At 68.9% G+C, this 89,047-nt stretch carries 86 protein-coding genes and 4 tRNA genes; 56 read left to right on the top strand and 34 right to left on the bottom strand.

Features of this window, described 5'->3' with window-relative positions:
- Positions 1–57: 57 nt before the first annotated feature.
- The 7 genes from A9977_RS31840 to A9977_RS31810 all read right to left on the bottom strand — a co-directional run bounded on the left by A9977_RS31840 (position 58) and on the right by A9977_RS31810 (position 8,458).
- Entirely contained in the window at positions 58–1,119 is a 1,062-nt protein-coding gene (locus A9977_RS31840) for an ABC transporter permease (RefSeq protein WP_183028818.1), read from the bottom strand.
- A complete protein-coding gene (locus A9977_RS31835) occupies positions 1,116–2,666 on the bottom strand; it encodes an ABC transporter ATP-binding protein (RefSeq protein ID WP_183028817.1) in 1,551 nt (516 codons plus the stop codon). The genes A9977_RS31840 and A9977_RS31835 overlap by 4 nt, the downstream gene beginning before the upstream one ends.
- A 127-nt stretch (positions 2,667–2,793) precedes the next feature.
- Positions 2,794–3,696 carry a 5'-methylthioadenosine/S-adenosylhomocysteine nucleosidase gene (locus A9977_RS31830; protein WP_183028827.1) on the bottom strand — a complete coding sequence of 301 codons (903 nt, stop codon included), beginning with the start codon at positions 3,694–3,696 and terminating at the stop codon, positions 2,794–2,796.
- A 59-nt stretch (positions 3,697–3,755) separates the two neighbouring features.
- Entirely contained in the window at positions 3,756–4,706 is a 951-nt protein-coding gene (locus tag A9977_RS31825; RefSeq protein ID WP_183028826.1) for a BMP family protein, read from the bottom strand.
- Positions 4,707–4,926: 220 nt separating this feature from the next.
- A complete protein-coding gene (gene upp, locus A9977_RS31820; RefSeq protein ID WP_183028816.1) occupies positions 4,927–5,556 on the bottom strand; it encodes a uracil phosphoribosyltransferase in 630 nt (209 codons plus the stop codon).
- A gap of 68 nt (positions 5,557–5,624) precedes the next feature.
- A complete protein-coding gene (locus A9977_RS31815; RefSeq protein WP_183028815.1) occupies positions 5,625–7,043 on the bottom strand; it encodes a URC4/urg3 family protein in 1,419 nt (472 codons plus the stop codon).
- The gene (locus tag A9977_RS31810; protein ID WP_259652243.1) at positions 7,040–8,458 is read right to left on the bottom strand and encodes a GTP cyclohydrolase II; all 1,419 of its coding nucleotides are present in this window, start codon (positions 8,456–8,458) and stop codon (positions 7,040–7,042) included. Before A9977_RS31810 ends, A9977_RS31815 begins: the two co-directional genes overlap by 4 nt.
- A gap of 154 nt (positions 8,459–8,612) precedes the next feature.
- Between A9977_RS31810 and A9977_RS31805 the strand changes: the two genes are divergently transcribed.
- The 3 genes from A9977_RS31805 (at position 8,613) to A9977_RS31795 (ending at position 10,402) form a co-directional block, all read left to right on the top strand.
- Positions 8,613–9,191: a sigma-70 family RNA polymerase sigma factor gene (locus A9977_RS31805; protein WP_183028814.1), complete on the top strand. Its 579-nt coding sequence runs from the start codon at positions 8,613–8,615 to the stop codon at positions 9,189–9,191.
- Positions 9,188–9,832, top strand: coding sequence for an NrsF family protein (locus A9977_RS31800; protein ID WP_183028813.1), 645 nt, complete (start codon positions 9,188–9,190; stop codon positions 9,830–9,832). The genes A9977_RS31805 and A9977_RS31800 overlap by 4 nt, the downstream gene beginning before the upstream one ends.
- A gap of 63 nt (positions 9,833–9,895) precedes the next feature.
- On the top strand, positions 9,896–10,402 hold the full coding sequence (locus tag A9977_RS31795) for a DUF1993 family protein (RefSeq protein ID WP_183028812.1): 507 nt from the start codon (positions 9,896–9,898) through the stop codon (positions 10,400–10,402).
- Between the two features lie 3 nt (positions 10,403–10,405).
- On the opposite strand, the gene hemH is transcribed toward A9977_RS31795, so the two are convergent.
- Entirely contained in the window at positions 10,406–11,443 is a 1,038-nt protein-coding gene (gene hemH / locus A9977_RS31790; protein WP_183028811.1) for a ferrochelatase, read from the bottom strand.
- Positions 11,444–11,458: 15 nt separating this feature from the next.
- Between hemH and A9977_RS31785 the strand changes: the two genes are divergently transcribed.
- A complete protein-coding gene (locus A9977_RS31785; RefSeq protein WP_183028810.1) occupies positions 11,459–12,205 on the top strand; it encodes an HAD family hydrolase in 747 nt (248 codons plus the stop codon).
- Positions 12,206–12,321: 116 nt separating this feature from the next.
- Positions 12,322–12,780 carry an SH3 domain-containing protein gene (locus A9977_RS31780; RefSeq protein ID WP_183028809.1) on the top strand — a complete coding sequence of 153 codons (459 nt, stop codon included), beginning with the start codon at positions 12,322–12,324 and terminating at the stop codon, positions 12,778–12,780.
- A 10-nt stretch (positions 12,781–12,790) separates the two neighbouring features.
- On the opposite strand, the gene A9977_RS31775 is transcribed toward A9977_RS31780, so the two are convergent.
- Genes A9977_RS31775 through hpnC form a run of 4 tightly spaced genes read right to left on the bottom strand, consistent with a single transcriptional unit; the run spans position 12,791 to position 16,180 of the window.
- Positions 12,791–13,159: a hypothetical protein gene (locus A9977_RS31775; protein ID WP_183028808.1), complete on the bottom strand. Its 369-nt coding sequence runs from the start codon at positions 13,157–13,159 to the stop codon at positions 12,791–12,793.
- Complete coding sequence (gene hpnE / locus A9977_RS31770) at positions 13,156–14,418, bottom strand: hydroxysqualene dehydroxylase HpnE (protein ID WP_183028807.1); 1,263 nt, start codon at positions 14,416–14,418, stop codon at positions 13,156–13,158. Before hpnE ends, A9977_RS31775 begins: the two co-directional genes overlap by 4 nt.
- A 16-nt stretch (positions 14,419–14,434) precedes the next feature.
- Positions 14,435–15,274 (bottom strand): presqualene diphosphate synthase HpnD, encoded by an 840-nt coding sequence (gene hpnD / locus A9977_RS31765; protein WP_183028806.1) that lies wholly within the window; start codon positions 15,272–15,274, stop codon positions 14,435–14,437.
- A gap of 27 nt (positions 15,275–15,301) precedes the next feature.
- Positions 15,302–16,180, bottom strand: coding sequence for a squalene synthase HpnC (gene hpnC / locus A9977_RS31760; protein WP_310936233.1), 879 nt, complete (start codon positions 16,178–16,180; stop codon positions 15,302–15,304).
- Between the two features lie 130 nt (positions 16,181–16,310).
- Between hpnC and A9977_RS31755 the strand changes: the two genes are divergently transcribed.
- The 11 genes from A9977_RS31755 (at position 16,311) to A9977_RS31705 (ending at position 27,931) form a co-directional block, all read left to right on the top strand.
- Positions 16,311–17,459, top strand: coding sequence for an efflux RND transporter periplasmic adaptor subunit (locus A9977_RS31755; protein WP_183028804.1), 1,149 nt, complete (start codon positions 16,311–16,313; stop codon positions 17,457–17,459).
- A 10-nt stretch (positions 17,460–17,469) separates the two neighbouring features.
- Complete coding sequence (locus A9977_RS31750; protein WP_183028803.1) at positions 17,470–20,622, top strand: efflux RND transporter permease subunit; 3,153 nt, start codon at positions 17,470–17,472, stop codon at positions 20,620–20,622.
- A 74-nt stretch (positions 20,623–20,696) separates the two neighbouring features.
- Positions 20,697–20,783 (top strand) — tRNA-Leu (locus A9977_RS31745).
- 26 nt (positions 20,784–20,809) lie between these two features.
- Complete coding sequence (gene tig / locus A9977_RS31740; protein ID WP_183028802.1) at positions 20,810–22,129, top strand: trigger factor; 1,320 nt, start codon at positions 20,810–20,812, stop codon at positions 22,127–22,129.
- Positions 22,130–22,247: 118 nt separating this feature from the next.
- A complete protein-coding gene (gene clpP / locus A9977_RS31735) occupies positions 22,248–22,856 on the top strand; it encodes an ATP-dependent Clp endopeptidase proteolytic subunit ClpP (protein ID WP_183028801.1) in 609 nt (202 codons plus the stop codon).
- Between the two features lie 120 nt (positions 22,857–22,976).
- Positions 22,977–24,245: an ATP-dependent Clp protease ATP-binding subunit ClpX gene (gene clpX, locus A9977_RS31730; protein WP_183028800.1), complete on the top strand. Its 1,269-nt coding sequence runs from the start codon at positions 22,977–22,979 to the stop codon at positions 24,243–24,245.
- A gap of 125 nt (positions 24,246–24,370) precedes the next feature.
- Positions 24,371–26,812 carry an endopeptidase La gene (lon, locus tag A9977_RS31725; protein ID WP_183028799.1) on the top strand — a complete coding sequence of 814 codons (2,442 nt, stop codon included), beginning with the start codon at positions 24,371–24,373 and terminating at the stop codon, positions 26,810–26,812.
- Positions 26,813–26,870: 58 nt separating this feature from the next.
- Positions 26,871–26,946, top strand: a tRNA-Gly gene (locus A9977_RS31720).
- Positions 26,947–27,034: 88 nt separating this feature from the next.
- Positions 27,035–27,108 (top strand) — tRNA-Cys (locus A9977_RS31715).
- A 74-nt stretch (positions 27,109–27,182) separates the two neighbouring features.
- Positions 27,183–27,271 (top strand) — tRNA-Leu (locus tag A9977_RS31710).
- A gap of 21 nt (positions 27,272–27,292) precedes the next feature.
- Positions 27,293–27,931 carry a DUF6806 family protein gene (locus A9977_RS31705; RefSeq protein WP_183028798.1) on the top strand — a complete coding sequence of 213 codons (639 nt, stop codon included), beginning with the start codon at positions 27,293–27,295 and terminating at the stop codon, positions 27,929–27,931.
- 24 nt (positions 27,932–27,955) lie between these two features.
- Here A9977_RS31705 and A9977_RS31700 read toward each other — a convergent pair whose 3' ends face one another.
- From A9977_RS31700 to A9977_RS31680, 5 genes are all read right to left on the bottom strand, one after another.
- Complete coding sequence (locus tag A9977_RS31700) at positions 27,956–28,732, bottom strand: hypothetical protein (protein WP_183028797.1); 777 nt, start codon at positions 28,730–28,732, stop codon at positions 27,956–27,958.
- Positions 28,733–28,739: 7 nt separating this feature from the next.
- Positions 28,740–29,531: a glutamate racemase gene (gene murI, locus A9977_RS31695; protein ID WP_183028824.1), complete on the bottom strand. Its 792-nt coding sequence runs from the start codon at positions 29,529–29,531 to the stop codon at positions 28,740–28,742.
- A 2-nt stretch (positions 29,532–29,533) separates the two neighbouring features.
- Positions 29,534–31,087 (bottom strand): fumarate hydratase, encoded by a 1,554-nt coding sequence (locus tag A9977_RS31690; protein WP_183028796.1) that lies wholly within the window; start codon positions 31,085–31,087, stop codon positions 29,534–29,536.
- A gap of 106 nt (positions 31,088–31,193) precedes the next feature.
- Entirely contained in the window at positions 31,194–31,904 is a 711-nt protein-coding gene (locus A9977_RS31685; protein ID WP_183028795.1) for an NYN domain-containing protein, read from the bottom strand.
- 111 nt (positions 31,905–32,015) lie between these two features.
- Complete coding sequence (locus A9977_RS31680) at positions 32,016–32,795, bottom strand: hypothetical protein (RefSeq protein ID WP_183028794.1); 780 nt, start codon at positions 32,793–32,795, stop codon at positions 32,016–32,018.
- A gap of 167 nt (positions 32,796–32,962) precedes the next feature.
- Here A9977_RS31680 and A9977_RS31675 point away from each other — a divergent pair, with 167 nt between their 5' ends.
- On the top strand, positions 32,963–33,322 hold the full coding sequence (locus tag A9977_RS31675; RefSeq protein WP_183028793.1) for a hypothetical protein: 360 nt from the start codon (positions 32,963–32,965) through the stop codon (positions 33,320–33,322).
- A 3-nt stretch (positions 33,323–33,325) separates the two neighbouring features.
- Here the strand turns inward: A9977_RS31675 and proX are convergent, their stop codons facing one another.
- From proX to proV, 3 genes are read right to left on the bottom strand one after another with little or no spacing between them, the layout of a single operon-like run.
- Positions 33,326–34,339, bottom strand: a complete 1,014-nt coding sequence (proX, locus tag A9977_RS31670; RefSeq protein ID WP_183028792.1) for a glycine betaine/L-proline ABC transporter substrate-binding protein ProX — start codon at positions 34,337–34,339, stop codon at positions 33,326–33,328.
- Between the two features lie 23 nt (positions 34,340–34,362).
- On the bottom strand, positions 34,363–35,541 hold the full coding sequence (gene proW / locus A9977_RS31665; RefSeq protein ID WP_183028791.1) for a glycine betaine/L-proline ABC transporter permease ProW: 1,179 nt from the start codon (positions 35,539–35,541) through the stop codon (positions 34,363–34,365).
- A 24-nt stretch (positions 35,542–35,565) separates the two neighbouring features.
- Positions 35,566–36,819 carry a glycine betaine/L-proline ABC transporter ATP-binding protein ProV gene (proV, locus tag A9977_RS31660; protein WP_183028790.1) on the bottom strand — a complete coding sequence of 418 codons (1,254 nt, stop codon included), beginning with the start codon at positions 36,817–36,819 and terminating at the stop codon, positions 35,566–35,568.
- A gap of 545 nt (positions 36,820–37,364) precedes the next feature.
- Between proV and fumC the strand changes: the two genes are divergently transcribed.
- Positions 37,365–38,762, top strand: a complete 1,398-nt coding sequence (fumC, locus tag A9977_RS31655; RefSeq protein WP_183028789.1) for a class II fumarate hydratase — start codon at positions 37,365–37,367, stop codon at positions 38,760–38,762.
- A 51-nt stretch (positions 38,763–38,813) separates the two neighbouring features.
- Here the strand turns inward: fumC and A9977_RS31650 are convergent, their stop codons facing one another.
- Positions 38,814–39,431 (bottom strand): NAD(P)-dependent oxidoreductase, encoded by a 618-nt coding sequence (locus A9977_RS31650; RefSeq protein ID WP_183028788.1) that lies wholly within the window; start codon positions 39,429–39,431, stop codon positions 38,814–38,816.
- Positions 39,432–39,538: 107 nt separating this feature from the next.
- Between A9977_RS31650 and A9977_RS31645 the strand changes: the two genes are divergently transcribed.
- Positions 39,539–40,456, top strand: coding sequence for a LysR family transcriptional regulator (locus A9977_RS31645; RefSeq protein WP_183028787.1), 918 nt, complete (start codon positions 39,539–39,541; stop codon positions 40,454–40,456).
- Between the two features lie 15 nt (positions 40,457–40,471).
- Here the strand turns inward: A9977_RS31645 and A9977_RS31640 are convergent, their stop codons facing one another.
- Positions 40,472–41,107 carry a YqhA family protein gene (locus A9977_RS31640; protein ID WP_183028786.1) on the bottom strand — a complete coding sequence of 212 codons (636 nt, stop codon included), beginning with the start codon at positions 41,105–41,107 and terminating at the stop codon, positions 40,472–40,474.
- A gap of 155 nt (positions 41,108–41,262) precedes the next feature.
- Here A9977_RS31640 and acs point away from each other — a divergent pair, with 155 nt between their 5' ends.
- Both acs and A9977_RS31630 read left to right on the top strand, forming a co-directional pair.
- Entirely contained in the window at positions 41,263–43,269 is a 2,007-nt protein-coding gene (acs, locus tag A9977_RS31635; RefSeq protein WP_183028785.1) for an acetate--CoA ligase, read from the top strand.
- 97 nt (positions 43,270–43,366) lie between these two features.
- Positions 43,367–43,861 (top strand): LapA family protein, encoded by a 495-nt coding sequence (locus A9977_RS31630; protein WP_183028784.1) that lies wholly within the window; start codon positions 43,367–43,369, stop codon positions 43,859–43,861.
- A gap of 6 nt (positions 43,862–43,867) precedes the next feature.
- Here the strand turns inward: A9977_RS31630 and A9977_RS31625 are convergent, their stop codons facing one another.
- On the bottom strand, positions 43,868–44,173 hold the full coding sequence (locus tag A9977_RS31625; protein ID WP_183028783.1) for a c-type cytochrome: 306 nt from the start codon (positions 44,171–44,173) through the stop codon (positions 43,868–43,870).
- A gap of 104 nt (positions 44,174–44,277) precedes the next feature.
- Here A9977_RS31625 and A9977_RS31620 point away from each other — a divergent pair, with 104 nt between their 5' ends.
- Positions 44,278–44,532: a TIGR04438 family Trp-rich protein gene (locus A9977_RS31620; protein ID WP_183028782.1), complete on the top strand. Its 255-nt coding sequence runs from the start codon at positions 44,278–44,280 to the stop codon at positions 44,530–44,532.
- Between the two features lie 7 nt (positions 44,533–44,539).
- Here A9977_RS31620 and A9977_RS31615 read toward each other — a convergent pair whose 3' ends face one another.
- The gene (locus tag A9977_RS31615; RefSeq protein ID WP_183028781.1) at positions 44,540–45,316 is read right to left on the bottom strand and encodes a PP2C family serine/threonine-protein phosphatase; all 777 of its coding nucleotides are present in this window, start codon (positions 45,314–45,316) and stop codon (positions 44,540–44,542) included.
- 138 nt (positions 45,317–45,454) lie between these two features.
- On the opposite strand from A9977_RS31615, the gene A9977_RS31610 reads away from it, so the two are divergent.
- Together A9977_RS31610 and A9977_RS31605 are read left to right on the top strand one after the other, a co-directional pair.
- Positions 45,455–45,658 (top strand): DUF465 domain-containing protein, encoded by a 204-nt coding sequence (locus A9977_RS31610; protein WP_183028780.1) that lies wholly within the window; start codon positions 45,455–45,457, stop codon positions 45,656–45,658.
- 116 nt (positions 45,659–45,774) lie between these two features.
- A complete protein-coding gene (locus A9977_RS31605) occupies positions 45,775–47,772 on the top strand; it encodes an ATP-dependent DNA helicase (RefSeq protein WP_183028823.1) in 1,998 nt (665 codons plus the stop codon).
- Positions 47,773–47,796: 24 nt separating this feature from the next.
- Here A9977_RS31605 and A9977_RS31600 read toward each other — a convergent pair whose 3' ends face one another.
- Positions 47,797–48,606 carry an outer membrane protein assembly factor BamD gene (locus A9977_RS31600; RefSeq protein ID WP_183028779.1) on the bottom strand — a complete coding sequence of 270 codons (810 nt, stop codon included), beginning with the start codon at positions 48,604–48,606 and terminating at the stop codon, positions 47,797–47,799.
- Between the two features lie 23 nt (positions 48,607–48,629).
- Here A9977_RS31600 and A9977_RS31595 point away from each other — a divergent pair, with 23 nt between their 5' ends.
- From A9977_RS31595 to A9977_RS31500, 20 genes are all read left to right on the top strand, one after another.
- Complete coding sequence (locus A9977_RS31595) at positions 48,630–49,655, top strand: RluA family pseudouridine synthase (RefSeq protein ID WP_220812248.1); 1,026 nt, start codon at positions 48,630–48,632, stop codon at positions 49,653–49,655.
- 138 nt (positions 49,656–49,793) lie between these two features.
- On the top strand, positions 49,794–50,585 hold the full coding sequence (gene scpB, locus A9977_RS31590) for an SMC-Scp complex subunit ScpB (protein ID WP_183028778.1): 792 nt from the start codon (positions 49,794–49,796) through the stop codon (positions 50,583–50,585).
- Positions 50,582–52,252: a pseudouridine synthase gene (locus tag A9977_RS31585; protein ID WP_183028777.1), complete on the top strand. Its 1,671-nt coding sequence runs from the start codon at positions 50,582–50,584 to the stop codon at positions 52,250–52,252. Before scpB ends, A9977_RS31585 begins: the two co-directional genes overlap by 4 nt.
- 153 nt (positions 52,253–52,405) lie before the next feature.
- Entirely contained in the window at positions 52,406–52,831 is a 426-nt protein-coding gene (gene ndk / locus A9977_RS31580; RefSeq protein WP_183028776.1) for a nucleoside-diphosphate kinase, read from the top strand.
- Between the two features lie 126 nt (positions 52,832–52,957).
- Positions 52,958–54,121 carry a 23S rRNA (adenine(2503)-C(2))-methyltransferase RlmN gene (gene rlmN / locus A9977_RS31575; RefSeq protein ID WP_183028775.1) on the top strand — a complete coding sequence of 388 codons (1,164 nt, stop codon included), beginning with the start codon at positions 52,958–52,960 and terminating at the stop codon, positions 54,119–54,121.
- 4 nt (positions 54,122–54,125) lie between these two features.
- Entirely contained in the window at positions 54,126–54,977 is an 852-nt protein-coding gene (pilW, locus tag A9977_RS31570; protein ID WP_183028774.1) for a type IV pilus biogenesis/stability protein PilW, read from the top strand.
- Positions 54,970–55,869, top strand: a complete 900-nt coding sequence (locus A9977_RS31565; protein WP_183028773.1) for a helix-turn-helix domain-containing protein — start codon at positions 54,970–54,972, stop codon at positions 55,867–55,869. The genes pilW and A9977_RS31565 overlap by 8 nt, the downstream gene beginning before the upstream one ends.
- Positions 55,866–57,179 (top strand): flavodoxin-dependent (E)-4-hydroxy-3-methylbut-2-enyl-diphosphate synthase, encoded by a 1,314-nt coding sequence (gene ispG, locus A9977_RS31560; RefSeq protein ID WP_183028772.1) that lies wholly within the window; start codon positions 55,866–55,868, stop codon positions 57,177–57,179. The genes A9977_RS31565 and ispG overlap by 4 nt, the downstream gene beginning before the upstream one ends.
- Positions 57,180–57,196: 17 nt before the next feature.
- Positions 57,197–58,501 (top strand): histidine--tRNA ligase, encoded by a 1,305-nt coding sequence (gene hisS, locus A9977_RS31555; protein WP_183028771.1) that lies wholly within the window; start codon positions 57,197–57,199, stop codon positions 58,499–58,501.
- Between the two features lie 91 nt (positions 58,502–58,592).
- A complete protein-coding gene (locus A9977_RS31550; protein ID WP_183028770.1) occupies positions 58,593–59,279 on the top strand; it encodes a tetratricopeptide repeat protein in 687 nt (228 codons plus the stop codon).
- Positions 59,280–59,289: 10 nt separating this feature from the next.
- Positions 59,290–60,432 (top strand): outer membrane protein assembly factor BamB, encoded by a 1,143-nt coding sequence (gene bamB, locus A9977_RS31545; RefSeq protein ID WP_183028769.1) that lies wholly within the window; start codon positions 59,290–59,292, stop codon positions 60,430–60,432.
- Between the two features lie 18 nt (positions 60,433–60,450).
- Entirely contained in the window at positions 60,451–61,791 is a 1,341-nt protein-coding gene (gene der / locus A9977_RS31540) for a ribosome biogenesis GTPase Der (RefSeq protein ID WP_183028768.1), read from the top strand.
- A 180-nt stretch (positions 61,792–61,971) separates the two neighbouring features.
- Positions 61,972–62,217: an RNA chaperone Hfq gene (hfq, locus tag A9977_RS31535; RefSeq protein ID WP_012747311.1), complete on the top strand. Its 246-nt coding sequence runs from the start codon at positions 61,972–61,974 to the stop codon at positions 62,215–62,217.
- A 59-nt stretch (positions 62,218–62,276) separates the two neighbouring features.
- Entirely contained in the window at positions 62,277–63,446 is a 1,170-nt protein-coding gene (hflX, locus tag A9977_RS31530; RefSeq protein ID WP_183028767.1) for a GTPase HflX, read from the top strand.
- A gap of 74 nt (positions 63,447–63,520) precedes the next feature.
- Positions 63,521–64,852 (top strand): FtsH protease activity modulator HflK, encoded by a 1,332-nt coding sequence (gene hflK, locus A9977_RS31525; protein ID WP_183028821.1) that lies wholly within the window; start codon positions 63,521–63,523, stop codon positions 64,850–64,852.
- A 16-nt stretch (positions 64,853–64,868) separates the two neighbouring features.
- On the top strand, positions 64,869–65,762 hold the full coding sequence (hflC, locus tag A9977_RS31520) for a protease modulator HflC (protein WP_183028766.1): 894 nt from the start codon (positions 64,869–64,871) through the stop codon (positions 65,760–65,762).
- Positions 65,763–65,773: 11 nt separating this feature from the next.
- A complete protein-coding gene (locus A9977_RS31515; RefSeq protein WP_183028765.1) occupies positions 65,774–65,962 on the top strand; it encodes a DUF2065 domain-containing protein in 189 nt (62 codons plus the stop codon).
- A gap of 94 nt (positions 65,963–66,056) precedes the next feature.
- On the top strand, positions 66,057–67,208 hold the full coding sequence (locus A9977_RS31510; protein WP_183028764.1) for an ATP phosphoribosyltransferase regulatory subunit: 1,152 nt from the start codon (positions 66,057–66,059) through the stop codon (positions 67,206–67,208).
- A gap of 20 nt (positions 67,209–67,228) precedes the next feature.
- Positions 67,229–68,560: an adenylosuccinate synthase gene (locus tag A9977_RS31505; RefSeq protein WP_183028763.1), complete on the top strand. Its 1,332-nt coding sequence runs from the start codon at positions 67,229–67,231 to the stop codon at positions 68,558–68,560.
- A 162-nt stretch (positions 68,561–68,722) separates the two neighbouring features.
- A complete protein-coding gene (locus tag A9977_RS31500) occupies positions 68,723–69,247 on the top strand; it encodes a phosphoribosyltransferase (RefSeq protein ID WP_183028762.1) in 525 nt (174 codons plus the stop codon).
- 21 nt (positions 69,248–69,268) lie between these two features.
- Here the strand turns inward: A9977_RS31500 and A9977_RS31495 are convergent, their stop codons facing one another.
- Positions 69,269–69,721, bottom strand: a complete 453-nt coding sequence (locus A9977_RS31495; RefSeq protein WP_183028761.1) for a VOC family protein — start codon at positions 69,719–69,721, stop codon at positions 69,269–69,271.
- A 145-nt stretch (positions 69,722–69,866) separates the two neighbouring features.
- On the opposite strand from A9977_RS31495, the gene A9977_RS31490 reads away from it, so the two are divergent.
- Together A9977_RS31490 and A9977_RS31485 are read left to right on the top strand one after the other, a co-directional pair.
- A complete protein-coding gene (locus A9977_RS31490) occupies positions 69,867–71,060 on the top strand; it encodes a PLP-dependent transferase (RefSeq protein WP_183028760.1) in 1,194 nt (397 codons plus the stop codon).
- Positions 71,061–71,129: 69 nt separating this feature from the next.
- Positions 71,130–71,333: a hypothetical protein gene (locus A9977_RS31485; protein ID WP_183028759.1), complete on the top strand. Its 204-nt coding sequence runs from the start codon at positions 71,130–71,132 to the stop codon at positions 71,331–71,333.
- A 71-nt stretch (positions 71,334–71,404) separates the two neighbouring features.
- Here A9977_RS31485 and A9977_RS31480 read toward each other — a convergent pair whose 3' ends face one another.
- Positions 71,405–72,055, bottom strand: a complete 651-nt coding sequence (locus A9977_RS31480) for an arylesterase (protein WP_405054720.1) — start codon at positions 72,053–72,055, stop codon at positions 71,405–71,407.
- A gap of 16 nt (positions 72,056–72,071) precedes the next feature.
- Between A9977_RS31480 and A9977_RS31475 the strand changes: the two genes are divergently transcribed.
- The 3 genes from A9977_RS31475 to rlmB are packed head-to-tail and all read left to right on the top strand — an operon-like array spanning position 72,072 to position 74,580.
- Positions 72,072–72,776 carry an ABC transporter ATP-binding protein gene (locus A9977_RS31475; protein ID WP_183028758.1) on the top strand — a complete coding sequence of 235 codons (705 nt, stop codon included), beginning with the start codon at positions 72,072–72,074 and terminating at the stop codon, positions 72,774–72,776.
- Positions 72,773–73,789, top strand: coding sequence for a hypothetical protein (locus A9977_RS31470; protein ID WP_183028757.1), 1,017 nt, complete (start codon positions 72,773–72,775; stop codon positions 73,787–73,789). The genes A9977_RS31475 and A9977_RS31470 overlap by 4 nt, the downstream gene beginning before the upstream one ends.
- A gap of 38 nt (positions 73,790–73,827) precedes the next feature.
- On the top strand, positions 73,828–74,580 hold the full coding sequence (gene rlmB, locus A9977_RS31465) for a 23S rRNA (guanosine(2251)-2'-O)-methyltransferase RlmB (RefSeq protein WP_183028756.1): 753 nt from the start codon (positions 73,828–73,830) through the stop codon (positions 74,578–74,580).
- 12 nt (positions 74,581–74,592) lie between these two features.
- Here the strand turns inward: rlmB and A9977_RS31460 are convergent, their stop codons facing one another.
- The 7 genes from A9977_RS31460 to A9977_RS31430 all read right to left on the bottom strand — a co-directional run bounded on the left by A9977_RS31460 (position 74,593) and on the right by A9977_RS31430 (position 80,800).
- Positions 74,593–75,369 carry an MBL fold metallo-hydrolase gene (locus A9977_RS31460; RefSeq protein WP_183028755.1) on the bottom strand — a complete coding sequence of 259 codons (777 nt, stop codon included), beginning with the start codon at positions 75,367–75,369 and terminating at the stop codon, positions 74,593–74,595.
- A gap of 113 nt (positions 75,370–75,482) precedes the next feature.
- Positions 75,483–76,571 (bottom strand): outer membrane protein assembly factor BamC, encoded by a 1,089-nt coding sequence (gene bamC / locus A9977_RS31455; protein WP_259652241.1) that lies wholly within the window; start codon positions 76,569–76,571, stop codon positions 75,483–75,485.
- A gap of 102 nt (positions 76,572–76,673) precedes the next feature.
- The gene (gene dapA, locus A9977_RS31450) at positions 76,674–77,600 is read right to left on the bottom strand and encodes a 4-hydroxy-tetrahydrodipicolinate synthase (protein WP_405054721.1); all 927 of its coding nucleotides are present in this window, start codon (positions 77,598–77,600) and stop codon (positions 76,674–76,676) included.
- Position 77,601: 1 nt separating this feature from the next.
- Positions 77,602–78,105: a bifunctional 2-polyprenyl-6-hydroxyphenol methylase/3-demethylubiquinol 3-O-methyltransferase UbiG gene (locus A9977_RS31445; RefSeq protein WP_259652240.1), complete on the bottom strand. Its 504-nt coding sequence runs from the start codon at positions 78,103–78,105 to the stop codon at positions 77,602–77,604.
- A 53-nt stretch (positions 78,106–78,158) separates the two neighbouring features.
- Complete coding sequence (locus tag A9977_RS31440) at positions 78,159–78,299, bottom strand: hypothetical protein (RefSeq protein WP_183028752.1); 141 nt, start codon at positions 78,297–78,299, stop codon at positions 78,159–78,161.
- A 2-nt stretch (positions 78,300–78,301) separates the two neighbouring features.
- Positions 78,302–79,525 (bottom strand): MFS transporter, encoded by a 1,224-nt coding sequence (locus A9977_RS31435; protein WP_183028751.1) that lies wholly within the window; start codon positions 79,523–79,525, stop codon positions 78,302–78,304.
- A gap of 93 nt (positions 79,526–79,618) precedes the next feature.
- On the bottom strand, positions 79,619–80,800 hold the full coding sequence (locus A9977_RS31430; RefSeq protein ID WP_183028750.1) for an MFS transporter: 1,182 nt from the start codon (positions 80,798–80,800) through the stop codon (positions 79,619–79,621).
- Positions 80,801–80,890: 90 nt separating this feature from the next.
- Here A9977_RS31430 and A9977_RS31425 point away from each other — a divergent pair, with 90 nt between their 5' ends.
- The 7 genes from A9977_RS31425 to opgC form a co-directional block, all read left to right on the top strand.
- A complete protein-coding gene (locus tag A9977_RS31425) occupies positions 80,891–81,796 on the top strand; it encodes a LysR family transcriptional regulator (protein WP_183028749.1) in 906 nt (301 codons plus the stop codon).
- 41 nt (positions 81,797–81,837) lie between these two features.
- Positions 81,838–83,814 (top strand): DNA topoisomerase IV subunit B, encoded by a 1,977-nt coding sequence (locus tag A9977_RS31420; protein ID WP_183028748.1) that lies wholly within the window; start codon positions 81,838–81,840, stop codon positions 83,812–83,814.
- A gap of 46 nt (positions 83,815–83,860) precedes the next feature.
- Positions 83,861–84,757 carry a lytic transglycosylase domain-containing protein gene (locus A9977_RS31415; RefSeq protein WP_405054719.1) on the top strand — a complete coding sequence of 299 codons (897 nt, stop codon included), beginning with the start codon at positions 83,861–83,863 and terminating at the stop codon, positions 84,755–84,757.
- Positions 84,758–84,792: 35 nt separating this feature from the next.
- Positions 84,793–87,180 carry a DNA topoisomerase IV subunit A gene (parC, locus tag A9977_RS31410; protein WP_183028746.1) on the top strand — a complete coding sequence of 796 codons (2,388 nt, stop codon included), beginning with the start codon at positions 84,793–84,795 and terminating at the stop codon, positions 87,178–87,180.
- Positions 87,181–87,182: 2 nt separating this feature from the next.
- Complete coding sequence (locus A9977_RS31405) at positions 87,183–87,371, top strand: hypothetical protein (protein ID WP_183028745.1); 189 nt, start codon at positions 87,183–87,185, stop codon at positions 87,369–87,371.
- Positions 87,372–87,463: 92 nt separating this feature from the next.
- A complete protein-coding gene (locus A9977_RS31400; protein WP_183028744.1) occupies positions 87,464–87,781 on the top strand; it encodes a hypothetical protein in 318 nt (105 codons plus the stop codon).
- Positions 87,782–87,941: 160 nt separating this feature from the next.
- Positions 87,942–89,047, top strand: a 1,106-nt coding sequence (gene opgC / locus A9977_RS31395) for an OpgC domain-containing protein (RefSeq protein ID WP_183028743.1), incomplete at its 3' end; no start/stop codon positions are given.

The following is an 89,047-nucleotide window of genomic DNA, read 5'->3' as shown; positions in this document are numbered from 1 at the left end:
CCCCATCCCAGCCTTCCCCCGGAGGGGGAAGGAGCAACACAAGAAGGCAGGGCAAGGTCATTTGCGCCGCACCCGGTACTGCGTCAGCAGCGTCGCCACCAGCACCGCGATCAGCGAGGCCGCGACGATCACGTCGGCGATGTAGGTCGGCACACCGACCGCGCGGCTCATGCTGTCGGCGCCGACCAGCACGCCGGCCACGAACACGCCCGCGGCGATCACGCCCAGCGGATGCAGGCCGGCGAGCATCGCGATCACGATGCCGGTGTAGCCGTAGCCCGGCGACATGTCGAGCGTCACGTAGCTGGTACGGCCCGCGACCTCGATCGCGCCCGCCAGCCCGGCCAGCGCGCCCGACAGCAGCGCGACCATGACCACGGTGCGCGTCACCGGCACGCCCGCGAAGGCCGCGCCGCGCGCGTTGGCGCCGACCGCGCGGATGTCGAAGCCCAGCACCGTGTACTTGAAGATTGCCCAGACCATCACCGCCAGCGACACGGCCCAGACCAGCCCGGTGTGCACGCGGGTCTGCGGGATCAGCTTGCCGAGTTCGAGATCGCCCTGCAGTGCCACGCTCTGCGGCCAGCCCATGGCGGTCGGGTCCTTCATCGGGCCGTCGAGCATGGCCGAGACCGCGAGCAGCACGATGAAGTTGATCAGCAGCGTGGTCACGACCTCGTCCACGCCCAGCCGGTTCTTCATCAGGGCCGGGCCCAGCAGCAGCAGCGCGCCGGCCACGGCCGCGGCCAGCATCATCAGCGGGAACAGCAGCCAGGGCGAGAGCGCGAAGCCGGTGCCGCCGTGCATGCCGCCGACCGCGATCGCGGCCAGCGCGCCGGCGTAGAGCTGGCCCTCGGCGCCGATGTTGAACAGCCGCGCCTTGAAGGCCACGGTGGCCGCGAGCCCGGTGAGGATCAGCGGGATGGCGCGGGTCAGGGTCTCGCTCCAGGCGAAAACCGAGCCGAAGCCGCCCTGCAGCAGCAGCGCATAGGTGCGGCCCACGGGCGCGCCGGCCCAGAGCACCAGCAGGGCGCTGACGACGAGCGTGAAGGCGACCGCGCCGATGGGCGCGAGCACGAGGGCCAGGGGGGAAGTCCGGTGACGGCGTTCGAGTCTCATGAATGTTCCATGCCTGCCATCGCGAGGCCGATGGCTTCGCGCGTCCAGGCGGTTGCGGGCCGCGGTTCGCCCAGGTGGCCGCCGTGCATCACGGCGACGCGGTCGCCCAATGCCAGCACCTCGTCGAGGTCGTCGGAGATCACCAGCACCGCGGCGCCGGCATCGCGCGCGGCGATCAACTGCTGCTGCACGTACGCGACCGCACCGATGTCCAGGCCCCAGGTGGGCTGGTGCGCGACGATCAGCCGCGGCGGCTTGCGCTGGCCGTTGGCGGACTCGGGCGCCATCAGCGCGCGGCCCAGGATCAGCTTCTGCATGTTGCCGCCCGAGAGCGAACGCGCGGGCGAGGAGAGCCCCGCGCCGCGCACGTCGTAGGCCTTCTCGACCCGCGCCGCATAGGCGCGTGCGGCGGCGCGTTTGACCCAGCGCAGGCCCAGCGGCGTCCAGCGCGAGAAGGCCGGGCTGCGCAGCCGTTCGGACACCGCGTTCTCCCACACCGGCAGGTCGCCGATCACGCCCACGGCGTGCCGGTCTTCGGGGATGCGCGCGACGCCGCGCGGCACCAGCCGGGCGGGCGAGGGCGGCAGCGCGCGGCCCATCAATTGCACCGAGCCGGCCACCGCGCGGCGGGTGCCGCTCAGCAACTCGGCCAGCGCCACCTGGCCGTTGCCCGACACGCCCGCGATGGCGACGATCTCGCCGGCCCGGAGCGTGAGCGTCACGCCGTCGAGCCGGTCATGGCCGCTGCCGGTGGTGCGCACATGGTCGAGCACGCAGACCGCGTCGCCCACGCTGCGGGCCGGCCGGCGCGCGGTCTTCTCGACCGCATGGCCGACCATCCAGAGCGCGAGCTCGGCCTGCGTGGTGTCGGCCGCGCGCGCCTGCGCCACCAGCTTGCCGCCGCGCAGCACCGCCACGCGCTGCGACACGCGCAGCACCTCGCCCAGCTTGTGGCTGATGAAGATGATCGACAGGCCCTGGGCCACCATCTGGGCCAGCGTGTCGAACAGTGCCTCGCTCTCCTGCGGCGTGAGCACCGCGGTCGGCTCGTCGAGGATCAGGATGCGCGCGCCGCGGTACAGCGCCTTGAGGATCTCGACGCGCTGGCGCTCGCCGACCGACAGGTCGCCGATCTTCGCCTCGGGCTGCACCGGCAGGCCGAAGCGCTGCGAGACCTCGAGCAAGCGCGCGCGCGCCGCGCTGCGCCGCGAGAAGGGTTGCCACAGCGGCTCGGTGCCCATGAGCACGTTGTCGAGCACGCTGAGGTTGTCGGCCAGCGTGAAGTGCTGGTGCACCATGCCGATGCCCGCGGCCAGCGCGGCCTTGGGGTTGCCGGGCGGCAGCGCCTGGCCGAAGGCCTCGATGCGGCCCTCGTCGGCGGTGTAGTGGCCGAACAGGATCGACATCAGCGTCGACTTGCCGGCGCCGTTCTCCCCCAGCAGCGCCAGCACTTCGCCGGCCTGCAGCTCAAGGGAGATCGCGTCGTTGGCCACCAACGCACCGAAGCGCTTGGTGATGCCCTGAAGGCGTAGAACGATTTGAGTCATGAATGTCTTGCTCCTTCCCCCTTTGGGGGAAGGTGGGGATGGGGGCTCGCGGCCCATGTCATCGTCCTGCGGTGGCGCCTGCCCCCACCCCGGCCCTCCCCCGGCGGGGGAGGGAGTGAAGGCGGGATCACTTCCAGGCCGCGAGGAAGGCCAGCATCACCTTGGCCGAATTGTCGGCCGCGATGCCCATGAAGGTCCCCATCTCGTTCTCGCCGTCGCCGCCGCCCGCGAGGTCGCTGAGCGAGCGGAAGGCGATGTAAGGCACGCCGTTGCTGTAGGCGACCATGCCCACGGCCGCGGTCTCCATGTCGATCACGTTGGCCTGGAAGGTCCTGAAGGTGTATTCGCGGTACGCCTTGTTGTCCATGAAGGCCTGGCCCGAGACGCCGTTGCCGCCCACCACGAGCTTCGGCTTGCGCGGCAGGCACCTGCCCGCGCTGCAGTTCGCGAGATCGACGTTGCGGATGCTGCGCGCGACCGCGAGCATCTTCGGATCGGCCTCGAACCAGAACTTGCGTTCGATCTGCGGCTTGGCCTCGGTGCGCACCTCGACGGAGCGTGGATGCACCATGCCGAAGTTCGGGAACATCGTCGCGTCGGTGATGAAGGGCGGTGCGCTGAACCGGTCCGGTGCGGTCTCGCGCGCCATCAGCACCTCGAGGTACTGGCCCCATTGCGCCGGCACGGTCACGTCGCCCACGTGCAGCGCGGGGTTCACGCCGCCCGCGATGCCGCTGAAGACGACGTGGGTGACGCGAAAGCGGTCCAGCACGCGCTGCGTGTTCATGGTCGCGTTGGTCATGCTGATGCCCGACAGGAACAGCACCACCGGCTTGCCTTCGAGCGTGCCGGTGGTGAAGTCCACGCCGTGCACGCTGTGCGTGACCGGCTTCTGCAGCCTTGTCAGCAACAGCGTAAGTTCGGGCTGGAAGGCCGAGATCACCGCGATGCGCGGCGTGTCGTCGAGGCGGGTGTCCTCGACCGCGCCCACGCTCTTGTAGATGCCGATGCAGCCCGTGAGCGTGGCCATGCCGGCCGCCAGCACGACGGCCGACAGCGCCGAGCGCCAGCGCGTGATCGCGGCCGTCTTCACTTCGCCGTCGATTTGGGCTGCGCGTCGTCGACCTTGACGGTGAACTTGCCCGCCACGATGTCGGCTTCCTTGGCCTTGACCTTGGCGACGGTATCGGCCGGCACCTTCTTCTCGAAGGTGCCCAGCGGCGCGAGCTCGGAGCCCTTGTGCTTCATCATCGAATATTGGCCGTAGTCCTCGGCCGTGAACTTGCCTTCCTTCACCAGCTTGATCGCGCGGTCGGCCGAGGGCTCGAAGTTCCACAGCGCCGACGAGACCACGGTGTCGGGGTACTGGGCCTGGGTGTTGATCACGTTGCCGATCGCGAGCTTGCCTTTTTCACGCGCCGCATCGCTCACGCCGAAGCGCTCGGCGTAGAGCACGTCGGCGCCCTTGTCGATCATCGCGAAGGCGGCTTCCTTGGCCTTCGGCGGGTCGAACCAGCTGTTGATGAAGCTCACCGTGAACTCGACCTTGGGGTTGGTTTCCTTGGCGCCGGCCATGAAGGCGTTCATGAGCCGGTTGACCTCGGGGATCGGGAAGCCGCCGACCATGCCGATCTTGTTCGACTTGCTCATGCTGCCCGCGACCATGCCGCTCAGGTAGGCCGGTTCCTGGATGTAGTTGTCGAACACGCTGAGGTTGGGCGCCTGCGGCTTGCCCGAGGAGCCGAGCAGGAAGGAGGTCTTGGGGAAGTCCTTGGCCACCTTGCGCGCCGCCGCTTCCACGCCGAACACGTCGCCGATGATCAGCTGGTTGCCGCCGGTCGCGTACTCGCGCATCACGCGCTCGAAGTCGGCGTTGGTGACGTTCTCGGTCGCCTTGTACTCGATCTCGCCGCGCGCCTCGGCCGCCTTGAGCGCCTTGTGCAGCCGGCTGACCCACTGCTGCTCGAAGGGCGAGGTGTAGACCCCCGCCACCTTGAGCTTGGCCTGCGCCAAGGCCAGCCCCGGCGCACCCGCCGCCATGGCGGCGGCCAGCGCCACCGAACGAATGATCAATTGACGACGAGCTGTCACGGAGCTTCTCCTCGGGTTGTTGAATGCTGTTATCCGGGCAGGCGAAACGCGGCATGCCCTGTCTGTTCGAGAACACCGAGGAACCGGCTTTGCCGGGCCTCTGGTGTTGCCCCCCAGTGGGGGGAGGGGCGCCGCGACACGCAGTGCGCAAGCCCTTCGGGGGGCGTCCTTACTTGGTGCCGAAGATCCGGTCGCCCGCATCGCCCAGCCCCGGCAGGATGTAGCCATGGCTGTCCAGTTCGCGGTCGATGGCGGCGGTGTAGATCGGCACGTCGGGGTGGGCCGTCTGCATGTTCTTCACGCCCTCGGGGCAGGTCAGCAGGCAGACGAACTTGATGGACTTCGGGTTCATCTCCTTGAGCCGCTCGACCGCGGCGATGGCCGAGTTGCCGGTGGCCAGCATCGGGTCGACCACGATGATGTCGCGGTTCTCCATCTCGCTGGGCATCTTGAAGTAGTACTCGACCGCGGTCAGCGTCTTGGGGTCGCGGTACAGGCCGATGTGGCCGACGCGCGCGCCCGGCACCACGCTCAGCATGCCTTCGAGGATGCCGTTGCCGGCGCGCAGGATCGAGACCAGCACCAGCTTCTTGCCGTCGATCACCTTGGACGTCATGGTCTCGAGCGGGGTCTCGACCTCGATGTCCTGCATCGGCATGTCGCGCGTGACCTCGTAGGCCATGAGCATGCTGAGTTCGTTGAGGAGGCGGCGGAAGCTGTTGGTGGACGCATCCTTGCGGCGCATCAGCGTGAGCTTGTGCTGGACGAGGGGGTGGTCGAGGACGTGGACGTTGCTCATAGGGCGGAGATTCTGAGGAAAGGCATGGCGGCGTTGCCGTGTTTTTTTCTAAACGGAGGGGGGAGAGTTTAAAAGACGGTGCCGTCGCTTTCGATCCGCAGGGGTGGTGCACCGTCACGCAAGCGCTGTGCCAGCACGCGCCCCGCGGCCCAGGTGCCGCCCTCGAGCACGCAGGCCAGCGGCAATTCCTCGGCGCTGCGGCCCAGCAGGGTGCGCACGCGCGGCGCCAGTTCGTCCAGCAGCGCGACCGTCAGCGCGCGCCATTCGACGATGAATTCGTCGCTCACCTTCCAGCTGCGTTCAAGCGAGGCCGCGTCGCGCGGCACGATCACGCCGCTGTCGATCAGCAGGCCGCCGTTGCGGTATTCGGGCAGGCCGGTGAGCGCATCGAGCCCGCGCACCTTCACGCCCGCGCCCTCGATGGGTTCCAGCAGCGAGTAGGTGAGCCATTGCGAGAGCTTGTGGAAGGGCATCCAGCCGTTGGTCAGGCCCGGGCCGTGCACCGCGCCGTGGCGCCAGCAGTCGCCCAGCGCGAAAGCCGGGTCGCCCGAGCCCATGGGGATGCCGCCGGGCGCGTCGCTGCCGTCGAGCGCCAGGCTGTCGACCGCGTTGGCGGCCGGCCAGATGCGCGACAGCGAACTCAGCAGCAGCGACAGCAGTTCGTGCGCCTGGACCTCGGCGGTCGGCGGAATCGCCGGGCCGTAGGGCCCGACCAGCGCATCGAACAGCCGGCCCGGCCGGCCCTCCTGGCCGAAGACCTCGGGCTGCTCGGCCAGTGCCTCGCCCAGGCGCCGCAGCAGCATCGCGCGGCCGGCGATGCCCACCAGCGGGTTGACGTCGCTCAGCTGGAAAGCCTGGGCCAGCCGGTCGGTCACCAGCGCCCGCAGGCCCGCGGCATCGGCCTGCAGCGGGCGCGCGGGGTCGGAGGAGAACAGGCCGCTGGTGAAGGCATGGAAGCTGGCCACGCCCAGGCCCTCGGAGCGCGTGAAGCGCTGGCCGCTGGCCGATTCGACATAGTGCCAGTCGGGGCCGGCACCGGCGTCGAGCAGCACGCTCACCAGCACCAGGTCGATCTGCACGCGGGCGCGTTCGCGCGGCGTCACCTTGTCGCCCAGCAGCCGGTCGAGTTCGGCCAGCCGATCGACGCCGCCGGCCTCGAAATGGCGCCAGCGGCTGTGGAAGGGGATGCGGCCCGAGGGGTAGCGTTCGCGCGTCACGTCGGCCACCGTCTGCGCGGCGCCGTCGAGCGCAGCCGCGTCGCCGATCGTGAACCAAGCCGATTCGCCGCTGCGCGCACGCGCCAGCAGCTGCGCCGCGCGTTCGCGCACCGCCGTCGTGGTGCGCAGCCAGGTGGCGGCCGCGGCGGGCTGGTTGAAATCGGGCGTCAGCTCCTGCACCGGGTCGACGCGGCCTTGCGCGTCGGCGTGGCGCACCGCGTGGTTGGCGGTCGCGTGTTCAGGGTCCAGCCCGTAATTGTCCTTGCTCATTCGGTCAGTCCTCGGCCCTTGGCCTGCTTGAGTTCGTCGGCGTCGGGCACATGGCCCGGCGTGAAATAGCCGGCCGCCTTCTTGGCGTCCATCTCGACTTGCGCATCGGCCGGGATCAGTTCGTCGGGGATGTTGACCCGCTCGCCGATCTCGATGCCCGAGCCGGTGATGGCGTCGAACTTCATGTTGCTCATCGAGACCAGCCGGTGGATCTTGGTGATGCCCAGCCAGTGGAAGACGTCGGGCATGAGCTCCTGGAAGCGCATGTCCTGCACGCCGGCCACGCATTCGGTGCGGGCGAAGTACTGGTCGGCCGTGTCGCCGCCGACCTGGCGCTTGCGCGCGTTGTAGACCAGGAACTTGGTGACCTCGCCCAGCGCCCGGCCTTCCTTGCGCGAATAGGCGATCAGCCCGACGCCGCCGCGCTGCGCGCCGCGGATGCATTCCTCGATCGCATGCGTGAGGTAGGGCCGGCAGGTGCAGATGTCGGAGCCGAACACGTCGGAACCGTTGCATTCGTCGTGGATGCGCGCGGTGAGCTCGACCTCGGGGTTGGCCAGGTCGCGCGGGTTGCCGAAGATGTAGAGCGTCTGCCCGCCGATGGGCGGCAGGAAGACCTCGAGGTCGGAGCGCGTGACCAGCTCGGGGTACATGCCGCCGGTCTCCTCGAACAGCGTGCGGCGCAGGTCGGTCTCGGAGCAGCCGAAGCGCTTGGCCACCTCGGGCAGGTACCAGGCCGGCTCGACCGCCACCTTGGTCACCATGGCCGCGCCGCCCGCGGTGAGGAACTTGCCGTCGGCCTGGAGCCGGCCGGTCTGCAGCGCCTCGATCACCTCGGGCAGGATCACGTGGGCCTTGGTCACGGCCAGGGTCGGGCGGATGTCGTAGCCGGCCGCGAGCTCGGCCGCGAAGACGTCGGCCACGATCGCGCCCCAGGGATCGAGCGAGACGATGCGCCCGGGCTCGCTCCATTGCGGGTACGGCCCGATCACGTCGGTGGGCGAGGTGTTGGTCAGGTCGGCCTTGTGCTCGCGCTTGAGCGCCCCCGCGGCCACGGCCAGCGCGCGGTACACGCTGTAGGAGCCGCTGTGGGTGCCGATCACGTTGCGGTGCGCGCGCGAGGTGGTGGTGCCCACGATCGGGCCGCGCTCGGCGGCGGTGGCCGCGCCCCAGTGGATCGGCAGGGCGCCGAAGCCGCTGGCGTGCGAGGTCAGCCGGATGTGGCGCGGGCCGGCCGCGTTCACGGCGGTGGCCGCGGCGGCGTAGATCGGGGACAGCGAGACCGGGGCCAGCGCGTCGGGCTCGCCGGGCGGCACCTCGTTGATCGGCGGCGTGGCGGACGGCGGGGAGAGGAAGGACGCGGCAGGCGTGCCGGAGGTGGGAAGGGGAGAACTCGGAACGGTGTCGACAGACATTGCAGGCCCTCAAAAAATGCAATGTACCGAGGGACCCCGTGGCTGGCAAGCGCAGGCACGCCATCGGCCGTAGGCGGGCGCCGCGACCGGTCCACGGCACAATCGACCCGTCTTTTTTCACCGGCCCCGCCTCCCGCTGTAACCCGCAGAGCGAATGAAACGAACAACATCCGGGAGCCCGCAGCATCTGCACGACGCCGAAGCGGCGCTGCACGACCTGTTCGTGCGCGGCCAGGCGGGCGACGCCGTGGCCTATCGCGCCTTCCTGGTCCAGCTGGGCGCGCACCTGCGCGGCTTCCTGGGCCGGCGGCTGTTCGGCTGGCCCGATGAAGTGGAAGACCTCGTCCAGGAATGCCTGATCGCCATGCACAACCAGCGCCACACCTACCAGAGCGACCAGCCGCTGACGGCCTGGGTGCACGCGATCGCGCGCTACAAGATGATCGACCTGCTGCGCGCCAAGGGCAGCCGCGAGGCGCTGCACATCCCGCTGGACGACGACCTCGAGGTGTTCGCCGATTCCGCCACCGAGGCCAGCGACGCGCGGCGCGACCTTTCGGGCCTGCTCGACACCCTGCCCGACCGCCACCGGCTGCCGATCGTCCACGTCAAGCTCGAAGGCCTGTCGATCGCCGAGGCGGCCGAGAAGACCGGGATGTCGGAGTCGGCGGTCAAGGTCGGCATCCACCGCGGGCTCAAGGCGCTGATGCAGAAGATCAAGGACGCCCGATGAAGACCGATGCACTGATTGCGATGCTGGCGGCCGACGCCGCGCCCGTGCCCCGCCAGGCCGCGGCGCGCCGGCTCGCGCTGGCGCTGGGCCTGGCGGTGCCGCTGTCGCTGGCCCTGCTGCTGGTGGGCTACGGCGTGCGCCGCGACTGGGCCGATGCGGTGCAGCTGCCGATGTTCTGGCTCAAGCTGCTGTTCCCGCTGTGCATCGCGCTGGCCGCGGGCGTGATCCTGCAGCGGCTGGCGCGGCCGGGCGTGCGCATCGGGCGCGCGTGGCCGCTGCTGCTGTGCGTGCCCGTGGCCTTGATCTGGGCGCTGGCGGCGGCCGTGTGGATGCCCGCCGCCGAACCCGAGCGCGCGACCATGCTCTGGGGCATCTCGTGGCGGATCTGCGCGGCCAGCATCCTGCTGATGGCCGCACCCGTGTTCGTCGCGGCCATGGTGGCGCTGCGCAGCCTGGCGCCGACCCGGCCCGCGATCGCGGGCGCCGCGGCCGGCGCGCTGGCGGGCGGCGTGGGCGCCGCGGTCTATGCAATGCACTGCATGGAACTGGCGGCGCCGTTCCTGGCGGTCTGGTACGTCAGCGGCATCGCGGCAACGGCCCTGATCGGCGCCGTGCTGGGCCCGCGCCTGCTGCGCTGGTGAGGCGCCGCCAGCAGAGATCGGGCAGGCGCACGACAATCGCGCGCTGAACCCCAGGAGACCCCCATGGCGCTTTCGTTGTACGACCTTTCCATCCCCGTGTTCCTCCGCGGCCTGCACCAGCTGAGCCACCTGCTCGACAAGGGCCTGGCCCACGCCACGGCCACCGGCATCGACACCGCGACCCTGGTCAATGCCCGGCTCGCACCCGACATGTACACGTTGGCCGGCCAGGTGCAGGGCGCGAGCGATGCCTCGAAGCTGGGCAGTGCGCGCCTCGCGGGCGTCACGGCGCCGAGCTTCCCCGACACCGAAACCACCTACGCCGAGCTGCAGGCCCGGGTCGCGAAGACCATCGACTACCTGAACACGATCGAGCGGGCGCAGGTCGACGGCTTCGAGGACCGCGTGGTGGTGATGAAGAGCCGCGGCAACGAGGTGCAGTTCACCGCGCAGCGCTACCTGCTGCAGTTCGCGCTGCCCAACTTCTTCTTCCACGTGACCACCGCCTACGACGTGCTGCGTCACAGCGGCGTGCCCATCGGCAAGATGGACTACCTCGGCAAGTTCTGAGCTTCAGCCCGCGGGCTTCGTCGGCCAGCCCGCGAGATGCCGCTCGGCGATGCCGGTGAGCGCATCGATCCACAGCGGGCTGTCGTTGAGGCAGGGGATGTAGTGGAATTCCTTGCCACCGGTGTGCAGGAAGGCCTCGCGGCCTTCCATCGCGATCTCTTCCAGCGTCTCGAGGCAGTCGGCCGGGAAGCCCGGGCACAGCACGTCGACCCGCTGCGTGCCGGCGGCGCCCAGTTCGCGCAGCGTCGGCTCGGTGTAGGGCTCGAGCCACTTGGCGCGGCCGAAGCGCGACTGGAAGGTCACGCGGTGCTGGGCCTCTGAGAGCCCCAGCCGCTCGGCCAGCAGGCGTGCGGTGGCCAGGCACTGCGACTGGTAGGGGTCGCCCAGCCGGATGTTGCGCTCGGGAATGCCGTGGAAGCTCATCACCAGCTGGTCGGGCCGGCCGTTCTGCTTCCAGTAGGCCTCGACGCTGCGGGCCAGCGCCTCGATGTAGGCCGGGTCGTCGTGGTAGTCGTTGACGAAGCGCAGCTCGGGCAGCCGGCGCTGCTTCAAGGTCCAGGCATTGACCGCGTCGATCACGCTGGCCGTGGTGGTGGCCGAGTACTGCGGGTAGGCCTGCAGCACCAGCACGCGCGTCGCGCCCTCGGCCATCAGCGCATCGAGCTGCGAGCCGATCGACGGGTTGGCGTAGCGCATCGCATGGCGCACCGACAGCTGCCGGTGGCCGCGCTCGCCCAGCCAGCCGGCCAGCAGCTTGGCCTGCTTCTCGGTCCAGACCTTGAGCGGCGAGCCTTCGGCCAGCCAGATGCTCGCGTACTTGGCGGCCGACTTGGCCGGCCGCACGCGCAGGATGATGCCGTGGAGGATCAACCACCAGATCGCACGCGGGATCTCGACCACCCGCGGGTCGCCCAGGAATTCCGAGAGGTAGGGCCGCACGGCCTTGGCGGTGGGGGCATCGGGCGAACCCAGGTTGCACCAGAGCACGGCGGTGCGTGGCGTGGCGGGAAGGGGCGTGACAGGCGGGGCGATCGAAGGCATGCGATATTCTCGGCCATGACTTTCGAGACACCGGCCCTTGCGGCACACAATGGCCTGGATTTGACGCGCATCGCCGCGATCTCGCTGGACCTCGACGACACCCTCTGGCCGATCTGGCCCACCATCGCGCGCGCCGAAGAGGTGCTGCACGGCTGGCTGCTGCGCGAGGCGCCCAAGACCGCCGAGCTGCTGCTCACGCCCGGCGTGCTGCGCGAACTGCGCGAGGCCACCGAGCGCGAGCGCTCCGACCTGGCGCACGACCTGAGCGCGCTGCGCCGCGAATCGATCCGCGCCGCGCTGTCGCGCGTGGGCGAAGACCCGGCGCTGGCCGATGCGGCCTTCGACGTGTTCTTCGACGAGCGCCAGCGTGTGGTGCTCTACGACGACGCGCTGCCGGCCTTGCAGTGGCTCAGCGAGCGCTATCCGCTGGTGGCGATCTCCAACGGCAATGCGGACCTGAAGCGCACCGGCGTCGATGCCTGGTTTCGCACGGCCTTCAGCGCCCACGTCTTCGGCAGCGGCAAGCCGCACGCGCCGATCTTCCAGGCGGCCGCGGCCTCGGTGGGCGTGCAGCCGCACCAGGTGCTGCACGTGGGCGACGATGCCGCGCTCGACGTGGTGGGCGCGCTCGCGGTCGGCATGCAGGCGGCCTGGGTGGTGCGCCATCCCGAGGAAGAGCAGAAGCCCTGGACGCATGGCGCGCGGCCGCAGCTCGTGGTGCCCGACCTGCAGGCGCTGTGCCGCGTGCTCGGCGCCGACTGAGCCGCCTGCGTTTTTTTCGCTGCGGAACTATTTGGCGGTGAGTGACCCGGATGGGCTGGCCACGGTTCGCGTGGCCGCTTTTTCGTTGGCTTCTCTTCCTGAAAGGTTCTTGCCGCATGACGCATTCCCGCCGCCTGCCCGCATTTCTTCTGACCATCGTCCTGCTGTGGCTGTCCATGGTGTCCATGGCCCACGCGCGAGAGATGGTGAGTGTGGCGCGCGGCGAGGTGAACATGCGCTCGGGCCCGAACACGCGCAGCGAGGTGCAGTGGGCGCTGAGCCGCGGCTATCCGCTGCAGGTGATCAAGCGCAGCGGCAACTGGCTGCAGGTGCGCGACTTCGAGAACGACCGCGGCTGGGTGCTGCGCTCGCTGACCGATCGCACGCCGCACCACGTGGTCCGCTCGCGCGTCGCCAACCTGCGCAGCCTGCCCGGCACCAACGGCCGCATCGTGGGCAAGGCCAGCCATGGCGAGGTGCTGCGCACGCTCGAGCGCAAGGGCAGCTGGGTCAAGGTGCGCCACAGCAGCGGCACCACGGGCTGGGTGGCGCAGAGCCTGGTCTGGGGCTGGTAGGCCCGAGGCCTCAGTCGATCTCGAATTCCGCGCGGAAAGCCTCGCAGAAGTCCGCGCTGCCGCCGATCGACAGGCTCAGCGTGTGGCGCGGTGGCGTCTGCGTGCCGGCCTCGACCGACAGGCTGCCGCTGCGCGCGTCGAAGGACAGCGTCTCGCCGATGCTGAATTCGCGCCGCGACTGCAGGTCGTAGTCCCACTCGCCGCCGTCCTCGGGCGCGCCGCGCCGTTCGGCGAAGGCCGCATGGGCCCAGCGCAGCACGGCGGCGATCTCCGCATGCACCCGGGGCAGCTGCGCCGCGTTCACCGAGGCCAGCGTGTCGAAGCTGCCGTTGCCGTCGGCATCTTCGCTGTAGTCGAAATCGAGGTAGTCGAGGGTCATCCGCAGGGTCCGATCCATTGGGCCGCGTCCAGCCCGCTGCGCACCGCGCCTTCGAGCGTGGCGGGGTAGGGTCCGTCGAGGTAGTCGCCGCAGGCCGCGAGGCCGGGCGCGATCTGCATCGCCGGGCGCGCGAGGCCGGGCGTGCAGGCGAAGGTGGCGCGCTTCTCGACCACGGTCTGCACGATGCGCAGCCGGGTCTGGCCGAGCTGCGCGGCGGCCTGGGCCAGCACCTGCCCGGCCAGCAGCTCGCGCGGCTGGTCGCTGGCGCTCACCACCAGCGCCAGCAGGCCGTGCGGCCCGCCCAGCTGGCCGCGGTCGAAGGCGAACTGCGCGGGCGCGCCCGGGCCGCTGCGCAGCGCCATCATGGGCGCGGCCAGCGCCGAGGCGCCATCGGCATAGAGGGTGGCGATGGCCTCGAAGCGCAGCGCCTCGGTGGCGGCGAGCCAGTCCGGGGCGTCCACGCCGGCCGCGCGCAGCAGGCGCGCCGCATCCCAGGGCGCACCGGCGATCACGACGCGGTCGAACAGTTCGTCCTCGACCCGCCAGCCGCCATCGACGCGGGCGAGCGAAGCCACGCGCCGGCCCAGCCGCAGCGTGGCGCCGCGCACCGCGAGCCAGCGCAGGGCGGCATCGGGGAACAGCGCGCCCAGGTCGCAGCGCGGCAGCAGCAGGTCGGCGCCGCCGCGCGCGCCGAACAGTGCGTCGTGCAGCACGCGCAGGAAGACCGTGCCGCTGGAGTCCGCCACTGCGGTGTTGAGGGCCGAGACGCACAGCGGCTCGATCAGCTCCTGCATCACGCGCGGCGTCAGCCCGGCGCACAGCGTGGCGACCGTGGCCTCGGGCGCGCAGCGGAAACCGGCGCGCCGCCAGCGCAGCGCGGTGCGCAGCAGGCTGCCTTTGTCGGCCCAGGTCCAGCCGCGGGCCAGGGCGATGCCGGCCAGCAGGTCGAGCGGCGGCTGCAGCTTTGGCAGCGCCAGCCCGCCGCCATCGGCGAATCGCAGCGACAGCGGCTGGCGCAGCAGCGCGGTGTCGGGCTCGACGCCGACCGCGCGCATCAGCGCCAGCGTGTCGCGGTAGGCGCCGATCAGGATGTGCTGGCCGTTGTCGAGCGCGGCGCCGCCGTGGCTGGCGTCGATGCGGCGCGCGCGGCCGCCCGGCTGGCGGGCGGCCTCGAACAGGGTCACGCGGTGGGCGGCGCGCGCGGTCTCGACGGCACAGGCCAGGCCGGCCCAGCCGGCGCCGATGACGGCGATCTTCATGCGGGGCGCTTCGGTGTCAGATCCGGCCCAGCGCCTGCACGCGCCAGGCCAGCCAGAACTTGCGCAGCGGCGTGAGGCTCACGCGCTGCTGCAGCACCTGGAAGTCGTCGCCTTCGATCTCGCGCAACAGCGCGCGGTAGATGCTGCCCATCATCAGGCCCGGCTTCTGGCTGCGGCGGTCGGCCGCGGGCAGCAGGGCCAGGGCCTCGTCGTAGATGCGGTGCGCGCGCTCGGCCTGGAACTTCATCAGCGCCACGAAGCGCTCCGAGTACACGCGGTTGAGCAGCTCGTGCGCCTTGACGTCGAATTGCTGCAGCTCGTTGACCGGCAGGTAGATGCGGCCGCGCAAGGCGTCCTCGCCCACGTCGCGGATGATGTTGGTGAGTTGCAGCGCCTGGCCCAGCTTGTGGGCGTAGGCGGTGGTCTGCGGGTCTTGCTGGCCGAAGATGCGCGCCGCGACCTCGCCCACCACGCCGGCCACCAGGTGGCAGTAGCGCTGCAGGCCGGGGAAGTCGAGGTAGCGGGTCTGGTCCAGGTCCATCTGGCAGCCGTCGATGATCTGCTGCAGCTGGCGCGCCTCGATGCCGTACTCGGCGGTCAGCGGCATCAGCGCCTGCATCACCGGGTGGCTGGGCTGGCCGGCGAAGGACTGGGCCACCTCGGTGCGCCACCAGGCCAGCTTGGTCGCCGCCACGCCGGGGTCGCGCACCTCGTCGACCACGTCGTCGATCTCGCGGCAGAAGGCATAGAAGGCGGTGATCGCCGCGCGCCGCGGCTTGGGAAGAAACAGGAAGGCGTAATAGAAGCTGCTGCCCGAGGCCGCGGCTTTTTCCTGGACGTACTGCTCAGGATTCATCTCTGGGGGTGCTTCTGTTCTCGTGGCTCATGGCGTCGATTGTCTCCGCATCCGCAAGGCCCGCCAGGCCAGAAGGGGGGCATCGGCCGCGCCGATGGTCGGGCGGCGCGAGAAGCTGTCGAAACCCTGGGCTTCGATCTTGTCGAGGATGCGCAGGCCGCCCTGGACCACGAGGCGCAATTCCCAGCCGATGCGCCCGGGCAGGCGGTGCACCAGCGGCGCGCCCTGCGCCATCAGGGCGCGGGTCCAGTCCACCTCGGCCGCGACCAGCGCGATGGCTTCGGGCGCTGGCGGTTGACGGCGCACATCCCCGGGCGCGAGCCGGTGCGCCGCGCAGTCCGCCAGCGGCAGGTAGAGGCGCCCGCGCGGCAAATCGACGCTCAGGTCCTGCCAGAAGTTGGCGAGCTGCAGCGCGCTGCAGATGGCGTCGCTCTGCGTCAGCGCGAGCGCATCGTCGACGCCGTAGAGATGCAGCAGCAGCCGGCCGACCGGGTTGGCCGAGCGGCTGCAGTAGGCCAGCAGCTCGGCGCGGTCGGCATAGAGACCGCCGTCGCGCGTCTTCTCGATGTCCTGCACGAAGGCCGAGAGCAGGTCGGCCAGCAGCGCTTCGGGCAGCGCGAAGTCGCGCATCGCCCGGGCCAGCGGGCCGAACACTTCGGGCCAGCGGCCCGAGATCGGCCCGCCCCGGGCGGTGGCCGACAGGTCGGCGCCGAAGGCCCGCAGGTCGGCCAGCCGCTGCTCGGGGCCGTCCTCGCCCTCGTCGGCGATGTCGTCGGCGGTGCGCGCGAAACCGTAGATCGCGGCGATGGGCGGACGCAGGCGCGGCGGGCAGAGCCAGGACGCGACCGGGAAGTTCTCGTAGTGCGTCGGCGGCGGCGCGACGGCGGGGGGGGCAGGGGATGACACGGGCTGGATTGTCGGGCACCGCGTCGGGCGCGCCGCTCTCGTCACGATTCGTTGACAGCGTCGGACGCATCCCACAAAATTACTAACCCTTCGGTCATTAATGACCTCTCCGTGGCAATCAAGGTGGTTCATGACCGTATCGTTTCTTCGTCCCGCGCTCTCCTTTCCGTCGGCGGCCGTGCTGCTGGCGGTGGCCGTGGCGGGCTGTTCCAAGCCGCCGCCGGTCGAGGAACCGCTGCGCTCCGTCAAGGTGCAGACCGTGGGCACCAGCGCCTTCGACACCGCGCCCGAGTTCTCGGCCGAGGTGCGCGCGCGCATCGAATCGCAGCTGGGCTTCCGCGTGGCCGGCAAGATCCTCAAGCGCCAGGCCGAACTGGGCCAGCATGTGCAGGCCGGCCAGGTGCTGGCGCAGCTCGATCCGCAGGACTACCGCCTGGCCGCCGACGCGGCCCGCGCGCAGCAGGCCGCGGCCGTGACCAACCGTGACCTGGCCTCGGCCGACCTCAAGCGCTACCGCGAACTGCGGGCGCAGAACTTCATCAGCGGTGCCGAGCTGGAGCGCCGCGAAGCCACCTTCAAGTCCTCGCAGGCCCAGCTCGACCAGGCGCAGGCGCAGCTGGCCTCCCAAGGCAACCAGGCCAGCTACACCACGCTGGTGGCCGACGTCGCGGGCGTGGTCACGGCCATCGACGCGCAGCCGGGGCAGGTGGTCTCGGCCGGCACGCCGGTGGTGCGCATCGCGCAGGACGGCGCGCGCGACGTGGTGTTCGCGGTGCCGGAAGACCGCGCGGCGCTGATCCGGCCGGGCTCGGCCGTGACGGTGCGCGGCTGGGCCGGCGGTGCCGAACTCGAAGGCAAGGTGCGCGAGGTCGCGGCCAGCGCCGACGCCGTGACCCGTACCTATTCGGTCAAGGTGGCGATCGACGCCGCCACCTCGCCAGCCCTGGGCGCCACCGTGTATGCACGGCCCAAGGCGCTGTCGAATGCCGGTGCGGCGGTGTTGAAACTGCCGACCAGCGCGCTGCGCCAGGAAGGCAGCGGCAGCGCGGTCTGGGTGCTCGACACGGCCACCATGACCGTGCGTTCGCAGCCGGTGCAGGTGGCGACGGCCGACGGCAACGAAGCCGTGATCGCCGCGGGCATCACGCCCGGCATGCAGGTGGTGGTGGCGGGCGTGCACGTGCTGTCGCCGGGCCAGAAGGTCACGATCTACCAGGGCAAGACGCCCGCGCCCGCGCCGGCTCCCGCAGCGGCCCCCGCTTCGGCGGCCTCGCGCTGAGGTCGCCCCGATGACGACCCCTCAAGAGACGACCGGCAAGGCCGGCTTCAACCTTTCCAAGTGGGCGCTCGAGCATGCGGCGCTCACCCGCTACCTGATGGTGGCGCTGATGGTGCTGGGCTTCGCGGCCTACTTTCAGCTCGGCCAGGACGAGGACCCGCCCTTCACCTTCCGCGTGATGGTGGTGCGCACCTACTGGCCCGGCGCGACCGCGCAGCAGGTGGCCGAGCAGGTGACCGACAAGCTCGAGCGCACGCTGCAGGAGGCGCCCTACGCCAGCAAGATCCGCAGCTACTCCAAGCCGGGCGAGTCGCAGATCATTTTCGAGATCAAGGATTCGTCCAAGTCCAGCGAGGTGGCCAACGTCTGGTACGTGGTGCGCAAGAAGATCGGCGACATGCGCGGCACGCTGCCCAGCGGCGTGCAGGGGCCCTTCTTCAACGACGACTTCGGCGACGTCTACGGCGTGATCTACGCGCTCGAGACCGACGGCTACACGCCGGCCGAGATCAAGACCTTCGCCGACGACGTGCGCCAGGGCCTGCTGCGCGTCAAGGACGTGGCCAAGGTCGAGCAGTTCGGCCTGCAGGACGAGAAGGTCTACATCGAGGTCTCGCAGAAGCGCATCGCGCAGCTGGGGCTGGACTTCAACGCGGTGCTGCAGCAGATCGGCGCGCAGAACGCGATCGAGAGCGCGGGCACCATCCAGTCGCCGCTCGACGTGGTGCAGGTGCGCGTGGCCGGCCAGTTCACCAGCGTGGACCAGCTGCGCGAGATGCCGATCCGCGGCAGCTCGGGCAACCAGCTGCGCCTGGGCGACATCGCCGAGATCCGGCGCGGCACCATCGACCCGCCGGCCACCAAGGTGCACCACCAGGGCAAGGAAGTGGTGGCGCTGGGCGTGTCGATGGCCAAGGGCGGCGACATCATCGCGCTGGGCAAGGCGCTGCGCGTGGCGGTGGCCGACATCGGCCAGCGGCTGCCGGCCGGCGCCGTGCTCACGCAGGTGCAGGACCAGCCGGTCTCGGTCGCGACCTCGGTCAACGAGTTCATCCATGTGCTGATCGAGGCGGTGGCGATCGTGCTGGCCGTGAGCTTCGTGGCGCTGGGCCTGCACAAGGGCGGGCGCTTCGGCTGGCACATCGACGTGCGGCCCGGCCTGGTGGTGGCGATCACCATCCCGCTGGTGCTGGCCGTGACCTTCCTGGCCATGAACTACTTCAACATCGGGCTGCACAAGGTGTCGCTGGGCTCGCTGATCATCGCGCTGGGCCTGCTGGTGGACGACGCGATCATCGCGGTCGAGATGATGGTGCGCAAGATGGAGGAGGGCTACGACAAGGCGCGCGCCGCCACCTTCGCCTACGACGTCACGGCCAAGCCGATGCTGACCGGCACCCTGATCACGGCCGCCGGCTTCCTGCCGATCGGCATCGCCAAGTCGGTCACCGGCGAGTACACCTTCGCGATCTTCGCGGTGACGGTGATCGCGCTGGTGCTGTCGTGGATCGTCTCGGTCTACTTCGTGCCCTACCTGGGCACGCTGCTGCTCAAGGTCAAGCCGCACGACCCGGACGCGCCGCCGCACGAGCTGTTCGACTCGCGCTTCTACAACACCTTCCGCCGCACGGTGAACTGGTGCGTCGAGTACCGCTGGCTCACCATCGGGGCCACCGTGCTGATCTTCGCGCTGGGCATCGTGGGCATGGGCCGGGTGCAGCAGCAGTTCTTCCCCGATTCGAGCCGGCCGGAAATCCTGGTCGATCTGTGGTCGCCCGAAGGCACCTCTTTCGCCGCCAGCGAGGACATCGCCAAGCGGGTCGAGCAGCGCCTGATGCAGGAGCCCGAGGTGGCCACCGTCACCACCTGGATCGGCAACGGCGTGCCGCGCTTCTACCTGCCGCTCGACCAGATCTTCCCGCAGAGCAACGTCTCGCAGATGATCGTGCTGGCCAAGGACCTGAACCAGCGCGAGGCCCTGCGTCGTCGCCTGCCGGGCCTGCTGGCGCAGGAGTTCCCGGAGGTGCGTGGGCGCGCCAAGCTGCTGCCCAACGGCCCGCCCGTGGCGTACCCGGTGCAGTTCCGCGTGATCGGCACCGAGCCGCTGGCGCTGCGCCAGCATGCCGACGAGGTCAAGGCCATCCTGCGCGAGAACGCCAGCACGCGCGGCGTCAACGACAACTGGAACGAGTCGGTCAAGGTGATCCGGCTGGAAGTCGACCAGGCCAAGGCGCGCACGCTGGGCGTGACCAGCCAGGCCATCGCCCAGGCCTCGCGCACCATGTTCAGCGGCACCACGGTCGGCCAGTACCGCGAGAACGACCGACTGATCGACATCGTGCTGCGCCAGTCGGCCGACGAGCGCGAAGCGATCTCCGACATCGGCAACGCCTACCTGCCGACCGCCTCGGGCCGCTCGATCCCGCTGTCGCAGATCGCCAAGCCGGTGTTCAGCTGGGAGCCGGGCGTGATGTGGCGCGAGAACCGCGACTACGCGATCACGGTGAACGCCGACATCGTCGAGGGCCTGCAGGGCGCGACGGTCACGGCGCAGCTGCTGCCCCAACTGCGCGCGCTCGAGGCCAAATGGCGCGCGGCCGGACAGGGCGCCTACCGCATCGAGACCGCGGGCGCGGTCGAGGAGAGCAGCAAGGGGTCCGATTCGATCGTGGCGGGCGTGCCGATCATGCTGTTCCTGGTGTTCACGCTCCTGATGCTGCAGCTGCACAGCTTCAGCCGCTCGCTGCTGGTGTTCGTCACCGGGCCGCTGGGCATCGCCGGCGTGGCGGCGGCGCTGCTGCTGCTGAACCGGCCCTTCGGCTTCGTCGCGCTGCTGGGCGTGATCGCGCTGATGGGCATGATTCAGCGCAACTCGGTGATCCTGATCGACCAGATCGAGAGCGACCGCGCCGCCGGCGTGCCGGCCTGGGACGCGATCGTCGAATCGGCCGTGCGCCGCCTGCGCCCGATCGTGCTGACGGCGGCCGCGGCGGTGCTGGCGATGATCCCGCTGTCGCGCAGCGTCTTCTGGGGACCGATGGCCGTGGCCATCATGGGCGGGCTCATCGTGGCCACCGTTCTGACCCTGTTGGCACTGCCCGCGATGTACGCCGCAGCATTCCGTGTGAAGCGGGAGCCGAAAGTGGGCCCCATTAGCGTCTAAAATGCGCGGTTGACCGATTTCGAAACGGGTGGTCTGCATAGGAGGCCGCCCGTTTTTGCTTGATTCACCTGACCGCGCGGGTGGCGAAATTGGTAGACGCACCAGGTTTAGGTCCTGACGTTCGCAAGAACGTGCCGGTTCGAGTCCGGCCCCGCGCACCAGCCCCATCTCTCTTGAGGAACAAAGAATGACCGTGAACGTTGAAACCCTCGAAAAGCTCGAGCGCAAGATCACGCTGACCTTGCCGGTCGGCACCATCCAGTCCGAGGTGGATTCGCGCCTCAAGAAGCTGGCCCGTACCGTGAAGATGGACGGTTTCCGTCCGGGCAAGGTGCCGATGAACGTCGTGGCCCAGCGCTACGGCTACTCGGTGCACTACGAAGTCATGAACGACAAGGTCGGTGAAGCCTTCTCGCAGGCCGCCAACGAAGCCAAGCTGCGCGTGGCCGGCCAGCCCCGCATCACCGAGAAGGAAGAATCGCCGGAGGGCGAACTGGCCTTCGACGCGGTGTTCGAAGTGTTCCCCGAAGTCAAGATCAACGACCTGGGCGCCGCCGAGATCGACCGCGTGACGGCCGACGTGAGCGACGAAGCCATCGACAAGACCCTGGACATCCTGCGCAAGCAGCGCCGCACCTTCGCCCAGCGTGCGCAGGACGCCGCTGCCGGCGACGACGACCGCGTGACGGTCGACTTCGAAGGCAAGATCGACGGCGAGACCTTCCAGGGCGGCAAGGCCGAGGACTTCCAGTTCGTCATCGGCGAAGGCCAGATGCTCAAGGAATTCGAAGACGCCGTGCGCGGCCTGAAGTCCGGCGACAGCCGCACCTTCCCGCTGTCGTTCCCGGCCGACTACCACGGCAAGGACGTGGCCGGCAAGCAAGCCGACTTCCTGGTCACGGTCAAGAAGATCGAAGCCACCCACCTGCCCGAAGTCAACGAACAGCTGGCCAAGTCGCTGGGCATCGAAGAAGGCACGGTCGAAGGCCTGCGCGCGGACATCAAGCGCAACCTCGAGCGCGAAGTCAAGTTCCGCCTGCTGGCGCGCAACAAGAACGCCGTGATGGACGCGCTGATCGCCAACGCCGAACTCGACCTGCCGAACGCCAGCGTGCAGTCGGAAGTCGAACGCATGATCGAAGGCGCCCGCGCCGAGCTCAAGCAGCGCGGCATCAAGGACGCCGACAAGGCGCCGATCCCCCAGGAAGTGTTCCTGCCCCAAGCCGAGCGCCGCGTGCGCCTGGGCCTGGTGGTGGCCGAACTGGTGCGCGCCAATGAACTGCAGGCCAAGCCCGAGCAGATCAAGGCCCACATCGACGAACTGGCCGCCAGCTACGAAAAGCCGGCCGACGTGGTGCGCTGGTACTTCAGCGACAACCGCCGCCTGGCCGAAGTCGAAGCCGTGGTGATCGAGAACAACGTGACCGATTTCGTGCTGGCCAAGGCCAAGGTCAACGAAAAGGCCGTGTCCTTCGACGAACTGATGGCGCAGCAGCAACAAGGCTGATCGCCGCCGTCCCAGTGACACCGATGGGGCTTGTGCTTTGCGGCACGAGCCCCATTTCACTCAGGCGTACAGTTCAGTCGCAGCAGCGAACGACTTCATCTTCCCGGAGAGCAAATACATGATCGCAAACGAAATTCAAGGCCTCGGCATGGTTCCGATGGTCATCGAGCAGTCGGGCCGTGGCGAGCGGTCCTATGACATCTATTCGCGGCTCCTCAAGGAACGCATCATCTTCCTGGTGGGCGAAGTCAACGACCAGACCGCCAACCTGGTGGTGGCGCAGCTGCTGTTCCTCGAGAGCGAGAACCCGGACAAGGACATCTCCTTCTACATCAACTCGCCCGGCGGCAGCGTGAGCGCCGGCATGGCGATCTACGACACCATGCAGTTCATCAAGCCGGCCGTGTCGACCATGTGCCTGGGCTTCGCGGCCAGCATGGGCGCCTTCCTGCTGGCGGCCGGCGAGAAGGGCAAGCGCTTCTCGCTGCCCAACTCCAAGGTCATGATCCACCAGGTGCTGGGCGGCGCCCGCGGCCAGGCCACCGACATCGAGATCCATGCGCGCGACATCCTGCGCACCAAGGACCAGATGAACAAGATCCTGGCCGAACGCACCGGCCAGCCGCTGGAGAAGGTCCAGCGCGACACCGAGCGGGACTATTTCCTGACGGCCGACGAGGCCAAGGACTACGGCCTGGTCGACCAGGTCGTGACCAAACGCGGCTGACGCGCTGCAGGCCGCTTGGCGCCGACGGTGCCAAATGGCAAAAAACGGCGTTTTCCATGCGGGAAACGCCGTTTTTGTTTTAGTTATCATTGAACCTACTGCGTAACGAGGCACCTGTCCATGGCCGATAAAAAAGGCTCTTCCAGCGAAAAAACGCTTTACTGCTCGTTCTGCGGCAAGAGCCAGCACGAGGTCAAGAAGCTGATCGCGGGCCCTTCGGTGTTCATCTGCGACGAGTGCATCGACCTCTGCAACGAGATCATCCGCGACGAACTGCCCGCGGGCGAGGAGTCGCGCGACGCGCGCAGCGACCTGCCCACGCCGCTGGAGATCAAGACCAACCTCGACAACTACGTGATCGGCCAGGAGCCGGCCAAGCGCATGCTGTCGGTGGCGGTCTACAACCACTACAAGCGCCTGCGTCACAAGGAGAAGAACAGCAAGGGCGACGAGGTCGAGCTCAGCAAGAGCAACATCTTGCTGATCGGCCCCACGGGTTCGGGCAAGACGCTGCTGGCGCAGACGCTCGCGCGCATGCTCGACGTGCCCTTCGTGATGGCCGATGCCACCACGCTGACCGAAGCCGGCTATGTCGGCGAGGACGTCGAGAACATCATCCAGAAGCTGCTGCAAAGCTGCAACTACGAGGTCGAGAAGGCCCAGCGCGGCATCGTCTACATCGACGAGATCGACAAGATCTCGCGCAAGTCCGACAACCCCTCGATCACGCGCGACGTGTCGGGCGAGGGCGTCCAGCAGGCGCTGCTGAAGCTGATCGAAGGCACCATGGCCAGCGTGCCGCCCCAGGGCGGGCGCAAGCACCCGAACCAGGACTTCCTGCAGATCGACACGACCAACATCCTGTTCATCTGCGGTGGCGCCTTCGCCGGCCTGGAGAAGGTCATCGAAAACCGCACCGAGGCCTCGGGCATCGGCTTCGGCGCCTCGGTCAAGAGCAAGGCCCAGCGCAGCATCACCGAGGTGTTCCGCGAGGTCGAACCCGAGGACCTGATCAAGTTCGGCCTGATCCCCGAACTCGTGGGCCGGATGCCGGTGGTCGCCTCGCTGGCCGAGCTCAGCGAAGACGCGCTGGTGCAGATCCTGACCGAACCCAAGAACGCGGTGGTCAAGCAGTTCACCAAGCTGCTGCAGATGGAGGGCGTGGACCTGGAGATCCGCCCCGCCGCGCTCAAGGCCATCGCCCGCAAGGCGCTGGCGCGCAAGACCGGCGCCCGCGGCCTGCGCTCGATCCTCGAACAGTCGCTGATCGACACGATGTTCGAGCTGCCCAACGCAAGCAATGTCGACAAGGTGGTGGTCGAGGAATCGACCATCGACGAGAACAAGCCACCGCTGCTCGTGTATCGCGAGGCAGCCAAGAAGGCCTGAGTGCCTGGGGTCATCCCGTTTTGCATTTCACGCGCTTTGCGCGTGGCCCCTACGATGAACGCGCCGCGCGGGCTTGAAATTCGCGCGGCGCGTTCCATCTTTGCCTGATCACTTCGAGGACTCGCATGTCTGGTCACACCCCCCTGCCTCCCGACGCCATCGACCTGCCGCTGCTGCCGCTGCGTGACGTCGTGGTGTTCCCCCACATGGTGATCCCGCTGTTCGTGGGACGCCCCAAGAGCATCAAGGCGCTCGAACTGGCGATGGAAGCCGAACGCCGCATCATGCTGGTCGCACAGAAGGCGGCCGCCAAGGACGAGCCCTCGGTCGAGGACATGTTCGAGGTCGGCTGCGTCTCGACCATCCTGCAGATGCTCAAGCTGCCCGACGGCACCGTGAAGGTGCTGGTCGAAGGCCAGCAGCGCGCCCGCGTCAACAGCATCCACGACGGCGAGACGCATTTCACCGCCAACGTGACGCCGGTCGAAGTGGCCGACGCCGCGGCCCAGAAGGGCACCGAGATCGAGGCCCTGCGCCGTGCGGTGATGCAGCAGTTCGACCAGTACGTCAAGCTGAACAAGAAGATCCCGCCGGAGATCCTGACCTCGATCTCCAGCATCGACGATCCGGGCCGCCTGGCCGACACCATCGCCGCGCACCTGCCGCTCAAGCTCGACAACAAGCAGGCAGTGCTCGACCTCGACGACATCAAGGCCCGGCTGGAGAACCTCTACGGCCAGCTCGAGCGCGAGGTCGACATCCTCAACGTCGACAAGAAGATCCGCGGCCGCGTGAAGCGCCAGATGGAGAAGAACCAGCGCGACTTCTACCTGAACGAACAGGTCAAGGCGATCCAGAAGGAACTGGGCGAGGGCGAGGACGGCGCGGACATCGAGGAGATCGAGAAGAAGATCAAGCTCGCCAAGATGCCCAAGGAAGCGCTCAAGAAGGCCGAGGGCGAGCTCAAGAAGCTCAAGCTGATGTCGCCCATGTCGGCCGAGGCCACCGTGGTGCGCAACTACATCGACGTGCTGATCGGCCTGCCCTGGAGCAAGAAGACCAAGATCAAGCACGACCTGGCCAATGCCGAGGCGGTGCTCAACGAGGACCACTACGGCCTCGACAAGGTCAAGGACCGCATCCTGGAATACCTCGCGGTGCAGCAGCGCGTGGACAAGGTCAAGGCGCCGATCCTGTGCCTGGTCGGCCCGCCGGGCGTGGGCAAGACCTCGCTCGGGCAGTCGATCGCCAAGGCGACCGGCCGCAAGTACACCCGCATGGCGCTGGGCGGCATGCGCGACGAGGCCGAGATCCGCGGGCACCGCCGCACCTACATCGGCGCGCTGCCGGGCAAGGTGCTGCAGAGCCTCAACAAGATCGGCACGCGCAATCCGCTGTTCCTGCTCGACGAGATCGACAAGCTGGGCACCGATTTCCGCGGCGACCCGTCGAGCGCGCTGCTCGAGGTGCTCGACCCCGAGCAGAACCACACCTTCGGCGACCACTACGTCGAGGTCGACTTCGACCTGAGCGACGTGATGTTCGTCGCCACCTCGAACTCGATGAACATCCCGCCGGCGCTGCTCGACCGGATGGAAGTCATCCGCCTGTCGGGCTATACAGAGGACGAGAAGACCCACATCGCGCTGAAGTACCTGCTGCCCAAGCAGATGAAGAACAACGGCGTGAAGGACGAGGAACTGCTGATCACCGAGGAAGCGGTGCGCGACGTGGTGCGCTACTACACGCGTGAAGCCGGTGTGCGTTCGCTCGAGCGCGAGCTGTCCAAGATCTGCCGCAAGGTGGTCAAGGGCCTGCTGCTCAAGAAGATGACGCCCAAGGTCACGGTCGACGGCAGCAACCTCAACGACTTCCTGGGCGTGCGCAAGTACACCTTCGGCCTGGCCGAGAAGCAGAACCAGGTGGGCCAGGTCGTGGGCCTGGCCTGGACCGAAGTCGGTGGCGACCTGCTGACCATCGAGGCCGTGACCATGCCCGGCAAGGGCATCATCAGCCGCACCGGCTCGCTGGGCGACGTGATGAAGGAATCGGTCGAGGCCGCGCGCACGGTGGTGCGCAGCCGCGCCCGCCGCCTGGGCATCAAGGACGAGATGTTCGAGAAGCGCGACATCCACATCCACGTGCCCGACGGCGCCACGCCCAAGGATGGCCCGAGCGCGGGCGCCGCGATGACGACGGCCTTCGTGTCGGCGCTGACCGGCATCCCGGTGCGCGGCGACGTCGCGATGACCGGCGAGATCACCCTGCGGGGCGAGGTCACGGCCATCGGCGGCCTGAAGGAAAAGCTGCTGGCCGCGCTGCGCGGCGGCATCAAGACCGTGATCATTCCGGAAGAGAACGCCAAGGACCTGCAGGACATCCCCGAGAACGTGAAGAACGGCCTCGAGATCGTGCCGGTCAAGTGGATCGACAAGGTGCTGGAGATCGCGCTGGAGAAGCTGCCCACGCCGCTGTCCGACGAAGAAGTGGCGGCCTCGGCCGCGGCGCTGGCCGAGCTGTCGAAGCAGCGCGCCGCGCAGCCTTCCGAAGGTTCGATCAAGCACTGAAAATTTGCGCGCTGCCTCGAAACCTCGAAAAAGTGGCATATAATTCGAGGCTCGAAACGCGGGATTAGCTCAGTTGGTAGAGCGCAACCTTGCCAAGGTTGAGGTCGAGAGTTCGAGTCTCTTATCCCGCTCCAGTTTTGAAAAAGGGAAGCCCAGGCTTCCCTTTTTTACGCAGGAGAAAGCAGCGACGAAGTCACAGGCCGAGTCGTTTCAAACAAGCGTGGCGCGATAGCAAAGCGGTTATGCAACGGATTGCAAATCCGTCTAGCCCGGTTCGACTCCGGGTCGCGCCTCCACTGAAAAGCAAGCCCCGCCAACATTCGTTGTCGGGGCTGTTTTGTTTTGGGTTATCTTCGTCCTCAGATACCCGGCCCGGATGGTGAAATTGGTAGACACATCGGACTTAAAATCCGCCGCCTTTAGACGGGCATACGGGTTCGATTCCCGTTCCGGGCACCATCAACTACAAGGGAGCTAGACATGCCTCGCTACAACGCTCCGTTCGAGATCCACGTGCATGGCGACGTGCCGCTGCGCGCCGACGTGACCTTCGCCCAGATCCAGGAGGCGCTCAAGCCCCTGTGGAAGTACGCCGGCGCCCGCTCGCTGGCCGACGGCGCCACCAGCGCCTACGAGGAAGAACTCGGCATCCGCTTCGAGCAGAAGGACCACATGCTCCAGATGTGCTGGACCGTGCCCGGCGACGAGGACTTCCGCCAGGAACTCGACGAGATGTGCATGGCGCTCAACGAGCTCGCGGAGCAGGGCGCGGCGATCGAGATCACCTTCTACGACACCGACTTCGACGAGGAAGAGGGCGATCCGGAAGAAGAGTCGCGCGACGACTTCCTGATGCTCTTCGTGGGCCCGAACCCGGCCGCCATCATGCAGGTCCAGCGCGACCTGCTGGTCGAGGACGTGGTGCACCTGATGGAGCGCCACTTCGACGGCGCCGAGCTCGGCGGCGTGGTGGCCGAGATCGACAAGCTCTTCGGCGACCGCTTCGATGCGCTGGTCAATTCGCTCGAACTGGGCAAGCGCCCGCGTGGCAGCGGCGGCCCGGGCGGCCCCGGTGCCGGCGGCCATGGCGGCGGCCGCCGCCCGCGCCATCTGCACTGAGGCGCACCGCCCGCGCGGTGCGGCCTAAGGCGCCAGCACGCTCTTGGGCACCTTGAAGCGCTCGCCGTCGTAGCGCAGCACCACGGTGCTGTACTGCGGCGGCTGTGCTTTTTCCGCGCAGCTGCCGTCGTCCTGCACCTGGGCACGGCTTTGCGTGCGCGTGCGCGAGAGCACCAGGTCGGCGAAGGCGCCGTTGCGGCCGGGCCGGGTCGACAGCATGGTGCGCAGCTGGCGGAAGCGGCCCGTGCAGTCGGCATTCCATTCGCCGCTGTCGCTGTCGAGCTCGATCTCCTGCAGCACTTCGCGCAGCTTGCCGCCCTGCGCCACATAGAGGCGCAGCGTCTCGCTGGCGAAGGCGTCGGCATGGGTGGTGCCGCGGTAGCGCACGCGCAGGCCGAAGGCGCGCGCATCCGGGGCCAGCACATAGCGCGCGGTGTCGACCTTGATCTCCTGGATCGCGACGCCGTCCTCGTCCATGGCCTCAGCCTGGAACAGCCGGCTGACCAGCGTGTCGCGTTCGGTGTTGCCGTTGTCGGGCCGCTGCACCAGCAGCACCTCGAGGTCGTAGACCTTCGTGGCCGACGGATCGCTCGCGGGCCGCGGCATGGGCAGCACGATCACGATGCGGCCGGGGAAGGCCGGCCAGGGCTTGCAGGCGGCCAGCCGTTCGTCGAGCGCGCGCTCGGGATGCAGCCGTGCATGGATGCGCTCGGCCAGGCCGCTTTCGCAGGCGGCGTGCCCGAGCGGCACGAAAGCCAGCAGCCCGAGCGAGAGCAGGGTGGGGCGCAGCACGCGTCGCATGGCCGCCTCAGCCCTGATGAAGCCCTGCCGGGCCGAGCCAGCGCAGCGCCGCGGCCTGCAGGGGCTCGAGCGGGCCGCTCGAAGCGAGCGTCACGCCCCCGATGGCCTGCGGGCCCGCGAGCCGGCCCGCGGCCTGCAGCAGCCGATGGGTCTGCTGCGCGACGGGCGCGCCGGTGTCGATGAAGCGCACGGCGGCGCCGGTGTGCCGGCGCAGTTCCTCGGCGGCGAAGGGGTAGTGGGTGCAGCCGAGCACCAGGGTGTCGACCTGTCCGTCGGCGCTGCCGAAGTGGCCCGCCTGGTGCACGTAGCGCTCGCACAGCGACGCGACCTGGGCCCGGTCGTCGACCTCGATCGCGCGCGCGAGCCCGTCGCAGGGCACGAGCGTGAAATGGGCCTGGTCGGCCAGCGCCGCATGCAGCGCCGCGAACTTGGCGCTGGCCAGTGTGCCGCGCGTGGCCAGCACCGCGATGCGGCGCGTGCGGCTGGCGGCCACGGCGGGCTTGAGCGCGGGTTCTAGGCCGACCAGTGGCAGCGTGGGATGCTCGGCGCGCAGCAGGTGGATGGCCGCGGCGGTCGCGGTGTTGCAGGCCACCACCAGCGCCTTGATGCCGTGTTGCGCGATCAGCTCGCCGGTCACGGCGCGCGTGCGCTCGATCACATAGGCGTCGCCGCGCTCGCCGTAGGGCGCATAGGGCGTGTCGGCGAAATAGACGAAGCGCTCGTGCGGCAGCGCCGCCCGCAGCGCGGCCAGCACGCTGAGGCCGCCGACCCCGCTGTCGAAGACGCCGATCGCCGCCAGGGTCAAGCCGCTTCCAGGGTGATGGTCTTGAGCTGGCCCGAGGCGATGCGCTTCTGCCACTCGGCCGGGCCGGTGATGTGCACGCTGGTGCCGCCCGCGTCGACCGCCACGGTCACGGGCATGTCGACCACGTCGAACTCGTAGATCGCTTCCATGCCCAGGTCCGCGAAGCCGACGACCTTGGCGGTCTTGATGGCCTTGCTCACCAGGTAGGCGGCACCGCCGACCGCCATCAGGTAGGCGCTCTGGTGCTTCTTGATCGCCTCGATGGCGGTCGGGCCGCGCTCGGCCTTGCCGATCATCGCGATCAGGCCGGTCTGGGCCAGCATCATCTCGGTGAAGCCGTCCATGCGGGTGGCGGTGGTCGGGCCGGCCGGGCCCACCGCTTCGCCTTCCACCGGATCGACCGGGCCGACGTAGTAGATGACGCGGTTGGTGAAGTCCACCGGCAGCTTCTCGCCCTTGGCCAGCATGTCGGCGATGCGCTTGTGGGCGGCGTCGCGGCCGGTCAGCATCTTGCCGTTGAGCAGCAGCGTGTCGCCCGGCTTCCAGCTCGCCACTTCGGCGGGCGTGAGCGTGTCGAGGTCGACCTTCTTGCTCTTGTTGTAGTCGGGCGTCCAGTCGACGTCGGGCCAGAGGTCCAGCGAGGGCGGGTCGAGGTAGACCGCGCCGCTGCCGTCCATCACGAAGTGCGCATGGCGGGTGGCCGCGCAGTTGGGGATCATCGCCACCGGCTTGCTGGCCGCGTGCGTGGGGTACATCTTGATCTTGATGTCGAGCACGGTCGCCAGGCCGCCCAGGCCCTGCGCGCCGATGCCCAGCGCGTTGACCTTCTCGTAGAGCTCGATGCGCAGCGCCTCGACCTTGCTCAGCTCGGCCCCCGAGGCCTTCTTGGCCTGGAGTTCGTGCATGTCGAGGTCGTCCATCAGGCTTTCCTTGGCCATCAGCGCGGCCTTCTCGGCCGTGCCGCCGATGCCGATGCCCAGCATGCCCGGCGGGCACCAGCCGGCGCCCATGGTGGGCACGGTCTTGAGCACCCAGTCGACGATGTTGTCGCCCGGGTTGAGCATGGCCAGCTTGCTCTTGTTCTCGCTGCCGCCGCCCTTGGCCGCGACCGTGACCTCGAGCGTGTCGCCCGGCACGATCTCGGTGAAGATCACCGCGGGCGTGTTGTCCTTGGTGTTCTTGCGGTCGAACTGCGGATCGGCCACGACCGAGGCGCGCAGCGTGTTGTCGGGGTGGTTGTAGCCGCGGCGCACGCCTTCGTTGATGGCGTCGTCCAGGCTGCCGGTGAAGCCGCCCCAGCGCACGTCCATGCCCACCTTGAGGAACACGTTGACGATGCCGGTGTCCTGGCAGATCGGGCGGTGGCCCGTGGCGCTCATCTTGCTGTTGGTGAGGATCTGCGCGATGGCGTCCTTGGCGGCAGGGCTCTGCTCGCGCTCGTAGGCCTTGGCCAGGTGGGCGATGTAGTCGGCGGGGTGGTAGTAGCTGATGTACTGCAGCGCGGCGCTGATCGATTCGATCAGGTCGGCCTGCTGGATCGTGGTCGTCATGTGGGGAAATCGTTGTAATCGGGGGTCTCGCATTATCCCCCGACGCTCTCCGGCAGGCACCTCGAGCGGTCGGCCCCGCCATGGTTCGAACGGCCGCGGGAGCCTGCTACCAATGCGTTGGCTTGCGGATCGGCTTCTTCTTCGTCGGGACCACGGGCGGCAGTTGGGCTCCGGCCAGTTCCTCGTCAAGGATGTAGCGGCGCGTCCAATGGGCATGTCGTGCCAGGGAGGCACTGTGCCGGCGCGATGCGGCTTCGCCTGTGGGAGGTTTGACCGGCGTGACGATCCCGATCACGAGTTCAGGGAAGTCTTCCCTCAACGCTTCGAGCACCGGCTCCGCGTCGCTGTCGTTCGAGCAGAGCACGACCTGGCCATAGAGCCCTTTGCAGATGTCCCGGTACATGGACATCGCGAGGTTGACATCCGTCTTCTTCTCTTCGATGCGCCACACGCGCGTCTGGACTTTTCGATCGAAACGCTGGCCATCGACAAAGGCCGGCATCCACGAGCCGTTGCGATCCATGCTGTGGGTCCCGAGCTTGATCGAGAAGCGATCGGGGTGCCTTGCGGCGAGCGCGCGGTGATAGCTGTCCTGGGACTCGACCGAGAGCTGTCCATGGCTGGCGAAGTTGCCGAGCGCCGTCGCGCTGAAGAACTTCACGGCGACGAGGGTCGCCAAAGGGTCCTGGATGGCCAGCAGTCGATCGAAGAGCAGGGGCAGATCCAGCAACTTGAAGGCCGTGCCGCGCAGGCGACCGTAATAAAGGTTGTAGCCGTCGATATAGACGGCCGTTCTCCGCGTCTTTTTTTCATCCACAAGAGCTCCCTGCAACTCCTCCGGACATGAAAAAACCGCCCTGGGGCGGTCTTTTCTTCCTGAGCGGAAGCCAACTGAATGACGCCGCAAAGGAGGAGTCGTGTCCGGATTCTACAGCGCCATGCTCATCTGGGCGAGCTCAGCGCCCGCCCTTGTACGTGAACACCTGCACCACCCCCGGCCCGGCGCATAGATGTAGCCGTAGTCGACGCCATTGTTGGTGCGCCAGCGGTATTGCAGCGATTCGGCGACGCCGTCGTAGGTGCACGAGAGCTTCTCGATCTCGATCGAGGACACGGCGCTGCGCTGGCCGTAGAGCGTGTCGTAGCTGGCGGCGTCCCGGCCGCGGCCGAGCGCCCAGTGGGCGTGCAGCGCGAGCTGCAGCGGCGCATGGACCGACTCGAAGACGCGCTTGTCCTGGTGGCTGAATTCCTCGAGGCCCGGTCGGCGGTACAGGCCGATCACGGTGAACGGCGCGGCCGCGGGGCGCGAACCGTCGTCGACGATCATCGCGAGCAGGCCCTTGACGCCCGTGGGCGCCGCGAATTCATGGAAGTAGTCGAGGGTGTACAGCGTGTCCCAGTCGCACAGCTCGCGGCCGATGCCGCATTCGCCGGTGCGCACGCAGATGTCCTTCTGCAGAGCACCGGCCATCCAGGGATCGCGCGGCGACCAGTATTCGACATAGTCAGGCACGGTGTGGGTCGGAAGGCCGTGGTCGACGAACAACGCGCGGTCGGGCGTCGCGCTGCGGGGCGTGTGGAGGCAGGCGGCCGTCGCGTCGAAGCGCCGGCACAGCGCCGTGAGCATGTCGCTCCAGCGCGCGGCGTCCGAAGCCGCGCGCGAGGCCGCGATCACCGCATTCATCAAGCCCATGTCCGAACTGGCCATCCAACCGACCCTCCAGGGTGTTCGGGGCCGAGTGTAGGACGTCTGCGCGACTTGGCGCTGTGGGGCGGCGCCGCGGCGCGCAGGCCCGGCCGGGCCGCGACCCGCTGCTATGCTGGCCCGCGCACTGGCTGGCAGGGCGCGCACCCAACCCTCCGGAGACAATAACGATGAAGAAGAATCCCCTGGTCCTGCTCGGTATCGGCCTGGTCCTGATGATCGCGGGCGCCTTCCTGAGCTTCGGCGCGAGTGCGCCGAGCGCCGATGCCGCCACGGTGGCGAAATGCCAGGAGCGCATGAAGGACCAGGGCGCGGAGATGCTGGGGCGCTGCAAGGAATCGGCCTTCGCCACCGCCATGACGGCCACCGATGCCAACGCCGCCGCGCGCGCCATCAGTGCCAGCAACAACAGCGAGGTGGGCGGCAACGCCCTGGGCATGTTCCTGCTGGGCCTGGGCCTCGTGCTGCTGCTGGCGGGCGGCCTGGCCTGGCGCCAGCGCGTGGCCGCCCTGGGCGCCGACCGGCGCTGAGGGCTAAGGCGCGGCGGCGCGGGCCTCGGCGATCCAGCCGTCGAACAGCGCCTGGTGGGCCTGGATCCAGCCGTCGGTGTGGCGCTCCACGTCCTGCTGCGTGTTGGCGCCCTGGCTCATGCGCAGGTTCTGCGCGTTGATGTCGCCGATCGGCAGCTTCATCAGCTCGAACAGCTTCGCGGCCGCCGGGTTCTGCTCGGCGAAAGCCTTGTTGGCGACGATCCGTTCCTGGTTGGCCAGGAAGCCGTAGTTCCTGCCGTTGGGCAGCCGCGTGTCGGCGACGCCGTCCTGCACCGGCGTCGAGGGCACCTGCAGCCACACCACGTCGGTGCCGGGGCGCAGCACGGCGCTGACCCAGTAGGGCGTCCAGGTGTAGTAGAGGATCGGCTTGTCCTGCTTGAAGCGCGCGATGGTGTCGGCCATCAGCGCGGCATAGCTGCCCTGCTTGTGCGTCACGGTGTCGCGCAGGCCGTAGGCCGTCAGGTGGCCCTCGATGGACAGCTCGCAGCCCCAGCCGGGGTTGCAGCCCGTGAGGTCGGCCTTGCCGTCGCCGTCGGCATCGAACAGCTTGGCGATCGCCGGGTCGCGCAGCTGCTCGATATTGGTGATGTGGTACTGCTCGGCGGTCTTGCGGTCGATCAGGTAGCCCTGCACCGCGCCGTCGGAATACACGCCCTTGCGCCACAGCTTGGCGTCGCCGCCGCTGTTTTTGTAGAAGTCGGCGTGCAGCAGGCTCCAGTGGTTGGTCATGAAGGTGGCGTCGCCGTTGGCGATCGCCAGGTGCTGGGTGGCGGGCTCGAGGTCTTTCATGGGCTCGACGGTGTAGCCGAGTCGCTCGAGGCCGCGCATCACCAGCAGCGTCTGGAAGGCCTCCTCGGCCAGCGAGCTCTTGAGCGGCAGCACGGTCACGCCCTTGCCGGGCAGATCGCCGGCGGCGTGGGCCACCTGGGCGGCCAGCGCGAAGGCGATGCAGCCCAGGGCCACGAGGCCGCGTGCGATGACATGGATCTTCTTCATGGTCGGTGTGTCTCCTGGACGCTTCATTGCGCTTGCGTGGACAGCGCGGGCGCGGGCGTGCCGGCGTCGCGCGACGAGGGGCTCAGCAGCCGCTGCAGCAGGCGCAGCGCGAGGCCGGCCGGCCCGGTGTGCCACCAGCGGTGGCCGGCGCTGCGGCGCGACCGGCCCATGGCCTGCGTCAGGCGGTCCAGCGTGATGGCCAGCAGCACGATGCCCAGTCCGCCCACGGTCGCCAGGCCCATGTCGAGCCGGCCGATGCCGCGCAGCACCATCTGGCCCAGGCCGCCCACGGCGATCATCGAGGCGATCACCACCATCGACAGCGACAGCATCAGCGCCTGGTTGATGCCCGCCATGATCGAGGGCATGGCCAGCGGCAGCTGCACCTTCACCAGCATCTGCCAGGGCGAGGCGCCGTAGGCGCGCGCGGCCTCGATCAGGTCGGGGCGTACCTGGCGCAGGCCCAGGTTGGTCAGGCGCACCAGCGGCGCCAGCGCGAAGATGATGGTCACGATCACGCCCGGCACGTTGCCGATGCCGAACAGCATCACCACCGGCACCAGGTAGACGAAGGCCGGCGTGGTCTGCATGGCGTCGAGCACGGGCCGCATGAGGCGCTGAGCGCGGTCGCTGCTGGCCAGCAGCACGCCCAGCGGCAGGCCGATCACCATGCAGAACACCAGCGAGGTCAGCACCAGCGACAGCGTCACCATCGCTTCAGGCCAGATGCCCAGCATGGCCACGAGCAGCAGGGCCACGGTGGTGCCGATGGCCAGTGCGCGGCCTGCGAACTGCCAGGCCAGCAGGCCGATCAGCGCGATCATGGCCAGCGTGGGCAGGCCGGTGAGCAGGCCCTGCACCCAGTTCAGCGTGCCGTCGATGGGCAGGCGCACGGTCTGGAAGAAGGGGCGGAAGTGCTCGACCACCCAGCCCAGGCCGCTGTTGATCCAGGCCTCGACCGGCAGCGAGCCGTCCCAGAGGCGGTGCAGCGCGAAGTCGTTGCCCGCAGCGGCGTCGGCCGAGCCCGCGAGCGAGTGGGCGGCATTCGCCGGCGCATCGAGCCAGGCGCTGGTGGCCGAGGTGTCGGGCGCGGCCGAGATCGCTTCCCATGGGTCGACGTAGGCGGGGACGGCGGGCGGGTTCACGATCGGCGCCATCAGGTCCGGCGCGTTCAGTTCGGAAGGCAGTGTGCTGTCGTTCATCGTTCAGGGTCCTTCTTCGGAAATTCAGTGCGGCTCGGCGGCCAGGGCAGGGGCGGCGTGGGGGGCGACGACCTCGATCGGCGGCGTGTCGCGGTCGAGGAACTTGAGCAGCGTGGTCTTGCTGATCGCGCCGCAGAAGCGGCCGTCGCCGGCCACCACGGGCAGCGCGCAGGGCGCCTGCGCGAGCGGGCCGATCAGGCCGGCCACGGGCGCGTCGGCGTCGATCTGCGGCAGGTCGGCGATGAAGGCGCGCTGCAGGCCCAGCGGGCCCGAGTGGCCATCGAGCGCGGCGCGCAGGGTGTCGGCCGAGACCACGCCCAGGAAGCGCTTGGTCGGGCTGGTCACGTAGGCGAAGTCGCGGTCCTGGTCCTCGAGCAGCTTCAAGGCCGCGCGCGCGCCGCGCTCCGGGTGCTCGCTCACCACGGTGAGCGACTTGCGCGCGATGTCCGCGGCCTTGAACACGGCCGCCGCATCGACGCCGCGCACGAAGCTGCGCACATAGTCGTCGGCCGGGCTGCGCAGGATCTCGTCGGGCGTGCCGACCTGGATCACATGGCCGTCCTTCATGATCGCGATCCGGTCGCCGATGCGCATGGCCTCGTCGAGGTCGTGCGAGATGAAGACGATGGTGCGGCGCTGCTCCTGCTGCAGCCGCAGCAGCTCCGACTGCATCTCGGTGCGAATGATCGGGTCGAGCGCCGAGAAGGCCTCGTCCATCAGCAGGATCGAGGGGTCGGAGGCCAGCGCGCGCGCCAGGCCCACGCGCTGCTGCATGCCGCCGGAGAGCTCGTCGGGGTAGCTGTCGCCCCAGCCCGCGAGGCCCACCTGCGCGAGCGCGAGCTCGGCCTGCGCCAGGCGCTCCTTCTTGCCCGTGCCCGAGAGTTCGAGGCCGAAGGCGGTGTTCTCGCGCACCGTCATGTGCGGCATCAGCGCGAAGGACTGGAACACCATGCTGATGTCCTTGCGGCGCAGCGCGCGCAGCTTGGCGTCGGAGTGTTCGTTGATGTCGGCGCCGTCGATCACGATGCGGCCTGCGGTCGGCTCGATCAGCCGGTTGAGCAGGCGCACCAGCGTCGACTTGCCCGAGCCCGAGAGCCCCATGATGACGAAGATCTCGCCGGCCTGGATTTCGAAGGTGGCGTCGAACACGCCGATCGACTGGCCGGTGCGCGCCAGGATGTCCTTCTTCGAGAAGCCTTGCCGGACCAGTTCCAGGGCTTGCTCCGGCTGGTCGCCGAAGACCTTGAAGACGTGGTCGATGAGAATGCCTTTGGCCATAACGCGGGGCTCCTTTGTGAGGGTTGAACACGGCACCGCCCCTGGAGGCGGCAACGGCCACGCCATCAGCCCATGGAGCTGCCCGAACAAAGCGCGTGCGATGGCCCGGCGAGCCTCAAGGGCTGCCGACAGGCACTGAAGACGACATGGCGACGAAACCAGTGCCCGCCGGATGCTTCATTCGCAGAGCGGCGGGCCTGGTCGAGGGGCGCCGCCTGGAAGAGCGTGACGTGGCAATGGGGCCGGAAACATCCGGCCGGTTTGCTGGGCTGGGCCCGGCGAGGACAACCTGGCACCGCGACGGGATTCGAGATCCGCGAGTAGTGCAGGCGGGACTTGGAGTGTCATCAACATGACTTCCAAGTCCGCGAAAGCCTTCGATCATAACTTTTTGACATGATGGATGTCAAGCCGCGGGGTGTACGGTGCTGTAGTCGCCCAGGCAATGGCCGTGTCAGATGAGAGCCATTCTTATCGGGGCGATACTGCAGGCCGCACCCGGCGAGCGGGCGCATTTTTTCCAAGATTGCGGAGCTTTTCTCACCATGACGACTTCCCCCAAGACCCGTGCCGAGCGCGATACCTTCGGTCCGATCGACGTGCCGGCCGACAAGCTGTGGGGCGCGCAAACGCAGCGCTCGCTGCAGAACTTCGACATCTCCGGCGAGCAGCAGCCGCGCGAGATCATCAAGGCGCTGGCCCAGGTCAAGCGCGCGTCCGCCGTGGTCAACCACGCGCTGGGCCTGCAGGACGACAAGAAGACCCAGGCCATCGTGGCGGCCGCCGACGAGGTCATCGCCGGCCAGCACCCGGGCGAGTTCCCGCTGGTGGTGTGGCAGACCGGCTCGGGCACCCAGACCAACATGAACGTCAACGAGGTGCTGGCCAACCGCGCCAGCGAGATCCTCGGCGGCGAGCGCGGGGAAGGGCGCCTGGTGCACCCCAACGACGACGTCAACCGCAGCCAGTCGAGCAACGACGTGTTCCCCACCGCCATGCACGTGGCGGCCGTCGAAGCCATCACCCACAAGCTGCTGCCCGCGATCGCCAAGTTGCGCAGCACGCTCGCGAAGAAGGCGGAAGACTTCGCAGACATCGTGAAGATCGGTCGCACCCACCTGCAGGACGCCACGCCCCTCACGCTGGGCCAGGAGTTCTCGGGCTACGTGGCGCAACTGGCACATGGCGAAGCGCATGTGCGCGCCGCGCTGCCGCACCTGAGCGAACTGGCGTTGGGCGGCACGGCCGTCGGCACCGGCCTCAACGCGCCCAAGGGCTACGCCAAACAGGTGGCGGCCGAACTGGCGAAGCTCACCGGCCTGCCGTTCATCACGGCACCGAACAAGTTCGAAGCCATGGCCAGTGTCGACGCGCTGGTGCATGCGCACGGCGCGCTCAAGACGCTGGCCGCCAGCATGAACAAGATCGCCAACGACGTGCGCTGGCTCGCGAGCGGTCCGCGCAGCGGCATCGGCGAATTGAGCATCCCGGAGAACGAGCCGGGCTCGTCGATCATGCCGGGCAAGGTCAACCCGACGCAGAGCGAAGCCGTCACGATGCTGGCCGCGCAGGTGTTCGGCAACGACGTGGCCATCAACATCGGCGGCGCATCCGGCAACTTCGAGCTGAACGTGTTCCGCCCGATGGTGGCCCACAACTTCCTGCAGAGCGTTCGCCTCTTGGCCGACGGCATGGTGAGCTTCAACGACCACTGCGCCGTGGGCATCGAGCCCAATCGCGAGCGCATCACCGAGCTCGTGCAGCGTTCGCTGATGCTGGTGACCGCGCTCAACACGCACATCGGCTACGACAAGTCGGCCTACATCGCGAAGAAGGCGCACAAGGAAGGCACGAGCCTGCGCGAAGCGGCCATCGCTTCGGGGCACCTGACGGCCGAGCAGTTCGACGCGTGGGTGATTCCGGAGAACATGACCGGTCGCTGAGCTGGCCACGCCCATGAAAAAAAGGACCCTCCCGGGTCCTTTTTTTCGTCGTCAGTACCCGACCGTGTAGCGCTGGCGCGAATGCGCCGGCTTCTCCAGCTCGTCGATGAACGCGATCGCGTAGTCCTCGAAAGTGATCCAGCTGCGGCCTTCGGCGCTCACCAGCAGGTCGTCCTGGCCCAGGCGGAACTTGCCGGTGCGCTCGCCTTCGACGAATTCGGCCGAGGGCGAGAGGAAGGTCCAGTCCAGCGTCTTCTCGTTGCGCAGCGCTTCCAGGAACACGCCGCCGGCCGAGGCTTCGGCCTTGTAGGCCTCGGGGAAGCCGGGCGTCTCGATGACCTTGAGGCCGGGCGCGGCGAACAGGCTGCCGGCGCCGCCGACCACCAGCAGGCGCTTCACGCCCGCGCGCTTGGCCGGCTCGATGATGGCGGCCGGCGGCACGGTCGCGAAGTGGGCGGCGCTGAACACGGCGTCGTGGCCGGCCAGGGCTTTCTCGAGCGCGGCGCCGTCGAGCACGTCGAGGTCGACGGCCTTGACGTTGGCGCGGCCGGCCAGCTTGGCGCTGGCCTGGCGTGCGATGGCCGTCACGGTGTGGCCGCGGCGCAGTGCTTCCTCGAGCAGGCGGCCGCCGGCGCGTCCGGTGGCGCCGATGATGGCGATGTGGCTCATGGGATCTCCAGAAGAAGGAAAGTGGATGGGATGCACCGCATCTTAGGTTTCTGCTTTCGAAAGAAATACCTCGAAATTCGCGCTTGTTTATTCCTAAAATCGTTCGAATGGACCGATTGAATGCGATGCGGGTGTTCGTGAACGTGGTGGACGCCGGCAGCCTTTCGGCCGCGGCCGACAAGCTCGACATGTCGCGCCCGGCGGTCACGCGCTACGTGGCCGAGCTCGAGCAGTGGACCGGCGCGCGGCTGCTGCACCGCACGACCCGCCGCCTGAGCCTCACGGCCGCGGGCGAGGAACTGCTGCCGCGCTGCCGCCAGGTGCTGGAGCTCGCGGGCGACATGCAGGCCGCGGTGCGCAACCCGGCCGAGGCGCCGCGCGGCCAGCTGCGCATCACCGCCGGCACCTCCTTCGCGCAGGCGCAGCTGGCCGATGCGATCGCGGACTATGTGCGGCGCTATCCCGGCGTGACGGTCGACCTGGTGCTGCTGGACCGCACCGTCAACCTGGTCGACGAACGCATCGACCTCGCGATCCGCACCGCGGCGGAGATCGACCCCCAGCTGATCGCGCGGCAACTCACCGTGTGCCGCTCGGTGGTCTGCGCCTCACCGGCCTACCTGGAAGCGCATGGCCGGCCGCTGCGGGTGGAGGAACTGGCCGAGCGCAACTGCCTCACCCATTCCTACTTCAGCCGCAGCCTCTGGCACTTCACGCGCAAGGACGACGGCACGCCCGTCTCGGTGGCCGTGGGTGGCAACGTGTCGGCCAACGATGCGGTGAGCCTGATGCAGCTGGCACAGGCCGGGGCGGGCATCGCGATGCTGCCGACCTACCTCACGCCGGCGCAGCTGCAGTCGGGCGCGCTGGTGCCGCTGTTCCCCGAGCACGAGCCCCGGGTGATCGGCATGCACGCGGTGTATGCCTCCCGCAAGCACATGCCGGCCACGCTGCGCAGCATGCTGGATTTCCTGGCCGAGCGCTTCACCGAGCCGCCGGCCTGGGACCGGCCGCCGGCCGGGTAGGGCGCGCGCGCCGGCTCAGTGCGACAGGTCTTCGTGGGCCGCGTTGCCCGTCATGAGCTTGTCGGTGTAGGCGATGGCGATGGCCGACAGCAGGAAGGTGATGTGGATCACGGTCTGCGCGATCAGCACGCGGTCGGTGTAGTTGTCCGCGTTGATGAAGGTCTTGAGCAGGTGGATCGAGCTGATGCCGATGATGGCCGTGGCCAGCTTGACCTTGAGCACCGAGGCGTTCACGTGGCTCAGCCACTCGGGCTGGTCGCGATGGCCTTCGAGTTCCATGCGGCTCACGAAGGTCTCGTAGCCGCCCACGATCACCATGATCAGCAGGTTGGAGATCATCACCACGTCGATCAGCGCCAGCACCACCAGCATGATCACCGTCTCGTTGAGCGAGGTGACCGGCGCGCTGGTCTTGTAGCCGATGCTGTTGATCAGCGCCTGCAGCGCGGTCTGGCTGCCGAAGGCGGCCTCGACCAGGTGCAGCAGCTCGACCAGGAAGTGCACCACGTACACCGCCTGCGCGATGATCAGGCCCAGGTACAGCGGCAACTGCAGCCAGCGGCTGGCGAAGATCAGCTTGGGCAGCGGGCGCAGCGGGGAGCGGCGCGCGACGGGTGGGTTCAGGGGATCGATACGGTCGGGAGCGGACATCGCGGAAGGGGGGAGCGGAGGACGCGCGATTCTAGGGGCGGCGCCATGACGGTACGGAGAAGCCCTTACCGGGGCGCTACCATGTCTTCGTCAGTCGTCCGTAAGTGCCAACCCCGACATTACGGCCGCATTCCATTCCCCGGCAGGAGACAACAATGAGCCAAGCATCGAACATCGAATCCGTCCTGGTGGAGAACCGCGTGTTCCCGCCCGACGCCCGCGCGCAACAGGGCGCGCGCATCAGCGGCATGGCCGCCTACGACGCGCTGTGCGCCGAGGCCGCGCAGGACCCCGACGCCTTCTGGTCGCGCCTGGCGCGCGAGAACCTCGACTGGACGAAGCCCTTTACCCGCACGCTTGACGAATCGAACGCGCCCTTCTACCAATGGTTCGGCGACGGCGAGCTCAACGCCTCGGCCAACTGCCTGGACCGCCACATGGGCACGCCGGTCGAGCACAAGACCGCGATCGTGTTCGAGGCCGACGACGGCAGCGTCACCAAGATCAGCTACCGCGACCTGCTGACCCGCGTGTGCCAGTTCGCCAACGCGCTCAAGGCCGAGGGCATCCAGAAGGGCGACCGCGTCATCATCTACATGCCGATGACGGTCGAGGGCGTGATCGCGATGCAGGCCTGCGCGCGCATCGGCGCCACCCACAGCGTGGTGTTCGGCGGCTTCTCGGCCAAGGCGCTGCAGGAACGCATCATCGACGCCGGCGCGGTCGCGGTCATCACCGCCAACTACCAGCTGCGCGGCGGCAAGGAACTGCCGCTCAAGGCCATCGTCGACGACGGCATCGCGCTGGGCGGCTGCGAATCGATCAAGAGCGTGCTGGTCTACGAGCGCACGCTCAGCGACTGGAAGCGCGTCGAAGGCCGCGACAAGACCTTTGACGAAGCCATCTCCGCACTCGAAGGCCAGAGCCACGAGTGCCCGCCCGAACCGGTGGGCGCGGAGCACCCGCTGTTCATCCTCTACACCTCGGGCTCGACCGGCAAGCCCAAGGGCGTGCAGCACGCCACCGGCGGCTACCTGCTGTGGGCCAAGCTCACGATGGACTGGACCTTCGACCTGCGCCCCGACGACGTGTTCTGGTGCACCGCCGACATCGGCTGGATCACCGGCCACAGCTACGTCGCCTACGGCCCGCTGGCCGCCGGCGCCACGCAGGTGGTGTTCGAGGGCGTCCCGACCTTCCCGCATGCGGGGCGCTTCTGGCAGATGATCGAGAAGCACAAGGTGTCGATCTTCTACACCGCGCCCACGGCCATCCGCTCGCTGATCAAGGCGGCCGACTCCGACGAGAAGGTGCATCCGAAGAACTGGGACCTGTCCAGCCTGCGCATCCTCGGCTCGGTGGGCGAGCCGATCAATCCGGAAGCCTGGATGTGGTACCACCGGAACATCGGCCACGAGAAATGCCCGATCGTCGACACCTTCTGGCAGACCGAAACCGGCGGCCACGTGATCACGCCGCTGCCGGGCGCGACGCCGCTGGTGCCGGGTTCGTGCACGCTGGCGCTGCCGGGCATCGCGGCGGCCATCGTCGACGAGACCGGCAAGGACCTGCCCAACGGCGCGGGCGGCATGCTGGTGATCAAGCGGCCCTGGCCCTCGATGATCCGCACCATCTGGAACGACCCCGAGCGCTTCAAGAAGAGCTACTTCCCCGAGGAGATGGGCGGCACGATCTACCTGGCGGGCGACGGCGCGGTGCGCAGCGCCGACCGCGGCTACTTCCGCATCACCGGCCGCATCGACGACGTGCTCAACGTGTCGGGCCACCGCCTGGGCACGATGGAGATCGAATCGGCGCTGGTGGCCAAGACCGACCTGGTGGCCGAGGCGGCAGTGGTGGGCCGGCCGGACGACGTGACGGGCGAGGCGGTCTGCGCCTTCGTGGTGCTCAAGCGCGGCCGCCCGACCAGTGACGAGGAGGCCAAGAAGCTGGCGACCGAGCTGCGCAACTGGGTGGCCAAGGAGATCGGCCCGATCGCCAAGCCCAAGGACATCCGCTTCGGCGAGAACCTGCCCAAGACGCGCAGCGGCAAGATCATGCGGCGCCTGCTGCGCTCGCTGGCCAAGGGCGAGGCGATCACGCAGGACACCTCGACGCTGGAGAATCCGGCCATCCTGGAGCAGCTGGGCAAGGCCTACTGAGGCGGCGACGGCGGTCCTCGCGCCGCTGTCCCACACGGGCCTTGCGGCCCATGCGTTAAAACGCGGTCTTCATTGGCTTTGGCGAAGGGAGGACCGCATGGGTCTGAGAACAGGCATCTTGTTGTTGGTGGTGCTGGTGATCGCGGCGCTGGCCGCGCTCAACTGGGGCTGGATCGCGAGCCCCGTACTGATGTCGCTGGGCTTCATGCAGGTCACGGCGCCGCTGGGTCTGATCATGCTGGGCCTGACGGTGCTGCTGGGCATCCTCTTCGTGGCCTACGTGGTCTACCTGCAGAGTTCGGTGCTGCTCGAGACACGCCGCCACACGCGCGAGATGCAGACCCAGCGCGACCTGGCCGACAAGGCCGAGGCCTCGCGCTTCACCGAGCTGCGCAATTTCCTCGAGGCCCAGGAGAACACCCACATGAGCCGCAACGCCGAGCGCCATGCGGCGCTGCTGGCGCGGGTCGAGCAACTCGAAGCCTCGCTGCGCCAGCGCGGCGACCAGACCGACAACACCATGGCGGCCCACATGGGCCAGCTGGAAGACCGGCTGGAGCGTCGCGCGGGCGGGGCCGAGCCGCGCTTCTGATGCGGCCTACTTGGTCGAGAGGATCCAGCCCGCCAGCTTCTTGGCGTCGGCTTCGCTGACCTGGTTGTTGGCCGGCATCGGCACCGGGCCCCAGACGCCCGAACCGCCCTTGCGGATCTTGTTGACCAGGGTGTCGACCGCGCCCTTGTCGTCCTTGTACTTCGCGGCCACGTCCTTGAACGAGGGGCCGAGCACCTTGCGTTCCACCGCATGGCAGCTCATGCAGTTCTTCGAGGTGGCCAGCGCCAGGTCGGCGAAGGCCGGCGCCGCCAGGCCGAGGCTCAGGAGGGCGGCCGACAGGACTTTTTTCATGGGGTGTTCTTCTCGGGGGCTGGGTTACATTGGGTGCCAGGCGATTGTAGGGAGCCATGCACAAGGCGCCTCTCGCATGCCGACAAACCCCGAAGGGATTCGCGATGTGGTTTCTGTTGTTGGGCCTGCTGGGCGTCGGCCTCAAGTATTTTGAGGTGGGCCCGGTGGCCGGCTGGAGCTGGTGGCTGGTGCTGTCGCCTTTCGCGCTGGCGCTGGCCTGGTGGGCCTGGGCCGATTCCTCGGGCTACACCAAGCGCAAGGTGATGGAGCGCGAGGCGCGGCGCAAGCAGGTGCGCATCGACCGCCAGCGCGCCAACATGGGCCTGCCGAACCGCGACGGGCAGCGCACGCGGCGTTGAACAGACCTCAGTGTGGCGGCTCTTCCGGCAGCGCTTCGACCTTGAGCACGGCCAGCGAGATGTTGTCGCCGCCGCCGCGCGCGCGGCGCCGCACTTCGGCCACCAGCAGTTCGGCCGCCGCGCGCGGCGCCTGTTCGGCCAGCACCGCACCCATTTCCTCGTTGTCGAAGTAGTGCCACAGGCCGTCGCTGCAGGCCAGCAGCAGGTCGCCCGGCACCAGCTGGTGGATGAAGTGGAGCTCCACCGGTGGCGGGGTGCTCGTCATGCCGAGGCAGCCCAGCAGGATGTTGGCCTGCGGATGCACGTTGGCCTGTGCCTCGGTGATCTCGCCGCGGTCGATCAGCGTCTGGACATAGGAATGGTCGCGTGTGCGCTGCACCAGCCGGCCGTGGCGGAAATGGTAGATGCGTGAGTCGCCGGCGTGGATCCAGGTGCAGTCGCCCTTGGGATTCACCAGGAAGGCGGCCAGCGTGCTGTGCGGCTCCTGTTCGCTCGACAGCGCCGTGAGCTTGATGACGGTGTGCGCCTCGTCCAGCAGCTGGCGCAGCAGGGCGGAGGGGTCGTCGTGCACCGGCCGGTAGCGCGCGAACAGCTGCTGCGCGGTCATGAGCACCTGGTCGGAGGCCTTGCGGCCACCGCTGCGGCCGCCCATGCCGTCGGCGATCACGCCCAGCACGCAGCCGACGGCGCGGGGGTGGCTGAGCACGGCGACCTGGTCCTGCTGATAGGGGCGGTCGCCCTTGTGCAGGGCGGTCGCGGCGGAAAGTCTGAAACCTCGTGTCATGACGCTGATGCGCCGATGGCGCGCTGGTAGGGGCGGGCACCGCGGGAGCGATGCGAGGACGTATTATCGAGTGAAGCTGCGCCGTCGCCGACCGCGCCAAGGCGTCGGCCCACGCCGATGCCCGACTTATTGCGTTCCTTGGACTCCAATCTTCATTCCCCTTCCCGCCAACTGATCGCATTGCGCATGGAGCACGCCGATCTCGACGCCACGGTCGATCGGCTGGACGGCCTGATGCCGCAGGACGAACTGCTGCTGCGCCGGCTCAAGAAGCGCCGCCTGGCGCTGCGCGACCAGATCGCGCGCCTCGAGCGGGCGATGGATCCGAAAGAACCCGCCTGATGGTGGCCGACACCGATGCCGGTTCGGCGTGGGACGACGAGGACGACGATGCCGCCTTGATGGGCGGCGCGCCGACGCGCGATCGTCCGCGGGCCGCGGCGGGCGGCCTGTCCGAGATGGTGGCCGAGGTGTTCGCGGAAGGGGGCGCGCTCTCGCATGCGGCCGACGAGTTCCGCGAACGCCATGGCCAGACCCAGATGGCGCTGGCCGTGGCGCGCACCATCGACGACGGTGGCGTGCTGGTGGTCGAGGCCGGCACCGGCGTCGGCAAGACCTTCTCCTACCTGGTGCCCGCGCTGCTGAGCGGCGAGCGCGTGCTGCTCTCGACCGCCACCAAGACCCTGCAGGACCAGCTCTTCGGCCGCGACCTGCCGCGGCTGGTCGATGCGCTGAAACTGCCGGTGCGCATGGCCCTGCTCAAGGGGCGCGGCAGCTACCTGTGCCAGCACCGCCTGGGGCAGGCGCGGCACGATGCCTCGCTGCCCGAGCGCGGCAGCCTGCGCACGCTGGCCAAGATCGAGCAGTGGGCGACCGCCACCCGCACCGGCGACCTGGCCGAGCTGCCGGGCCTGGACGAGCGCTCGCCGCTGCTGCCCCTGATCACCTCCACGCGCGAGAACTGCCTGGGCGCCCAGTGCCCGCAGTTCAAGCCCTGCCACGTCAATGCGGCGCGGCGCGAGGCGCTGGCGGCCGACGTGGTGGTCATCAACCACCACCTGTTCTTCGCCGACCTCGCGGTGCGCGAGTCGGGCATGGCCGAGCTGCTGCCCTCGGTGCGCGTGGTGGTCTTCGACGAAGCGCACCAGCTCAACGAGACCGGCGTGCAGTTCCTCGGCGTGCAGATGGGCAGCGGCCAGGCGCTCGACTTCGCGCGCGACGTGCTCGCGGCCGGGCTGCAGCATGCCCGGGGCCTGGTCGACTGGACCTCGCTGGTGGCGGCGGTCGAGCGCGCCGCGCGCGAGCTGCGGATGTCGGTCGGCCAGCAATGGCCGGGCGCCAAGCTGCGCTGGGCCGGCCCCGCCCCCGAGGGCGTGCCCCAGGCGCCGTGGCAGGACGCGCTCGACGAACTGCAGCAGGCCTTCGAGGACGCCGCCGAAGGGCTGGCGACCGTGAGCGAGATCTCGCCGGACTTCGTGCGCCTGCACGAGCGCGCCCAGCAGCTGGCCGCCCGCGTCGACCGCTTCGCGCAGCCCTGCGCGCTGGGGTCGGTGCGCTGGGTCGACGTGGGTTCGCAACTGCGGCTGGTCGAGTCGCCGCTGGACATCGCGGAGGCGGTGCGCAAGCGCGTGCTGAAGAAGGATTCGGAGGATGCCGAGGACCGCGGGCGTGCCTGGGTCTTCACCTCGGCCACGCTGGGCGACGACCCGCAGCTGCGCTGGTTCACCGAGCCGTGCGGCCTGACCGATGCCGAGGTGCTGCGGGTCCAGAGCCCCTTCGACTACGCCAGGCAGGCCGCGCTCTATGTGCCACGGGACTTTCCCAAGCCCAACGATCCGGCGCACAGCGCGCGCGTGGCGGCGCTGGCCGCGCGCGGCGCCGCGGTGCTGGGCGGACGCACGCTGGTGCTGACGACCACCTTGCGCGCGCTGCGCACCGTCGGCGACGAGATGCGCCGCCGGCTCGAGGGCGAGCCGCCCGATCGGCGGCCCGAGGTGCTGGTGCAGGGCGAGCTGCCCAAGCGCGTGCTGATGGACCGTTTCCGCGAAGGCGCCAGCGGTGGCCGCGCGGGCTGCGTGCTGGTGGCCTCGGCCTCGTTCTGGGAGGGTTTCGATGCGCCCGGCGATGCGCTGCAATTGGTGGTGATCGACAAGCTGCCTTTTCCGCCGCCCAACGATCCACTGGTGGAGGCGCGCTCGCAGCGCCTGGAGGCGCAGGGTCGCAATGCTTTCGGAGACTATTCCTTGCCCGAGGCGGCGGTGGCGCTCAAGCAGGGCGCCGGGCGCCTGATCCGGCGCGAGTCGGACCGGGGGGTGCTGGCCATCTGCGACACCCGCCTAGCGGTGATGGGCTACGGCCGCCGGCTGGTGGCCGCCTTGCCGCCCATGCGGCGGCTCGAAGGGGAGGCGGACTTCGATGCCGCCGTGGCCGAGCTCCGGACCGGCGACGGGGCCTGAAAGCGTCTCAGGCCCGGGTGGCGATCACCAGAGCTTCCACCACGGATCGTCCTTCGTGCGGAAGCCGCGCGACAGGTACTCGCTCTTCGGGTAGTTGGTGGTCAGCACGCGCTTGGCATCGTCGCGCAGGTCGTCCAGGCCCAGGGCGGCATAGGACTGGACCATGATGTACAGGGCTTCCTCGAGGGCCGGTACCTCGCGGTAGTCGGCCAACGCCAGCTGCGAGCGGTTGATGGCGGCCAGGTAGGCGCCGCGCTGGTAGTAGTAGCGCGCCACGTGCACTTCGTACTGGGCCAGCGAATTGACCACGTAATTCATGCGCTGGCGGGCATCGGGCGTGTAGCGCGATTCGGGGAAGCGCGTGACCAGTTCCTTGAAGGCCTGGAACGATTCCTTGGCCGCCTTCTGGTCGCGTTCCGACAGGTCCTGGCGCGTCATGAACGCGAACATGCCCAGGTCGTCGTTGAAGTTGATCACGCCCTTGAGGTAGAGCGCGTAATCGAGCGCCGGGCTGGCCGGATGCAGCTTCATGAAGCGGTCGAGGGTCGCGACGGCGGCCGGCTTCTCGCCGGACTTGTACTGCGAGTAGGCCTTTTCCAGCTGGGCCTGCTGGGCGAGCGGCGTGCCGGCCGCGCGGCCTTCGAGCTTCTCGTACAGCGGGATCGCCTTGTCGAAGGCACCGGAGCCGGCTTCGTCCTTGGCTTCGGCGTAGATCTTGTTGGGGCTCCAGTTCGCGGTCTGGTCGACCTTGGTGGTCGAGCAGCCGGCCACCAGCCATGCCGTGGCGCAAAGCACCATCCAGCTCGGGACAACCGATAATTTGACGCGAAACATCACATGAAGCTTTCTTGAAACAACTGCCCTCGATTATATCGACCGCCCCTTCAGGCGGCACTTTCCCCCCGACCGATGCGACCGAAGTCGAAGAGGGGGCCGACCCCGTCGAGGCCAGCGAGCTGCGCGCCTTCGCCATCGGCGTGGCGCAGCACGGCCAGCGCTTGGACCGTGCACTGGCCGCGCTGGTTCCCGAGTTTTCCCGCAACTACCTGCAGCAGCTGATCGACGCCGGTGCCGTGCAGCTCAAGGGCCGCGTGGTCACCAAGCCCTCGGCCACGGTGCACGTGGGCGAGGCCGGGCAGATCGAACTGCGGCCCACCCCGCAGAGCCAGGCCTTCAAGGCCGAGCCGATGGAGATCCGCGTGGTGCATGAAGATGCCCACCTGCGGGTGATCGACAAGCCCGCCGGGCTGGTGGTGCATCCGGCGCCCGGCCACTGGAGCGGCACGCTGCTCAACGGCCTGCTGGCGCTCGACCCGCAGGCGGCGCTGCTGCCGCGCGCGGGCATCGTGCACCGGCTCGACCGCGACACCAGCGGGCTGATGGTGGTGGCACGCACGCGCGCCACGATGGATGCGCTGGTGCAGCTGATCGCCGCGCGCGAGGTCTCGCGCCAGTACCTGGCGCTGGCGCACAAGCCCTGGCAGGGCGCCGCGGCGCGCCAGGTCGATGCGCCGATCGGGCGCGATCCGCGCAACCGGCTGCGCATGGCGGTGGTCGACCTCGAACGCCATCCGGGCAAGACCGCCCGCACGCTGATCGAGCGGCTCGACGGTACGAACGACGGCTGCGCGGTGCGCTGCACGCTGGAGACCGGACGCACGCACCAGATCCGCGTGCACATGGCGTCGATCGGTCATCCGCTGGTCGGCGATGCGCTCTACGGGGGCGCGCCGGCCGCCGGCCTGAGCCGCCAGGGGCTGCATGCGTTCCGGCTGGCCTTCGTGCATCCGCAGACCAAAGAGCCCATGACCTTTCTCGCGCCGCCGCCCGCCGATCTGCGCGAAGCCTTCCAGACCTGGGGGCTGGATTACAATCGCGCCTGACGGCCCGAGTGCCGCGCCGGCCTTCCGTGCCGGCCTTGCGTTCTGCCCGCCGCGTGCCGGCAACGCCGCTTCTCCATCCCGAGACTTCCATCCACCTGAACGTGCGCCCCTGGCGCCTTTTCCCGGATAACGCGAACCATGAATACGGCGGATGCCAAGCGCATTCTTGAAACCGCCTTGATCTGTTCGACGCAGCCCTTGCCAGTGCGCGAGCTGCGTGTGCTGTTCGAAGACGAACTGGGCGCGGACACCATCAAGTCGTTGCTGATCGAGCTGCAGGAAGACTGGGCTCAGCGCGGCCTCGAGCTCGTGAGCGTCGGCAGTGGCTGGCGCTTCCAGAGCCGTCCGGAGATGCGCGACCATCTCGACCGCCTGCATCCCGAGAAGCCGCCGCGCTACACCCGCGCCGCGCTCGAGACGCTGGCGATCATTGCCTACCGCCAGCCGGTCACGCGCGGCGACATGGAAGACATCCGCGGCGTCACGATCAATTCGCTGATCCTCAAGCAGCTCGAAGACCGCAACTGGGTCGAGGTCATCGGCCACCGCGAGACGGTCGGCCGGCCGGCGCTGTTCGCCACCACCCGCCAGTTTCTCGACGACCTGGGCCTGGCCTCGCTCGACCAGCTGCCGGTCATCGACAGCCCGGCCCAGCACAATGCCCTGATCGACGCGCTGACCGATGCCTCGGACCCCGAGCAGGCCGCGCTGCCGATGGACGCGCTGGAAGACGATGCCCTCGTGGCGCCGGCCGACCCTGCCGCCGAGGCGTCCGCGTCGCCGGCCGACGATGCATCCCCCGTACCCGCCAGCGACCTGTTCGCTGAAGGCGAGCCCCTCGCCGAATCCCCGGTCGTTCCCGACCCTGACGTTGCCGCCACAGACGGCCCCGACGCACCATCCCCGGTGCCTTCCGGAAAAAATCCATGAGCTCCTCCGAACCCGATGACACGGTGCTGCCGCCGGCCCACCTCCCCGCCGAAGAAAAGACCGCCCCGGCCGCACTGAGCGCACCGGCGGGCGAGGGCGCGGACGCCTCGGCACCGGAGGCCGCGCCCGTGCGCAAGCCCCGCAAGCCACGTGCGCGCAAGCCCGCGGCGGAAGCCGTGGCGGCGCCTGAAGAAGAGGTCGTCGAGCCGGCCGCGAGCGACGAGCCGGCTGCACCTGCACCTGCGCCGGCGCCCGTCGCCGCCCCGCAGCCCGTGCGCGCCGAGCCGGCCCCGGCCGACGAAGTGCAGGACGATCAGGACGAGGAAGACGAGCCGGACGAGGAAGAGGACGAACTCGACCGCGCCCGCCGCATCGCCGACCGCGAGCGCCGCAACGCGCCGCCGACCGAGCCGATCCGCTTCGCCGACGTCATCTCCGGCCAGTTCGATGCCGACGAGGAGAGCGCCGAGGTGCCGCCGCTCAAGCGCGTGCTGCTGCCCGAAGCTGATTCGCCCAAGCTGCACAAGGTGTTGGCCCAGGCCGGCCTCGGCTCGCGCCTGGAAATGGAAGCGCTGATCCTGCAGGGGCGGATCTCGGTCAACAGCGAGCCGGCCCACATCGGCCAGCGCATCCAGTACGGCGACCAGGTCAAGATCAACGGCAAGCCGATCCGCTTCCGCATCGATCCGCCGCAGGCACGCGTCATTGCTTACCACAAGCCGGTCGGCGAGGTCGTCACGCACGACGATCCGCAGAACCGCCCGACCGTGTTCCGCAAGCTGCCGCGGCTGCAGCAGGGCAAGTGGCAGTCGGTGGGGCGGCTCGACCTGAACACCGAAGGCCTGCTGCTGTTCACCAGCTCGGGCGAGCTGGCCAACCAGCTGATGCACCCGCGCTTCGGCCTGGAGCGCGAGTACGCGGTGCGCGTGCTGGGCGCCGTCAATGCCGAAGAGAAGAAGAAGCTGCTCGAAGGCGTGCGCCTGGACGACGGCATGGCCCAGTTCGGCAGCATCGAGGAGGGCGGCGGCGAAGGCGCCAACCACTGGTACCGCGTGACCATCTCCGAAGGCCGCAACCGCGAGGTGCGCCGGCTGTTCGAGTCGGTCGGTCATGCGGTCAGCCGGCTGATCCGCATCCGCTACGGCGCGATGCTGCTGCCGCGCGGGCTCAAGCGCGGCGCCTGGATGGAGCTCGACGAGCGCGACATCCGCTCGCTGTTCCAGGCCGCTGGCGGCGGCGCGGCACGCGCACCTGCGGGTCCGCGCGAGCAGGGCGCAGAGGGCGGCGGACGCAACAACAACGGACGCGGCGACAACAAGAAGCGCCGCGGCGGCCGCAATGCCGGCGGGCCCCCGATGCCCAACGGCAACGGCCCGCAGGGCGCGCGCGGCGGCGATCGCGGGCGGGGCGGCAACCCGGGCGGCCCGCAGCAGAAGCGGCGCGGCAACGCGCCCGGCGGCGGTGGCGGAGGCGGCAATGGCCGCGCGCCCGGCGAGGACCGCGCCCCCGGCGGCGCGCAGCCCGACCCGATGAAGACCTCGGTGGGCTACATCGGCGCCGACAGTTTCTCGCGCCAGCGCAAGGAGCAACGCCAGAACGCGCCACGGCGCGGCGGCGGTGGCGGCTTCGGCGGTCCGGCCGGCTCGCGCCGGCGCAGCGGGCGCTGATCACAGGCCCGGGCTGCGGTTTTTCAGCGCGCCAAGGCCGGCCCGGGGTGGCCGGCCGGTTAAAATCAGAGGCTTTTTCAAGTCCGCGGGCCGTGCAATCGGCGCCGCGGACCGTTCTTTTTCGACATCAACTGCTCAGGAAGCAACTTCTCCATGGCCATCGAACGCACCCTCTCCATCATCAAGCCCGACGCTGTCGCCAAGAACGTCATCGGCAAGATCGTCTCCCGCTTTGAAGCCGCCGGCCTCAAGATCGCCGCCGGCAAGCTGGTGCACCTGTCGCGCGCCGAAGCCGAGCAGTTCTACGCCGTGCACAGCGCACGTCCCTTCTTCAAGGACCTGGTCGAGTTCATGATCTCCGGCCCGGTGTTCGTGCAAGTGCTCGAAGGCGAGAACGCCATCGCCAAGAACCGCGACCTGATGGGCGCGACGGACCCGAAGAAGGCCGACGCCGGCACCATCCGCGCCGACTTCGCCGACAGCATCGATGCCAACGCCGTGCACGGCTCGGACGCACCGGAAACCGCTGCCGCCGAAATCGCCTTCTTCTTCGCCGGCCTCAACGTCTACGCACGCTGATATGACCCACCCCCGACGCGCCTGCGGCGCCTCCCTCTCGAGGGGGCGCACCCTGCGGCCCGGCCAAGCCGGTTCCGCGGGTGCCCGCGCATGCGCCTCGCCCGGTTTCGGCACGGGGGTGTTCGCATGACCACGGTCAATCTGCTCGAGTTCGATCTGGAGGGCTTGGCCGCGTTCTGCGAAAAACTGGGCGAAAAACGTTTTCGCGCGACGCAGCTGTTCCGCTGGATCCACCAGCGGGGCGCGAGCGATTTCGCGCAGATGACCGACCTGGCCAAGTCGCTGCGCGAGAAGCTCGCGACCACGGCCCGTGTCGAGGCGCTGCCGGTCATCACGCAGCATGAATCCACCGACGGCACGATCAAGTGGCTGTTCGACGTGGGTGACGGCAATGCCGTCGAAGCTGTCTTCATTCCCGAGGGCGACCGCGGCACCCTGTGCGTGTCGTCCCAGGCCGGGTGCGCGGTCGGCTGCCGTTTCTGCTCGACCGGCCACCAGGGCTTCAGCCGCAACCTGCGCACCGGCGAGATCACGGCGCAGCTGTGGTTCGCCGAGCATTTCCTGCGCCAGCACCTGAAGCGCGACGACCGGGTGATCTCGAACGTCGTGATGATGGGCATGGGCGAGCCGCTGCAGAACTACTCGGCGCTGGTGCCCTCGCTGCGCACCATGCTCGACGACAACGCCTACGGCCTGTCGCGCCGGCGTGTCACGGTCTCGACCTCGGGCGTGGTCCCGATGATCGACCGGCTGGGTGCCGATTGCCCGGTGGCGCTGGCGGTGTCGCTGCACGCCCCGAACGATCCGCTGCGCGACGACCTGGTGCCGCTCAACCGCAAGTACCCGATCGCCGAATTGCTCGAGGCCTGCCAGCGCTACCTGGCGCATGCGCCGCGCGACTTCATCACCTTCGAGTACTGCATGCTCGACGGCGTGAACGACCAGCCCGAGCACGCGCAGCAGTTGGTGGAACTGGTGCGCAGCACCGGCATCTCCTGCAAGTTCAACCTGATCCCCTTCAACCCCTTCCCCGCGTCCGGGCTGCTGCGTTCGCCGCAGCCGCGGGTGCTGGCCTTCGCCAAGGCGCTGAGCGACGCGGGCATCGTGACCACCGTGCGCAAGACGCGCGGCGACGACATCGATGCGGCGTGCGGCCAGCTGGCCGGCGACGTCAAGGACCGCACCCACGCGGCCGAACGCATGGCGCAGCGGCGCACGGTCGTGCTGCATCCGGTCCGCGCGGCCGCTTCCAAGGTTTCGCCGGCCCCGCCGGTTTCACAAGGGCACTGAACCCATGCGCATGGCCTTCCCGATTTCGCCATGGCACGTCATGCAGGGGGCCTTCGGCGCCTTGCTGGCCGTGCTGCTCGCCGGCTGCGCCGGCACCGGCAAGGGAGGGGCGACTTCGGTCGCGAACACAGCGAGCACCGCGGGCAACGGCACCGACATCGTGACCGCCTCGGACGAGCCGCAGGCGCGCCGGCGCGCGCGGCTGCGGCTCGAACTGGCCATCGGTTATTTCGAGGCCGGCCAGACCACGGTCGCGCTCGACGAGATCAAGCAGTCGCTGTCGGCTGACCCGAACTTCGCCGACGCCTACAACCTGCGCGGCTTGGTCTACATGCGGCTCGACGATGCCGGGCTGGCCGAGGACAGCTTCCGGCGCGCCATCGCGCTCAATCCGCGCGAGCCCAACACCCTGCACAACTACGGCTGGCTGCTGTGCCAGCAGAGCCGCTTCGGCGATGCCGCCCAGCAGTTCAATGCGGCCCTGGCCGTGCCCGCCTACACCGAGCGTGCCAAGACGCTGATGACCCTGGGCCTGTGCCAGATGCGCGCAGGCCAGCCCGCCGAGGCCGAGCGCTCGCTGTCGCAGGCCTACGAAATCGACGCCGGCAATCCCATGATCGGCTTCAACCTCGCGTCCTTGCTGGCCCAGCGCCAGGACTGGTCGCGCGCGCAGTTCTACGTGCGCCGTGTCAACAACGGGCCGTCGGCCAATGCGGAGACCTTGTGGCTGGGCGTGAAGATCGAGCGCAGGCTGGGAAACCGCGAGGCCATGGCGCAGCTCGGCGGACAGCTGCAACGGCGCTTCCCCCAGTCGCGGGAGGCGGTTGCGTACGAACGTGGGAATTTCGATGATTGAACGGGCGAGCGAATTCGGTACCACCCAGACGCCACCGCTGATCCCTGGCGACAGCACGAACAAGACCGCCGGCGACCTGCTGCGCGAGGCGCGCGAAGCGCACAACCTGCACCTCGACGTGGTGGCGGCGGCGCTCAAGGTGTCGTCGCAGAAGCTGCAGGCCCTGGAGAACGACGACATCGCGGCCTTGCCCGATCCGGTGTTCGCACGCGCGCTGGCCGCCAGCGTCTGCCGGGCGCTGCACATCGATCCCGCACCGGTGCTCGCCAAGCTGCCGGGCGCGGCGCGCCCGGGCCTGGCCGAAGCCGATCGCAGCATCAGCACCAGCTTCCGCTCGAGTGCGCCGCGCAGCCGCTCGCGCGCGGTTGGCGGCCTGCCGTCGCGCGCCGTGCTGGTGGTGGTCGGGCTGCTGCTGGCCGGCGCCGCGGCGCTGTTCTGGCTGCCTTCCGGCGCTTTCGAGCGGCTGGGTCAATGGGTCTCGGGCTTCACTGCGGGCCAGCGCAGCGCTTCGGTCGAGGCCGCGCCGGGCGGCACGGTGCTCGAGCCGCCGGCCGCGGCGCCCGTGGCGGCGGTCGAGCCGACCGCGCCGGTCGTGGCGCCCGTGGCCGAGCCCGTGGCGCCTGCGGCCCCGCAGCCCGCGGCGGCCGGCAGCGACACACTGGTCTTCGTGGTCCGCGAGGAATCCTGGATCACCGTGAACGACGCCGCCGGCAAGCAGCTGCTGCGCCGTACCGTGCGCGCGGGCGAAACCGTCGGTGCCAGCGGCACGCTGCCCCTGTCGGTGGTGGTGGGCCGGGCCGCCGGCGTCGAAGTCCAGGTGCGCGGCAAGCCTTTCGATCTGACACCCCTGGCGCGCTCGGGCGGCGTCGCACGATTCGAGGTCAAACCATGAGCGATACGTCGTCGATTTTCGATCCGGCCGCTTTCGGCAGCCAGCCCGTGGCGCCAGCCGCGCCCGCGGCGCGGCGTTCGCGCCAGGCCAGCGTGGTCTGGGGCGCCCGCACCGTCACCGTGGGCGGCGACGCCCCGGTGCGCGTGCAGTCGATGACCAACACCGACACGGTCGACGCGATCGGCACCGCGATCCAGGTCAAGGAACTGGCCATCGCCGGTTCCGAGATGGTCCGCATCACGGTCAACACGCCCGAGGCCGCGGCGCAGGTGCCCTACATCCGCGAGCAGCTCGACCGCATGGGCATCGACGTGCCGCTGATCGGCGACTTCCACTACAACGGCCACCGGCTGCTGACCGACTATCCGGCCTGCGCCGAGGCGCTGTCCAAGTACCGCATCAACCCCGGCAACGTGGGCAAGGGCGACAAGAAGGACAAGCAGTTCGGCCAGATGATCGAAGCCGCGATGCGCTGGAACAAGCCGGTGCGCATCGGCGTGAACTGGGGCAGCCTCGACCAGGAACTGCTGGCCCATCTGATGGACGTCAACAGCCAGCGCGCCACCCCCTGGGAAGCCAAGTCGGTGATGTACGAGGCGCTGATCACCTCGGCCATCGACTCGGCCAAGCTGGCCGAATCGATGGGCATGAACGGCGACCAGATCATCCTCAGCTGCAAGGTGAGCGGCGTGCAGGACCTGATCTCGGTCTACCGCGAGCTGGCCAAGCGCTGCAGCTACCCGCTGCACCTGGGCCTGACCGAGGCCGGCATGGGCACCAAGGGCACGGTGGCCTCGGCCACGGCGCTGTCGGTGCTGCTGCAGGAGGGCATCGGCGACACCATCCGCGTGTCGCTCACGCCGCAGCCGGGCGAGGCGCGCACGCAGGAGGTGGTGATCGCCAACGAGATCCTGCAGGCGCTGGGCCTGCGCATCTTCGTGCCCAGCGTCACGGCCTGCCCGGGCTGTGGCCGCACCACCAGCACCACCTTCCAGGAGCTGGCCAAGCAGATCGACGACTACCTGCGGCTGCAGATGCCGGTCTGGCGCAAGAAGTACCCGGGCGTCGAGACGCTCAAGGTGGCGGTGATGGGCTGCATCGTCAACGGCCCGGGCGAGAGCAAGCATGCCGACATCGGCATCAGCCTGCCGGGCACCGGCGAAGCGCCGGCCGCGCCGGTCTTCATCGACGGCGAAAAGGCGCTCACGCTGCGCGGCGACAATATCGCCAACGAATTCCACCAGCTGGTCGAAACCTACATCGACAAGCGCTTCGGCAGCAGCAGCGAGCGCGCCGCCGAAACCGTCTGAATCTCCTTTCCTGATCCATGGCCGAAAAATTGAATGCCGTCAAAGGCATGAACGACATCTTGCCGCCCGAGTCGGCGCGCTGGGAGTGGCTCGAAGCCACGGTGCGCGAGCTGATGGGCCGCTTCGCGTACCGCAACGTGCGCACCCCGATCCTGGAGCACACGGCGCTGTTCGTGCGTGGCATCGGCGAGGTCACCGACATCGTCGAGAAGGAGATGTACGCCTTCGAGGACCGCTCCGACAAGCACGGCCAGGCCGAGCACCTTGCGATGCGGCCCGAGAACACCGCCGGCCTGGTGCGTGCCGTGATCGAGCACAACATGCTCTACGACGGCCCCAAGCGCCTCTGGTACACCGGCCCGATGTTCCGGCGCGAGAAGCCGCAGCGCGGTCGCTACCGGCAGTTCCATCAGATCGGCGCCGAGGCCCTGGGCTTCGCCGGCCCGGACGTCGATGCCGAGCTGATCCTGCTGGCCAACGCGCTCTGGAAGGCCATCGGTTTGACCGACGTGCGCCTCGAGCTCAACAGCCTGGGCCAGCCGGCCGAGCGCGCGCTGCACCGCGCCCAGCTGATCGCGCATTTCGAGCAGCACGCCGACAAGCTCGACGAGGACGGCAAGCGCCGCCTGCACAGCAACCCGCTGCGCATCCTCGACACCAAGAACCCCGCGATGAAGGACGTGGTCGAGGCGGCGCCGAAGCTGATCGACTTCCTGGGCGCCGAATCGCTGGCGCATTTCGAGGGCCTGCAGGCCATCCTCAAGGCCAACGGCATCGCCTTCACGATCAACCCGCGCCTGGTGCGCGGCCTCGATTACTACAACCTCACGGTGTTCGAGTTCGTCACCGACCGCCTGGGCGCGCAGGGCACGGTGTGCGCCGGCGGCCGCTACGACGACCTGATCGCCCAGATCGGCGGCAAGCCCGCGCCGGCCGTGGGCTGGGCCATGGGCGTCGAGCGCGTGCTGGACCTGCTCAAGGAGCAGGGCACCGAGGTGCCGGCCGTGGTGCCCGACGCCTATGCCATCGTGCCCGATGCGGCCTCGATGCCGGTGGTGCTGCGCACCCTGCAGCAATTGCGCGAAGCGGGCGTGCGGGTGCAGATGCACGGCGCGACCGCCGAGGGCCTGGCCAGCTTCAAGTCGCAGATGAAGAAGGCCGACGCCAGCGGCGCCACCTACGCACTGATCTTCGGCGCCGATGAACTTGCACGCGAGGAAGTGACTCTCAAGGCCTTGCGCGACGCCAGCGTCGCGCAAAGCACGCGGCCGCTGGCCGACGTGGGCGTCTGGGCCACCACCCTACAATCCCCGGCTCCCTAGGGAAACGCCGGTCCGTTCCCAAACATCCCGGCCCCTCGAGGGTCGGACTCGACCCGTCGAGTCCCGGGGTCCTTCAACTCACTGACAGCGCATGGCAACCCATCTCGATCTCGAAGAACAGGAACAGCTCGACCAGCTCAAGCATTTCTGGAACACCTACGGCACGTTGATCACCTGGATCGTGCTGCTTGTCGCCGGTGCGTTCGTGGCCTGGAACGGCTGGAACTACTTCCAGCGCAACAAGGCGGCACAGGCCTCGGCGCTCTACGACGAGGTCGAGCGCAGCGCGCAGGCGGGCGATGCCGACCGCATCGAGCGCGCGCTGGGCGAGATGAAGAGCCGCTTCGCCGGCACCGTCTACGCGCAACAGGCCGGCCTGCTGGCCGCCAAGACGCTCAACGAGAAGGCCAAGCCCGAGGCATCGCGCGCCGCGCTGGAATGGGTCGCGGACAACGCCGTCGATCCGGGCTACAAGGCCATCGCGCGGCTTCGGCTGGCCGCCGAACTGCTCGAGAGCAAGGGCTACGACGACGCGCTCAAGCAGCTGGCCGCGCCCGTGCCCAAGGAATTCGAAGCGCTGGTGGCCGACCGCAGGGGCGACGTCTACCTGGCGCAAGGCAAGCGCGACGAAGCCAAGGCCGAGTACCAGAAGGCCTGGGCCGCATTCGATGCGCGCAACGACTACCGCCGTCTGGTCGAGATCAAGCTCAACGCCGTGGGCGTGGATCCGAAGACCTTGACGACCGCTCCCGCCGCGTCCGGCAAAACCGCTCAGTGACCATCGCATCATGACCTTCCATCGCCTTGTGTCAGTCACCCCCGTCCTGCGTATCGTGGGCGCCACCGTGCTGTTCGCCGCGCTGGCCGCCTGCTCGGGCACCGGCAGGCCCAAGCCCGCCGCCCTGGCCGCCGACCCCGGGCTGTTCGGCGTCCGTCAGGCCTGGACCGTCAAGGTCCCGAAGACCGACTTCGCGCTGCAGGTCGACGTCAGCGGCGACACGGTGACGCTGGCCGGCGCCGACGGCACGGTGGTCGCGATCGATTCGCGCTCGGGCCAGGAAGCCTGGCGCGCCAGCGTCGGCAAGGCGCTGATCGCCGGTGTGGGCAGCGATGGCGCCATCGCTGCGGTCATCACGCGCGACAACGAACTCGTGGCGCTGCAGGCCGGCAAGGTGCTGTGGAAGCAGCGCCTGACCGCACAGGCCTACACCGCGCCCCTGGTGGCCGGACGCCGGGTCTTCGTGCAGACCGCCGACCGCACCGTGAGCGCCTGGGACGGGGAGAGCGGTCGCCGCCTCTGGTCGCAGTCGCGCACTGCCGAGAACCTGGTGCTGCGCAAGCCCGGCGTGCTGGTCGCCGTGGGAGACACGCTGGTCACCGGGCTGGGCGGACGGCTGGCGGGCCTGAACCCCACCAACGGTTCGTCGCGCTGGGAGTCGCCGATCGCGGCACCGCGCGGCACCAACGACGTCGAGCGCCTGGTCGACCTGACCGGCAGCGTGAGCCGCGTGGGCGACACCGTCTGCGCGCGCGCCTATTACGCCAACGTCGGCTGCGTCGACGCCACGCGCGGCACGCTGCTGTGGACCAAGCCCGCCACCGGCGCCGAAGGCGTGAGCGGCGACGAGCGCTTCGTCTACGGCACCGAAACCAACGGCAGCGTGGTGGCCTGGCGCCGCACCGACGGCGAACGCGCCTGGTCGAGCGACCTGCTCAAGTACCGCACGCTGACGGCACCGCTCGCGGTCGGCCGTTCGCTGGTCATCGGCGACGACAGCGGCCTGCTGCTGCTGGTGTCGCGCGAAGATGGCTCCCTGCTCACCCGTCTCACGCCCGATGGCTCGCCCATCGTCGCAACCCCGGTTCTCGCCGGCAACACGGTCGTGGTCGTCACCCGCAATGGCGGTGTGTTCGGCTATCGCCCGGAATAAACCATTGAAAGCTCGACCATGAAACCGGTCATCGCTCTGGTCGGGCGTCCCAACGTCGGCAAGTCCACCCTTTTCAACCGCCTCACGCAGACGCGTGACGCGATCGTGGCGGACTTCGCCGGCCTGACGCGCGACCGCCATTACGGCAACGGCCGCCAGGGCCGGCACGAGTTCATCGTGATCGATACCGGCGGCTTCGAGCCCGACGCGGGCAGCGGCATCTTCAAGGAGATGGCCAAGCAGACGCGTCAGGCCGTGGCCGAGGCCGATGTGGTGGTCTTCGTCGTGGACGCCCGCGAAGGCCTCTCGGCCCAGGACCACGACATCGCCAACGAACTGCGGCGCATCGGCAAGCCGACCGTGCTGGTGGCCAACAAGGCCGAAGGCATGCACGACGGCACCAAGCTGGTCGAGTTCTACGAACTGGGCCTGGGCGACGTGCATGGCGTGTCCGCCGCGCACGGGCAGGGGATCCGCGACCTGGTCGAGCTCGCGCTCGAGCCGCTGAACCTGCCCGAACCCGAAGACGAGGTGGACGACGGCGAGGCCAAGCCCATCAAGCTGGCCGTGGCCGGACGCCCCAACGTCGGCAAATCGACGCTGATCAACACCTGGCTGGGCGAGGAGCGGCTGGTCGCCTTCGACATGCCGGGCACCACGCGCGACGCCATCTCGGTGCCTTTCGAGCGCAACGGCCAGCACTTCGAGCTGATCGACACAGCCGGCCTGCGCCGCAAGGGCAAGGTCTTCGAGGCGATCGAGAAGTTCTCGGTGGTCAAGACGCTGCAGGCCATCGAGTCGGCCAACGTGGTGCTGCTGCTGCTCGACGCCACCCAGGGCGTGACCGACCAGGACGCGCACATCGCCGGCTACATCCTCGAAAGCGGACGCGCGGTGGTGATCGCCATCAACAAGTGGGATGCGGTCGACAGCTACCAGCGCGAACAGATCCAGCGTCAGATCGAAACCCGGCTGCCCTTCCTCAAGTTCGCCTCGCTGCATTTCATCTCGGCGATCAAGCGGCAGGGGCTCGGCCCGGTCTGGCAGGCCATTGCGCAGGCGCACAAATCGGCGACCCGCAAGATGTCGACGCCCGTGCTCACGCGCCTGCTGCTCGAGTCGGTGCAATTCCAGTCGCCGCAACGCGCCGGCATGTTCCGGCCCAAGCTGCGCTATGCGCACCAGGGCGGCATGAATCCGCCGGTGATCGTGATCCACGGCAATTCGCTCGAACACGTCACCGATTCTTACAAGCGCTTTCTCGAGGGCCGTTTCCGCAAGGAATTCGACCTTGTGGGAACGCCGATGCGGATCGAGTTCAAGACCTCCGCCAATCCTTACGCCGACAAGGACAAATAACGCGGGTGAGGCGAGGGCGGGCGGCGCACGCACTGCTTGCGCCGAGCCGCCGCCCAGCGCAAAGTTCCCCTTTTAAAGAGCCGTTATTTTTGGGATGGCTTTGGGCTTTGTTGCTGCAGCGCAGAAACCCTGTGTTAAGGTTCTCTTTCCTATAACTCTTCCTTGAACACGGAGAATATCGTGAGCAACAAAGGGCAACTTTTGCAAGACCCGTTCCTGAACACTTTGCGTCGGGAGCATGTGCCGGTTTCCATCTATTTGGTCAACGGCATCAAGCTTCAGGGTCAGATCGAGTCTTTCGATCAATATGTCGTGCTGCTGCGTAACACTGTGACGCAAATGGTCTACAAGCACGCCATCTCCACCATCGTGCCTGGCCGCGCGGTCAATTTCTCGGCTGCCGAGAACGACGACGCCGCTGCCTGACCGGCACTCGCGCGGCGGGCTCCGTCCGCTGCGCTTTTTTCCGTAACGCCCCATTCCGCTTGTCTGAAGACATACCCCGCCAGGATGGCGCCGTCGTTCTCGTCGGCGTTGACTTCGGACTGCCCCATTTCGACCAAGAACTCGAGGAACTCGGCCTGCTCGCGCAGACCGCGGGCCTCACGCCGGTCGAACGCCTCGTGTGCAAGCGCAAGGCGCCCGATGCTGCCCTCTTCGTGGGCAGCGGCAAGGCAGACGAGATCCGCGAGCTGGCCGAGATGCACCGCGCAAGCGAAGTCATCTTCGACCAATCCCTCAGCCCCGCCCAGCAACGCAACCTCGAGCGCGCGCTCGGGATCGCGGTGTACGACCGCACCTTCCTGATCCTGGAGATCTTCGCGCAGCGCGCGCGGTCCCATGAAGGCAAGCTGCAGGTCGAACTGGCCCGGCTGCAGTACCTGAGCACCCGCCTCGTGCGGCGCTGGTCCCACCTGGAGCGCCAGACCGGCGGTGCCGGCGTGCGCGGCGGCCCAGGCGAGAAGCAGATCGAGCTCGACCGCCGAATGATCGACGAGTCGATCAAGCGCACGCGCGAGCGCCTGGCCAAGGTGCAGAAGCAGCGCAACACGCAGCGGCGCCAGCGCGAGCGGCGCGACACCTTCAACATCTCGCTGGTCGGCTACACCAATGCCGGCAAGTCCTCGATCTTCAATGCGATGGTCAAGGCGCGTGCCTATGCGGCCGACCAGCTGTTCGCCACGCTCGACACCACCACGCGCCACCTCTACCTGGGCGATGCGCGGCGCCAGGTGTCGATCTCCGACACGGTGGGCTTCATCCGCGACCTGCCGCACGGCCTGGTCGACGCCTTCAAGGCCACCTTGCAGGAAGCGGTCGATGCTGACCTGCTGCTGCACGTGGTCGATGCCTCCAACCCGCACCATCCCGAGCAGATGGCCGAGGTGCAGCGCGTGCTGCGCGAGATCGGCGCCGGCGAAGTGCCGCAGCTGCTGGTCTTCAACAAGCTCGATGCCCTTGAAAGCGCGCAGCAGCCGCTCCATCTGCAGGACGAGATGGAAGTCGACGGCCTGCAGGTCGCCCGCGTCTTCGTCAGCGCGCACAGCGGTGTCGGCCTGCCGGCACTGCGCAGCGAACTGGCGCGCCGCTCGGGATCGGTGGTCGACGGCATGCCCTTGGATGCCGGGGCTGAATTGCACGATGCACCCGGGTGATTGGGCACAATCCCCCCACTGACGAGAGAACGAATCGAATGAATGCAAAGCCAGTGTGGAGCCGTTTTCAGGGCATGTTCAACCTGAACGACGGTCGATGGGGTCGAGGTGACGAACCGTCGTCGAACGGTGAGCGGCCGAGCGGCCAGCGCCCCGACGCCGACCCGCCTCCGGGGAACAACAACAACCGCCCGCGAGGCCAGGGTCCCAACCAGGGACCGCCGGACCTCGATGAACTCTGGCGCGATTTCAACCGCAAGCTGGGCGGCCTGTTCGGCGGCAACGGCGGCGGCAACCGTCCGCCCGGCGGTAATGGTGGTGGCAACGGCTTCAAGCCCGACATGAAGAACGCCGGCTACGGCATCGGCCTGATCGCCGGCGTGGCCGTGCTGATCTGGCTCGGCACCGGCTTCTTCATCGTGAACGAAGGCCAGCAGGCCGTGATCACCCAGTTCGGCCGCTACAAGACCACCGTCGGCGCCGGCTTCAACTGGCGCCTGCCGTACCCGATCCAGCGCCACGAGATCGTGGTCGTGACGCAGATCCGCTCGACCGACGTGGGCCGCGACAGCATCGTGCGCTCCACCGGCCTGCGCGAATCGGCCATGCTGACCGAGGACGAGAACATCGTCGAGATCAAGTTCGCCGTGCAGTACCGCCTGAGCGATGCGCGCGCCTACCTCTACGAGAGCAAGGCGCCCGCCGACACGGTGGTACAGGTCGCCGAAACCGCGGTGCGCGAAGTCGTCGGCAAGATGAAGATGGATGCCGCGCTGGCCGAGGAGCGCGACCAGATCGCGCCGCGCGTGCGCACCCTGATGCAGACCATCCTCGACCGCTACAAGGTGGGCGTGGAAGTCGTCAACATCAACTTGCAGCAGGGCGGCGTGCGCCCGCCCGAGCAGGTGCAGGCGGCCTTCGACGACGTGCTCAAGGCTGGCCAGGAGCGCGAGCGCGCCAAGAACGAGGCGCAGGCCTATGCCAACGACGTGGTGCCCCGCGCCACGGGTACGGCATCGCGCCTGAAGGAAGAGTCCGAAGCCTACAAGGCGCGCATCGTGGCCCAGGCCCAGGGTGATGCCGGCCGCTTCAGCGCGGTGCTGGCCGAGTACCAGAAGGCGCCGCAGGTGACGCGCGACCGCATGTACACCGACGCCATGCAGCAGATCTACACCAACACCACCAAGGTGCTGGTCGATTCGAAATCGGGTTCCAACCTGCTGTACCTGCCGCTGGACAAGCTGATGCAGATGACCGGTGCCAACGTGGCCGGTGCGCCGGCCGACGGCGCCAGCCCGAACGTGGCCGGCACGGCGCCGACCCAGTCCTCGGTGATTCCGGTCGCGCCGATCAACAACGATGCGCGGGTGCGCGACGGCCGCACGCGCGACCGCGACGGACGCTGAGCGGGAGAACAAGAACATGAACAGAATCGGATTCATCGCATCGACGATCCTGGTGGCGCTCGCGCTGCTGAGCTCGACGCTCTTCGTGGTCGACCAGCGCCAGTTCGGCGTGGTCTACCAGCTCGGCCAGATCAAGAACGTGATCACCGAACCCGGCCTCAACTTCAAGATGCCGCCACCGTTCCAGAACGTGTCGTACATCGACAAGCGCCTGCTGACCCTGTCCAGCCTCGAGGCCGAGCCCATGCTCACGGCCGAGAAGCAACGGGTGGTGATCGACTGGTACGTGCGCTGGCGCGTGAGCAACCCCTCGGAGTACATCCGCAACGTGGGCCTCGACGAGAACGCCGGCGCGGTGCAGCTCAACCGCGTGGTACGCAACGCCTTCCAGGAAAACGTCAACAAGCGCACCGTGCGCGACCTGATCTCGGTGCGCCGCGAGCAGCTGATGGCCGACGTGCAGCGCGAGGTGCTGGCCGTGGTCAAGGGCGAGAAGCCCTGGGGCGTGGACATCATCGACGTACGCATCACCCGCGTGGACTACGTGGAAGCAATCACCGAATCGGTCTACCGCCGCATGGAGGCCGAGCGCAAGCGCGTGGCCAACGAGCTGCGTTCGACCGGCTTCGCCGAAGGCGAGAAGATCCGCGCCGACGCCGATCGCCAGCGTGAAGTGACCGTGGCCAACGCCTACCGCGATGCGCAGAAGATCAAGGGCGAGGGCGATGCCCAGGCCGCTTCCTCGTACAGCGAGGCCTTCGGCCGCGACCCGCAGTTCGCGCAGTTCTACCGCAGCCTCGACGCCTACAAGCAGAGCTTCAACAAGAAGAGCGACGTGCTGGTGGTCGACCCCGCGTCGTCCGACTTCTTCAAGGCGCTGCGCAGCCCGGGTTCCGCCAACTCGCGCTGAGGCCTCCGCCCGTGAGCGCCGACGTCTTCTGGAGCGCGCTCGCGCTCGTGCTGGTGATCGAGGGGCTGCTGCCCTTCGTTTCGCCGGGCGGATGGCGGCGCGGCTTCGGCCAGCTGATGCAGCTGCGCGACGGCCAGCTGCGCTTCTTCGGCCTCTGCAGCATCCTGCTCGGCCTGCTTCTTCTCTGGCTCCTGGCCTGAATTTGCGCATCGCGCCGACCGCCGCGGCATGACCGCGGCCGAGGTGCTCGCGCGGGCCGGTAGAATCCCTGTTTAACCACGAGCCCGATCCCCCATGTCCGCTTGGGTCCTCCCGGATCACATTGCCGATGTGCTGCCCTCCGAGGCGCGCCACATCGAAGAACTTCGACGCGAACTGCTCGACACCGCCCGTGGCTACGGCTACGAGCTGGTGATGCCGCCGTTGCTCGAGCACCTCGAATCCCTGCTGTCCGGCACGGGAGAGGCGCTCGACCTCCAAACCTTCAAGCTGGTCGACCAGCTCTCGGGCCGCACCATGGGCCTGCGCGCGGACACCACGCCGCAGGTCGCACGCATCGACGCCCATCTGCTGAACCGGCAGAGCGTGACGCGCCTGTGCTACTGCGGCCCGGTGGTGCACACCCGACCCGACCGGCCGCACGCCACCCGTGAACCGCTGCAGTTCGGCGCCGAGATCTACGGCCATGCCGGGCTCGAGGCCGACACCGAGGTGCTGCTGCTCGCGCTCGACTGCCTGCGGGCCTCGGGCCTGTCGCAGGGTGCGATCGTCGACCTGGCCGATGCACGCATCGTCCGCTCCCTGTTCGCCGGCGTGCCGGCTGACGCGGCGCTGCTGGGTCGCGTGCACGCGGCGCTGGTCGCCAAGGACGCGAGCGAGCTGCGCGCACTCACCCGCGACTTCCCGCTGGCGGCCCGCGAAGGCCTGCTGGCCCTGGTCCAGCTCTACGGCGACGCCGCCGTGCTCGACGAGGCCGCCCGCGTGCTGCCCCCGAGCCCGGAAGTGCGTGCCGCGCTGGCCGACCTGAAGCAGCTGGGTGGCCGCATCGAAGGCGCGCAGATCAGCTTCGACCTGTCCGACCTGCGCGGCTATGCCTACTACAGCGGCATGCGCTTCGGCATCTATGTCGACGGCGCGGCCGATGCGCTGGTGCGCGGCGGCCGCTACGACGAGGTCGGCGCGGTCTTCGGGCGCAACCGGCCGGCGGTCGGCTTCAGCCTCGACCTGCGCGAACTGGTCGGCGTGCTGCCGACGCGGCCCCTGCGCGCGGCCATCCGGGCACCATGGAGCGACGCGGCCGGGCTGCGAGCGGCCATCGCGGCGCTGCGCGCGCAGGGCGAAACCGTGGTCTGCGTGCTGCCGGGCCACGACAGCGAAATCGACGAATTCCAATGCGACCGCGAGCTCGTCGAGCACGCCGGCCAATGGAATGTCCAAGCCATCTGAATCTTGAAAAGCGGAACATCATGAGCGTTACCACCGGAAGAAACGTGGTCGTCGTCGGCACCCAGTGGGGCGACGAAGGCAAGGGCAAGCTGGTCGACTGGCTGACGGAGAGCGCCCAGGGCGTGGTCCGTTTCCAGGGCGGCCACAACGCGGGCCACACGCTGGTCATCAACGGCGTGAAGACCGCGCTACACCTGATCCCGAGCGGCATCATGCGCCCCGGCGTCAAGTGCTACATCGGCAACGGCGTGGTGCTGTCGGCGGCCAAGCTGTTCGAGGAAATCGAAGGCCTGGAGAAGGCCGGCGTCGAGGTGCGTTCGCGCCTGCGCATCAGCGAGGCCTGCCCGCTGATCCTGCCCTTCCACGCCGCGCTGGACATCGCGCGCGAGGCCTACCGCGAAAAGGGCGGCATCGAGAAGATCGGCACCACCGGCCGCGGCATCGGCCCGGCCTACGAGGACAAGATCGCGCGCCGTGCGCTGCGCGTGCAGGACCTCAAGCACCCCGAGCGTTTCGCGACCAAGCTGCGCGTGCTGCTCGACCTGCACAACCACGTGCTGACGCAGGTGCTGAGCGCGCCGGCGATCGACTTCGACACCGTGTTCGACGAGGCCATGCGCCACGCCGAGCTGCTCAAGCCCATGATGGCCGACGTCTCGCGCGAACTCAACGACGCGCACAAGGCCGGCGCCAACCTGCTGTTCGAAGGCGCGCAGGGCACGCTGCTCGACGTCGACCACGGCACCTACCCGTACGTCACCTCCAGCAACTGTGTGGCCGGCAACGCCGCCGCCGGTTCGGGCGTGGGCCCGGGCATGCTGCACTACATCCTGGGCATCACCAAGGCCTACTGCACCCGCGTGGGCGGCGGTCCGTTCCCGACCGAACTCGACTGGGAAAAGCCGGGCACGCCGGGCTACCACATGAGCACCATCGGTGCCGAGAAGGGCGTGACCACCGGCCGCAGCCGCCGTTGCGGCTGGTTCGATGCCGCGCTGCTCAAGCGTTCGGCACAGGTGAACGGCCTGTCGGGCCTGTGCATCACCAAGCTCGACGTGCTGGACGGCCTGGAGAAGCTCGAGCTGTGCACCGGCTACATCCTCGACGGCGAGCACACCGACATCCTGCCGATGGGCGCCGACGAGATCGAGCGCTGCACGCCCGTCTACGAGACGCTCGAAGGCTGGACCGAGAGCACCGTCGGCGTCACGCAGTACGACAAGCTGCCGATCAACGCGCGGCTCTACCTGCAGCGCATCGAGCAGGTGACCGGCGTGCCGATCCACATGGTGTCGACCAGCCCCGATCGCGATCACACGATCATGATGCGCCACCCCTACCTCGCAGACTGAGCCCCACCCCCGAAGCGGCGCACTGCGTGTCGCCGCCTTCCCCCTCGAGGGGCGATACCAGCGGCCCGGCGAAGCCGGTTCCGCGGTATCCCGGCATCGAGGGCGCCGGTTTGAAGCGATGAGTCCTTCATGGACCCCCGAACACTGAAAGGAATCACGAACATGTTGACCGAAGACGGCAAGCATCTCTACGTCAGCTACGACGAGTACCACAACCTGATCGAGAAGCTCGCGATCAAGGTGCACCAGTCGGGCTGGCAGTTCGACACCATCCTGTGCCTCGCGCGCGGCGGCATGCGCCCAGGCGACGTGCTCTCGCGCATCTTCGACAAGCCGCTGGCCATCATGTCGACCAGCTCCTACCGCGCCGACGCCGGCACGGTGCAGGGCCACCTCGACATCGCGCGCTTCATCACCACGCCCAAGGGCGAGATCGCCGGCAAGGTGCTGCTGGTCGACGACCTGGCCGATTCGGGCCACACGCTGCATGCCGTGATGGACATGCTGCGCAACAACTACCCGCCGATCACCGAGCTGCGCAGCGCCGTGATCTGGACCAAGGCGCTGTCGACCTTCACGCCCGATTACCAGGTCGAGTTCCTGGCCACTAACCCCTGGATCCACCAGCCCTTCGAAGGCTACGACTCGCTGGGCGCCGAGAAGCTGCTGGAGAAGTGGTCGGTCTGATGCGGCCACCGCCCCGTCGTTTCAGCCGGCGGGGTTGAGCAGCATCGCGGTGTAGCGCCGCTGCATTTCTTCCGGCGTCAGCTTCTCGATGCTGTGCCCCACGTTCCAGCGATGCCCGAACGGGTCTCGAAACACACCGGAACGTTCCCCGTAGAACTGGTCCTGCGGCGCCATGTCCAGCGTGGCGCCGGCCGCGACCGCGCGCGCCACCACCGCGTCGGCATCGTCGACGTGCAGGTGCAGCGAGACCGCGGTGCCGCCCAAGGTCTTCGCGCTCAGGATGTTGTATTCGGCGAACTCGTCCGAGAGCATCAGGACCGCGCCGTGGTGGAAGTCCAGCTCCGCATGGCCGATGCGGCCGCTGGGTTCGGTCAGGCGGAAGATCTCCTTCACCTCGAACACCTCGCAATAGAAGTCGATGGCCGCGCCGGCGTCGTGCACGCACAGGTACGGAAACAGTTCGTGGATGGCCATGGTGCTTTCCTTCCCGATGAAGAGGGGGGCGAAGCGCCGATTCTGCGGCGCCGGACCGCCCGCGTCATCCCCGGGCGCGAAGGCCCCTGGGAGGCGCGGGAAGCGCGCCGGCGCATCCCGCGACGGGCACGCTAGCATCGAGCCCATGAGCAAGCCTTCCACGACCCTGATCCACCACCCCTACAGCCCGCCGCGCAACTTCGCCGCGCCGCAGCCCGGCATCTACAAGGCCTCGACCGTGTTCTTCGCCGACGTGGGCGCCATGCGCGCGCGCGACTGGAAGACCAAGGCCGGCTACACCTACGGCCTGCACGGCACGCCCACCACCTTCACGCTCGAGGCCCGGCTGGCCACGCTGGAAGGCGGCAGCGACTGCCTGCTGGTGTCGAGCGGGCTGGCCGCCATCGCGCTGGTCTCCTTCGCCTTCCTCAAGGCCGGCGACGAGGTGCTGATCCCCGACAACGCCTACGGCCCCAACAAGGCGCTGGCCACGGGCGAGCTGGCGAATTTCGGCATCACGCACCGGCTCTACGACGCGATGAACCCGGCCGACCTCGCGGCCAAGCTGTCGGAGCGCACGCGGCTGGTCTGGGTCGAGGCCGCCGGTTCGGTCACGATGGAGTTCCCGGACCTGCCCGCGCTGGTCGATGTCTGCCGCGCGCGCGGCGTGATGACCGCGCTCGACAACACTTGGGGCGCGGGCCTGGCCTTCGCGCCCTTCGATCTCGACGGCACGGGGCAGGGCGTCGACATCTCGGTCCACGCGCTCACCAAGTACCCGAGCGGCGGCGGCGACGTGCTGATGGGCAGCGTGATCACCAACGAGCCCCGCCTGCACCAGGCGCTCAAGCTCACCCACATGCGCATGGGCTGGGGCGTGGGCGTGGGCGACGTCGAGACGCTGCTGCGCGCGCTGCCCAGCATCGCGCTGCGCTACGACGCCCACGACCGCAACGCGCGCGTGCTGGCGCACTGGATGCAGGAGCGCGAGGAGATCGCCCAGGTGCTGCATCCGGCACTGCCCGGCTCGCCCGGCCATGCCCACTGGCAGCGCCTGTGCGGCGAGGCCGACCGTGCGGCCGGCCTGTTCTCGGTGGTGTTCGACGAGCGCTATGGCGCCGAGCAGATCGACCGCTTCTGCGACAGCCTGAAGCTTTTCAGGCTGGGTTACTCGTGGGGCGGCCCAATCAGCCTGGTGGTGCCCTACGACATCGGCCTGATGCGCGACGCCAGCGTGGCCCGCTGGCCCCATCGCGGCACGCTGGTGCGCTTCTCGATCGGCCTCGAGGCAGTGGAAGACCTGCAGGCCGATCTGGCGCAGGCGCTCGCCGCGCTCTGAACGCGCGCCGATATCGCGTACAGTCAGACCACACGCAGTCACCCGGACTGCCCGCCCCAAGGAGAAGCAGTGGCAACACCCAACTACGGCTACGAGAAGCGCCAGAAAGAGCTGGCCAAGAAGAAAAAGAAGGAAGAGAAGCTGAGGGAGAAGAGCCAGCGCAAGCTCAATCCGAGCAGCGAAGGGCTGGCCCCCGGCGATCCGGAAACCGACGTGGCGTCGCTGGAACGCGATCCGCCCACGCCGCCGGACCTTCCGACCAAGAACGGTTGAGGCCCACCGGTCTGAAAAAAGCCGCACTGCTCGAGGGCAGGGCGGCTTTTTCTTTTTGTCGCGTGGGGGGCCTACTTGGGCAGCAGCTTGCGCAGCTCGGGCCAGACGTTGTCGAGCATGCGGGGCTGGGCGCTGGCCACCGGGTGGATGCGGTCGGGCTGGAACAGCGACGCGGCATCGGGTCCGTCGGCCACGCCGCGCAGCAGGAAGGGCACCACCGCCGCCTGCGTGGCCTTGGCCACCTTCTCGAAGATGGCCTCGAAGCGGCGCAGGTAATCGCTGCCGTAGTTGGGCGGCACCTGGATGCCGACGATCAGCACCTTGGCACCGGCGGCCTGCGCGGCCTTGGTCATCTGCAGCAGGTTGTCCTCGGTGTTCTGGATCGGCAGGCCGCGCAGCGCGTCGTTGCCGCCGAGCTCGAGCACGACGTGGGTCGGCTTGTGCTGCGCCAGCAGCACCGCCAGCCGCGCCCGGCCGCCCGAGGTGGTGTCGCCGCTGATGCTGGCATTGACCACGGTGGCGGCGATCTTCTGCTCGGCCAGGCGCTTTTCCATCAGGGGCACCCAGCCCTCGCCGCGCTTGAGGCCGTACTCGGCCGACAGCGAGTCGCCGACCACCAGGATCACCGGCTTGCCGGCCCTGGGCGCCTGCGCGAAGGCCGCGCTCCAAGCCCCTGAATTGCCGACGAGCATGCCCGCCACGATAAAGTCACGTCGATTCACCACGCAAAGCCTTTCAATGTCCCAAGCCCCCTCCGAAGCAATTGTTGCCGTCGACCATGTTTTCAAGTCCGTCACCGATTCGGCCGGCACGCTGGACATTCTGCAGGACATCCATTTCACCCTGGGGGCGCGGGAGACCGCAGCCATCGTCGGGGCATCGGGTTCGGGCAAGAGCACGCTGCTGTCGATCGTCGCGGGCCTGGACACCCCCACGCGCGGCACGGTGAAGCTGGCCGGGCAGGACATCTTCGCGGTCGACGAGGACGACCGCGCCGCGCTGCGCGCGCAGAAGGTGGGCTTCGTGTTCCAGAGCTTCCAGCTGCTGGCCAACCTCAGCGCGCTGGAGAACGTGATGCTGCCGCTGGAGCTGGCCGACCGCAGGGACGCGCGCAAGGCCGCCACCGAGATGCTCGGCCGCGTCGGCCTGGGCCAGCGCCTGGGCCACTATCCCAAGGTGCTGTCGGGCGGCGAGCAGCAGCGCGTGGCGCTGGCCCGGGCCTTCGTCGTGCAGCCGCAGCTGCTACTGGCCGACGAGCCCACGGGCAGCCTGGATTTCGCGACCGGCGAGCAGGTCATGAAGCTGATGTTCGACCTCAACCGCGAACTCGGGACCACGCTGGTGCTGGTGACGCATGACCGCGGCATCGCGGCGCAGTGCGAGCGCCGCATCACCATCGAGGCCGGCCGCATTGGCGCCGACGAAAGGACTTCCCTTCGATGATCGTTCCCGCGCACTGGGCCGAAGGCCGCATCCAGACCGTCGTCGACGGCCGGCAGCTCACCGTGCGCCGCTTCGGCTGGTCCGACGACAGCCCGCTGGCCGCGCAGGCCCACGCCGACGAGCGCACGCGCGAGGCGCTGGCGCGCATCCAGGCCGGTGAAACGCTGCCTCGGCGCGAAGCCAAGACGGCCTACAACGGCGCCAACGGCATGCCCATCCGCGAGCAGATCGTGCGCCGCGAGGGCGAGACCCTGATCACCCGCAACGGCTACGGCGCGCTGTGCCTCAACACGCCCGACGTGCTGTTCGTGGACATCGACTTCGAGGAGGCGGAAGCCGCGCCGCGTCGCAAGGGCCAGGGCCTGCCCCGGCTGCTGGCGGTGGTGATGGCGGTGCTGGCCGCGGCCGCAGCGGCCGCCATCACGCGCTCGGCCCTCTCGGCGGCGGGTGTGGGCGCGGTGGTCCTGAGCCTGCTGTGGTGGGTGCCGGGGCGGCGCCAGGACAAGGCGGAGAACGAGCCGCCACCGCAGGCGCCGGCCACGCCCGAGCAGCGCGCGCGCCAGCGCATCGAGCGCTTCCTCTTCCAGCACCCCGACTGGCATCTGCGGCTCTACCGCACGCCGGCCGGGCTGCGCGTGCTGGCCATGCACCGGACCTTCTCGCCGGGCGAGACGGCGGTGGCCGACTGCTTCCATGAGCTGGGTGCCGACACGGTCTATGCGCGCATGTGCCGCAACCAGAACTGCTTCCGTGCGCGCGTGAGCCCCAAGCCCTGGCGCATCGGCATCGACGATCACCTGCGGCCGCGTCCCGGTGTCTGGCCGGTGGCGCTGGAGCGCATGGACGAGCGCGAGGCCTGGGTCGCGCGCTACGAACGGGCGGCCACCGGGTACGCGTCCTGCACCTTCGTCGAGGCCGTGGGCGCCTCGGCCGCGGTCCACCCCTCGGCCGAGGCGGTGCAGCGCCTGCACGATGCGCTCAGTGGCGCGCAAAGCGGGCTGCCGGCGGCCTGAGCCCGTGGAAGGGCGGGGCGGGCAGGGATAATCCCCGCATGTCTTCCCCCAAAGTGATCTTCGGCTTCCACGCCGTGGGCGTGCGTCTCAAGACCGCGCCGAAATCGGTGATCGAAGTGTTCTTCGACGCCAGCCGCCGCGATGCGCGCATGCAGCAATTCAAGGCCCGCGCGCAGGATGCCGGTGTGCGGCTGGTCGAGGCCGACGGCCTGCGCCTGGCCAAGCTCAGCGGCAGCCACGGCCACCAGGGCGTGGCCGCGCGCGTCGAGCCGATCCCGCAGACCCATTCGCTGGACGAACTGCTGGAAGGCCTCGAGGCCGCGGGCACCATGCCGCTGCTGCTGGTGCTCGACGGCGTGACCGACCCGCACAACCTCGGCGCCTGCCTGCGCGTAGCCGACGGTGCCGGCGCCCATGCGGTGATCGCCCCGCGCGACCACGCGGCCGGCATCAACGCCACCGTCGCCAAGGTGGCCAGCGGCGCGGCCGAGACCGTGCCCTATTTCATGGTGACCAACCTGTCGCGCACGCTGGGCGAACTCAAGGAGCGCGACATCTGGTGCGTGGGCACCAGCGACGACGCGCCCGGCACGCTCTACCAGAGCGACCTCAAGCGCCCGCTCGCGCTGGTGCTCGGCGCCGAAGGCGCGGGCATGCGCCAGCTCACGCGCAAGAACTGCGACGAACTCATCAGCATTCCGATGCTGGGCGCGGTCGAGAGCCTCAACGTGTCGGTGGCCAGCGGCGTGTGCCTCTACGAGGCGATGCGCCAGCGGATCAGCCTCGGCTGAGCGCCGAAGCCCCTAGACGTCGAGCCAGGGCGAGCCTTCGGCCGCATTGGCCGTGAGCATCTCGTGCTCGCTGGCGCCCAGCGCCTCGGCCAGCGCCTGGCGCACCAGTTCGGGCGTGTTGTTCTGCTCGCTCAGGTGGGCCGCCACCACGTGCCGCAGGCCCGGGTGGTGCACCGCGCGTGCAATGTCCGCCGCGGCCGTGTTCGACAGGTGGCCGTAGTTGCCGCCCACGCGCTGCTTGAGGAAGCCCGGATAGGCCGAGGTCGCGAGCATGCGGCTGTCGTGATTGCATTCCAGCAGCAGGGCGTCGAGGCCGGCCAGGCGCGCCATCACGTGCGGCGTGGCATGGCCCAGGTCGGTCAGCACGCCCAGGCTGCGGGCGCCGTCGGTGCAGCGCAGCTGCAGCGGCTCGCGCGCGTCGTGCGGCACGGTGAAGGGCTGCACGGCCAGCTCGCCGACCTCGATGTCGAGGCCGTCGCGCGCCAGCTTCAGTTGTCCTTCGAAATCACGTCCCCCCGTCGCGAGCCAGGTGCCTTCGCTCATCCAGACGGGCAGGCGCTCACGGCGCGACAGCGCATGCGCGCAGCCGATGTGGTCGCCGTGTTCGTGGGTGATGAAGACCGCGTCGATGTCGCTGGCCGCGAGCCCGGCGCGGGCCAGCCGCGCGTCGAGGTGGCGCAGCGTGAAGCCGCAGTCGATCAGCAGGCGGGAGGTGCGGCCGCCGCTGGTCGCTTCGACCAGCGTGGCATTGCCTGTGCTGCCACTGCCCAGGCTTCGGAAGCGCAGCATCTAGTGAGTGTCTTTTCGAGGAACACCGCGGAACCGGCTTTGCCGGGCCGCAGGTGTTGCCCCCTCGAAGGGGGAGGGAGAAGCGACACGCAGTGCGCGAAGCCTGGGGGTGGTCACTTCAAATCGTCGGCGATGACCTGGACGATGCGCTGCGCGTTGGCCGTCGTGTCGGGCACGCCGGCTTCGTTGAGCACCGACACCGTGCTGGTCTCGCCCTGGCTCTTGACCAGGATGCGGAACTTGAGCGGCGACTCGTCCTTGCTCGCGCTGCCCAGGCTCAGCAGCTTGCTGAACAGGTTCGGTTCCTTCTTGTCCGGGTTGGGCGTCACGTAGCGCACGAAGTAGGTGCCGGCGCTGCGGTCGCGGTCTTCCACGGTGAAGCCGGTGCGGTCCAGCGCCAGGCCGACACGGCGCCAGGCGCGGTCGAAGCCTTCGTTGATCTGCACGCCCGGACGGCCGTCGATGGTGGCCACGCGCGCGGCGGAGGGCGCCACGGCGGCGCTGGCGGTCAGCGCCTTGGACTGCTCTTGCGAGACGCCCAGCTTGACCATCAGGCGGCGCAGGAATTCGGTCTCGAGTTCGGGGTCGCTGGGGCGCGGCTGCCAGACGGTCTGCTCCTTGCGGGCATCGCTGTAGACCTCGGCCATGCCGCGGTGGCTGACGTAGATCTCGGTGCCGGTGGGCGTGCGCTCCAGGCGGGTGCGGAAGCGGTCGAGTTCGCCGGTCGAGTAGACCGAGTCGAGCAGCTTGCCGAGGGTGCCGCGGATGATGTCCTGCGGCAGCTTGGCGCGGTTCTCGGCCCAGTCGGTTTCCATGATGCCCAGGTTGCGCTGGTCGGTGGTCAGCAGGAAGCCGCTTTCCTGCCAGAAGTCACGCACCGGTTCCCAGAGCTGGTCGGCTGGACGGTTGACGACGATCCAGCGCTGGTTGCCCGAGCGCTCCATGCGCACGTCGCCCAGCGTGGCGACAGCGGTCGGCACGCCCGGGGCGTCGACCTTGCCGGCCTGCAGGCTGTTGGCCGACACCGTGCCGCCGGGAACGGCGTAGCGGTTGTCGCGCGAGAGTTGGGTCAGATCGGGTGGCACCTCGAGCGACGGCGCCTTGCCGGCGCTCTTGTAGTCGATCTTGTCGCTCTCGAAGACCGAGCAGGCGGCCAGGCTGGCAACGAGGGCCAGCAGTGCGAATCGCGATAAATTCTTCAACGTCGTCTTCCTTGGTGGAATGGTTCGATCAAATCGATGGGCCGCGGCGGCCGCCATGTGAGAGTCGGCCGTGCGCAAAAGGTTGCGCCCGCGGTGAAAAGCTCAGTCCTTGAGCAGGCCGGTGGCGCGTAGCGCCGCCTCGACCGCCGGCCGGCTGCCTTCGCTCAGCGGGGTCAGCGGCAGCCGCATCGTGCCGCCGCACAGGCCCAGGCGGGCCATGGCCCACTTGAGCGGGATCGGGTTGGGCTCGATGAAGAGGTTGCGATGCACGGGCATCAGCTCGAACTGCAGGCGCATCGCGGTGGCGACGTCGCCGGCGATGGCGGCCACGCACAGCTCGTGCATCTTGCGCGGCGCGATGTTGGCGGTGACGCTGATGTTGCCCTTGCCGCCGCACAGCATGAGCGCGACCGCGGTCGGGTCGTCGCCCGAGTACACGCCGAAGCGTGCCGGCAGGTCGCGGATCAGCCACTGCGCGCGCTCGATGTTGCCGGTGGCTTCCTTGATGCCGATGATGCCCGGCACCTGGGCCAGTCGCAGCACGGTCTCGTGCGCCATATCGGCCACGGTGCGGCCCGGCACGTTGTAGAGCACCACGGGCAGGTCGCCCACGGCCTCGGCGATGGCCTTGAAGTGCTGGTACTGGCCTTCTTGCGTCGGCTTGTTGTAGTAGGGCACCACCTGCAGCTGCGAATCGGCGCCCACGCCCTTGGCGAACTTGGCGAGCTCGATTGCTTCCTTGGTGGAGTTGGCGCCGCAGCCGGCCATCACGGGCACGCGGCCGCGGGCCTGTTCGACCGAGACGCGGATGATTTCGCAATGCTCCTCGACGTCGACCGTCGGCGATTCGCCGGTGGTCCCGACCACGCCGAGGCAGTCGGTGCCTTCGTCGATGTGCCAGTCGATCAGCCGGCGCAGGGCGGGATAGTCGACGCTACCGTCTTCATGCATCGGCGTGGCGAGAGCGACGATGCTGCCTGTGAGTTGCTCCAAGGGATTCTCTTTTGTCGGTTGGACGAAACCGGAGATTCTACCGACTGGCCGCCGGCCCCTCGAGCGGGCTTCGCGGCGGCGTGCCGGCCGCGTGAACGGCGGCGATCCGCTGCACGAAGCGCGCGGGTGCGTCGAGGAAGCCATCCTCGTAGGCCACGATGCGCAGGCCGGCGCAGGCGGCGATCAGTTCGCCGGGCTGCAGCAGGAAGTCGGGCCGCGAGGGCTTGCCCACCGTCTCGTTGCCGGCCGCGAAGGTTTCGTAGAGCAGCGCGCCGCCGGGCGCGACCGCGGCCACGATGTCGGCGAGGCGGGGGCGCCAGAGGTAGTTCGTCACGACCACGCCGCCGAAACAGCGTCCGGCGTAGGGCCAGGGGCCGTCCTCGATGTCGGCCTGCAGCACTTCGCCATACGCGGCCGCGGCGCGCACCGCCTCGGCGGCGCGGTCGACGCCGGTGACCGGGTGGCCGCGCCCGGCGAACCAGCGCATGTGGCGGCCGCTGCCGCAGGCCACGTCGAGCACGGCGGCGCCGGCCGGGACCAAGTGCGACCAGCGGGCGACCCAGGCGGAGGGAGCGGCAGGGGGCGTGGGGGTGTTCAGAAACAGGCCCAGAGCTGGTCGATCATCGTGACCATGAAGGCCGGCTGCGTGTACATCAGGAACACGCCGCCCAGCGCCGCGGCGGCCGCGGCGAAGCCGGCAATCTGCAGCAGGCGGTGGCGTCGTGCGCTCGTCATGCTCAGGCCGGTTGCGGCACCGGCCGCGCGATGGCGCTTTCCTTGACCGGCAGGTTGATCAGGGCCGCGAACACGCCGAGCGCGATCGCGATGTACCAGACCACGTCGTAGCTGCCGGTGCGGTCGTAGAGGAAGCCGCCCAGCCAGACGCCCAGGAAGGAGCCGACCTGGTGGCCCAGGAACACGAAGCCGCTGAGCATCGAGAGATGCGCCACGCCGAAGATCTGCGCCACCAGCGCGTTGGTCGGCGGGATGGTCGACAGCCACAGCATGCCCATCACGCCCGCGAACACGTAGACCGAGACCGGCGACAGCGGCACGACCAGGAACAGCGTGATCGCGACGGCGCGCGCGAGGTAGATGAAGGCCAGGATCTTGCGCTTGGCCAGGCGCTGGCCCAGCGTGCCGGCGGCATAGGTGCCGACCACGTTGAACAGCCCGATCAGCGCCAGCGCATAGCTCGCGACCTCGGGCGAGAGGCCCTTGTCCTTGAGGTAGCTGGGCATGTGGACGCCGATGAAGACCACCTGGAAGCCGCAGACGAAATAGCCGGCCATCAGCAGGCCGAAGCTGGGGTACTTGAAGGCCTCGATCACGGCCTGGACGATGGTCTGGTCGCGGTGGGCGCCGTCGGTCGCCACGGGTGCGCGACGCGGCTCGCGCAGGCCGATCGCCAGCGGCACGATCAGCAGCACCACCGCGGCCAGCGCCATCAGCGCCGTGTGCCAGCCGAGCCGCGCGATCAGCTGGCCTTCGATCGGCACCATCAGGAACTGGCCGAAGGAGCCCGCTGCGGCGGCCACGCCCATGGCCCAGGAGCGGCGCTCGGCCGGAATCTGGCGCCCGATCACGCCGTAGATCACCGCGTAGGTGGTGCCGGCCTGGGCCGCGCCGATCAGCACGCCGGCCGTCAGCGCGAACAGCAGCGGGGTCGGCGACAGCGCCATGCCGGCCAGCCCCAGCGCATAAAGCAGGGCGCCGATCCAGAGCACGCGGAAGGCGCCCAGCTTGTCGGCCAGCATGCCGGCGAACACGCCCATCACGCCCCAGGACAGGTTCTGGATCGCGATGGCCAGCGAGAAGGTCTGGCGCGTCCAGCCCTGCTCCTGGGTGATCGGCTGCAGCCACAGGCCGAAGCCGTGGCGGATGCCCATGGAGAGCGTGACGATGAGCGCGCCGCAAAGCAGGACCTGCTTGGTCGACAGGGTTTGACCGGGAGAATGCATCCTCTGACTTTAGCCAAGTCCCGGCGCCGATGCCGGGCCCGGCATTGGTGAAATTTCCGCCGCCTTTCGATGAGGGCGGCGCATGGGTGAGGCTCAACGCGCCGGAAAGCCGTGCGGCGCCCGCCAGGCCAGCCACAGCGCCGGCGCCAGCAAGGCGATCAGCGACCACGGCAGCGCGCCCGCGCCGACGCCCTGCAGCAGCAGGCCGCCGACCAGGCCGCCGCCTGCGATGGCCAGGTTCCAGGCCGTGACCACCATCGACTGCGCCACGTCGGCCGAGGCGCCGGCCGCCTGCGCCGAGGCGGATTGGAACAGCGTGCCCGCGCCGCCGTAGGCCAGGCCCCAGAGCGTCACGCCGACGTACACCGCAGGTGCCGATCCCGCCGCCAGGCCCAGGACGAGGGCCGTCAAGCCGAAGACCACCGTGCTGGCCAGCACCAGTTCGCGCAGCCAGCGGTCGATCAGCAGGCCGGTGATCCAGATGCCCGCCAGCGAGGCCAGGCCGAAGGCCAGCAGCACCAGGTCGACCCGCACGCCGGACCCGGCCTGGACCAGAAAGGGCGCGATGTAGGTGTAGAGGATGTTGTGGGCCAGCACGAAGCCCAGCATCACCGCCAGCACCGGCCGCACGCCCGGCAGCAGGAAGACGCGCTTCACGCTGGGCCGCTGGCCGGCCGCCTGGCCGGGGAAGTCCGGCACCTGCCAGCGCACCCAGCCCAGCAGCAGCAGCGACAGCACCGACATCACGAGGAAGGCCGGGCGCCAGCCCACGCCCGTGCCCAGCAGCGTGCCCGCCGGGATGCCCAGCGACAGCGCCAGCGGCGCGCCGAGCATGGCGACCGCGATCGCGCGGCCCTGCATCGAGGGCGCCACCATGCGGCCCGCATGCCCGGCCACCAGCGCCCACAGCAGCCCGGCGAACACGCCGGCGAAGAAACGCGCGGCCAGCGTCAGCGGGTAGCTGTGCGACAGCGCGGTGACCGTGTTGACCAACGCGAAGCCGGCGATCGCCAGCATCAGCAGCGGGCGCCGGCGCCAGCCGCGGGTGAACGCGACCAGCGGAATGGCGGCGAGCAGCGAGCCGAGCGCATAGACCGTCACCATCTGGCCGACCAGCGCGGGCGGGATGGAAAGATCGGCGCCGATCTGCGGCAGCAGGCCGGCCGGCATGGCCTCGGTGAGGATGGTGACGAAGCTGGCGGCGGCCAGCGCGAGCAGGCCGGACAGCGGGAGCCGGGCCCTGGAAGGCGTGCTTGGAAGGGGGAGGGATGACATGCGGCCCACGATAGGCAGAAGCCGACTGCGGAAAAAGAGGGATACAGTTCCAGTCAATGCGGACGTTTGATTCCGCAATGGAGATTTTTCATGGACAGCCTCAGTGGTCTGGCCGTCTTCATCCAGGTGGCCGAAACCCGCAGCTTCGTCGCGGCCGGCCGGGCAATGGGCGTGTCGGCCTCGGCCATCGGCAAGCGGGTGGCGCGGCTGGAAGAGCGGCTGGGCGTGCGGCTGTTCCATCGCAGCACGCGCAGCATCACGCTCACCGCCGAGGGCGCGCTGTTCCTGGCGCGCAGCCGGCGGGTGCTGGCCGAGGTCGAGGCCGCCGAGCAGGAGCTGTCGCATTCGGCGGGCGCGCCGCGCGGCAAGCTGCGCGTGAGCCTGCCGCTCGTGAGTTCGCTGGTGCTGCCGCTGCTGGCCGATTTCATGCGCGAGCACCCGGCGATCGAGCTCGACCTCGACTTCAGCGACCGGCTGGTCGACGTGATCGAGGAGGGCTTCGACGCCGTGGTGCGCACCGGCGAACTGAGCGATTCACGGCTGTCGCTGCGCCGCCTGGGCTCGTTCTCGCAGTGGCTGGTGGCCTCGCCCGAGTACCTTCAGCGTTGCGGCACGCCCGCCACGCCAGCGGATCTGGCGGCGCACGCCTGCCTCCACTACCGCTATCCGGCCACCGGCAAGGTCGAGGTCTGGCCGCTGCGGCCCGGGCCCGACGGCGCCGAAGCCCGGCCGCCGACCTCCATGGTCTGCAACAACATGGAGACCCGGCTGTGCTTCGCGCTGCGCGGACGCGGCATCGCGCTGCTGCCGGACTTCTGCACCCGAGAGGCGCTGGCCGCGGGCCGCCTGCAGCGCGTGCTGGTCGACCACATGCGCCCGCATGCCATCGGGCTGGGCGTGCTGTGGCCTTCGGGGCGCCATCCCTCGCCCAAGCTGCGGGCCTTCGTCGACTTCCTGGGTGCCCACATGTTCGCCGCGGACGCCTCGGCTGTATGAACATCCAGTTGTTTCAACTTCACTGACTACAATCCGCCCCCATGGCGACTCCTCCCAAGACCCCTCCCGCATATTCCGAAGGCTCGATCCGCGTCCTCAAGGGCCTCGAACCCGTCAAGCAACGCCCGGGCATGTACACCCGGACCGACAACCCCCTGCACATCATCCAGGAAGTGCTGGACAACGCCGCCGACGAGGCGCTGGCCGGCTACGGCAAGAAGATCAAGGTCACGCTGCACACCGACGCGTCGGTGAGCATCGAGGACGACGGCCGGGGCATCCCCTTCGGCCTGCACCCCGAGGAAAAGGCCCCGGTGGTCGAACTGGTGTTCACCCGGCTGCATGCCGGCGGCAAGTTCGACAAGGGCTCGGGCGGCGCCTACAGCTTCTCCGGCGGCCTGCACGGCGTGGGCGTGAGCGTGACCAACGCGCTGTCGACGCGGCTCGAAGTCGTCTCCTACCGCGAAAGCTCGGTGGCCCAGCTGGCCTTCTCGGCCGGCGACGTGATCGAGCCGCTGGTGGTGCGCCCGCAGACCGGCGGCGACCGCAAGCAGGGCACCACGGTGCGTGCCTGGCCCGATGCCAAGTACTTCGAGGTCGCGACGCTGCCGATGCACGAGCTCACGCACCTGCTGCGCAGCAAGGCCGTGCTGATGCCCGGCGTGAGCGTCACGCTGGTCAACGAGAAGACCAAGGACACGCAGACCTGGCTCTACAAGGGCGGCCTGCGCGACTACCTGATGCAGACGCTCAATGGCGAGCCGGTGATCCCGCTGTTCGAGGGCGCGGGCCATGCCGACAAGAACGCCGACAACTTCGCCGAAGGCGAGGGCGCCGACTGGTGCGTGGCCTTCACCGAAGACGGCCAGCCGGTGCGCGAGAGCTACGTCAACCTGATCCCCACCAGCGCCGGCGGCACGCACGAGAGCGGCCTGCGAGACGGCCTGTTCACGGCGGTCAAGGGTTTCATCGAACTGCACTCGCTGCTGCCCAAGGGCGTGAAGCTGCTGCCGGAGGACGTGTTCGCACGCGCTTCGTACGTGCTGAGCGCCAAGGTGCTCGACCCGCAATTCCAGGGCCAGATCAAGGAACGCCTGAATTCGCGCGACGCGGTGCGGCTGGTGTCGAGCTTCGTGCGCCCCGCGCTCGAGCTGTGGCTCAACCAGCACGTCGACTACGGCAAGAAGCTGGCCGAACTGGCCATCAAGGCCGCGCAGACGCGCCAGAAGGCCGGCCAGAAGGTCGAGAAGCGCAAGGGCTCGGGCGTGGCCGTGCTGCCGGGCAAGCTCACCGATTGCGAGAGCAAGGACATCAGCCACAACGAGGTCTTCCTGGTCGAGGGCGACTCGGCCGGCGGCAGCGCCAAGATGGGTCGCGACAAGGAGTCGCAGGCGGTGCTGCCGCTGCGCGGCAAGGTGCTCAACACCTGGGAGGTCGAGCGCGACCGGCTGTTCGCCAACACCGAAATCCACGACATCTCGGTGGCCATCGGGGTCGATCCGCACGGCCCCAACGACAGCCCCGACATGAGCGGCCTGCGCTACGGCAAGGTCTGCATCCTGTCCGATGCCGACGTGGACGGCTCGCACATCCAGGTGCTGCTGCTCACCCTGTTCTTCCGTCACTTCCCTAAGCTGATCGAAACCGGCCACGTGTATGTCGCGAAGCCGCCATTGTTCCGGGTCGATGCACCCGCGCGCGGCAAGAAGCCGGCGGCCAAGGTCTATGCGCTGGACGAGGGCGAGCTGGTTGCCATCCTGGACAAACTGCGCAAGGATGGCGTGCGCGAAGGCGCCTGGAGCATCAGCCGCTTCAAGGGCCTGGGCGAAATGAGCGCGGAACAATTGTGGGAAACCACGCTCAATCCCGACACGCGCCGCCTGCTGCAGGTCGGCCTCGGCCGGCTGGCCTTCGGCGAGACCGAGGGCGAGATCACCAAGCTCATGGGCAAGGGCGAGGCCGCGGCGCGGCGCGAACTGATGGAAATCCGGGCCGACGACATCGAGGTGGATGTCTGAGCCTGCGCTCCCGCATCCCCTGCGAATCACGATTGGAACGCATCGCTTGAACGCCGTGAAGAAGTCCGCGACGCACGCCCGAGCCCTGCTGGCGGGCCTCGTGCTGCTCGCCGCGCAGCCGCTGGTGCATGCCGCCGACATCTACGGCTATGTGGACGAGCGCGGTGTGGCGCATTTCGCCTCCGAGAAGCTCGACGCGCGCTACCAGGTCTTCTTCAAGGGCGGGCAGGACTTCGACACCGCCCAGGGCATCGCGCCGCTGGGCATCGCGCGCGCGCCCAAGGACGTGCGCGGCGGCGCGGTGCCGCCCGCCGCCCAGACCCTGCTGGCGCTGTTCGAGGCCTCGCCCAGCCACAAGGCGGCCAAGGCCGCGCTGCACGAAGCCGCCTCGGCGCACGCCATCGATTACGAACTGTTGCAGGCGCTGATCGCCACCGAGTCGGGCTTTGACGCGCAGGCCGTGTCGCCCAAGGGCGCGATGGGCCTGATGCAGCTGATGCCCGGCACCGCCCAGCGCTACGGCGTGCGCGGCGACAAGCGCGCCACGCTCGAGAAGAAGCTGTTCGACCCGCGCACCAACATCGCGGCCGGCTCGCGCTACCTGCGCGACCTGATCGCCCTGTTCCAGGGCCAGATCGAGCTCGCGCTGGCCGCCTACAACGCGGGCGAGGGCGCGGTCCAGCGGGCCGGCAACAAGATCCCCAACTACCGCGAGACGCAGGACTATGTGCGCACCGTGCTGCAGCTCTACGCCTACCTCAAGCCCGGCATGGGCACGGCGCGCGGCGGCCAGGCGCCCGGGCGCGTGCGCATGGAAATGATCGTGCCCGAAGGCGGTGCCGCGGGCCGCGGCAACCTGCCGCCCGTGCAGCCCTGGCGCATGCCGGCGCTGCCGGCCGTGCCCGAGGCTGCCTCCGAATCCGCGCCGGCCGCCACCGAATAAACAGACAGACAGAGTCACCGAGAAGCAAGAAAGACATGGACGAACAACCGACGCTCGACCTCCAGAGCCCCGAAGATCCCAGCAAGCTGACATTGGCCGACTACGCGCAGACCGCCTACCTCGAGTACGCGCTGTCGGTGGTCAAGGGCCGCGCGCTGCCCGACGTGAGCGACGGCCAGAAGCCGGTGCAGCGCCGCATCCTGTACTCGATGTCGCGCATGGGCCTGGGCTTCGGCGGCGCCAACGGCACGGTCGGCGCCAAGCCGGTCAAGAGCGCCCGCGTGGTGGGCGACGTGCTGGGCCGCTTCCATCCGCACAGCGACCAGGCCGCCTACGACGCGCTGGTGCGCATGGCGCAGGACTTCTCGCAGCGCTATCCGCTGGTCGACGGCCAGGGCAATTTCGGCAGCCGCGACGGCGACGGCGCCGCGGCCATGCGCTACACCGAAGCACGCCTGGCGCGCATCACCAGCCTGCTGCTCGACGAGATCGACGAGGGCACGGTCGACTTCATCCCCAACTACGACGGCAGCACCGAGGAGCCGCGCCTGCTGCCCGCGCGGCTGCCCTTCGTGCTGCTCAACGGCGCCAGCGGCATCGCGGTCGGCCTGGCCACCGAGATCCCGAGCCACAACCTGCGCGAGATCGCCGACGCCTGCGTGGCGTTGATCAAGGCGAACGGCAAGCTCAGCGACGAGGAACTGCTGCAGATCGTGCCCGGCCCCGACTACCCCGGCGGCGCGCAGATCATCAGCAGCGCCAACGACATCGCCGAGGCCTACCGCACCGGCCGCGGTTCGCTCAAGGTGCGTGCGCGCTGGAAGATCGAGGACCTGGCGCGCGGCCAGTGGCAGCTGGTGGTCAACGAGCTGCCGCCGGGCGTGAGCACGCAGAAGGTGCTGGAAGAGATCGAGGAGATCACCAACCCCAAGGTCAAGGCCGGCAAGAAGGCGCTCACGACCGAGCAGACCAACCTCAAGGCCGCGCTGCTGTCGGTGCTCGACGTGGTGCGCGACGAGTCGAGCAAGGACGCGGCCGTGCGGCTGGTGTTCGAGCCCAAGACCTCGCGCATCAGCCAGGAGGAGTTCATCACCACGCTGCTGGCGCAGACCTCGCTGGAAAGCTCGTCGTCGATCAACCTCACGATGGTCGGCATCGACGGCAAGCCGGTGCAGAAGTCGCTGCGGCAGATGCTCAACGAGTGGATCGCCTTCCGCGAGATCACGGTCGAGAAGCGCTCCAAGCACCGCCTGGGCAAGGTCCAGGACCGGATCCACATCCTCGAGGGGCGGCAGCTGGTGCTGCTCAACATCGACGAGGTGATCGCGATCATCCGCGCGGCGGAGGACCCGAAGGCCGCGCTGATCGCGCGCTTCAAGCTCAGCGAGCGCCAGGCCGAGGACATCCTCGAGATCCGGCTGCGCCAGCTCGCGCGGCTCGAAGCCATCAAGATCGAGCAGGAGCTCAAGGGCCTGCGCGAGGAGCAGAAGAAGCTCGAGGACATCCTGGGCAGCCCGGCCGCGTTGCGCCGGCTGCTGGTGAAGGAAATCGAAGCCGATGCCAAGAGCTTCGAGGACCCGCGCCGCACGCTGATCCAGGCCGAGAAGCGCGCCGTGGCCGAGGTCAAGGTGGTCGATGAGCCGGTCACGGTGATCGTCTCGCAGAAGGGCTGGGTGCGCACGCAGAAGGGCTGGGCCAGCGAGAAGGCGGCCGCGGGCGGTGCGCCGGTCGAGTACAGCTTCAAGTCGGGCGACACGCTCTACGGCGCCTTCGAGTGCCGCTCGGTCGACACGCTGCTGGTCTTCGGCACCGCCAAGGACAAGGGCGTGCGCGTCTACACCGTGCCGGTGGCTTCGCTGCCCGGCGGTCGCGGCGACGGCCAGCCCGTGACCACGCTGATCGAGCTCGACAGCGGCACCCATGTGGCGCATTACTTCGCCGGCCCGGCGGGCGCGCAGCTGCTGCTGTCGAACACCGGCGGCTACGGTTTCATCGCCTCGATCGAGAACATGATGTCGCGCCAGCGCGGCGGCAAGGCCTTCATCGACGTGGGCGAGGGCGAGCAGCTGTGCCGGCCCTCGCTGGTGGGCGGCGCCAGCGGCGCCGAGCCGCAACCGGCGGCCACGCACGTGGCCTGCGCCTCGACCGGCGGCCGCATCCTCACCTTCGAGATCACCGAACTCAAGGCCCTGCCCAAGGGCGGCCGCGGGCTCACGCTGATCGACCTCGAAGCCAAGGATACGCTGGCCGGTGCCGCGGCCTACACGCGCAGCGTGAAGATCGAGGGCCTGGGGCGCGGCGGCAAGGAGCGCGACGAGACGCTGGAGATCCGCTCGCTCAACAACGCCAAGTCCACGCGCGGCCGCAAGGGCAAGGCGGCCGACCTGGGCTTCAAGCCGACGTCCATCGTGCGGGTGCAATGACCATGGGCGGCCTCGATATCAGCACGCTGGGCATGGTGGTGGCCGTGGCCACGGGTCTGGGCAGTTACTTCCTGGGGCGGCATTGGCGCAAGGGCCGCGTGGCGAAGAAGCAGGCGCGCGAACGCGCCGCGCTCGAGGCCACGCAGTCGCGCCAGGTGCGGCGCGCGCGCGAGCGCAGCCAGCGCCGATGAGGTGTGCGATGTTCACAGGTGTGGCATCTTTCTGACGTCGGCCGGTCAGAGCCCATGGCAATAATGGGTGCAGGAAGAAGGAGCACCTACACATGGACAAGAACGACGACAACCTCGATGTCACGGCCAAGCTGGCGTTCGACCTGAACCTGGCGCTGTACTTGGATCTGGTGGCCGTCCTCGAGAAGTCGGGCGTGGTCACCTACCGCCAGATGGCCGCGCGCATCCTGAGCATCAGCATGGACGCGCAGGACGACGGCGATGCGCCCTTGTCGAAGGCACTGGAAGGCATCGCCAAGGGTTTTGCAGGGCAGGGCGACGGCCTGTCGATCGGCCTGATGAAGGCCGCGCACGACGTGCGCAACGACGAAGCCATGGGCGACATCCCCATGCGACCCGACGAGGGCTGAGAACCGGGGCAGGGGCCGCTGGCGGCCCGCCCTTCGCGTGTTCTGACGTGCATCGCGCGTCCTGACCGACCCGGCGCTGCCGGGCGGCGGCGGATCCTCCATTTCAACGACGGCTGGAACGCCCGGCCTTCACTGCATGGAAGCGATCACGCCTGAAGCCATGAAAAGACTCTGGGAACTCGACGCCGCGCGCGGCCTGATGCTGGTGCTGATGACCATCACGCATGTGCCCTCGCGCCTGACCGATCCGGTAGGGCAGCCCTTCGGCTTCGTGTCGGCGGCCGAAGGTTTCGTGCTGCTGTCGGCCTTCGTCTCGGGCCTGGTCTACAGCCGCATCGGCTACACCCAGGGCGTGGCCGTGATGCGCCAGGCCTTCTGGCGCCGCGCGCTCAAGATCTACTTCATCCAGGCGGCCCTGCTGCTGTTCCTGTTCACCGTGATCACCGGCGTCGGGCTGCAGCTCGACCAGCCGGCGGTCAAGGAGATGGTGAAGTACTACCTCGCGCACCCGCACGACGCATTGACCTTCTCGCTGCTGCTGGTCTACCAGCCGGCGCTGCTGGACATCCTGCCGATGTACATCCTCTTCATGCTCGCGAGCCCGTGGGTGATCGCCTTCGCGATGCGCCACGGCTGGCAGTGGCCGATGGCATTGAGCGCGACCTGGTGGGCGGCCTCGCAATTCGGCACCACCGAATGGCTCTATGGCGTGACGAGCAGCGCGCTCCATCTGCCCGTGCCCTACGGCGAGACCGGCGCCTTCGACACCTTCGCCTGGCAGTTCCTCTGGTTCGTCGGCATGTGGCTGGGCGCGAGCCGCAATGCGCCGGATGTGCGGCCCTTCGTCTTCCCGAAGTGGCTGCTGGGTCTGGCGCTGGCCGTGGCCGGCGGCTGCTTTGCGTGGCGGCACTTCGGGCCGACCGGGCAGGCGCCCTTCGGCGACGACGCGGGGCTCAACCTGCTGTTCGACAAGTGGCACCTCGGGCCGCTGCGGCTGGTGAACCTGGCGGCCCTGTGCATCGTGGCCATCCGCTTCGGACCGCCGCTGCTGCACCGGCTGCCGCGTCCGCGCTGGCTGGAGGACATGGGCTCGGCCTCGCTGCCGGTCTTTTGCGCCCATCTGGTGGCGGTGTTCGTGGTGGTGTCGCTCACCGGCGGCGGCTATGCGGCCTTGCCCTATGGCGCCGACCTCTGGGTGCTGGGCGGCGTGTTCGTCGGCCTCTACGCGGTGGCCCGCGCGGTGCTGCGCTGGGAGGGCGGCGGGGG

Source organism: Variovorax sp. UMC13, assembly GCF_014170375.1.
GTDB lineage: Bacteria > Pseudomonadota > Gammaproteobacteria > Burkholderiales > Burkholderiaceae_C > Variovorax.
The sequence above is the reverse complement of the archived record's forward strand: the minus strand, read 5'-3'. Positions and strand labels throughout refer to the sequence as shown.

Bases quoted from the DNA above. Each gene is read 5' to 3' on its own strand.
- A9977_RS31840 (WP_183028818.1), bottom strand. From the start codon at position 1,119: ATGAGACTCGAACGCCGTCACCGGACTTCCCCCCTGGCCCTCGTGCTC.
- A9977_RS31835 (WP_183028817.1), bottom strand. From the start codon at position 2,666: ATGACTCAAATCGTTCTACGCCTTCAGGGCATCACCAAGCGCTTCGGT.
- A9977_RS31830 (WP_183028827.1), bottom strand. From the start codon at position 3,696: ATGGCCACGCTCACGGGCTGCATCGGCATCTACAAGAGCGTGGGCGCG.
- A9977_RS31825 (WP_183028826.1), bottom strand. From the start codon at position 4,706: ATGGCGGCGGGTGCGCCGGGGCTGGCCTTGGCGCAGGCCAAGCTCAAG.
- upp (WP_183028816.1), bottom strand. From the start codon at position 5,556: ATGAGCAACGTCCACGTCCTCGACCACCCCCTCGTCCAGCACAAGCTC.
- A9977_RS31815 (WP_183028815.1), bottom strand. From the start codon at position 7,043: ATGAGCAAGGACAATTACGGGCTGGACCCTGAACACGCGACCGCCAAC.
- A9977_RS31810 (WP_259652243.1), bottom strand. From the start codon at position 8,458: ATGTCTGTCGACACCGTTCCGAGTTCTCCCCTTCCCACCTCCGGCACG.
- A9977_RS31805 (WP_183028814.1), top strand. From the start codon at position 8,613: ATGAAACGAACAACATCCGGGAGCCCGCAGCATCTGCACGACGCCGAA.
- A9977_RS31800 (WP_183028813.1), top strand. From the start codon at position 9,188: ATGAAGACCGATGCACTGATTGCGATGCTGGCGGCCGACGCCGCGCCC.
- A9977_RS31795 (WP_183028812.1), top strand. From the start codon at position 9,896: ATGGCGCTTTCGTTGTACGACCTTTCCATCCCCGTGTTCCTCCGCGGC.
- hemH (WP_183028811.1), bottom strand. From the start codon at position 11,443: ATGCCTTCGATCGCCCCGCCTGTCACGCCCCTTCCCGCCACGCCACGC.
- A9977_RS31785 (WP_183028810.1), top strand. From the start codon at position 11,459: ATGACTTTCGAGACACCGGCCCTTGCGGCACACAATGGCCTGGATTTG.
- A9977_RS31780 (WP_183028809.1), top strand. From the start codon at position 12,322: ATGACGCATTCCCGCCGCCTGCCCGCATTTCTTCTGACCATCGTCCTG.
- A9977_RS31775 (WP_183028808.1), bottom strand. From the start codon at position 13,159: ATGACCCTCGACTACCTCGATTTCGACTACAGCGAAGATGCCGACGGC.
- hpnE (WP_183028807.1), bottom strand. From the start codon at position 14,418: ATGAAGATCGCCGTCATCGGCGCCGGCTGGGCCGGCCTGGCCTGTGCC.
- hpnD (WP_183028806.1), bottom strand. From the start codon at position 15,274: ATGAATCCTGAGCAGTACGTCCAGGAAAAAGCCGCGGCCTCGGGCAGC.
- A9977_RS31755 (WP_183028804.1), top strand. From the start codon at position 16,311: ATGACCGTATCGTTTCTTCGTCCCGCGCTCTCCTTTCCGTCGGCGGCC.
- A9977_RS31750 (WP_183028803.1), top strand. From the start codon at position 17,470: ATGACGACCCCTCAAGAGACGACCGGCAAGGCCGGCTTCAACCTTTCC.
- tig (WP_183028802.1), top strand. From the start codon at position 20,810: ATGACCGTGAACGTTGAAACCCTCGAAAAGCTCGAGCGCAAGATCACG.
- clpP (WP_183028801.1), top strand. From the start codon at position 22,248: ATGATCGCAAACGAAATTCAAGGCCTCGGCATGGTTCCGATGGTCATC.
- clpX (WP_183028800.1), top strand. From the start codon at position 22,977: ATGGCCGATAAAAAAGGCTCTTCCAGCGAAAAAACGCTTTACTGCTCG.
- lon (WP_183028799.1), top strand. From the start codon at position 24,371: ATGTCTGGTCACACCCCCCTGCCTCCCGACGCCATCGACCTGCCGCTG.
- A9977_RS31705 (WP_183028798.1), top strand. From the start codon at position 27,293: ATGCCTCGCTACAACGCTCCGTTCGAGATCCACGTGCATGGCGACGTG.
- A9977_RS31700 (WP_183028797.1), bottom strand. From the start codon at position 28,732: ATGCGACGCGTGCTGCGCCCCACCCTGCTCTCGCTCGGGCTGCTGGCT.
- A9977_RS31690 (WP_183028796.1), bottom strand. From the start codon at position 31,087: ATGACGACCACGATCCAGCAGGCCGACCTGATCGAATCGATCAGCGCC.
- A9977_RS31680 (WP_183028794.1), bottom strand. From the start codon at position 32,795: ATGGCCAGTTCGGACATGGGCTTGATGAATGCGGTGATCGCGGCCTCG.
- A9977_RS31675 (WP_183028793.1), top strand. From the start codon at position 32,963: ATGAAGAAGAATCCCCTGGTCCTGCTCGGTATCGGCCTGGTCCTGATG.
- proX (WP_183028792.1), bottom strand. From the start codon at position 34,339: ATGAAGAAGATCCATGTCATCGCACGCGGCCTCGTGGCCCTGGGCTGC.
- proW (WP_183028791.1), bottom strand. From the start codon at position 35,541: ATGAACGACAGCACACTGCCTTCCGAACTGAACGCGCCGGACCTGATG.
- proV (WP_183028790.1), bottom strand. From the start codon at position 36,819: ATGGCCAAAGGCATTCTCATCGACCACGTCTTCAAGGTCTTCGGCGAC.
- fumC (WP_183028789.1), top strand. From the start codon at position 37,365: ATGACGACTTCCCCCAAGACCCGTGCCGAGCGCGATACCTTCGGTCCG.
- A9977_RS31650 (WP_183028788.1), bottom strand. From the start codon at position 39,431: ATGAGCCACATCGCCATCATCGGCGCCACCGGACGCGCCGGCGGCCGC.
- A9977_RS31645 (WP_183028787.1), top strand. From the start codon at position 39,539: ATGGACCGATTGAATGCGATGCGGGTGTTCGTGAACGTGGTGGACGCC.
- A9977_RS31640 (WP_183028786.1), bottom strand. From the start codon at position 41,107: ATGTCCGCTCCCGACCGTATCGATCCCCTGAACCCACCCGTCGCGCGC.
- acs (WP_183028785.1), top strand. From the start codon at position 41,263: ATGAGCCAAGCATCGAACATCGAATCCGTCCTGGTGGAGAACCGCGTG.
- A9977_RS31630 (WP_183028784.1), top strand. From the start codon at position 43,367: ATGGGTCTGAGAACAGGCATCTTGTTGTTGGTGGTGCTGGTGATCGCG.
- A9977_RS31625 (WP_183028783.1), bottom strand. From the start codon at position 44,173: ATGAAAAAAGTCCTGTCGGCCGCCCTCCTGAGCCTCGGCCTGGCGGCG.
- A9977_RS31620 (WP_183028782.1), top strand. From the start codon at position 44,278: ATGTGGTTTCTGTTGTTGGGCCTGCTGGGCGTCGGCCTCAAGTATTTT.
- A9977_RS31615 (WP_183028781.1), bottom strand. From the start codon at position 45,316: ATGACACGAGGTTTCAGACTTTCCGCCGCGACCGCCCTGCACAAGGGC.
- A9977_RS31605 (WP_183028823.1), top strand. From the start codon at position 45,775: ATGGTGGCCGAGGTGTTCGCGGAAGGGGGCGCGCTCTCGCATGCGGCC.
- A9977_RS31600 (WP_183028779.1), bottom strand. From the start codon at position 48,606: ATGTTTCGCGTCAAATTATCGGTTGTCCCGAGCTGGATGGTGCTTTGC.
- scpB (WP_183028778.1), top strand. From the start codon at position 49,794: ATGAATACGGCGGATGCCAAGCGCATTCTTGAAACCGCCTTGATCTGT.
- A9977_RS31585 (WP_183028777.1), top strand. From the start codon at position 50,582: ATGAGCTCCTCCGAACCCGATGACACGGTGCTGCCGCCGGCCCACCTC.
- ndk (WP_183028776.1), top strand. From the start codon at position 52,406: ATGGCCATCGAACGCACCCTCTCCATCATCAAGCCCGACGCTGTCGCC.
- rlmN (WP_183028775.1), top strand. From the start codon at position 52,958: ATGACCACGGTCAATCTGCTCGAGTTCGATCTGGAGGGCTTGGCCGCG.
- pilW (WP_183028774.1), top strand. From the start codon at position 54,126: ATGCGCATGGCCTTCCCGATTTCGCCATGGCACGTCATGCAGGGGGCC.
- A9977_RS31565 (WP_183028773.1), top strand. From the start codon at position 54,970: ATGATTGAACGGGCGAGCGAATTCGGTACCACCCAGACGCCACCGCTG.
- ispG (WP_183028772.1), top strand. From the start codon at position 55,866: ATGAGCGATACGTCGTCGATTTTCGATCCGGCCGCTTTCGGCAGCCAG.
- hisS (WP_183028771.1), top strand. From the start codon at position 57,197: ATGGCCGAAAAATTGAATGCCGTCAAAGGCATGAACGACATCTTGCCG.
- A9977_RS31550 (WP_183028770.1), top strand. From the start codon at position 58,593: ATGGCAACCCATCTCGATCTCGAAGAACAGGAACAGCTCGACCAGCTC.
- bamB (WP_183028769.1), top strand. From the start codon at position 59,290: ATGACCTTCCATCGCCTTGTGTCAGTCACCCCCGTCCTGCGTATCGTG.
- der (WP_183028768.1), top strand. From the start codon at position 60,451: ATGAAACCGGTCATCGCTCTGGTCGGGCGTCCCAACGTCGGCAAGTCC.
- hflK (WP_183028821.1), top strand. From the start codon at position 63,521: ATGTTCAACCTGAACGACGGTCGATGGGGTCGAGGTGACGAACCGTCG.
- hflC (WP_183028766.1), top strand. From the start codon at position 64,869: ATGAACAGAATCGGATTCATCGCATCGACGATCCTGGTGGCGCTCGCG.
- A9977_RS31510 (WP_183028764.1), top strand. From the start codon at position 66,057: ATGTCCGCTTGGGTCCTCCCGGATCACATTGCCGATGTGCTGCCCTCC.
- A9977_RS31505 (WP_183028763.1), top strand. From the start codon at position 67,229: ATGAGCGTTACCACCGGAAGAAACGTGGTCGTCGTCGGCACCCAGTGG.
- A9977_RS31500 (WP_183028762.1), top strand. From the start codon at position 68,723: ATGTTGACCGAAGACGGCAAGCATCTCTACGTCAGCTACGACGAGTAC.
- A9977_RS31495 (WP_183028761.1), bottom strand. From the start codon at position 69,721: ATGGCCATCCACGAACTGTTTCCGTACCTGTGCGTGCACGACGCCGGC.
- A9977_RS31490 (WP_183028760.1), top strand. From the start codon at position 69,867: ATGAGCAAGCCTTCCACGACCCTGATCCACCACCCCTACAGCCCGCCG.
- A9977_RS31475 (WP_183028758.1), top strand. From the start codon at position 72,072: ATGTCCCAAGCCCCCTCCGAAGCAATTGTTGCCGTCGACCATGTTTTC.
- A9977_RS31470 (WP_183028757.1), top strand. From the start codon at position 72,773: ATGATCGTTCCCGCGCACTGGGCCGAAGGCCGCATCCAGACCGTCGTC.
- rlmB (WP_183028756.1), top strand. From the start codon at position 73,828: ATGTCTTCCCCCAAAGTGATCTTCGGCTTCCACGCCGTGGGCGTGCGT.
- A9977_RS31460 (WP_183028755.1), bottom strand. From the start codon at position 75,369: ATGCTGCGCTTCCGAAGCCTGGGCAGTGGCAGCACAGGCAATGCCACG.
- A9977_RS31440 (WP_183028752.1), bottom strand. From the start codon at position 78,299: ATGACGAGCGCACGACGCCACCGCCTGCTGCAGATTGCCGGCTTCGCC.
- A9977_RS31435 (WP_183028751.1), bottom strand. From the start codon at position 79,525: ATGCATTCTCCCGGTCAAACCCTGTCGACCAAGCAGGTCCTGCTTTGC.
- A9977_RS31430 (WP_183028750.1), bottom strand. From the start codon at position 80,800: ATGTCATCCCTCCCCCTTCCAAGCACGCCTTCCAGGGCCCGGCTCCCG.
- A9977_RS31425 (WP_183028749.1), top strand. From the start codon at position 80,891: ATGGACAGCCTCAGTGGTCTGGCCGTCTTCATCCAGGTGGCCGAAACC.
- A9977_RS31420 (WP_183028748.1), top strand. From the start codon at position 81,838: ATGGCGACTCCTCCCAAGACCCCTCCCGCATATTCCGAAGGCTCGATC.
- parC (WP_183028746.1), top strand. From the start codon at position 84,793: ATGGACGAACAACCGACGCTCGACCTCCAGAGCCCCGAAGATCCCAGC.
- A9977_RS31405 (WP_183028745.1), top strand. From the start codon at position 87,183: ATGGGCGGCCTCGATATCAGCACGCTGGGCATGGTGGTGGCCGTGGCC.
- A9977_RS31400 (WP_183028744.1), top strand. From the start codon at position 87,464: ATGGACAAGAACGACGACAACCTCGATGTCACGGCCAAGCTGGCGTTC.